Source organism: Polaribacter sp. MED152, assembly GCF_000152945.2.
Taxonomy (GTDB): domain Bacteria; phylum Bacteroidota; class Bacteroidia; order Flavobacteriales; family Flavobacteriaceae; genus Polaribacter.
Map to the genome: position 1 here is coordinate 2,694,708 of NC_020830.1, position 115,343 is coordinate 2,810,050.

Below are 115,343 nucleotides of genomic sequence, written 5' to 3' on the forward strand. Positions count from 1 at the left end.
ATAAAGGTATCAGAAAGTGGAATATCTGATCCTAGAATTATTACAGGATTAAAAGAGTATGGATTTCAAGGGTTTTTGATAGGAGAGAATTTTATGAAAACTGATAACCCAGGAGAAGCTTGCCAAGATTTTATAAATCAGATTAAATAATGGAACGAGTTTCTTTAGATCCTGTTTTACCTCATAATCCTACTATTTTTATTTTAGGTACAAAACCAGGTAATTTAGAATTAAGGAAACAAGAGTATTATGCCAATAATGGAAATTCATTTTGGAAGATTATTTACGAGCTAACAGAAGAAGTTTTTAGCAAAAATTACGCTGAGAGAATTGATTTGTTGAAACGAAATCATATTGCAGTTTGGGATATTATTGAATCTGGAGAACGTGTAAAACCAGGAGCTCAAAATGTGAAAAATGAAATTCCAAATCCTGTAAATGAAATTGTTGAAATGTATCCGTCAGTAAAACAAATAATTTTCAACGGACAAAAAGCGCATGATTTATATTTAAAACATTTTAGTAAAATTGAAGGCATTATTTACGAGGTAGTTTTATCTACAAGTCCTGCAAACACAAGGTTTTCGTTTAGAGAAAAATTAAATAATTGGAAAGAAACAATCATATGAAATTAAAAGTGTGTGGAATGAAATATGTAGAAAATATTCAGCAAGTAGCTGAATTACAACCTGATTATTTGGGTTTTATTTTCTATGAAAAATCAAAAAGAAATTTTGAAGGTATCATTCCAGACGTTTCAAATACAATTAAAAAAACAGGTGTTTTTGTTAATGAACATTTAGAAATTGTAATTTCATTAATAGAAGAATATAGGCTAGACGCCATTCAATTGCATGGAGATGAATCTGTGGCTTATGTTGCTGAATTAAAAAAGCATTTAGCAGAAAGAAGAGCCTTGTTTATTGAAGAAAATAAAACCATTAAGAAAAGAAAAAATCAACATTATATATCTAAAAATAAGATTGAAATAATAAAGGTTTTCGGAATTAAAGATTCTTTTAATTTCGAGGATTTAATACCTTATTTAGAAGTGGTAGATTATTTTTTATTTGATACAAAAGGAAAAGAAAGAGGTGGAAATGGAACCAAATTTGATTGGTCTGTCCTAAAGGATTATCCTTTTGACAAGCCCTTCTTTTTAAGTGGAGGCATAGGTTTACAAGATGTAAATGAAGTTAAAAAAATACTAGGCTCTAATTTGCCAATTTATGCTTTGGATGTAAACAGTAAATTTGAAAGTAAACCAGGAGTTAAAAAAATAGAGGAGTTAAAAAAGTTTAAAAAAGAATTATTTATAGAATCATAGTATTCTTGATTTTACACAATAATTCATAACAAAATATAGAGATATGAAATCAAAATTTCAGCCAGATAAGAATGGTTATTTTGGGCAATTTGGAGGCGCATTTATCCCTGAACTTTTACATCCGAATGTAAAAGAATTAGAAGATAATTATATTCAAATTATCGAATCTAAAGAATTTCAAGACGAATATAAATCGCTTTTAAAAGATTTTGTAGGCAGACCTACACCTCTTTATTTAGCCACAACTTTGTCAGAAAAATATGGTGCGCTTATTTATTTGAAAAGGGAAGATTTATGTCATACAGGAGCTCATAAAGTAAACAACACAGTGGGTCAAATTCTAATTGCTAAAAAATTAGGTAAAACCAAAATTATAGCAGAAACTGGTGCAGGTCAGCATGGAGTTGCAACAGCTACTGTTTGTGCATTAATGGGCTTAGATTGTACTGTTTTTATGGGAGAAAAAGATATTGTACGTCAAGCACCCAATGTTGCACGAATGAAAATGTTAGGTGCTAAAATTGTACCTGCAACTTCGGGTTCTAAAACTTTAAAGGATGCTACAAATGAAGCCATTCGTTATTGGATTCAGAATCCAGAAACATTTTATTTAATTGGTTCTGTTGTAGGGCCACATCCACATCCAGACATGGTTGCACGCTTACAAGCAATTATTTCTGAAGAGATGAAATGGCAATTAATTGAAAAAACGGGTAAAGAAAATCCAGATACTATTATAGCTTGTGTTGGTGGTGGTTCTAATGCTGCTGGTGCTTTTTATCATTATTTTGATGATGAAGATGTAGAGTTAATAGCTGTAGAAGCTGCTGGTTTGGGTGTTAATTCTGGTGAAAGTGCTGCAACTTCTCAATTAGGGGAAGTTGGTATTATACATGGTTCTAAAACTATTTTAATGCAAGATGAATATGGGCAAATTGTAGAACCTTATTCTATTTCTGCAGGATTAGATTATCCAGGTGTTGGCCCATTACACGCTTATTTATATGAAAGTGGAAGAGCCAAGTTTATGAACGCCACAGATAAAGAAGCGTTAGCTGCAGGTTACGAATTAACCAAATTAGAAGGTATTATTCCTGCTTTAGAAACAGCACATGCTTTAGCGGTTTTACCTAAAATTGATTTTAAGAAAGATCAAGTAGTGGTTATAAATTTATCAGGTAGAGGAGATAAAGACTTAGAAACATTTATCAAACATTTAGAAGATTAAACATGAACTCAATTCAAAAGATATTTCAAGAGAAAGATCAAAACTTATTATCTATATATTTTACTTGTGGTTATCCAGAATTGAACGATACAAGTAAGGTTATAAAAGCTTTAGAAAATAATAATGTAGATTTTATTGAAGTTGGTTTGCCTTACTCAGATCCTTTGGCAGATGGACCAACCATACAAGATAGCAGTCAGCAAGCATTAAAAAATGGTATTAATTTAGATGTTGTTTTTGATCAGTTGATGGAAATTAAAGTATCTAATAAAACACCATTAGTTTTAATGGGATATTTGAATCAAATGTTAAAGTATGGAGAAGATAAATTCTGCAAGAAAGTTGTAGAATGTGGTGTTGATACTTTGATAATACCAGATTTACCTATGGTGGAGTTTGAAAACCATTATCAACAATTGTTTGAGAAATATGGTTTAACAAATGTATTTTTAATTACACCTCATACTTCTGAAGAGCGTATTCAAAAAATTGATAATTATACAAATGCGTTCATTTATGTGGTTGCTTCAGCATCCATTACAGGTGCAAAAGGAGAAATATCAGATCAGCAAATTGCGTATTTCGAAAGAATTAAAGCGATGAATTTAAAGAGTAAATTAATAATTGGTTTTGGTATTTCTGATAACAAAACATTTACCACAGCATGTAATTATGCAAATGGGGCGATTATTGGTTCTGCCTTTATCAAAAGTTTAAAAACTAATGGAGTTGCTGGAATTGAGAATTTTATCTCTGGAATTAGATAATAGTTTCAAATAACAAATAAAAAAAGCGATGTTTTAAACATCGCTTTTTTTATTTTTCTAGTTATGTATTAATTGATAGTTGTAGTAACTTCAATAACACCATTGGCACCTCTTAAACCATAAATTGAAGTTTCTGGGCCTTTTAAAACTTTAACCTTTCTAATAGTTGTAGGTACAATATCTCCAAACGAATCAACGTCTACTGGTACACCATTTAAAATTAATAAAGGAGCTCTACCACCACCCCAAGAAGCTGTTCCTCTAATTCGAATTTGATTCGTTGTAGAAACATTAACTCCAGCAACTTTTCCTCTTAAATAGTCATAAATATCTCTAAACTGAATAGGATCTGCTACTTTTGTATCACGACTTCCTGAAACATAATTTTCATCATTACTGTCACTAACTATGTTAATTATCATAGAAGATTGCCCTTTATAAGCTACTTTTTTTACACCTACTAAAGGTGAAAAAGCAGTAATTTCTTTTGGAGCTTTGTCTAGTTTTACTTTAAAGTAACCTGCTTTATTGGCTACTCTTCTTTGTTTTACATTATCAATTAAAATAACTGCTCCAGGAACTGCTTGGTTATTTGCATCTTTAACTAATATTGTCAATTTAATTTTTTCTTTAGATTTTTTTTCTTGTGCTGTACTATTAGTAGCAAAAGTAAAAGCCACTAAAAGCATTAAAGTTTTTATAATTTTCATATCGTTTGAATTTTTAATAATACATCAAGAATAATGCCAATGTATTTAGCATAATTCGCAATAAAAATACTGAAAATAAACTAAATTTTCAATGTATTGTCTTTTTTTAACTACTCTGATTGATATACTTTCTCTCCATTTAAATAGGTAGCTAAAGCTTTTGTTTTAGGTAATTTCGCTTCCTCCACTGTCATAATATCTTGATTTAAAATTACAAAATCTGCAAATTTACCAATCTCAATACTACCTTTTTCATCTTCTTCAAAATTAGAATATGCAGCCCAAAGTGTCATTCCCTTTAATGTTTCTTCTCTAGAAAGTGCATTTTCCATTTGAAATCCTTTTTCAGGATAATTGTTTAAATCTTTTCGAGCTACAGCAGCATAGAAGGTATAAAAGGGATTTACCTTTTCTACAGGGAAATCTGTACCTAAGGCAACTTTTCCATAATTATCTAAAAGGTCTTTAAATGCATAGGCGCCTTTCATTCTTTCAAAACCTACTCTGTCTTCTGCCCAATACATATCTGATGTTGCATGAGTTGGCTGAACAGATGGTAGAATATTATCAAAATTCTTAAAGTCTTCTGGACTTATGATTTGAGCATGCTCAATTCTCCAACGTCTATTTTGTTTATTTTTAAGAACATTATTATAAGTTTTTACCAACCAAGTATTAGCAGAATCTCCAATAGCATGCGTATTCATTTGAAATTCAGAAGCTGCAATTTGTTTAGCCAATTCTTGATATTTTTCTGGAGAATAAATTAAAGCACCAAAATGGTTGTCTCTATCTGAGTACGATTTTCTCATTGCTGCTCCTCTAGAACCTAAAGCTCCATCACCATAAACTTTAAAAGATCTTACATTTAAATAGTCGGTTTTGTAAATTCCCTTGTCTAAATAGTAATCTATTTGTTCTTGTTTATCGCCAGAAATCATGGCGTAAATTCTCATTTTTAAACTATTGTTATTTTGTAAATCATCAATAAGTTCAATAGTATTTCTATCTAAACCAGCATCATCTACAGTTGTTAATCCGTACGAAAAACAAATGTCTTGAGCGTCTAACAAAGCCTGAACTGCTTCTTCTTTAGAAACTGTAGGTATCTTGATAAAATCCATAGCAGAGTCAATTAACACCCCAGTTATCTTACCATTTTTTTTAATGATTTCTCCACCAGTAACTTTAGTTTCATTTGTAATTTCGGTTAAGTCTAATGCAGCTTGATTTACTAAAAGTGCATGCCCATCAACTCGAGTTACTGCAACTGGTGTGTTTGGAAATAATTCATCTAATTTTTCTTTGGTAGGAAACTCTTTTATCTCCCAGTCATTTTGGTCCCATCCACGACCCGTAATATAATTGGTATTCTTTTCTTTTTGAAATTCTACTAATCTTTCAAGTACATCATCATAACTTGTTGTGCCCTCTAAATCTACTTTTTGTTGTTGTAAACCCATTCTATAAAAATGGCAATGTGCATCTATTAAACCTGGAACAATCGTTTGGTTTTTGGCATCAACAATATTATCTGATTGGTATTTTTCTTGAATATCTGAGGTAGATCCTATTGCAACAAACATTCCATCGTTAATTGCAAATGCTTCTACATTATCAAAGTTTGAATTTACAGTGTATGCATTAGCATTAATTACAATTAAATCCGCTTGTTCTTTTTGACAAGATGTGATTAAAATTAGAGATAGAAAAAGTGGGTATAATTTTTTCATTTTTAGAATTTAAGCATTTATATAAATTAAATAAGCACCATAAATCAATACAAATTGAAATGGAATTCTTACAATAGCTATTGTTTTAGAACCAATGGCAGGTCTTTTTTTGGTAACATCCCATATATGAATTGGCAAAAGAAATATTAGTAAAAATATGATACCTAATGCAGCCATTTTTTGCGTTTGTGGAACAAAGACCCCAATACCTAATACTAATTCTATTAAACCAATAACATAATTCACTAATTTTTTTGGAAAAATTTCAGGGATAAAATGTTTAAAAACATTTGGTTTTATAATGTGCATAATTCCCGCAAAAGAGAAAAATCCTCCAAATATTATTTTTAATACGATAATTAGAATATCCATAAAATTATAATTTTACAGGAGTATCTCCATAAAGATATTTATCCATTAAATATACAATGCTAGCCATAGATGCACTACCTAATTCTAACTCACGTTTGTTTACTTTATCAAAGGTATCTCTGCTTGTATGATGGTAATCGAAATAGCGCTGTGAATCTGGTCTGTAACCCACCAAAGTTACATTCTCATCTTTTAGAGGACTAATATCTGCACCAGAACCACCTTTGTCTATATCATGTAAACCATATGGAGCTAAAAGTTTTTTCCAACTTTGCAGCAGGTTGGTGTTTGCATTATTTGCATCAATAGAAAAACCTCTTGGAGTATGTCCCCCAGAATCTGATTCTAATCCACCAATATGATTTTCTTTATTTAAAGTCGCTAATTCAGCATATTTCTTTGCACCTCTAGTACCATTTTCTTCGTTCATAAAGAAAACGATTCGAAGCGTGTTTTTTGGTTTGATGTTATTTTTCTTAAATAAATAGGCTACTTCTAAAGATTGTACAACACCTGTACCATCATCATGAGCACCTTCACCTAAATCCCATGAGTCTAAGTGACCACCAACCACAAATATATTTTCTGGAGTTTCAGACCCTCTAATTTCGCCAACAACGTTAAACGAATGCGCATCTGGTAAAGTTTCGCAACTTTGTTTGAAATAGAATTTTAAATTTGGATTCGTGTCTAAGTCTTTACTTAAATTTTCTGCAGCTAAAGAGCTAATTGCAGCAGCAGGTATGTGCTGTTCAACTGGTAAATCTCCATAACTCATAGTTCCTGTATGAGGATAATCATCTATAGCATTTGTCATAGATCTTACAATTACGCCTTTAGCTCCATATTTACCACAAACTGCAGCACCTCTAACTCTTTGATCTACACAGCCACCATACGCTTTAAAGGTGTGGATTAATGTATTGTCAAAAGGTCTGTTAAAGAACACAATTTTATCTTTCATTTTATCTCCTAAAGCTTCTGCTTCTTCCAGACTTTTAACCTCTATTACTTCGGCTAATACTCCAGATTTTGGTGTAGCTACAGAAAAACCTAGTGCGCAAATAGCAACATTTTTCTGTACACCATTTGTGGTGTATGTAGCTATTTCTTTCTCACCTCTAACCCAATGAGGAACCATTACTGGTTGTAACCAAACTGAATCTAAACCAACTTCTTTCATTACTTTTTCTCCCCATTCAACAGCCATTTGTGCCTCAGCTGATCCAGATAATCTACCACCAACATTTTGGGTTAAATCTCTTAACCATTCATACGATTTACCATCTGTAAGAGCAGCATTGAATAGTGATTTGATTTGTGTAGAATCGGTTTTTTCTTCTGTAGTTAGCTGAGTGTCGTCTATAGTTTTTTCTTGTTTTTGATTACAAGAAATCATGAAAAGAATTAGGGAAAGAAAGAGTAGTGTTTTTTTCATTTTGTAGTTTTTTATTAAGTTTATAAAACTACGAAAATCATAATAGATTATGAATACAAATTAAAAGGATTTAAACCTGTTCTAATAGCTTGATAGACTCCTTATATACATATTTGTATTTCTTTTTATTACTTTCAATCATATTATCAATTTCAGAAATGATAACATCTAGCGTTTTTTTTGCATCAATACCGTTATTTTGTCTCACTAAAAAACGAGCATATTCTAACCTTTCTGGGTAATTCGAATATCTAATATTGGTTTTCTTAAATTCACTTTCCGCTTTTTCATTAAAACCACATTGTTCTAATGATATAGCATAAATGCAAATGGTGCCTTTGAAAAACTTATCTAAATCTATTTCACCTACACATTCCACTACCTTTTTATAATTCTTTAGTTCAAAATGGCATTTGGCCAATTTATTTAAGGTGTGTTTATCTTCGTAAGAAATAGATTCTAAAGCTTTTTCGTAATAAAGTATAGCCTCAGGAAAGTTTTTGTTTTCTCTGTAGGCATCTGCCAAATTAGATTTATTTTGAAAAGAATCTGCAATGTGTAGCTTTTCTTTAAGATCTTTAATCTTTTTACCAGGATTTAGAGAGTTTCTAATTTTATGGTTTGTATGCGAAATATTTTTGCTGCTCACAATTTCTAAAAAAAAGTAAACAATTGCACCAATTACGGGTACAAAAAAAACTATGAAATACCAGTAGTAATCATTTCTGCTTTTATAAATATGAAAGATACAAAACGCTTGGAAAGCGATTAATAGGTAATAAATCATAGAAGCACAAATATAATTAAAAACTAAGCTGTTACTCCATGCTTTTTAGATAAGTTGCTCTTTTTGGTTGTTAAACGCTAATTTGTTAGAAATCAAACTTATAAGTTAACCCTCCAAGAACTTGAAAACCTTGTACGTTAAAGTTGGAAAATCTCTGATAATTATTATTTAAAACGTTATTTAATTTGACAAATGCAGAGAACTTATCAGAAAAATGATAACCTCCGTTTAAATTAACATCAACAAAAGAATCAAGGGTTTGAGCTCCACTTATATTAAATGAAGAACCAGAATATAAAATATCTTTTCTTTCGCCTACAAAAAATATGTTGGTGTTGGCATACCAAGTATTTGTTTTGTATTTCGCGCTAAAGGACGCTTCTAAATTGGGTAAATTCCAAGCCTCTGTTTCTGTGGTAGATTCGTAATGGTTAAATTGGAATTGTGTTGAAAGTGAGAGTTGTTTAGAAACGTCATATTCTATTTCTGCAGCTAAAGAAATGGTTTGTACATCATCATAAACTACTGAAAAAGAATTACCATATTCATATCCTCTAAACAAAATACCATTGTTACCATTATTTGCTCCATTTGATTTTGAATAGTTTTTTACAAATAATGCTTTGTCTTCTTCATCTTTAAAAGTTGCTGATAAATTATAGCTCAAACTTTTATTTAAAATTCCGTTAAAACCTAAAAAAGCGTTGTATTTTTCATTTGTTTGGGTAATAAATTGAGTGGGACTTAAAAATGGATTTTCACTTGAAAAATCTTTGTAAGTATTGGTGTTTAAATTTCCTAGAACACCTGCATACACAGTAAGATTATCTTTTAGTATTGGTTTCTGAATTTGAATGTCAGGATAAACTAAAAAATGATTCACCTCATTTTCTGTATCAAAAGCAGTAAAGAATTTAAAACCAAGTTTTAAAGAAAAATCTCCAAATTTGGTGTTATACTCAGGATTTATTTTTGCTGTAAAAATCGAATAATCTATAGCAATGGTGCTGGTAAATTCACGTTCAAAAGAACCTCCTAAATATTCTAGACCTGTTTTTATTTGAATGTTATTGAAACTAGAATTTAGAAAATCAAGAGGTAAATCGAAATTCGTATTTAAGTTGAATTTATATTCAGCACTATTGTAGTAATCTGTAAAATACGCTAATGATAATTGACTATTGGTAATGTAAGCATCAATAAAATCAATATCACCCACCAAATTAAAATAATTGTAAGTTTGGCTTTCGTCAATATTTCCTATAGCTGTTTCAGTAAAGGTTGGTTCATCTATTCCATACCAATTATAGGTATTTCTTTCTCCTTTTAATGTGATGGTCCAATCAAAATAACGCTCTTCTTTTTTGTAAAAAATAGACGCATTTAAATTGCTGAAATCGCTATTTAATTTGGTGTTTTCAATATTATCTAATGATGCAGTGTACTTAGCAGATAGGCCAAATTCGCTTTGAAAACGCGTATAATTGTGTAGATACGTTTCAACATAAGGCGAATTAAAATTACCATAACCTAAGGCTAAAAAGTTGTTGTAAATGCGTTCTTTTACACCAACATCAATACTTTTTGCAACGCCACTTTTAGGTATAAAAGTTGAAGCAACAGGAGCTGAGTAAATGGTGTACTTCAATTTCTTCTTTTTACTTTTTGCTAATAGCTTTATAGTGGGGTTTTGCTTAATTTTATTAGCATCTGCAATTTCAGGATTGTAGGTGGTAACTACCTCAATAACTTCTGTTTTAACAGTATCTATTTTATTGTTTTTTTTAGCTGGTTTTGTGCTCTGTGCGTAAGAAAATAACGTTCCTAAAAACAACACGAAAATTGTTAAATACTTTTTCATTATTTTTTATTTTTAGGAGTTACTGAGTTATTGGTTTTAGCTTCACTTTCTTTAATCACTTTTAATTCTTGTTTTGCTTCTGTTACAATATCTTCAAACTGACCGAAATTTTTAATAATGTTTTCTAAAATAAATGTGGCTTGATAAGCGTCTTCTAAGCTGTAATAATTTTTAGCCATAATGATATAGCTTTTCACACCCCAATATTTGTAATTACTATAATCTGCAATTAAGCCTTGTACTACTTTTGTGGAATTTTCATACTCGTTTTCTTTGTTTAAAAAGTACGCTTTATAGTATAAGGTTTCTGCTTTCAATTCGCCATCTGCTGTTTTCTCTATTGTAGTAAAATACTCTTTTGCAGTATCAAAATCTTCGGTTTTAAAAGCGGTTCTAGCTATAATTACTTTTGCATCTAAAATAACTTCGTTATCTAATTTATCTCTTGATAATACTTTTTTTGCATAGTTTAAAGCAGCATCATTTTCATTTAAAGTTGAGTAGCCTTTCATTAAATTGCTCTGTGCAAACAATATATTTTCTGCACTATATGCTTCTTGTTCTAACCTTAATAAATAAGGTTCAGCTTCTTTAAAGTTATTCTCTTGCAAATAGATTTGAGATAATTTTGCTAAAGCATCTTCACTAAATTCTGTTTGACCTGCCTCTAAAACAACTTTATATTTATCTATAGATTGTTTGTAAAGAGCTTCTTTAAATAAAATATCGGCCAAATAATAATTGGCTTTTAAACTGTTTTTGCCATTAGGAAAACTTCGTAAATATTTTTTTAAACTAAGAATGCTACCATCATTTTTACCTTCAAAATATTTACGTTCTGCAATTGCGAAACTTGAATTTTCTAACTCAGAATCTGATACTTCAACAAAATTTAAAGTTTTTGTCCAAGCTACATATTCATTTAGTCTATCTTCATCTACATAAATGTTTTTTGCATTTTTTACTGCTTCTAAAGCTTCTGATGAATTAGGGTAGGTTTGTGCTACTTTTTTAAAGTTATTTAAGGCAAGTGAGTTTTTATTTTGATTGTAATACAATAACCCTTCACGAACTAAAGCAGTAGGAATAAACACGCTTTTAACGTGTTTTTCTTGCAAACGAGTATAAGCTTGATGCGCTTTTTCGAAATCTTTTAGCTTTGTGTAAGTTGCTGCAAGTTGAAATAAAGCATCATCTTTTAATGAAGAAATTTGGTAATTATTTATCACTTTTGTTAAGGCATTTACTTTAGCTTCATTTTTATTTTGAAATCCATAACTCATACCAGTTTGATACATTGCATAATCTGCATCTAAACCTGAATTATCTACAATTACTTTATAAGCTCTAATGGCTTTCTCGTAATTTCTAATGGCAAAATAGCTGTCTCCCAAACGCAAAAAACTATCGTCTTTAATATTTTGATCAATATTACCTTTACCTGAAAATTGATTGAATGTTAACGCTGCTTTTTCATAATCTTTTAATTTAAAATGGCAATATGCAATATTGTACTCTAATAAAGGAAAATCTTTATTATTAGCACTTCTTAAACTATTGTTGAGTGCAATAAATTTAGAAAGAGCTTCTTCATAATTCTCTAATCTATATAACGTTTCTGCTTCCCAATACTTGGCTTTTCTGCTAATTTCAATAGTGTTTGATGTTTTTGCTGAAGTGAAAAAAGCTAAAGCTTCAGAGATTTTTTTCTCATTAAATAATTGAATTCCTCTGTATAAAGAAACCTCTAAACTTAAATTTAAATTTTCGGTAGATTTCTTCTTTTTAAGGTATTCTAAAGCACCCTGATAATCATTTTCATGAATAAAAGAGGACACAATTAATTCGTTTATTTCTTTATAAGAAGTAGAATTAGGATATGTTTTTAAATAGTTTTGCAGCACATCAGATACATTCTCAAAAGGATTGCCTTCTTCATAACTTAACTTGGCATAATTTAACGCGGCATCCTCTTTTATACTTGAGTTGTAGCTCATTTCACTAGCAGTTTTAAAAGCATTTAGTGCCTCATTTTTCTTATCTATGTTTAAATAACATTCAGCTAAATGATAGTAGGCATTTTGTGCAACTGCATTTTCTTGATCAATAATTTTATTAAAATAACTTATGGCGTTTTCAAAATCATTTTGTTTAAAATAAGCGTAACCTAATTGATAATAATCTGTGTTATTCCATTTGCCATTTTTACCTTTATACCCTTTGAGGTATGGAATTGCTTCTTCGTATTTATTTAGATTAAAATAACTTTCACCAATAATTTTTGATATTTCAGAAGCTTCCTTTCGTTTGGCAGTTTTTAAAAGTTCTTTACCAACAGAAATGCACCTCTCAAAGCTACCTGCCTTAAAGCTAATGTCTAATAAGTAATAAGAAATTTCGGCTTTGTAAGAATCGTTGTCTGCAATTTCTTTTAAGGTAGATTCTGCTAAGCCATAATCTTCTAATTTGTAAGAAATATAACCATAATAATACCTAGAATCATTACCATATTTGGCATCATTTATTAGAGGTAAAAATTTATCTTTTGCTAAATCTAAACGTTTTGCAACTAGCAAACCATACCCCATTTTAAAGTTGATTTCTTTTTGGTTTTTTTTAGATAAACCGTCCAAATTTACTTTTTGATACCATTTTAAAGCATGAGCTGCTTTTTTATTAGCAAAGTAATAGTTACCAACATTAAAAAATGCTTTATTTTTTTTATTACTTGCAGGATAATTTTCTACAAAACTCAACACTTTTTTATCTGCATCTGTTTGGTTTAATTTAATACCACACATTGCATTGTAATAACTTGCATCAGCCATTAAAGTGCTTTTTGGTGATGCACTATTTTCTACAATTGCAAACGTTTTTTGTGCAGCTGCATACGCTTTATTGTTATAAAGCTTTAAAGCATCGTTAAAATTAGCTTCTGCATTTACATCTATAATAGACTGTTGAGAAAATACTACAGAGGTAATCGTAAAAAAGAATAGGAATAAAACCTGTTTTGCCATAAAAAGAATTTTCATACAAATGTTTTAGTTATAAATTCACTAACGAAGATTTCTACAAATTGTTGGATTATTATTGAAAAAATCACGAAAAAAAATAATTCAAAAATAAGAATAGTTGTAAAATCTTGTGCTAAAATCAATAGAAACTTATAAGTTTGTATAAACTACTATTTTATGGAAAAAACAGTTTTACATTTAGAAAATGCAGATATTTATCAGAGAGATAATCTGGTACTATCTAAAGTAAATTTAACCATTAATAAAGGTGAATTTTATTATTTAATTGGAAAAACTGGAAGTGGTAAAAGTAGTTTAATGAAAACGCTTTATGGCGATTTAAAATTACAAAGAGGTACAGGAACCATTGTAGACTTTGATTTAAAAAAGTTAAAAGAGAAAGAAATTCCGTTTTTAAGAAGAAAAATAGGAATTGTATTTCAAGATTTTAAATTGTTAAGTGATAGAACTGTTTTTGAGAATTTAGAATTTGTTTTAAAAGCTACTGGTTGGAAAAACAAAGAGGAAATGAAATCTAAAATTAACGAAGTTCTAGAAAAAGTTGGTATGCAATCTCAATACTATAAGAAAACTTTTGAACTTTCTGGAGGTGAGCAACAAAGGGTGGCAATAGCTAGAGCACTTTTAAACGACCCAGAATTAATTTTAGCAGATGAGCCAACAGGTAATTTAGACCCAAAGACCTCTTTAGAAGTTATGGATTTGTTGAATAAAATTCACGCAAGTGGTAAAACTATTTTGATGGCCACTCATGACTATCAGCTAATTGTAAAGTTTAAACACAATACTTTAAAGGTTGAGGCTGGAGAACTTTTTGAAGTTACACAGCAAACTACGGTTTCTTAATAATAGATTTTTGAGTAAAAAGAAAATTTTTGTTGCAGTTACAAACGATATTTCTACAGATTATCGAGTGCACAAAATTTGCAATTATTTAATTTCTAAAAATTATGAAGTAACTATGTATGGTAGAGTTTTACCAAATACAATAAACGTAGATCGATCTTATAAAATAGTACGCAAAAAACATTTTTTTAATCATAATTTTTTGTTTTATGCTGAATTCAATTTAAGGTTATTATTCACATTACTATTTACAAAAACCGATGTTATTCTTTCTAATGATTTAGATACATTACCAGCATGTTTTTTTGCGAGTCGATTTAAAAAAGTAGAATTGGTTTATGATAGTCATGAACTTTTTTCTGAAGGACCAGAATTGCAAGGTAGACGATTTGTTCAAAATTTTTGGAGAACCTTAGAAAATTACTTTTTACCTCGCGTTAAAAAAGCCTATACTGTTAGCCAATCTATAGTCGAGTTTTATCATTCAAAATATCAGAACAATATGGGGTTAGTTAGAAATATTCCGTTAAAAAAGGATGTTTTAGAGGTAGAAGAGGTATCATTTCCCACAGAAAATAAAACCATATTGTATCAAGGAGTTTTAAACCCTGGTAGAGGTCTAAAACCGATGATTAAAGCACTTCATCATATAGATGATTTAGATTTAATTATTATTGGTTATGGTAAAGTAGAAGAGGAGTTAAAAGAATTTGTAGTAAAGCAAAATATGCAACATAGAGTTCATTTTATGGGCAGAGTTGCTAGAGAAAAGCTATTTAATTATACTAAGAAAGCTACTTTAGGTATGGTGTTAGAAGAACCTCTAGGGTTAAGTTTTAAGTATGCCTTGCCCAATAAATTGTTCGATTATATCCATGCAGAAATTCCAATTATTGCAGGTAGACTGCCTGAAGTAGAAAGAATTGTAAATGATTTTAATGTTGGAGTGTTGGTAGATGATTATAAACCAACAACCATTGCCAAAACTATAAATGATTTATTAGCTAATGACGAGTTACTTGCTGAAATTAAAAGCAACCAGCAAAAAGCGAAAGAAATACTTTGTTGGGAAATTGAACAAAAGAAATTAGATCAATATTTTTAAAAGTAAAATTATCAAGACTAAATTATCCATAATAATTCCTGTATTTAATAATCTTTCTGGATTGCAGAAATGCTTAGAAAGTATCAAGCAGCAAACGTTTAAGAATTATGAAGTTTGGATAATTGATGGTGGCTCATCTATAGAAACTCAAAATTATTTAGGTAGTTTAGAAAAACCATTTTACTATCAATCTAGAGTTGATAAAGGTATTTATGATGCCATGAATAAAGGTATAGTTTTATCTAAAGGAGAGTATCTTTATTTTTTAGGTTCAGATGATGAATTGTTTAATGAAAATATCTTGGCTACTGTTTTTGCAGAAGAATCTAGCACAGAAAATACGCTGATTGCTGGTAAGGTTATTTATGAAGGAAATAAAAGTGCTTTTATTTACAATACAAAGAAAAAGTTGAAAGATGTATATTGGTCTAAATTTATGTGGGTCAGAAATGGATTGCATCATCAAAGTACATTTTACAAAAGAGAAATTTTTGATACCATTAAGTACGATTTAAAATATCCAGTTTTATCAGATTATTGGTTGAATTTATATCTGTTTAAAAATGATTTTTCTTGTAAAATTTTAGATTTGCCTATTGCTAAGTGTAGTTCAGATGGGGTTTCAAAATCAGGAGATTGGACTATTTATCAAGAAGAGATAAATCTAAAAATTGACTTAAGTAATAAATTTTTTAAGCCATTATTTTATATTATTGCCAAGACCAAATATCTTTTTCGCAAACAATTAAATGATTAACAGAAAAGAAATAGCAAATTTCATAGTAGAAAAATTAAAGACTGATAAAGAACAGTTGGTTTCTGCATACAATAAATCAAAAGATACAATTGGTCATTTTTTTATAGATGATTTACTTCCTGAAGAATTGGTTCAAAAAATTCATGTAAATTTTCCTGATTTAGAAGGTACCAAAAAACGAAAAAGTATTAGAGAGCATAAATATGTTGCTTATCAAATGAATAAGTATGCTCCCATTTTAGAGGAAGTTATTTATGCTTTTCAAGATCTTCGAGTGGTAAAGTTAATCTCAGAGATAACGAGTATACCCCATATTTTACCCGATGAAAAGTTGTATGCAGGTGGTTTATCATTAATGGCAAAAGGCAATTATTTAAGTCCGCATTTAGACAATTCACATGACAAAGACAGGCAACTTTGGCGTGTATTAAATTTACTTTATTATGTAACTCCCAATTGGAAGTTAGAAAATGGTGGCAATTTAGAGTTATGGCCTAAAGGTTTAAAAGATAAACCTGTTGCTATAGAAAGTAAGAGTAACAGATTGGTTATTATGGCTACCCATCAAAAATCTTGGCATTCTGTAAATAAAGTTTTGGTAGATGATGTAAGATGCTGTGTTTCTAATTATTACTTTTCTAAACAGCCATTACTCGAAGATGACGATTTTCATGTTACTACATTTAGAGGAAGACCTTCACAGAAAATGAAAGATGTAGTCTTAAAACTAGACAATAGTTTAAGAGGTTCTGTTCGTAAAATTTTTAAAAAAGGAATTAGAGAAAATCCTCATCAATATAAGAAATAGTTATAGCTCAAAAATGACTGGCTTATTCTTACGAACGTAATATTCATCAACCAAACTAGCGTTAACAAACTGAGTTTTATTAAATAACTTTTGGCCATAAGCTTCGTGTATATGTCCAAAAACATGCAATTTAGGTTTTATCTGTTTTACTCTTTCACGCAAAACTTTACAACCAACGTCTTCACCATCTTTTGTTTCGTCTAAAATTCGAAATGGTGGGCAATGTGTAATTAATACATCTGTACTTTCAGGTATTTTATCAAAACTAATTTTTCGTTGAGAAGTAGTCTTATTAAACGCCCATTGATAAAAAGCAGGTTGATCTGGACTTCCCCAAAATTGAATGCCATCTATTACAACTCCTGAATTTTCTAAATAAGTTACATTATCAGGTATTAGTTTGGCAATCTCTTCTTTTTTCCTTCTTTCAAAAAGAAAATCATGATTACCAGCTATAAATATTTTGTATTTATGAGGTAAGTTAGCAAACCAGCTTAAAAATGAGGACGTTTCAATACTATTTCCTTTATTAGTAATATCACCTGCATGAATAATAACATCGCCAATTGGCAATTCATCATCCTTAATAAACTGGTGTTTATTATGTGTGTCAGAAATTAAAACAATCTTCATAAACTTATATAAAAAAACCTCAAATAAATTAATTTAGTTGAGGTTTTAAATTGTGGAGACGCCGAGAATCGAACTCGGGTCCAAACAAGCAGCCAAAAAGCTTTCTACATATTTAGTTCTTTCTTAATTTTCGATCAAAAGCTGATTAAGAACAATCCACTTTTAACTTAGCTTTTTTAGTTTCAAAAACCTGCCAAAGCTACAAGTTTTCTATGTTTATTTTTACGATGCCCATAAATGAAACGCCATAAACCAAGGCTTTTCGTGGACATAAAGCTTGCTCACCTTGTGAGCCTAGGCTTAATCCTACTATAATTCAGATTAGGCAGCTAAAGCGTAGTTATCTTCGCCGTTTAAAAAGTTGAAATAAGTTTTACAAGAATCATTTCACTCCTTGATATGCTTACAAATTCACTGTCCTTGCTGTCAAAACCAGTCGTCCCCAAAATAATTTGGGCGTTACTTTATTTTAAAAGCATTTAAAATTAAAGTCAGGCTTTCACTACTCGTTTTTTATTCCATTACATTTTATAAAAGAACTCAAACAAATCGTTCAATCCTTAACGCAGTCTGCAAAAATACAAAAAACATTTGCATTAGGTTTACAATTTTTATCATATTGTTAAGACAGTTTTTGTCCTCAATTTTTTAAATTTGAACAAACAAAAATTATGATTAAGAAAGGAACACAAGTAAAATGGAAATGGGGAAATGGCACAGCAGAAGGCAAAGTAGAAGAAACCTATACAGAAAAAGTCACCAAAACAATTAAAGGTAACGAAGTAACTAGAGATGGTGAAGAAGGTAATAAAGCCTTATTCATTAAGCAAGAAGATGGTAGTGCAGTACTAAAATCAGAAAGTGAAGTAGAGAGGGCATAATCTCTAAAAGAAATTTTTTTAACGCTTTTTTCAGTCTATCTTTATACACTGAAAAAAGCATTTTTATTTTAAGTCATATGAAATTCGGAATTATAAAAGAACGTAAAAATCCACCAGATAAAAGAGTGGTTTTTTCACCAAGCAAACTGGCATTATTAAAACAAAAGTTTCCTAAGGCAGAAGTAGTTGTAGAAAGTTCAGACATTCGAATTTTTAATGATGAGGCTTATCAAAATAAAAATATAGAGGTCACTACAGATGTTTCTGACTGTGATGTACTTTTAGGAGTTAAAGAAGTACCAATAGACGCCTTAATACCAAACAAAAAATATTTTTTCTTTAGTCATACAATAAAAAAGCAGCCTTATAATAGAAAGTTGTTAAGGGCTATTTTAGAAAAAAATATAGAGTTGTACGACCATGAAACTATCATCAAAGAAAATGGGGCGAGACTAATTGGTTTTGGAAGGTATGCAGGAATTGTAGGCGCCTACAATGGTTTTAGAGCAATTGGCTTGACAACAGAAAAGTTTAGTTTACCAAAAGCAGAAACATTAGACAGTCAAATAGAATTAATATCAAATTTGAATAGTATCAATCTTTCTCCGATTAAAATTTTACTTACTGGTAATGGTAAAGTAGCTTATGGAGCTAAAGAAATGTTAGATGCTATGAATATAAAAGAAGTATCTGTAGACGATTATTTAAATAAGGCTTTTAATGAAGTTGTGTATTGCTTAGCAGATGTACTAGATTACAATAAGCGTAAAGATGGCAAGGTTATAGATAATTTTGACTTTTATAATCACCCAGAAAATTACGAATCAGATTTTATGCGATTTGCTGCAGTGACCGACTTTTTTATAGCAGGTCATTTTTATGGAGATGGAGCACCTTTTTTATTTACTGGAGAAGATGCTAAACAGGTTAACTTTAAAATTAAATATGTTGCAGATATCTCTTGTGATATTGATGGACCTGTAGCTTCAACCATAAAAGCATCAACCATTGCAGAACCTGTGTATGGGTATGATCCTTTAGAAGAAAAAGAAGTCGACTACAAAAACGATAATGCTATTGTGGTTATGGCTGTAGATAATTTACCTTGTGAATTGCCAAAAGATGCTAGTGAAGGATTTGGAGAAATGTTTCTCGAAAATGTAATTCCAGCTTTTTTTAATAATGATAAAGATGGTGTTTTAGCTAGAGCTAAAATGACAGCAAATGGCAAACTAACAGACAGATTTTCTTATCTACAAGATTATGTAGATGGTTTAGAGTAGCATTGTAATTCATAAATAACGATTTCATTTGTTAAATAGCAACCAACAATACCTTTTAGATTTGGCTAAAATGAAGATGCCATTTGGTAAATACAAAGGCATTTTTTTAATTGATTTGCCTGAACATTATATTGTTTGGTATAACAATAAAGGTTTTCCTAAAGGTAAGTTAGGAGATCAGCTAAAGTTAGTTTACGAGCTTAAACTAAATGGTTTAGAGAATATTATACGTAAAATTAAAAAAGACCACCATTAAATATAAATTGCATTTCAAATAAAAAATAATTTACATTTGTTATCTTATGCCATCAAATAAAAATTATAAATGGTTTTAAATTACGTTTATTTTGGTGTTTCTATTTTAGGAATATTTCTATTTTTCTTTCTGCTGAAAAAATTTTTTAAGTGGTTGCAAACCAAGCTAGATAAATTAGACAGGAATGTTTTATTTAAAAAAGCAGAAGTAGAACATTTCTTTAAATTTATTACACCTAGAAGAGAAAAACACATTCTAAAGTTTACCATAAGAGCATTAAGAATTGGTATAAGTATTGTTTTTCTAATATTTTATTTACCCTTCGTTTTTCACTTTATTCCAGAAACTCAAGAAATTGCAGATCAAATATTGGGTTATGTCATGAAGCCTGTAGATATTGTTATTGATGGCTTTTTAGACTTTATCCCAGGGTTCTTTTTTATTCTAGTTATCTTTTTTGGAACAAAATATTTATTAAAATTCTTAAAGTATGTTACTAGCGAATTGGAAAAAGAAGCGGTTCGTTTAGATGGTTTTCATGCAGATTGGGCCAAACCTACCTTTAATTTAGTTAGGGTAGTAATTATTGCTTTTTCTGTTATTATTTGTTGGCCATACATACCTGGCTCACAATCTGAAGGGTTTAAAGGGGTTTCTATTTTTTTAGGAGTATTATTTTCTTTAGGTTCTACTGCTGCTATATCTAATATAGTTGCAGGTATTGTTATTACCTATATGCGCCCTTTTAAAGTAGGAGATCGTGTAGAAATAGGGAATACTATTGGTGATGTAACAGAAAGAAGTTTACTGGTAACTCGTTTAAAAACAATCAAAAATTTAGATGTTACCATTCCAAATTCATCTATTTTGGGTAACCATATTGTAAATTTCACCAAAAATGCAGCAGAAGATGTAGGGGTTATTTTACATACTTCTGTAACAATAGGGTATGATGTTCCTAGTGGAGATGTTATTCAGGCTTTAGTAAAAGGAGCCAAAAACACAGATTTAATTCTTCAAAAGCCAGAACCTTTTGTGCTTGTAAAAAGTTTGGATGATTTTTATATCAATTATGAGATTAATTGTCATACCAAAAATCCTGAGAAAGGTGCTTTAATTTATTCGTATTTACACGAAAGTATTAAAAATGAATTACACAATGCAGGTATAGAAATCTTATCTCCACATTACAGTGCTGTTAGAGATGGTGGAGCACTAACTGTACCTCCAGAAAATATTCCTAAAGATTACCAACAACCTGGCTTTAAGATTGGAGGCTTTAAAATTGGTAGTTAATTTCTTATTGCTGTTTGCTTATTCCATAAGTTAAGTGTGCAACTCCGAGTATAAAGAGTGAGTAATACCAATAAGAAGGTATAATTAAGCAGATTACACTAAGTAACGCACAAACTCCTGAAATGATAAGAACATTTTTGTATTCTTTACGTTCAAAAACAAATATAATTACACCATAAATCAATAAAAAACATGGCACTAAATAATTATATAATTCTTGTTGGCCAACGAAAAATAGAATTACAAACAACGTGATAAGGGTTAAGCTGTATCTAATTAAAATCCTTTTCGTTATTGGATTTAAACATTGATATCCTAGCTTTTTTGCCTTTCTGTTTTCTGTAAATAATATAGAGGATGGGAAAAGTAAAAAGGCTATTATTACAATAATAATAACATAGGTTTCTGTAAGAGAAGAGTAATTGTAATTTAAGCCTTCTCCTCGAAGTTTTGCGCCATCAATAATACTTTTAATGATAAAAGCTGCAATTAAAAGATGCGAGCCTAAAAAAATACTAGTTAAACCAGTAAAAGAAAAATTAATGTGTGGGGAATCTTGATTTTTCATAATTTTATAACTTGTGCTAATATACAAAAATGAAACCAGCAGAAAGATATATTTTAGATCAACCAGAACCCTTTAAGTCTATTTTGTTGCACCTTCAAATTTTAATAGAAAGTACGTTTCCAGAGGTAGATTTGCAGTTTAAATGGAAAATTCCTTTTTATTATTTAGATAACAAGCCCTTTTGTTATTTGAATCCATCCAAGAAAAAAGGCTTTGTAGATTTTGCTTTTTGGGTTTCTGCACATCTTACAAAGTATAATGAATTTCTAATATCTGAAAATAGAAAAGTGGTTAAATCTTTAAGATACTACAACATAGAAGATATTAACGAAGAAGTTTTGTTAACCGTTTTACAAGAAGCACATCAATTAAAAGACAAAGGTTTTTATAAGAAAAATTAGCGTTGTTTAATCTTAAAATGAAGCGCATCAATTTTATTAATAAATAACACCAAATCGGTATTTTTTTTAGGGTTTGGAATTTTTACTATCGAAAATTTTCCTTCTTTAATGATAGCTGGTTTTAAAGCGCGGTTCGAACCTTTAAAAACATAAAAAATTAAAAGCGAATCTGTTAAGTTTTTAAATTTTAGTTCAATAACATCTTCACTATTTAATGAAATAATTCCTTCTGTTGGTGCGATTAATTCAGCTTCTAAACCCAGAAAATTATTGCTGTAAATTGGTTGATTGTAAAATGCTTCTTTACTCATTCTTCCAAATCGTAAAACCCAAAGTGCATCTTCTGGATAATGAGATTTTAAAATTTTATCTTTTGGAATGTCATAGAAATAATAATTAAAATCACGTACCCACTTGCCATTATATTCATAACCTGCAGCCCAAGTAGCATCTAAGATGAGCCACTTTTCATCAATTTTTACTGCATTCCAAGCATGATTTGTAGCAGCTGTAACATTACCAATTTCTGCAACAGTATTTCTAACATTACCCTTTATAACTTCAGCCTCTATATCAAGTAAGTCGCAAATTTTCTTAAAAGACTGGGCATATTCTTCACAAACACCAGTTTTGTTTTTAAAGGTTTTATCAACTAAAACGTCTACTAACAGCTGGTATTTCTGTTCCTTTTCCAACTCTGTAGCATAGCTGATTCTATAACTTCTTTTTTGAGGTTTGTAATACTCTTTTAAATTGTACCTAATATTTTTAGCCAACCAAAAAAAAGCAGCTCTTGCTTTATCTTCGTCTGTAGAAAAATCTTTCTGTATTTGAGATGCTAAATTTTCTACATTAGAATATCTAGGATAGTTTAAAACCTTAGCATCAACATCATCATAAGATTGAGCAGAAATAGTTAGCGAACTAAATACCAATAAAAATACAAGTTGTTTCATTCAAATAAATTAACAACTTAAGATATCAAATATTGTGCCTATAAATTATTTATAGTTTTTCTAATAGCCACTAAATTGGTAAGTAAATTTTCTAAATTATTTAAATGCAACATGTTTGCTCCATCAGACTTTGCATTAGAAGGGTCAAAATGAGTTTCTATAAACAAACCATCAACATTATTTACAACACCAGCTCTTGCAATCGTTTCAATCATTTCAGGTCTTCCTCCTGTAACTCCAACTGTTTGATTTGGTTGTTGTAAAGAGTGTGTTACATCTAAAACTGTAGGTGCAAATTCACGCATTTCTGGTATACCTCTAAAATCTACAATCATGTCTTGGTAACCAAACATTGTTCCTCTATCAGTAATCCAAGCTTTTTCATTACCTGCGTCTTTTACTTTTTGAACAGCGTGTTTCATAGCTGCAGGACTCATAAATTGGCCTTTCTTCAAGTTAACAACTTTACCTGTTTTGGCTGCAGCAACCACTAAATCTGTTTGACGAACCAAGAATGCAGGTATTTGTAAAACATCTACATACTCAGCAGCTTTAGCAGCATCAGAAACTTCATGAATGTCGGTTACAGTTGGTACATTAAATGTTTCTGAAACTTTGCGTAAAATTTTTAATGCTTTTTCATCTCCAATTCCAGTAAAACTATCAATTCTGCTTCTGTTTGCCTTTTTAAAACTTCCTTTAAAAACATAAGGAATTTCTAATTTGTCAGTAATTGTAATTACTTTTTCTGCAATTCTTAAAGCCATATCCTCTCCTTCAATAGCACAAGGCCCACAAAGCAAAAAGAAATTATTAGAATTTACGTGTTTTATATTTGGAATTTCAGATAAAATCATGTGTATAAATTTTACGCAAAAGTACAGAAATTATAATTTCTATTCTTGTTAATAATTGATTGGCTAATTTGTTTTGCAATTACTAATGTATAAATCTATTGAAGGTAAAAAATGGCTATATTTATCGAATAAATTATCTTTTAATTATGACAAATACAATAAAAATACTTGCAGTTGGACTCTTATTTAGTTTTACAAGTTGTAAAATAAGCCAAAAAGCGAGTGATGGCAAAGATGGTAGGGATGGAGCATCTGCAGTAAAAAGAACAGATGTGTTAAATGCAAAAACCATAGAATCATCTTTTTTTATAGATTCTACGATGGTAAAGAAACATCTGTACACCTTAGCTTCGGATGAAATGCAAGGAAGAAAATCAGGTACAGAAGGGATAGAAAAAGCTGCAAAATATATAGAAAACGAATTTAAAAGAATAGGTTTAACCACTTTTGATGGATTAGAAACTTACAGACAAACGTTTAATTTTACACCTAGAAGAAGCAAAGAAGAAATTACAAGCGCTAACATTATTGGGGTTTTAGAAGGTAAATCTAAAAAAGAAGAATATGTAATTATTTCTGCACATTATGATCATTTGGGAATGAAGAAAAATGGAGATGGTGATATTATTTACAATGGCGCAAATGATGATGCTTCTGGAGTTACAGGAGTTTTAGCTTTGGCAGAATATTTTAAAAAGATGGGTAATGAAAGAACAATTGTTTTTGCTGCTTTTACAGCAGAAGAAATGGGTTTAGTTGGTTCTACACATTTTGGTAAAGGTATAGATGCTAGTAAGTTTGTGGCAGGTATTAATTTAGAGATGATTGGTAAAACTCCAAGTTTTGGGCCAAATACTGCTTGGTTAACTGGTTTTGAAAGATCTGATTTTGGTAAAATTGTTCAGAATAATTTAGAAGGTTCAGGGTATCAATTATTTCCTGATCCGTATAAAAACTTTAATTTATTTTTTAGGTCAGACAATGCATCTTTGGCAAGGTTAGGTGTGCCTTCTCATACATTTTCTACAACTGCCATAGATGTAGATAAAGATTATCATAAAGTTTCTGATGAAGCTGAAACATTAAACATGACAGTGATTACGCAAACCATTCAGGCTGTTGCAAAAGGTACTGAAAGTATAATTAATGGTAGAGATACACCAACCAGAGTGGTTTTAGAAGAACGAAAGAAATAAGTGAATGAAGAAGTTTTTATACATTTTTATAGTCTTTTTAATTACAGCTTGTTCTGGGTCTAAGGTTATGGTTGATTATGATTCTGAACTTGATTTTGCATCATTCAAATCATTCAATTTTTATGAAGATGTAGGAGCAGGTTTAAACGAGTTAGATGTAAAAAGAGTTACGACTGTCATTCAAACAGCACTGAAAGCAAAAGGCCTAGTGTTCAATGAAAATCCAAGTATTTTAATTAATGTTGATGTTAAGACTTCTGAAACTCAAAATAACAACACAATAGGAGTAGGTATAGGTTCTGGAGGTAGAAATGGTGGATTTGGTATTTCTGGTGGAATACCAATTGGAGGTAAAAAATTAAATGAAACCTTTAAAATAGAATTTGTTAATACGAAAACCAATAATTTAATATGGGAAGGAGTTTTGAATTCAACAGTCAAAGAGAAACGAACTCCAGAAGAAAAGGAATTGCATTATGGTTCTATTATAGATGAAATACTAAAACAATATCCACCAAAATAAATTTTGGATATAAAAAAACCTCTAAATTAATTTAGAGGTTTTTTTATATGCTATGCCTTTGTTTTTAAAACTGATATCTTATACCAATAGCGACATCATTTCCAAAATCATTAAAACGATCTCCGAAACTAAATTCTGGTCTATAATCTAAAGAAAGTAAAATTGGTGTATTTGGAAAGTTGTATTCAATACCAATATCTCCTGCTGCAAAAACAAAAGTCTCAGACTCATCTGTACTTTTACTATCATAATTTGCTAAACCAGCACCCAAACCTGCATACCAATTAAAATTACCATCTAATTGCCAAACCCATTGGTAAATACCCGTGGCTTTAAATCCATCAAAATTACTGTTATCTCTAATACCCAAATCAATTTCTACTCTATTGTTATCGCCCAAAGCTCTTTGATAAGAAATTTCTCCTCCAAAACCATCATCATCCCCTAATCTAATACCCAAAGCATTTTCAGAAATAGACTGTGCATTCATTGATAAAGCTCCTAATATAAAAGCAAATCCTAAAACTAATTTTTTCATAATTTTTACTATTTATTTTAATTAATTACAGAGCAAATCTACTTGTAACTTAAGTAATAGATTAGCTCATTTAGATTATTATTAACTCATTAAAGATATTTAATTTTTTATATTTATTCTAACTCCAGAAGAATGGCTACTAAATTCTGGGGCATACATGCTTTGTATTGTAGAAATTCCGTTACTAAAATTACCAGCATTATTTACTCGAACATCATATTCAAATACATAAACTCCTTTGGGTAACCTGCTAAAGAAAAAGTTTGTTGCAGCATCTTTAGTGCTTTCATAATAGCCTAAACCATCTTGCCATTTGTATTTAGAAATTACATTAACAGGTTCTACACCAGAAGCTCTCATGTCTTTTAAATGAATAAATTCCATATTTCTATCAGAAGAAAGTTCTATTCTTACCGTTATTAAATCACCCACTTTTACTGTGGAATTATTCGTAATTTCTGTTAACTTTTTACCAAAATCTGAATTGGTTTTTAAAAACAATGTCTTAGAAAGTTTAAGAGGTGTTTCTGCACTTGTAATTTGATCTAAATCTTCAAAATATTGCCAATACAAACCTCCCCAAGCAATTCCATTTCCTTTTTTAGAAATTGTAACATTTGCCATATTTTGTTCAATTTCTTCTTTGTTCCAAGAAGTTTTAAAATAGCCTGTACCAGCTTCCACTTTTACATCTGGCATTTCTGTAGGCTGTATTTTTTGATCCCCAATAGTTACATCCACCATTTCTTTAACAGATAACCAATCTGAGCCATTTAATAACAAAGCATATACAGCTTCAGAGGTTGCTTTGGTAGTTTTCCAACTATTGGTTTGTTTATTTTTAAGCAGCCAAATTTTTAAATTATCTATGGTTGCCATATCATTTTCAATTTCAGAAAAAGCTTCAATCAATAAAGCTTGTGTTTCTATAGGCGCTTGATAATAATAGTAGCCAGCTGTATTGCTTTTCCAATACATGCCCATTTCTTCTGATGTAATTGCGTTCTCTTTTAAAGATTTAAGAATTGCATTTGCAGTTCCTTTTTTATCGTTTCGAAACAATGTTAATGCAATTTGACCTTTCGCATAAAGATTATAGTCTAACCAATATTGCTGAGCTTGATTTAAGTAATAATTAAAACTAGTTGCATTCTTTTCGGGCAAAGAGATTTCACTATAAAAACTGCGCATATACAAATATTGTATTGTAAAATAGTTTAAGTGATTTGCCTTTAAATAATTGTTGTAAGCTTCTTTACCTAACTTTTCTGTCTTCGCTTCTTCTTGAATTCTACTAGCATTTTCTACTAGCTTTTTAAATTGCTTAGCTATTTCATTATCTAAATACTGAACAGTTTTAGACATCATATTTGTAGTAGAGGTATCAAATTCAGAGACACCTAATTGTTTTAAATGACCAAAACCAGATGCAATGTATTGAGTGATAAAATTACTTTCATATCTACCTCCATTAAACCAAGGAAAACCACCTGAACTCATTTGCATATCTTTTAATTTTTCTATGCTTTTTTGTTGTTCATTTTTCATTCGGTTTAAATTGAATAAAATTGCAATTCTTTTCTTTTGTTCACTTTCTGATTGTGCACTTCTTAACCAAGGTGTTTCTTGAATTATTAACGATTTTAGTTCTTGATTTTTTTCTAAATTCGATAAAAGTGCATCCGATGTTTTCCACGCATCAAAAACTTCTTGAATTCTTGGGTTTGAATTGGCTACATAACTTGCTATTGTATTTGCATAATACCTAGAAAATGTTTGCTCAGAACATTCATAAGGATACTCCATTAAATAAGGCAAAGCTTGCAAGGCATACCAAGCAGGATTAGAAGTGATTTCTAATGTTAATTTATGGTTTTTAAGTGTTGATGAGGTGTTGTTTTTTAATTTATCTAGTGTAAACGTTTTAGTTTGATTTGTTTTTACATACATAGGTATTGTTTCTGTAACCAACATTCTATTGGTTAATACAGGCAATACATTTTGTTCACCATCAGAAAAATCTCCAGCTTTTGCAACAATTTTATATTGAACTGCAGTAATGTTTTCCGGAATTACCAATTGCCAAGAAACAAAAGTATTACCATCCTTATCTACTGTAAAGTTTTTGTTAGACGCAATATTTTGTAATTCTGAATCTATTTCTTTACCAGAAATAGCATCTGTTAAAATCAATTTGGCAAAACCACTCAATTGATTATTGGTTAAATTGGTAATTTTGGCACTTAAATGAATCGTGTCTTTTTCTCTCAAAAATCGAGGAGCATTAGGTACAACCATTAATTCTTTTTGAGTTACGGTTTGTAATGTTTTTGTTGTCGATTTTAATGATTTGCTATGAGCCAACAATTGTAATTTCCATCTTGTTAAAGCCTCTGGCATTGTAAAAGTAAAAGCAACTTTACCACTTTTATCTGTTAATAACTGTGGATAAAAGAAAGCTGTTTCTTTAAAGTTTTTACGAGCTTGTACCTGAGACAATTCCTTATCTAATTTGGCTTGCCCAGTTTTGGTTGTAATAATTACAACACCATTTGCACCCTTAGCACCATAAAGTGCAGTTGCTTCAGCGTTCTTAAGAACGTTCATGGAAATAATTTCAGCGGGTTCTAAATTAAACTCGGTTACTACTTTTCCATCAACAATGTACAAAGGGTTTTTAGTGCCACTAACAGAGGCATAACCTCTTATTCTCAATTCACTATTTGCTCCTGGTTGACCTGTATCATTTAAAACACTAACTCCTGCAACTTGGCCAACTAACGCTTTTTTCATAGTTGCATTTCTACCAACAGAACCAAGTAATCCAGTTTTTGTTGAAGTGCCATAGCCAACTACTACAACTTCGTCTAATGTATTGGCATCTTCTTCTAGGGTTAGATTAAAAGTACTACTGTCTGTTATTGTTTTTGAAACTATTTTATAACCTAGATATGCAATTTTAAGTTCTTCGCCCTTTTTTACTTTTAAGGTATAGTTACCATCAAAATCAGTTTCAGTGCCATAAGTTGTACCAACTACTCTTATAGAAACTCCAGGTAAAACTCCACTCTCATCAGAAATTGTTCCTTTTATAATAAAATCATAATCATCTCTATCTTCTATGATTTTAGCTTTTGCTTCTGCTCTTAAATTTCTTAAATATTGCTGATTCAAATAGTTGTTTTCAGAAATATTAAAACCAAACCAATTGTAATAAGTTGCACCAATCTTTGGATAGGTATAATGTTGAACAGGTAAGTTTTTTATGGAAAATCTCACATTATCAAAACTGTTAGATGAGCTTCTGCTATAGCTGTAATATTTAGATTTAGATGTTGTAGGGTTAAATTGCCAATTATGTGCTTTAAACTCATCTAAAGAAGCATCGTACATAGAGGCTAAAACTTCTGCAGCAACAGCATCATTTTTATCATTGTTTAGAGAAAAACTCCAAGTTTCTGTTTGACCTGGCTGTAATTTATCTCTAAAAATATTTGTGGTAAAACTGATGTTATTACTTTTTTCAGTAACATTAATTGATAGATTTCCGCTATCAAAATAATTAAAATTCACATAATGCCATTTTATAGCAAAACCACGATTATCGTTTTTATCAACAGGAATTTTAATAGTTTTAGTTTCATTATTTAAAGCAATTAACTGTGTGCTTATAATTTTGTGATTTTTTTCTACTTGAAGTACAACCGTTATATTTTTAGAGGCAGAGCCTACTGTAAGCAAAACATCATCACCAGTTGCATATGAAATTTTATCTGTATTTATTGTAAATAATTTCTGGTCTGCAACTTTTTTATCATTTTTAGAGAAAACTGTAACTCTTTGTTGATCTTTAACTTCTTGGCCAAATTTATCTTTACTTTCTAATACAACTACGTATTTTCCAGAGAGCCATTTACTAGTCTTTTCTAGCTGAATTTCCTTAGATTTTTCGGTGTCAAATTTAGTGGAGAATACAAGTTTACCTTTAGTCCAGTTCTTTTCATCATTCTCATTATTGGAATAAGGATCATGAGGAAATAAACTTCTAAATTCCCTTTCAGAAATTTGTTGATAATCAGGTGCAGCCCATGTTCTTGGCCTCAAAGCAGTTTTAGGTGCATTTAATTTATATATTTTAAGAGTTCCTTTAGCAGCAACAAATTCATCGTTTAGATTTTTAGTATTAATGGTAAGGCTTGCAGGGTTATTTTTATCAATTCTATTAGGTGCATTGATTTTAGCTACCAAACTATGATACCCAACTTTTACAATTTGAGTTACGCTTCTGGTCTCTCCATTTACATCTGTTACATCTGCAGTAATTTCATAACTAAAAATAGGCAAACTTTCCTTATCTGTTTTAGAATCTGGAATTGCTTTAAAGACAATGGTAAACTCACCATTTTCATTTGTAGTTGTTTCTCCATTCGTAATTTCTTGAGATTCAGAGCTTGGCTTTGGTCTGTACCAATAATACCAACTTGGGTATTGTACCATCCTTTTTACACGATAAACTACAGTTGCATCTGTAATACTAGCACCCGAAAAAGCTTTAGACAAGCCAGTAACTGAAATTGAATCATTTACTTTAAAGGTTTCTTTAACAGGGTTAAAATTTGTTTCGAACTTTGGTCTTTTGTATTCTTCTACTGCTATTTTTTTAAAGGTGGGATATTCAAAGTAAAAATCTGCATTATCATAAAATTTACTATCATACTCATAACTTTCATCTATTTCTATGCTATACTCACCAGTTAAACCATTGTCAGGTAAGGTAAATTCGCCAGCAACAGAACCATATTCATTTAATTTTACATCCAATTGTTTTATCAATTGTCCATTTACATCGTTTAAAGAAATTTCTACATATTCATTGGTTAATAGCTCAGATTTTTCACCAATCTTTTTAATTAGAATCGCTTTAAGATATACTTTTTGGCCTGGTCTATAAATGCTTCTATCTGTAAAAATAAAAGGCTTAATACGTATTTCATCGTCTTCAGAAGAATTGAATTTTCGTGATTTCTCGTAAATGGTATTCGATGCTAATAAAAGCGTATCGTTTATAGTGGTAACTTTTATGTCTACATTGCTGTAGTAGTTACGACTGTTGTAAGAGGCAAAACCTTTTCTGTCTGTTTTTAATGTTTTCATTATAGAAGCACCTCTATACCTGTATTTATTGGTTAATCTAATTTCAGCTTTTTTTATTGGTTCTCCAGAAACACGATCTACAACTTGAAAGTTATTTGTACCATTAAAAGAATTCTTTACCAAAGTTAAATTCGTAGCCTGTATGGTTGCTGTTCCATAAATGCTTTTAATGCTTGGTTTTTGTTCTTCTGATGCTATAATTAAATACATTCCGTTTTTAAATTCAGGAACAATTATTTCTGTACTATGCTGTATATAATCTTTTTCATCTCTTAAGGCTTGTTGCCAAGAAGTTACTTCATTTAATACATTAATTAATTTTAGTCTAGCTTCTAAATTATGTGTCTTGTTAAAAACTCTTAATTGATTATTATTTATTCGATACGCTTTAAAATAAAGTTTGGATATATTTTTATAGGTTACTAATAATCGTGATTTTTGATTTATAGGGATAAACTCTTCAGTAGTTATAGCAAGTGTTTTGGCTGTAATGTTCTTTTGAAGTATCTTGCATTTTTGTGCTCCTAGACTTTCTGGAAACTTTTTAAGAACTTCATTACAAATGGCTAAAGCTTCTTTCTTATTGGCTTGATTATTTAAAATTTCTGCCATTTTAAAAGCATACAATCCAGATGATGGTGTGTTTTTTAATGTTTGCTTAGCTATTTTTAAAGTTTGATATAAGTGCTTTTCTTTATCATTAAAAGTAGCATTAGCATTTACAAATTCTAGCCTTTTAATATCAATAAAAGCTAAGGCATCATAATTTTCTGCTGTTGCATGAAAATCAATAATTTTTTGATAAATTTTCAATGCATTTAATTGTAAAGAAAGTGAGTCTTTGGCATTGATATTTAGCTTCTTATATTTGGTATAATCAGCAATGTATTTGGCGTCATCAATTACAAATTGATAACTTGGTTTTGTAATTGCACTTTCATTGGTTTTGTAAAAGTTTAAAGCATTGTTTGCTAAAAAATCAAATAGGGTAGGAGTATATGTTCTAGCCTCTTTATCTAACAATAAAATATCTTGAAATAAGGTAATATCAATACCATGTAAAATTTCACTTTCTAGTAATGACTTGTTAAAATAAGCATGAACTTCTTTAAATAAGGTATTTAAATCCCAAGTTCTAAAATCGTTGCTATTAACTTTACTATTTGTTTCTGTTCTATTGTAAAATTTAAATCTATTCTGATTAAAATATTGCCAGTACAAGTTGGCTAGCACATTTTGTAAAATATTTTTTGTAGGATAATTGGATGCTTTAATTTCCAGTTTTAACTGGTTAATAACCTTTAATTGAGCATCTTCTTCTAAAATTAAAGCAAACTTGCTTTTATAGAATAAAGACTTAATAATTTGTGGAGATTCTTGTTCACTTTTAGCTTTTGCATAAATGCTATCTACTACTTTTAAGGCAGATTTTGGTAAGCCGTCAATCTCAAAAACTTCTACTTTTTTCCATTGATTTTTATAGTTGTTTTGAGCGTTGGTTGCTGCACAAATTAAAATTATTAGTACAATACTTATTCTTTTTATCATCGTTAATCAATTTAATTTTTAATGATATGTATATCAGGCATTAAATAACTACAAGTTTTTTTATTAAGATTTATTACAACATAAATCTAATATTTAAAGTCAGTTTCGTTCTAAAGGTAATTAATATTGCAGAAAGCTTTTGTATTTTTACTCTTTATAATTTTTGATATGAACATACATTTTATTGCTATTGGAGGTAGTGCAATGCACAACCTAGCCATTGCTTTACACCAAAAAGGATACCAAGTTTCAGGAAGTGATGATACAATTCATGATCCTTCTAAATCTAGATTAGAAAAATATGGATTATTACCTCAAGAATTTGGCTGGTTTCCTGAGAAAATTAGTCAAGATTTAGATGTGATTATTTTAGGAATGCATGCTAAAATTGATAACCCAGAATTGGTAAAAGCACAAGAAATGGGTTTAAAAATATATTCATATCCTGAGTTTTTATACGAGCAATCTAAAGATAAAACTAGGGTTGTAATTGGTGGTTCTCATGGTAAAACTACCATAACTTCAATGATTTTACATGTTTTAAATTATCATGATAGAGAAGTAGATTACATGGTTGGTGCGCAACTAGATGGTTTTGAAACTATGGTGCATTTAACAGAAGAGAATGATTTTATTGTTTTGGAGGGCGATGAATATTTGAGTTCACCTATAGATATGCGCCCTAAATTCCATTTGTACAAACCAAACATTGCCTTGTTAAGTGGTATTGCTTGGGATCATATAAATGTTTTTCCAACCTTTGAAAACTATAAAGAGCAGTTCAAAATTTTTACAGACTCTATGATTAATGGGGGAAGTATGGTATACAATTCTGAGGATGAAAATGTAGCTGAAATTGTAGAATCATCAGAAAATCATATCAAAAAATATCCTTACGAAACGCCTAGTCATTTTATTGATAATGGCATTACCTATTTAGAAACAGAAGAAGGTGATTTACCATTAGAAATTTTCGGAAAACACAATCTGCAAAATTTAGCAGGGGCAAAATGGATTTGTCAACATATGGGTATTGATGAAGACGATTTCTATGAGGCAATTGCAAGTTTTAGTGGCGCTAGTAAACGTTTAGAAAAAATTGCAGAGAATTCAGAAACAGTACTATTTAAGGATTTTGCACACAGCCCAAGTAAAGTAGCTGCCACCACAAAAGCCGTTAAAGAACAATACAAGGAGAGAACGCTTATTGCTTGTTTAGAACTGCATACCTACTCTAGTTTAAATGCAGAATTTCTATCTGAATATAAAGGTGCATTAGATGCAGCAGACAAAGCTGTGGTATTTTATTCACCACATGCAGTTGAGATTAAGCAATTAGAAGAGGTGTCTAAAGAGCAAATAGCAAACGCATTTCAAAGAGATGACCTAGTAATTTATACCAACCCAAAAGAATTTAAAGACTTTTTATTTTCTGAGAATTTAGAAAAATCAGCTGTAGTTTTAATGAGTTCTGGTAATTATGGAGGCTTAGATTTTGAAGAGGTAAAGCAATTGGTTTAGTTTTTTTTGAAACCAAGTTGAACTAATTTTTCTTGTTGCCAATTTTTATCAGTAACTCTTTTAGAGAGCCATTTTCTGTACTCTTTATCAAAGACTGATTTGTAAAGGATGTTAGCACGCGACTTTATAAATAATTTTCGTTCTGCAGCTTTAAAGTTTTTAGCTCTTAAAGAACTGTTATTCAATTGCGCTTCAAAAATTGACAAATACTCTTCTATTTCTAAAGTTGATTTGTATGCCAGACACTCAGGTTTATTCAAAGTGCTATAGCAACTTGCAAGAAAGCAATTTAAAGGGTTTTTTAAGGTTTTAAAATGATCAAAAGCAGATAATGCCTTGGTTTTTTGTGATAATAAAAAAACATCATAAGCATTTCTTAATGCTAAGTCTTTATAATAAAAACCAGCATCGTTAATCTGTTTGGCAATTATAGATAGTGCAAGTTGATTATTATAGCTCATCACTTGAAATCCATTTATTTCTTGGACATCTTTTGCGATAAGCTCATAATTAAATTCATCTGCATATTTTTCAATTAATAATTCCTTATGAATTTCTACAGCAGCAATTGCTCCTTCTTTCTGTAATCTAGGATGATGTTTGAATTGAGGGAAATGATATTCAGTTTGATGAACCTTTGTATATCCATTTGCCTCTAAAATTGAGATAACTTTAGGATAATCTTCTTTTGAAAAAATAAAATCGATATCACCCACCATTCGTTCTGCAATATCTTCATACAATCCTTCTAATAAATTACCTGTACCTTTAAGAAAAACAGGTTGTATTTGGTTTGCTATCAATAGGTTATTTAGCTCTCTAGCTTGGTCTATAATTCCCTGATTTCTTTCTCTATTTAAGTTTGTAATATGTTGCATGTAGGCAACTAAATCTTCAGGTAAATAGGCTAAAAAATTTGCTTTTTTAAGATTACAAAATAATGCAGGAAACACATAATGAGCGGTACTAAGTTTTACAATATCATCCCAATTTACGGCATTGGTTTTTAACTGATTTTCTATTCTTTTCTTATTTTTGGATATCGTGTTTATGGTTAAACATTCAGCAATAAAAAAAAGTGTTTTTCTATAATTCATTCTCAAAAAGTTGTTTTACAGCTTTAATCATCTCATCATTGTTTGAGTAGGTTAACTGATAGCAGTTTAATCCTTCAAACCAATTCAAGAACTTTTCAGCATTCTCTTTTTTGGGAGATAACCAAGAATCTGGTACTAATTGTTGAAATGCATCCAGTTTAGAAATTTTATCGAATTCTAACTCACTCGATTTTTCATATTTAATAAAGACTAAATCATTGCAAGGCAGATGACTTTTGTAATTGTTATTATTAGGTTTTAAATAGCGTACAATTTTATGCAGACGTTCATACTCATATTCCTTTGCATCAGCCAATTCAGCATAAAAGGGTAGCAAGGTATTTAGACTATTTTTTTTGATAGAAATGGCTGCAGGAAAACTAAACACTTGCAACTCATTTGCAGCTACAGGTACAAAATCATCAGCCAAACAGGTAAAGCCATTTGCTTGAAGTAAGGCTAAAGAAGTACTTTTTCCATTACCAGAATCACCTAAAAATAATATAGATTTTTCTCCATTACCAATGGCAGATGCATGGAAAACTCCTAACCATTCTTCCTCTTCTTTCTGATGAATTTTTTGAATCAGCTCCATAGAAAATTTTCCTTGAAAAAAATGAATTTCTTTACTTCCCCAAGCACCAATAAATTCGTTGTCTAGATATAGAAAAATATAGTTGGTGTCTATAAAAATTTCATAGAAGTAGTTTACTTTTTTAGTTTCTGCTATTTCTAAATGTGCAAATTTTGGATGAATGTAAGACAACTCCAAATCATTTAAATAAGCCACATGAATTATAATATCATTTATTTGGTAATATTTAATGTACTTATATTTCTTAGGTTTTTTAATATCTCTATAATCGTTAATTAATTCAGGGCTTAGTTTCGTTAACGATTTGTTTATTTGATTCTCCAAATCAATAATAAAATCGATACTTTTTTCTAATGGGACACTCAATTTTTTAGCAACAGCTTCTGCAATCACCTTAATCGGAATTCCTTTATGAATTCGTTTTAAAATGTCTGCGGTTGTATTTTCAAAAATGACATACTCATTGCTGTTTTTAAACCAAGTAATGGTTTTGTTTTCAATAACTTTATAAAGTAATTCGTTTTTTTTCATTGTTCTAAATGTAGAAAATAATATTGAGTATAACTAAAAAACGCCTCAATGATTGAGGCGTTTTGGGATGTATTTTAAAGTAAAGTTAAAAACCAAATCCTGGAGCTTCAGGGCTTTGAGCTTGAGCTTTTTTAGGGTTTAATATCATATAAGTACCTAACGCAGTTAATGCTGCATATTTACCATAGTTACCTATTTTTTTTATCGCTTCTTTACGAGTGATATCTTTTTGTTTGTTGTTTTTGTTTTCCATCTTCTTTATCTTTTTAAACTCGTATTATTCTAAAGTGATTTTTTTATTCAATTTTCCTGATTCAGTTTCTAACTGAACAATATAAATTCCGCTAGCTAAATTTGGTAGAACAATTTTATTATTTCCACTGCTCGCAAATGAATTATTCAATACTTCTTTACCTAATAGATTAAATAATTTAAAGGTTGATTTACCTTGTGGTAAACCTGCTATCATTAAGTTAGAATTTGTAGTTTGGTAAATACGAATTGAATTCAGATCTACTTCTTTTAAATTAAGTGCACTAGATTTAGTGTGGAGGTAAAAACGACCTATTCCATCTAATTTTTCGGTTAGCGTTATTTTGTATTCAGAGTTTTCTTCATCTAATTGGGTAAATGTATTTGCAGTTCTATCTTCTAAGTACACATTTAGGCCTTCAGGTAAATTCGTAACTTCAGTAGAAAAAGCAATTTCTTTGTTTGCATCTGCTATTACTCCAATTGGTATTACCATATTTTCGTAATTTGAGTTTGGTAGTGATTGTATCCCTAATTCCTGTTCATTAACATTACTATTAGTCACATGTTTCGTATAAACTTGAAAATCATTTGTAATACCTCCAAAAATTGAACTATCGTAACCATTATCAAAATTGGTTGTAGTACCATTTAAATAATAAATTTCCGATTTTCTTATTTTTGACTCATCTGAAAGAAATAATTTAATTTCTGTTCTACTGTTTTTTTGAAATGATTCTCCTGAGCCATGTGATTGCATAGCCTCTGTAATATTAAAAGTTGTACTAGCACCATCTGCATTAACAAAGAAACCTTGTCCAGGTGCTATAAATGCATTCGCACCTATAGTTGCCGAATTTCTCTGATCGTAAGTGCTCGTTTCTTCATTCCAAATCCAAATTGTAGATTCTGTTAATAAATCATTTCCACCAGAATCGTTAGCACTTAATAAGGAAGAAATAGAAATAAATGAAGGGTAAGGATTACCCATTAAGTTAAAAGCGTTTCCACTACCACCACTATTATCTGATAGGTTTATTGATGTGAAATCACTAACATTCATTGATCCAGAAAAAGTAATATTACCAGCTGATGCTAATTTTGTAGAGTAACCTTTTCCGTCAACTAAAGCAGTTGTTGCTGTATTAGCAAAGTAATCCCATCTATCATTGCTACTAGCTTGAGAATTATCATAAGGAGCAAAACCAATGTTAGGCGCTGTTCCGCTTGCAAAGTCATTGTTCGCTCTCATATCCGTCATAATTTCCCCTCCAACAGGACTTGAAACTAAGTACCAATTTGTAGTTCCTAAATTTCTTTGGTAATAAATTGTACCTGAATAAGTACTTTGAGCTATTAAAGAAGCTCCTGATCCAATAAAAGTAGCGTTAACAGTAACTGTAGAACTAGCTGTTGGATAATTTGTTAAGCCACTTGGGATGTATATATTATCTGATGCAGCTGACGGATTATCACTATCAAGCCAGTTAGTAGCTGTACTCCAAACATTATTGGTTGTTCCAGACCATGTATTATAAAAACCAGTATTATCTGTATTGTCTCTTCCTGGAGAAAATAAAACCCCTCCATTTCCAGTTACATTATCATGTGTAACAAAACCACCAGTTAAATCTGGATTTCTTGCTAATGAAATATTATTACCTCCTTCACTGCCATAGGTATAAGAAGTTACAATTGTTCCACCAGCATCTTTTATAATTATTGTGTCTCCTCCATTATTTAGACTTACAGAACCCTCAGATGATACCTGTGTTAATGAAGGTATATTTGTTGGTGTACCACCACCAAACACAACAATAGTTCCAGCTGTAGGCAATATAGTTCCTTTTGGGAATGTATGTGTTAATACACTACTGTCTTCAATGGTATATCCACCTATATTCAGCTCACCTCCTGAAGCATTGTAGATTTCAATAAACTCATCATCAAATGAATCCACAGAGCCATCTCCATTTGCATCTCCATTTGTAGAATCTGGGTCTGCCATAAATTCATTAATAACCAAATTTGGTAATTCATTATCGGTAATTGTAACAGTATGTGTACTTATTCCTAAATCTGCTGTACCAGAAGTCACAGTAAAATTTATTACTATTGTCTCATCGTCAGAATCAGTATCATCTTTTATCGTTAATGGAAGTACTAAAGTTTCATTGGCATCAAATGTTAGTGGTGTAACATCCAAAGTGTAATCTCCAGCTTCTGCTGTACTACTCCCATTTATAGTTGCAGTAATTGTAACATCAGTATTATAATTTGAAAGTGTAATTGGAACTCCAGAAGTTACAACATCACTATCAGTTTCATTTTCAGCACTTGTAGCTGTATCAAACGTAACACTTGGATCAGAGCTGGGAGCAGCACCTTGTACAGTAATATCATCCATTCTTAGTAATCCAGCTCTAGAACTTGTGAATTCAAAAAACAAACCAAAACTACCATCATGTGTATAGTCTGAATTTACTGCAGAACCAGAAGAGACAAGTGAGTCAAAACCACCATCCGAATCTATAGATAATTCCCAGGTACCAGTTGAACTCCTTGTTACTTTTATGCCTACTGTATCACCTGAGCCCCAATCTAAACTAGATGTAACAATAGCACCATCTGCAGCACCATTTGTTACTTTCCACAAAGTTAAAATATCAGATGTACCTGTTAGATTAACACCTACTGCGTAACCATCTACAGTTGAAGAACTTAAATCTGTTTCATTTGCAGTTAAATAAACCCAAAACTTATTGCTACCTGATGGGTCCCAAGCACCATTTGCTAGATTAAATTGCCAACTAGTATCTTCGTTTGTTAAGTCTAATGCGGATATATCGTGATAAATATAACTTTCACCAGATACGCTTGATAAATTATGTTTTAGTGACCTTGTTCCAGTAATTGGTGATGAAGTTGAATTTGTCCAATCGCCTGAAGTACCTTCAGTCCAACCCGTTAAATTTCCATCTTCAAAATCATCACTAATTGTTTGTGAATATGAAAAAAAAGAAGAAAATAATGTTATAGCTAAAATTTTTAAAAAGTTTTTGTGTTTCATAGTTATAATTTTTAGGCTTTGAAACTACAACAAATACTAAGTAATTGATAATCCATTTTGGGCAGATTTAAAGAATTAATCATTTCTTAAAATCTGAAATAAAACGTAAAGTTTTGTTAATGATAAGTTTAAGTTGAGGTGTTTTACTTTATGCCAAATAATGTTTTTAAAACTGCATGACGCTTTAAAAATTTGTATAATAACAAACAAACAAGAATAGTGGTGATTAAAATGATAAGAAATTCAATGAGACTTCCTAAATTTAATTGAACTATGTAATAACCGACTGCTACTATAATGCTTTGGTGTAGCACATATATGGGTAAGATGCTGTTATTGGCTTCAGGTAAAATGAAGCTTTTAAAATTCATTTTTTCTGAAAATAAGGCCACAAAATACATGATCCAAGAAAACGCAATTAAAGCACTTAAAGTAGAAATTAACACATGATACCAGTCAAATTTAGGATTCAAATATGCACTTACCAAGTTTTCATTGCTTGAACCTATTATTAATGACAAAGAGCACAGAACACCTACTATTAAAAGTTTATTTTTATTTCTTTTAATAATAACCATCCAATAATCAATATCATTTATTAAAACAAATCCATATAAAAATGACCATAAATAGGTGAAGAAATCAGCCCAATCTGTGTAAGCTGGAAAAATGGGTTTTAATATGAGTCTACATGTAAAAATGGGTAAGGCCAATACAAAAATACCATAGGGTTTATTCATGACATTTTTTATCCAATCAAATTTAATTTCCTTGTTTTTGATTTTTGTAAAAATAGGATACAACACAAAAGTCATTACTAGTAAATATGGCAAATACCAAAGATGAATACCAATTTCTTTGAACCATAGCAAAAAGCTAAATGAAAAATCATGGTCTAAAATTCGTGAAGGATAGCCTTCTAAAAAATAAAAATAATTCTGAAATGCTTCTTTATCTTGAAGTGCCTGAAAAAATCGTTGAGAAGGTGTAATGAATAATGAAGCAAAAGTAAACGGAATGATTAATCTTTTAAATCGGTTTTTAAAAAACTGTTTTTTGGTTGTTTTCATAGCAAACCAAGTGCCTAATCCAGAAACCAAAAAAATAAGATGTAGCCTCCATCCATGCGTAAAAACGGTTAATATATCAGCAATAATGGAGGTATTGTTACTTTTTATAAGCCAATGGAAGTTATTAAAAGGTTGCCAAGAATGGAAAAAAATAAGTAACCAAAAAGCAAGTACTCTCAACCAATCAAAATAATATAGTCTTTCGTTTTTACGCATTTAAACCCTTTCGTTTTTTTATTTGAATTTATCTGTTAAGGTAAGAGAAGAGTAATTGTTTACTATAGGCTATAAAATTTACGATGAGTAATATACTTAATTTTACTTTGTAATTATTTTTATTTATTCAGGCTGTTTAACATTTTTTTTGCTCGGTTTGAAACCGATTTTCTTTCATCGTTTGTAAGTTGTTCTAAATGAGGTTTTAACCAGTTTTTTAAATTGGTATCGTGTTTAGACCATTTTGTAAGGGTATCCATAGTTTGATTCAGTACAATCCAATCTTGGTGAGTTGCAAGATTATTTTTCATAATCTCCTTTGCTTTGTCGATTTGAATAGCACTCATATCCTTTTCTAACATTCCAAAAAGTTGTGATAATGTCCATTGGATAGAGGCTTGATTGATGTTTTTAATTTTCGTTAAAAAATCATCTATATAAGGAATTAAAAGGCTTTTGTTTGCTTTGCATAAGCGTTTCATTGCGTTTGAAGTTCGCAGTCTTACTACTTCATCATCACTAAAATAACAATTAAATAATTCATGAAAATAATGAGTATTAACTAAGACTTCATTCACTATTTCAATAGTATTTCCTAAAGAATTTGGATGGCCACCTTTCAGTCTTTCTTCAAAATTATTCACTTTTAGATGTATTGATTGATTATTTTACTCTGAGAACTAAAGTAAAAAATACAAACTGTATTATCAAACAAATGAATTACGTCTGTTTTAATTACTTTAGAAAAGTAGTTTTTCTTGAATTACATGATTTTAGTTGCCAAGTACTTTTGTACTTCATAAACGTCTATGCTCTTATTGAACTTTTTACTTATTGAGGGCATGTCTTCACTTGAAATCCAAATTTTTAGTTCAGCATCCAAATCAAATGTGCCAGAAGTTTCTAAAGAAAACCTTGAAATACTTTTATAAGGCAACGTTTTATATTCTATTTTACTTCCTGTAATTCCTTGAATTTCAATTAGAATTAGACGTTTATCTGTAAACATAAAAGTATCTCTTAAGAGTTTGAATCCTAACTCAATACTTTCATTTTGAACTAGTAATCTACCGTATTTTTCAGTTAGTTTCTCAGAAGATACTTCACTTGCGTTCCCTAAAATTTTATTGAATAATCCCATAGTATTTTAAATTTTTATTTGCAATTTACTCCTTTTTAATCGCTTTGTATTTCGCTAATTTGCAATACTACACTTCTTTATTGTATTAAGGCATTATAAATGAAACTGCAGCAGCTGAATTTAAATTTAAATTCGGAAAAATCTGTCTTCCTAAGTCAGGATCATCATATTGATTTCCCCAAAATGATTCTCCATAACTTTTCACATAAACCATAGTTCCACTGGCAAAACCTAAAGCATCTAATGAGGCCTGACTTAAATTTAGATTGTGAGGAGTATTGTTTATAGGGTAAGTTTCAAGTACAGAATCGTAATTTGTACTACTAACGTTTGCGTCTGTAGAAAAGAAAAATCGAATATATCTTGTATCTGCTTGATTTGCAACAGGGTTTGTAGTTGTAGTAATGATTACAGGAAAACTACTGCTTGAATTAATACTTAAGTTTGTTACTGAGGTTGTTGATTTCTGGCCTAATGATGGTGCATCTGGTATAAAAGTATTTCCATTATTATGATCAACATCAAACCTTTTAAATGTACCATAACCCGATTTTTCATAAGTCAAAGTATATGTGCCAAAAGGTACGTCTGTCAATGTGAATTTTCCATCTGTATCAGTAGTCGTTGAAATAGAGGTTCCTTCTACTTTAATAGTCATCCCATTATTATCAATTTGTGTTACTGACTCATCATACAAATTTACTGAACCACTAATGTTTGCAGAGGTAATAGGATTTGTCATTGAATCATCACTTCCACCACACGAAGTAAAACCAATTAGAATTGCTAAGGTGAGAACCAAATTATTTACTTTCATAATTTCCAAATTTTAAAATGATTGGTTTGTTATTCTCTAGCTAATTTAGTGAATAGAGTTTACCCTTAAAAATTTACTAGCATATGTTATAACTTCCATGTATTAAAAAAGGCTTATGTTTAATTTAATCTTTAGGATTCTTACCTGTTTTTTATCAATTTCTAAGGTGTAAGTTTATCACTGCTGCTATACTTTTTTATCATAACACTCCTGTTTTCTGAAAAATATACTAGTATAAATTAGAAAAAATACTAGTATATTTTTAAAAATATTGTACAATAAATTTGTAAAACTTTATGAGCTTTTAATAAAAAGTTAGTGAGCTAATGATCACTTTAAGGTGAACAATTACTAAAAACTAACGCACTATATTTTTAAACTAGGAAACTTTTAAAGGAATGGTTATTTAGATTAGTTTTTTCTCCAAAAGAAAGGTGTAAATAATATTAATACCGTAAACAATTCTAATCTACCAATTAACATTAAGAAAGAACAAAACCATTTTGCAGGCGCAGTTAAATGGGCAAAGTTATCTACTGGGCTTACAGAGCCAATTGCAGGACCAATATTACCTAAAGAAGAGGCTGCAGCACCCAAAGCAGACAAAAAGTCTAAACCTAAAAGCGTTAAGGTTACAGAGGCCATAATAAATATAAGCATGTAAATTATAAAGAAAGAAATGATATTAAATACAATGGTTTGATTCACAGATTTACCATCATATCTTACAGGTATAATTGCATTAGGATGTAGCGCTTTTTTAAATTCTAAAAAGCTATTCTTTAACATTACAATGTGCCTAACAACTTTTACACCACCACTCGTAGAACCAGCAGAACCACCAGTAAAGAATAATGCGAAGAAAATTCCGGTTGCAAAGAAATTCCACATAGTAAAATCAGCAGAAACAAAACCTGTGGTTGTAACTACAGAGGTTACCATAAATAAAGAATGTCTTATGGCACTTTCGGTTTTACCTAATACCTCAGGATGTGCAAGTGTAGTAACCATTGTTTCATCTTTAAAAAAGATGATGATTACAGAAATTATCATAGAAATACCTAAAATTCCGAAGAAATAGTATCTAAATTCTTCACTTTCATATACTTTTTTAACCTTACCTTTTAATGCAAAATAGGTCAGTACAAAGTTAGTACCAGCAATGAACATAAAGAATATAATAATATATTGTATAATAGGTGATCCATTATAAAAGGCAATACTATCGGTTTTTGTTGAGAAACCTCCTGTACTTACTGTGGCCATTGCATGATTAATAGCATCAAACCATGTCATACCTGCCGCTTTTAATAAAAAGAATTCAGCAAAGGTTAATACCACATAAATAAGGTACAAACGTTTTGCAGTATCTGTAATTCTAGGATGCAGTTTGTCTGCAGATGGCCCAGGAGCTTCTGCCATAAACAATTGCATACCTCCAATTCCTAAGAGTGGTAAAATGGCAATGGTTAATACAATAATACCCATACCTCCAATCCAATGTGTGGCACTTCTCCAAAAGAGAATACCTTTAGGCATAGCTTCTATATTTGTTAAAATGGAAGAGCCTGTTGTAGAATAACCAGATATTGTTTCGAAAAATGCATCTGAAACAGTAGGTATTGCACCAGATAATAAATAGGGTAGCATTCCTGTAATAGAAAGTATCAACCAACCAAACGTTACAATTAAGTATCCTTCTTTTTTCTGAATATTTTTATGTGTGGGTTTATTGAAAAAGAAAAGTAATAAGCCAATAAAAACAGTTATAATACCAGCATTTAAAATTCCCCAAGCTTCTTTTTCTTCAGAAAAGAAACTAAAAGGAAATGCGATAAACATAAAGCAACCATTAAGAATAGCAGTGATTCCTAAAAAACGATATATAATCTTAAGGTTCAAGTTGTTCATTTTAATTAAAAAAACGCTCTACTGTACCAATAGCTTCTGGTAAACAAAATACAATTACTTTATCTCCACTCTGAATTTGCATATCTCCAAAAGACATTAAAGCATTACCATCTCTTATAACACCTCCAAAAACGGCTTCTCTAGGAAAGCGTAAATCTCTAATTGGGTGTTTGGTTACTTTTGCATTTGGTCTTACTTCAAATTCAAATACTTCTGCATCTATATTGTGCAAATTGGCCAACTCTAAAATTTCACCTTTTCTAATATGCTTAAAAATATTACTTGCAGCAATTAGCTTTTTATTAATTAAGGATTGTATACCAATAGTTTGTGAAATATCAATATAATCCATATTTTCAACTAAGGCTATGGTTTTCTTAACCCCTTTAGATTTTGCTACCAAGCAAGACATGATGTTAGTTTCAGAATTACCTGTAACCGCAATAAAAGCATCAGTTTCTCTAATATTTTCTTCTTCTAATAATTCTAAATCACGTCCATCACCATTAATCACTAAAGTATCACATAAGGTTTCTGCAAGCATTTCTGCTTTCTCCCTGTTTTTCTCAATCAACTTTACTTTAAAATTATCTTCGCAAAGGCTTCTGGCAGTTTTTTCTCCAATACTACTTCCACCTAAAATAAGTACATTTTTAATATCAAATTGCTTCTTACCAATAATAGGGTAAAGGTCTTCCATACTGTAATTTGGTACAGAAAAATACACTTGATCATCTATTCTATACGTGGTATCCCCTCTAGGAATAATGGTTTGAGCAACGTTTTCACGTTTAATAGCAATTGTAATAAAATCTACATTCGAAAACTTCTGTTTGGCCTCTTTTACGGTTAAATCTACCAAAGGCGATTTGTAAGAAAGCTCAGTACCCATAACATTAAACAATCCACTTTCAAAAGCAACAGTATCGTTAAATGAAGATTGATTTAACAATAATTTTATTTCATTCGCTGCCAATTCTTGAGGCGATATCATAAAATCTAAACCAAACTTAGAAAAGTCAACCTCACAATCATTTAAAAATTCAGGATTGTCAATTCTTGCGATGGTTTTTTTAGCGCCTAAAGATTTACCAATTACCGAAATTGTAAAATTTGTGTTTTGGCTATCTGTTACAGCAATAAGAAGGTCTGCAGAATCGATACCAATTTCCTTTAATAATTTTATAGAAGTGGCATCACCTTTTTGTGTTATTACATCTAAATGATTATTAATATAGTTTAATTTTTCACCATCAAAGTCGATGATGTAAGTATCTTGAGATTCGTAAGAAAGTAATTTTGCTAAATGAAAACCTACATCTCCAGCACCTGCTATTATAATCTTCATATAAAAAAAATAGAAATCTGGCACAAAGATACAAAAGTCTATAAAGACTTCTTTTAAAAAGAATTTTCTTTTTTAAACCGCAATTTTGGTATTTTTAGAAAAAATTGATTGATGGAAAAGTTAACCATAAAAACCTGGGCTATTGATGATAGACCTCGAGAAAAGTTACTGGCTAAAGGAAAAAGTGCATTGTCTGATGCAGAATTAATCGCCATTTTAATTGGTTCTGGAAATAGGCAAGAAAGTGCAGTAGCATTATCTCAACGAATTTTAAAATCGGTAGAAGGTAATATAAATCAGCTAGCAAAGCTTACTGTAGAAAAGCTTTCTACCTTTAAAGGTATAGGAGAAGCAAAAGCAATTGCAATAATTACTGCTTTAGAATTAGGCAAAAGAAGGCAATTAGAAACAGCTTTAGAAAAACCAAAAATTACAAGTAGTAAAGCTGTGTTTAATTTGATGCAACCTATAATTGGAGATTTAGAGCACGAAGAGTTTTGGGTGCTTTTTCTAAATAATTCAAACAAAGTATTGGCCAAAACCCAAATTAGTAAAGGTGGCCTAACTGCAACTGTTGTAGATATAAGGCTACTTTTTAAACGAGCTATAGAGTTGGCTTCAGTAGGCATGATTGTGTGTCATAATCATCCTTCAGGAAAATTAGAACCTAGCCAAGCAGATAAACAGCTCACAGAAAAAATTAAAAGAGCAGGAACAACTTTAGATATAAAACTGTTAGATCATCTAATAATTACTGAAAAATGGTATTTTAGCTTTGCAGATGAAGGCATCTTATAAAATGTTTTTGCTAAATTTTAACCATTTACATGATATTAATTTACTCACACAAAGTTACACCAAGAGTTCGCTATATTTTTAAGCATATAGTTACAAGAACCCTTTTGATACCTGTGAGTTTTACTAGTAAGGTAGAAGAGTTTGTAGCACACAATGGACCTAAAATTAGCTATACAAAAACACCTTTAGGTAATGAGTTTTTTATAAAAAGTAATGATTTGCTTTTTGAGCAAGGCGTAAATGATTTAGAAATTATAATTAATAAATGGGATTCAGTTCCTTGCTTTTTTGCCACCAATGTAAAGTCATCTATTCCCTTTGATATTTTTGCAGCTAGTTTTTACCTAATTACACGTTATGAAGAATATTTGCCACATGTAAAAGATATTCATGGTAGATTTACTGCAGAGCAGAGTTTGGCTTTTAAAAAAGGATTTTTAGAAAAACCAGTTGTTGATATTTGGGCTTTTAAATTTTTGAAAGTCTTAAAAGAAAAGTTTCCAGATTACGAGTACCCTAAAAGAAAGTTCAATTTTATTTCTACTGTAGATATAGACAATGCGTTTGCTTATAAAAACAAAAGTTTTGTTAGAAGTGTAGGAGGATTTTTAAATGATATTTTTACGTTTAGAATTTTAAATGTTATTAACAGACTTGCTGTTAATTTGAACTTAAAAGCAGATCCTTACAACACCTTTGATACTATTTTAGCACTAAAGAAAAAGTACAGTGTAAACACCATTTTCTTTTTTCTAGTAGGCGATTATACCACTTTTGATACCAATGTTTCTGTTTCTAAAAGCAAATACAGACTGCTTATTAAAGAAATGGTAGATTATGCAAGAGTTGGTTTGCACCCTTCTTATTTTTCAATGCAAAATTCGGCTTTAATCAAAAAAGAAAAAGAACGTTTAGAAAATATTACGAACACTCCTTTAAAAAGTTCTAGACAGCATTATTTACGATTTAGTTTGCCAGAAACTTATCAACTTTTAATAGATTTAGAAATAGAAGAAGATTATTCTATGGGCTATGCTAGCAATGTTGGTTTTAGGGCTGGTACTTGTACACCTTTCTATTTCTACGATTTAGATTTTGAAATTCAAACGCCTTTAAAAGTGTTTCCTTTTGCATTGATGGATACTACTTTGAACGATTATATGAAACTAACTCCAAAACAATCTTTAGGGAAAATTAGAGATTTAAAGAATGAGGTGAAAGCCGTAAATGGAACATTTATTACGTTATTTCATAATGAAACTTTAAGCGATTATTTACGTTGGAAAGGTTGGAAGCGTTTGTATGAATCTATGTTAAAAATTGCTACTTCTTAAATGATTACCTACATAGAAAGAGCTGCATTACATGAAGAAAAATACAACAATTGTATTACCAATTCACTACAAAGTAAAGTTTATGCTTATTCTTGGTATTTAGATATTGTTGCAGACAATTGGTCTGTTTTGGTTTTGGATGATTATGCAGCTGTAATGCCTATTTGTTGGCGAAAGAAGAACTTTATAAAGTATGTGTACCCACCTTTTTGGTTGTTAGAATTAGGTGTTTTTTCTATAGATAATACTGTTAATGTTGAACAGTTTTACAAACTATTATTTACAAAGTTTAGGTTTGTAGAGAGTAAATTAAATACAGCAAATCCGATAAAAATAGAGGCTTCGTATCTTGTGGAAAAGCAAGTTCAGGTGTTGCCCTTAAACTCAAATTACGATACTATTTTTAGTGGTTTTAGAAAAGATCGTAAAAAGGATTTAAAGAAAGCTACAAAGGTAGGTTTGAGTGCTAAATGGAATGATGATCCAAAAAAAATAATCCAGCTATTTCGAGATAATGTAGGTAAAAGAACACCTTTTATTACAGATAGAGATTATGATAATCTATCGAAATTAATTACCATTTGCATAGAAAAAGAAGTAGGAGAGGTGTTATCTATTTATAATGAACAGCATCAATTAGTAGCTTCTGGTTTTTTCTTAAAACATAAAAATACCATTACTATATTGGTGTCTTCTACAGATTTTAATTTTAGAAAAAATGGCGAAAATACCTTTCTTATAAATACTGCCATTCAAAAATACCATAATGATTTTGAGCTGTTTAATTTTGGAGGCTCATCCATGAAAAGTATTGCTGAGTATTTTTTAAGTTTTGGTGCTAAGACATTAAATTATCAAGAAATTAAATACAACCAATTGCCTGCTTTTGTAAAATTATTTAAGCGCTAATTGTTCAGTTTATTTTCGCATAAATAGATGTACCATTGAGAAATGATCTCATTATAGTCTTTGTAAATTCTTTTTACAGGAAGTCTGTTTTTTTTCATCTGTAAAAGCATTTGTTTTGTAATTGGCTCATAATTGTTCCAATCGTGCTTTTTTAAAATACTTTCTTTTAACGTATCAGATAATCTTGGTTTGATTTTATCTTTGATTTTTTGTTTGATTAAATCAGATTTTTTGGGTTGAATTTCATTCTTGAAATTCACATTATAATCCTTAAAATAGGCTGTAGTTAAAACATCATCATATAAAATTTTCATTTGTTTATAGGTCATGGGTACTTTTTTAAAAAATGCTAATAACTCCATATCCCAATAAGGAAATCTAAATTCAAAATTAAAAAACAAATAATAACTGGCTGAATTGAAGATGTATTTAGCAAGTCTTTCTCTAAAATTATAATCTTCAAAAACTGTACTTGCAATTTTTGATTGATAATCTTGGTCTACCTTATTTAAACTAGAATTGATTTCGTGTTTTAATTCAATTTTTTCTTGTTCTGAAAGATGCGTATTATTCAGTTTAAGATTTAGTATAGCATCTGCAATAGTATGACTCTTTATTTTCTTTGGAATTTTATTGTACTCACTTCCTCCTAAAAAATCACCAGCAAATCCAGGTATAAAAACTGAGTTTTTAGGTATTTTAAGTTCTTCTTTTAAATATTTTATGGCAAAATATTCTTGCAAATAGGGCATAGAAGAGTGTTTGCCTGCAAAATGCGCATAACTTAAGAACTCTTCAGTTTCAAGATAATTTGAAATTAATGCTGGAGTATACTCTATAAAATACCAAGGATAGTCCAAGGATTCAGCAGTTTTCTTAGAATTTTCAATTTCAAAATTTTCTTTTCTACCATAAGTAAAACAGATTACATTTTTGTAATTGTGTTTTTTTAGTAGTACAGCAATCAATCTAGAGTCATAACCACCACTTAAAGGAAGCAATACTGTTTTGTTTTGCAAAGAATTTATCAATCTTACAAAAGCTTCTTCAAAAATAACAATTGCTTCATCTTTTAAGTCTGTATAAGATGCTTTGCTTTCAGTTTTAATAGCGTAAGAAAATAAAACAACTTTTTCTACTAACCTTTGATTTTTGAAACGCAGATAAGTGCTTGGTTCTAATTGAAAAACGGAATCTAAAAGAGTTTTGTTTGAGTGCGTATGATTAGAGGCCTTAAACTCTAATTTAGCTATTTCATCAAACGTATTGATTTTGAATTTGTTTTTTAGTATTAAAACATCATCACTAATACATACACTATCATTTTGAATGGTATAAAATAAAGGGAAAGCTCTAGTATTATCACAAACAATTTCTACACTATTTTCACTTGAAATAATAATAGTAAAAACCCCATTTAAGGTTTTTAAAAACGATTTACTATTTTCATTAGGTAGTAGGTTGGTTAAAAATGCAAGCGCATTTTCTTTTTCATAAAAAACATCATCACTATAAAAATATCCTTTTAAGGCAATAGTAGTATTGCAATACCATTGAAAACCATGGTTGAATTTTAAACTGATATTTTTATTGGTAAGCACTATTTTTTTCTTTTGATTTTTGAAGCAGATATATAAATATAAGGATATTAAAAATCATACCTACCATAGAAAATAAAGCGAGCGCTATTATAATGTCATTGTAAAAATAGTAGCCACAAAATAGGGCTAGGAATCTAAATATAAGCAAGGCTATATCTAATACTAGCATAGTTTTTTGCTTATTCAAAATGAGTATTAACGAATTTAAAGGATTGCTTAAAAAGGCAAAAAATAACCAAGGAATTAGAATTCGAGCATATAACCCAACATCTGTCCAACCTTCACCAAACAAAAAATCTAAGTAATAAGATAAGATGAATAAAGGCGTAAAAATAAGTAAACTAATGATTAATAAGTGCTTTGCTGTTTTTAGAACTAAGGCATACAGGTTACCTTGATCATTATACAATTTAGTGGCTTTATTAAAAAATACTTGATTCACAGATTGTTGCACAACACCTATTGGTGCCCTCATAAATTTTACAGCCAAGCCATAAATACCAGAACTTGCCAAGCCAAAATACTTTGTTATTAATAATACTGGCAACTCATTAGAAAGATTGTTGGTTAGATTAATAATAGAGTTGAAAATAGGAATATCTTTATATTTCTTAGCTAGAAATAGCATTCTATTTAAACTGACTTCTTTACACAAAGGTTGTAATTTGTTGTAAGTTAATTGAAGTAGATAAAAAATTTGCAATACATGGCCTATTAGCATCCCAGGAATTAAGCCTAATGAGTTATAAGAAGAAAATCCTGTTGCAATTTGAGTAGCACTCATGCTCGAAGACTTTAAAAACATGCCTTTAGAAATGGCTTTAAAATTATCCTTTCTGTTATTCCAATAATCAAAATTAGCAATTAAGCCAAATAAGAAAACATTTAAAGGCAGTAGATAAATAAAATTAGAAAGTACAGTAATATTGAAAAAATCTAATATTTCTGTTTTAAAAAGGCTTACAATAAGCAGTAGTAAAAGGCAATAGAGTATTAAAATCAAAGTTGAAAAGGCAAATAGGTTTATAGCATCTTTATCTTTTTTAGGTAATACTATAGCAAACTCAAATTGTAAGGTGGCTAAAGGTTTTAAAATTATTGTGGCAGATGAAAAAAGTATATAAATACCAAAAAGTTCTGCAGAGAATAATCTTGTAAGTAATAAAATAGATGCATAAACTACTACTTGACTTAAAGCAGAACCTGTAATTAATGTCAAAACATTTTTTACAAACTCTTTTTTTAAAAAAGAAAATAGTTGCATATTACTTACCTAAATAGTGTATTCAAATATAAAGGAAAATGGCAAAGATAGAGCACGTATTTTTTGATTTAGATCACACACTTTGGGATTTTGAGAAAAATTCTGATTTGGCTTTTCAAAAAGTATTTGAAAAACAAAAAATAGAAATTGATTTACATAAGTTTTTAGAAGTTTATAAACCTTTAAATTTAGAATTTTGGAGGCTTTATAGAGAAGAAAAAATTACAAAGAGCGAACTTAGATATAGCCGATTAAAAAATACTTTTGACGCCATTAATTTCGAAATTTCTGATGATTTAATAGATACAATTGCTATTGAGTACATTGATTTTCTTCCACATTTTAATCACTTATTTCAAGGTACTTTTGAAATTTTAGATTATTTAAAAGATAAATACAACCTGCACATCATAACAAATGGGTTTGAAGAAATTCAGGCTAAAAAGATGCAATCTTCTAAAATCTTAGATTATTTTGATGTTATTGTAACCTCAGAATCTGTTGGAGTTAAGAAACCAAATCCGAGGGTTTTTGAATTTGCTCTAGATAAAGCAAAAGCAAATGCCAACAATTCAATTATGATTGGTGATAGTATTGAAGCCGATATTTATGGAGCTATAAACTCAGGTATTAAAGCCATTCATTGTAATTTTGAAAATGATGTAATAGACAACACAGATTTTGAAAGCATTACAGCACTTCACGAATTAAAGCAATATCTGTAATCAGAATTACGTTAAAAACTAAACTCATTTTATGAAAGGTGTACTTCAATTAAGTGTCATTTGCTGTTTATTATTATTTAATTCCTGCTATGAAGAGTTGGATTTTGATCAAATTAATGATTATGTCTACAAACCAATAGTTACTTCTTCTCTAACTTTTTTCTCTGTTGTACCAGGACAATTTTTTAATGATTTGGGTGTTCAAGAAACAAGTGTAACATCAGTTTCTGACTTTAGAGTATTTGAAGATTCTTTTGTTAATGAAGATATTGTAAGAATCGATTTTAGCACGTTAATTAAAAATGAATTTGATAGAGAGGTAACTATTGATGTATCCTTTTTAGATGATAACAATACAGTACTATATCAATTTGCTTCCATAGTAATTCCTGCTGGAGATTTAGAAAACAATTATACAGAAGAGGTTTTTGTTAGCGCAAATCCTGCTATTGTAAATACTACTAAGGTAAGAATTAGAGCAGAGCTAGAAGATACAGGTACAAGTATGAACCCAAATGATACTAGTGAGTTTGAATTAAAATCATCAGTAACGCTTTATATAGAATCAGAAATTTAAGATGAGAAAAATTTTTAGCCTGATACTGTGTTTAGTGCTTTTTCAAATTTCGGCACAGAACAAACAAATTCTGTATAATTTTGCTGAATTGCCACAAACCTTATTGTTAAATCCTGCCTCAGAAGTAAATTATAAATTTCATGTGGGTTTACCTTTATTGTCTGGATTTTCCTCAGATTTTGGATCAAAAGGAGTTGTACTTTCGGATATTTTTGCCAATGATAATCGCTCTATAAATGATAAGATTGCAGAGGCTATTCAAAATTTATCGTATCGAGATTTTACAAAGATAAATACCCAGATAGAAATTCTAAGTGGAGGTTTTCGTTTTAAAGACGATTATTATATCAGTTTTGGATTTTATCAAGAGTTAGATGCTATCGGGTATTATCCTAAAGATGCATTAGACTTTATAAGTGAAGGAAATGCACCTCATATTAATAGAGCATTTAGTGCTGCAGGTATTAGATACAAAGCAGATTTTTTAGGCGTTTTACATGCAGGTATTTCTAAAAAAGTAAATGAGAATTTAACCATAGGAGGTAGGTTTAAAATTTATTCATCTGCATTAAATGTAGAGTCAAATAACAATACTGGCTTATTTACAACTACTGGTGGTACTAATAATATTTATACACACTATCTAACAGATGTAAATTTAAAATTTAGAACTTCTGGCTTAATTGAAAACAACGAATACATTACAGATGCCAGTACATATTTAAAAAATACTTTTTTTGGTAGTAATATGGGTATTGGTATCGATGTTGGTTTAACATACAGAATAACTCCTCAACTAGAGTTTTCAGGTAGTATTTTAGATCTGGGTTTTATAAATCATAAAACGAATACTAAGAATACGAGTGTAACAGGTAATTTTGTTTTTGAAGGTGTTGCACTAGAGTTTAATAATGATGATAATTTTGAAAATTGGAATGAAATAGATCAACGTTTTCAAGATGAAATTCCGGTTACAGATGATTTTGAATCTTATATTTCATGGAGGCCAACAAAATTAAATTTGGCCTTAAAATATAGTTTTGGAGAGTACAGAAGTAAAGTATGTTATGATAATACCTATAAAAACTTTTATACAGATGCAATAGGCGTTCAATTGTATAATGTATTTAGGCCCTTAAGTTCGCAATTGGCCTTAACTGGCTTTTACGAAAAAGCCATTACGAACAAAATTCATACTAAAGTAACTTATACTATAGATGATTTTTCATATTCAAATATTGGTGCAGGTTTATCTTTACAATTGGGTAGTTTTAATATTTATGGTTTAGCAGACAATTTATTAGAATATGGCGATTTATCGTCTACAAATAGTGCCTCTTTTCAATTAGGTTTCAATTTTTTATTTAATTAATATGTTTAGAAAAATACTTTTAATACTTGCATTATGTTTTGCAGGTTTATCCTATAGTCAATCTGTAAGTTTAGAGAAGTACCAATACATTATTGTACCCAATCAATTTGATTTTGTAAATTCAGTAGATGCTTATCAAACTAGTTCATTAACTAAGTTCTTATTGCAAAAGAAAGGCTTTCCTGTTTTCTTGAGCAATGAAAACATTCCTGATGCTTTGTCAAAAAATAAATGTGCAGCTTTAATTGTTTCTGTAAAAGACGATTCTTCAATGCTCCAAACTAAAAATTATTTAGAAGCAAAAGATTGTTTTGGTAAAGTAATTTATACTTCTAAAATTGGTAAAAGTAAATTTAAAGATTACAAGAAAGCATATCATGCAAGCATAAGAGAAGCAGTAAAAAGTATGACAAACTTTAGGTATAGTTATGTAGATGTAAATAGCATCAAAGCAAAAGATAAAGAAGTTGTGGCTGCAGTAATATCTGATGATGTTTATGAGAAAGTTTTAAAAGAAGTAAAACAAAATAAGCAACTTAAAGAAGGTAAAATAGAAGAGAACACTATAAAAATGAACAATAATACTCTTTTATATGCGCAGGAAATTCCCGAAGGATTTCAACTGGTAAATGAAACGCCTAAAATTGTGTATACTTTATTAAAAACGAACAATGACTCAATATTTATTCTAAAAAATTTAAAAGGAATTGTTTACAAGAAAGGGGATAAGTGGCAGCTAGAGTATTACATATACAATAGATTAATTCAAGAAGAATTACGCATTAAATTTTAGTAATTGTATTTCTTTTTCCATCGCTTTTTAAGAATTTCATTGAACTGATTTTCTCTTGCGTTATTTCCTGGTTCATATAATTTAGTACCAGCTATTTCTTCTGGTAAAAATTCTTGTTCTGCAAAATTATTAGGAAAATCATGAGCATATTTATAAGTTTTTCCATAATCTAAATCTCTCATTAATTTTGTTGGAGCGTTTCTTAGATGCAGAGGAACAGATAAATCACCAGTTTGTTTTACCAAACTCTGGGCTTTATTAATAGCTAAGTATGAAGCATTGCTTTTGGCAGAATTAGCTAAATAAACCACACATTGGCTCAGTATTATTCTACTTTCTGGATTACCAATTACAGCCACTGCTTGAAAAGTATTGTTCGCCAAAATTAATGCGGTTGGATTTGCATTACCAATGTCTTCAGAAGCAAGAATCAATAATCTTCTTGCAATAAATTTTACATCCTCACCACCCTCAATCATTCTAGCTAAATAATAAACTGCAGCATTTGGATCACTACCTCTTATAGATTTTATAAAAGCTGAAATAATGTCATAATGTTGTTCTCCAGTTTTATCATATCTGGTAGTATTCTGCTGAATTTTATCTAAAACATAATCATTAGTGATTTCTACATGATCTTCTGTTGAGACTAAAAGTTCAAAAATGTTTAATAATTTTCGAGCATCTCCTCCAGAAACACGCAATAAGGCATCAGTTTCCGTGAGTTTTATAGTTTTACCAGCAAGAATATCATCTTTTTGAATTGCGCGTTCTAAAAGTGCTATTAAATCGTTTTTATCAAATGAATTTAAAATGTAAACCTGACATCTAGATAAAAGTGCAGGTATCACTTCAAAGCTTGGGTTTTCTGTGGTTGCACCTATAAGCGTTACCCAACCTTTTTCTACAGCACCAAGTAAAGAGTCTTGCTGCGATTTGCTAAACCTATGAATTTCATCGATAAATAATATTGGGTTTTTGGCCGTAAATAAACCACCGCTTTTTTTGGCTTTTTCAATAACCTCTCTAACATCTTTTACTCCAGAACTTATTGCACTTAGCGTGTAAAATGGTCTGTTAGATTCTGTAGCAATAATGTTCGCTAAGGTAGTTTTTCCAATTCCTGGTGGTCCCCAAAGAATTAAAGAAGGTATAATTCCCTGCTTAATCAAATTTGTCAAAACTCCTTTTGGGCCAACTAAATGCTGCTGACTTATGTAGTCTTCTAAAGTTTTGGGTCTAATTCTTTCTGCCAAAGGTTCATTCATAGCACAAAAATACAAAGATTTCTGACAGAATTTGTCAAATTAGGCTTTGGTTAGGTTTTTGTATATTTTGGCATATGCAAGATGAGGAATTACGAAATAAAACTTCACCATTTTTAGTACCATCTTTGTTTATCCTAATAATTTGGGGTATTTATATTGTGGAAATAAAGTATGGTTTTAATCTAAATAAATACGGTGTTTTTCCAAGAACACTTAAAGGATTAAGAGGTATACTATTTACCCATTTTTTACATAGCAATACAAGTCATTTATTTAATAATTCAATTCCTTTATTTGTATTATTGAGCAGTCTGTTTTATTTCTACAGAAATATTGCTTTCAAAATTTTACTTATTGGAGGATTGTTAACAGGATTTACAACTTGGGCTATAGCAAGAGATTCTTACCATATTGGAGCTAGTGGTATTGTATACTTGGTTTTTAGTTTTGTGTTTTTTAGTGGAATAATCAGAAAGCACTATAGATTAGTGGCGCTATCTTTTATAGTGATTTTCCTTTATGGTAGTATGATTTGGTATGTGTTTCCCATTAAAGACGGTATGTCTTGGGAAGGTCATTTATCAGGATTTGTTGTGGGATTAATCCTAGCTTTTATATATCGTAAAAACGGATTGGTTAAAAAAGAATACGAATTCAGTAAAACAGATTTTGATCTTCTTTTTGATGATCAAGGAAATTTGATTCAACCAGATTACCCAGAAGAAAGTGACACAACTATGAAAGAATAGATCTTTGTCTAACAGTTTCATAAAGAAAAACACCACAAGCTACAGAAACATTTAATGATTCAATGTTTCCTGATAAAGGTAACTTTGCTTTATAATCAACCATTTTTAGAACAGAGGGATTTACTCCCCTATGTTCAGAGCCCATAATAATAGCTATAGGTTGATTAAAATTGACATCGTAAATTGAGCTATCTGTCTTTTCAGTAGCAGCCACGGTTTTTATATTTGAAGCTTGAAGTATAAAAAGAGCGTCTTTAATATGGTCCACTTTGCAAATTGGCATTTTGAATGCTGCTCCAGCTGATGTTTTTATAGTTTCTGCATTAACAGGTGCACTTCCATTTTTTTGAATGATAATACCATTTACTCCTGTACATTCTGCAGTTCTAATAATAGCTCCAAAATTTCTTACATCAGATAATTGATCCAGAATTAAAAAGAAAGGTACTTTTTCTGCTTCTAAGGTATCATCCAATAGGGTTTCTAAATCATAAAAATCGATTGGTGAAATTTGTGCAACTGCACCTTGATGATTACTGTTTTTAGATAGTCTATTTAATTTTTCTACAGGTACAGTGCTTGTAGCAATTTTAGAATCTTTAATTAACTTGTCTAGTTCATAATACAAACTACCTCTCAAGCCTTTTTGTAGGTATATTTTGTTGATAGTAGATCCGCTTTCTATTGCCTCAATGATTGCTCTTAATCCGAAAATGTTTGTAGTTTCTGTCAATGTATTTTATTTAAATAAAAAAATCGTAATCAGATTGATTACGATTTTTAAAATATTGTAATGTTTTATTTAGTTTACAACAAATGTACTAGATGTACCACCACCATAAGCACCGTTAGTAGCAAATACTTGCACTCCGTTTACAGTGATTTCAAATGCACCAGCTCCATCTCCATATTGATCGAAGATATCAACTCTATAGTTACCATTTGCTAAACAAGCAGCATCTCTTTGAGTACCACTTAGGCCAGCATATCCTCCATAAGCAGGACTAGATGCGTTAGCCATAACTGTTGCTCCAGTATCAGTATTAACAATTCTCCAGTAAACTTCTTCTGGATATGCATCTAAAGTTACAGCAACTTTAGCTTTACCTTGTCCTGAAGGACAACCTTTAGCTACGTTTAAAGTAATTCCATCACCAACGATAATATCTCCGCCAGCAACCATATCTATGCTTAATGTTTTATCAACAATAATGTCTAGATCATTTTCATTAAAAGTAATGTCTAATACTGCCTCATTTGAGTTTGCAGGAATAGTAATTGAAGTAGGCATTGAATAAGATGCAGCTGAAATAGTTCCAGAAGTAGTTAAATCGATAGTTCTGTCTTCTCCAGTAATGTTTGCAGAAAATACGCTAATTGATTTTGTTAAACTCTCTCCAGGAGTTACAGTTACATCGCTTGAGAAGTAAGTTTCGAAAGAAGCATATGGAGTTCCAGGTGCTTCAACGTCTTCTTCACAACCTGTGAATAATGCAATGCTTAAAAATAGTAATGTGTAAAGTTTTATTTGTTTCATTTTTTTGGCGTTTAAAATGAGAATAGGAGACTTTTACATCTCCTATTCAATTAAATAATTAAATATTAGTTGTTCTGAGTAGAGATAAAAGGATTAAATTGAATCTCTCCTTCAGGAATTTCGAAAGTCATTCTCTCGTCATTGTAAGGAATTGAAGCACCTACAAAAGATAAGTGATTAGAACCTCTAGTAACAGTTGCTTTATTACGCTTCATAGCTAAGTAACTTTTACCTTCTCCCCATAGTTCTATTCTAGTTTGTAAGTAAATTTCATTCTTTAAACTTTGACCTGATAAACCATCTATGTAAGATGCATCTGGAACTCTTTGGCTAACTAAAGCTTTTAATTCAGTTCTAGCTTGAGCATCGTTTCCAGAGAAAGCAGCATATTCTGCAGCTAATAAGTGCATTTCAGCAACTCTCATGTAAACATAATCATCTTGTACAATTCTAGTTACACCATAACGTGTTCTAGCTGCATTGTAAAATTTGTTTAATGGCATTAAGTGAGTATAAGCTCCTGGGTTATCTACATACTGATCTTTTCTGAAGTCATTTGCTGGAATTGCATCAAATAAATCTTGATCCATTGATTTAGCATCTCCAAATGCAGGGTAACTGTATGCGAAGTAATCCATTTGACCCCACCAAGAAACTAATCCAAGACCAATTTCATCGTTTAAGTCAACACCCCACATCCATCCTGGAGTATTTACATTGTTAAAACCACCTGTAATTTCAGAAGAACTCATTAAAGAATATCCGCTGATAGCAGCTTTAGCCATGTTATATGCTTTTGCATAGTCTGTTCCTCTAGCACCTAATACATAAGCATAAATACCTTGAGCAACTGATTTGTTGATCTCAGTTTTGTTAGATCTTGTAAAACCGTCTAATAAAGAGATAGCTTCAGTTAAATCTTGCTCCATTAAGTCATAGATTTCAGAAGCAGCTACTTTAGGACCATTTAAGTCTGTAGCACTTCTGTAGATAGGTAGAATTTCTTCTGCACCATCATACTCTTTTTGATAGAACTGTGTTAAATAAAAGTAAGAATGAGCACGTAAAGCTTTTGCTTGACCCATAATTGCTTTATTTGCAGCACTTTCTGGAGTAATATCTGTACCTCCTAAACCATCAATTACTTCGTTACAACCTCTTACAATTCTGTAGTAGTATCTCCAAACTTGTCTGTTGTCTCCAAATGTAAAATCTTGTGGTGCTTGGTACTCAGTAATAGATGCTCTATACCATCCATAAGTACTTGTACTTAAAGCCATGTCACTTGATAACATATCACTAAAGATATCATAAGACTTGTGACCAAAATCATCATGCCCTGATGTACCTCCTGAACCGAAGGTAAATGTTAATGAATATACACCACCCATTAATGCCCCTGTAACCTCAGGGTCAATCGTAGATGCCTGCTCTAACTGAGCAGAGGTTAAAGAAGCTGACCCTTCAAGGGCTGGCTTCTCTAGAAAATCGTCTCCACAACTAACTGTTGATATCGCTAATGCAGAGAGTAATCCGAATTTAATTAATTTATTCATGTTTTTTTAAATTTAAATTTTATTATTAAAATTTCACTCTAACACCTAATGTCATTGTACTCATTGGTGCATATAATCTTCGTCCTGAATTTCCTGACTCACTTGTGTTTGGTAAGAAACCTTGACGTGCAGTAGCATTAAATAAGTTATCTGCTGAGAACCAAATGTTCACTGTTTGTACAGATATTTTATCTAAATATTGTTTTGGTATGTTATATCCGATATTAACGTTGTTTAATGCAATGAAATCTGTTGATGTAATAAATCTAGTTGAAGTAGAAGTACCATTTACAATCGCGTTATCTGTTAAAGCAGGTACATCAGTGATGTCTCCTGGATTTTGCCATCTGTTAGCGATGTCTTTGTGGTAGTTGTTACCCACTGCTCCAAAACGATCAGACATTAATTCTGCGTATTGAGCATCGTAAGCGTAACCTCCTAAACTATATGTAAACTGAGTACCAAAGTTGAAGTTACCAACTTTACCAGATAAACGGAAAGCACCTCTTACATCAGCAATTGCTGATTTATCTGCGTATACATCAGATGCATCAGAATAAGTTTTAGTTACAGTTTTCTGGATATTAGCACCAGGAACTTTAATTTGGTATTCTACAATAGAACCAGTATTGTTAACTACTGCAGGATCTGCAGGAACCCAAGAACCACTAGAGTATGAAGATGGTTCACCAGCATCTAAAACACCATTGTTATTCACATCATCATAATACTGGTACCACATTGGAGCACCATCAGCAGGATCTACACCAGCCCATTCTCTCATATAGAAGTCAAAAATAGATCTTCCTTCTGATCTTGCATAAAATCCACTTGGAGTCAATAATTGAGGCTCACCTGTTGCAGGATCTAATGGCATAGTAAGTATTTCATTAGTTACAATTTCACCATTTACAGATAAATCTAATGTAAAGTCTTTACTATCTACTAAGTGTCCAGTAACATCAAATTCAAAACCTTTGTTCACTAATTCACCATCATTTACAGTAATTGAAGAGATACCTTGAGATGGCCCTACAAAACGGTTAAAGATTAAGTTATCAGTTAATTTGTTATAGTAATCTAAGTTTACATCTAAATACTTTCCAAAACTCATTTCAGCACCAACTTGGAATTGATTAGTAGTTTCCCAAGTTAAATCTGGGTTACCATTTGCTCCAGGAGCTAATGAAATACTACCACCTAAGTTACCACCGTTAAACGTGTTATATCCTGAGAAGAATCCAACACCAGCTTGATCTCCAGTAATACCGTAAGAAGCTTTTAATTTTAAGTAGCTAATAAAGCTGTCTTGTAAGAAATCTTCATTACTAGCAATCCAAGACGCACCAACAGAACCAAATGTTCCCCATTTGTCATTTACGAATCTTGAAGAACCATCTGCTCTTACAGAAGCAGAGAAGTAATATTTCTGATCGAAGTTATAGTTAAACTGACTAAAGTAAGATTCAATTGTAAATCCACTTGTAGAACCAGAAGGTAAACCTAAACTTGATTGAAAGTTATCTAAATCGAATAAGAATGGACTAATTTGTAATCCTTTAGAAGCTGAAGCGAAATTTTGCTCAAAGTCATTACTTTCATGTGCTACTAAAGCATCGAAAGAATGATTACCCCAAGTATTGTTATACTTAACGATCTGTAAAATGTTTTGTGTTAAACTAGAGAAGTCATTAATTGTAATGTCTCCACTTGTTGCTTGACCACCACCATAAAATTTGTTCGTGTAGTCTCTGTTCTTTTGTGTTGCATACTGCACACCATATCTTATCTCTGCAGATAAGTTTTCTGTGAATTTGAATGTAGCTGAGAAGTTACCATTCATTTCATGACGATCAGTTCCGTTAAAGTCATACTTAGCAGAACCAATTGGGTTTAATCCATTTGCATTTGGCCTATCTCTTAATCCTGACAAAGAACCATAGTCATATTGGAAACCTCCATAAAATAAATCTGGTACTAACTGTGCATTATCGTCTCTTAAGAAAACTGGGAAGATAGGTGCCATTTTATCAGCAAATTCGAATACGTTCTCAGAACCAGCAATTTGACCGTTAGCAATATTCTCTGAATATGCATAACCAATGTTGCTGTTTAATTTTAACCAAGGCTTAACATCACTAGTTAAGTTTAAACGAGTTGTGTATCTTTTATAACCTGTGTTAATAGAATAACCATTATCATCTAAGTAACCGAAAGAAGCAAAATATCTAGTATCTTGATTACCACCACCCATTCTTAAGTTAGTTTCAGTTCTAATCGCTGAATCAAATGCAACATCTGCATATCTTAATGGAGTATATTTTCTAGTAACTCCTGGACGAACTGTACCAGTTGTTGGGTCGATTAAATCTGCTCCACTAGTTACATTCCACATGTTGTATCCTGGTGCAACATAGTTGTTTGTAAATAAGTTTGCGTTAGCGAATGCTACTGGATCTGGGTTACCAGTTACAACACCTCTGTTTTTAATACCTTCCCAAACGTAACCAATGTACTCTTCTGGGTCAGTTACTACGTCATATCTTGGAATTAACTGGTCGTTAACACCTGTTTTTACATCAATTTCGATGTAAGAGTTAGAAGCACTACCACCTTTAGTTGTAATTAATACAACACCGTTTGCACCTCTAGAACCATAAATTGCAGTTGCAGTTGCATCCTTTAAGATAGTTGTACTAGCAATATCACTTGGGTTAATAGAGTTGATACTACCAGAAAAAGGTACACCATCTACTACATATAATGGAGCTCTGTTACCATTTACAGATCCATAACCTCTAATTCTAATTGCACCAACAGTACCTGGCTGACCAGAACTATTAATTACAGTAACCCCTGCAACCTCACCAGTTAAAGCTTGAGAAACGTTAGAGAAGTTTTTCACCTCTAATTGTTCTTGCTTTACTACAGCCGCTGTTCCAACGAATGCCTGTTTTGTTGAAGTACCATAACCTACAACAACAATCTCATCTAAAACATTTGCATCTTCTGCTAACTTTACGTTAATAACGTTAGAAGATCCAACTGTTCTTTCACTTGCTTTGTACCCTAAGTATCTAAATACTAAAACATCTCCAGTTTTAGCTTGAATAGAATACTTACCGTCAAAATCAGTTTCTGTACCTTTAGTACTTCCTTTAATTATAACACTAACTCCTGGTAGACTTCCTGATTCATCAGAAACCGTACCTGAAATAGTCTTTTCTTGTGCAAAGGATATTTGCACGACAAACGCTAGTAATAGCGTTAAAATTCCATTAAACTTTGTCTTCATTGTATAATTATTTGAATTAATTAATGCCAAAAGTCTTAAATAAAACTTAAAAAAACAATTTTTTAACAATAATTTCTTTAAAATAATTTCATTATCTCATTAATAGACGAAAAGTATTCAATATCCTTTCAGACAAAGTATGGATTAATATTTTAACAGTCTTTTTTTAAGGTGAATTACAGTATGTAAGCCTTTGAAAAACAGAGTTTAAGATGTTGTATTTGTTGGGTTAGTTGGAAAGGTTTTTTTATAGGTTATTGTTGGTAAGTGTGTTTGTTAAGTTAATTTTGTAGGTGCTTATTGGAGGGAATTTTTGTTTGGAACAGAAAATTTAACACATTGTTAAAAATAATTTATCCAACTTATCAAAAATTTTGTGTTTTCAACGTCGAATTTCTCTGAATTGAATTTTCCTGCAGCCAGTGCTAAATTAATGGTGTATTTATCGTTCCCAAATAAGTATCCAAGACCTAAGCTCAATAAGGAGTTGTTTTTGTTGTCTTGAACATAGCCTCCTAGATCTGTGATACTATAAAGATAAGACTGTGTACTTGTTTTTAAACGATATTCTACATTAAAATAGGTGTATTGTTCTGCAAATATACTTTGCTCGTTGAAACCTCTTATGGAATTTGCTCCTCCTATTCTATATAATTCGTTAATTAAATAGTTTTTAGATTCTAAGATTCCAATTTCATTTCTTAGATAAATGTTATTCCTACTATTTAGTTCTAATAAATAAGAACTTATACTTTTTATTTGATATTGCTGTTTGGTTTCCGAATTGCTTTTTCGCTGTCCAACTCCGAATGAAAGATTGAGGTTGAACTTGTTTGACTTAATATATTCATTTTGGTCATTTTTATATTCATAGCTTAAACCAATAAAATAGTTGCGAAAATCTAAAATGTCATTACTTTCTGTTTCTAGGTTTTCAGAATTTTCGAAACTGAAGAAAGTAGATATCTTGTTTTTGTAATTGATGTTGTAAAATAAATTTGTTTTAAATGCTACGTTTGTAAATGAGCTATCCTGTCTATAAAGTGAAAAATTGAGTTCAGATGTAATTTTACTTTTAAAAATGTAAGGTATTTTGGTTGAAAGTTCAAACTCTTGTCTTTCTTCTCCAATTCTGTTCCAAAATAATTTGAATTGCTCTCCAGAATTGAGAATATTATTTAGTTCTAAGTTTATATTCCCATTGAGCAGAAAATCTCCATTTTCTTTTGTAGCAAAATTTACAAGCGCATCTAAACTGTTGTTTTGTTTCTTCTTTATATATAAATAAAGTTTTGTTGAGTCTTCTGTGAATAAAACTTCAGGTTCCTTTATTTCTTGAATAAAGTTTAGTTTGTTGAGTAAGTTTGATGATTTTTCTACAACATCTTCATTGAAAATAATCCCTTTTTTAATCTTAAGGTACTTGCTAAGGTAGTTTTTAGAGAAATTGTCATAACCTTTAATTTCAATAGCATCAATTGTTCTTTTCTTAGATTCATTAATTATAAGTGATGCTTGGATGTTTTGATTTATAATTGTTATGTTTTGTAATTGAATCGTTGAGAAAGATTTACCTTCCTGATCTAGTTTTTTAGAAATTGTTGCCAAGAGATCTTGAAGTTTGTCAACTGCTATTACTAGTTCATTATTGTTAAGGCTCTTTTTTTCGAAAAGGTGCGAGTACTTTGAATCTATTTTTAATGTAATAGCTGTTATTTTCTTTTTTAAGGAGAAATATACAGTTGCTTTATGTTCTTTATAATTTATACTATCTATAATATTTAAAAAGTAGCCTTTGTTTTTTAAATATGCAGAAACCTTTAAAGCTTCCTTTTTTACAGAAGTTGAATCTTGGTGCTTGGCTTGATAGTTTAGTTTAGAAAGTATTTCATTTTCTAACTTGTTTGCAGAACGCATTGTAAGTTCAAGCTTTTGACCATAAATACCATTTTGGTTTAATAGATTGATTAAGAATAGAAATAGAATAAAACTTTTTTTTTGCTTCATTATTAAAAGGATACTTTTCAAAAGTAATTGTTTTGATGAAAAACAGGTCGAAAAAATCATTTTTAAAAAATAACTTGCTGATATTTGAATAATTAGAAATTAATCGTACATTTGCGGACTCTTAAAAAAGAGCAGAGTTTAATTATAAACGAAAAACAGTAATAATTTAGTATGCCAACTATTCAACAATTAGTTCGTAAAGGAAGAACCAAAATAACTAAGAAGAGTAAATCGGCTGCTTTGCAGGGAAGTCCTCAAAGACGTGGAGTTTGTACACGTGTTTACACTACAACACCAAAGAAACCTAATTCAGCAATGCGTAAAGTTGCCAGAGTTAGATTAACAAATGGTAATGAGATAAACGCATACATTCCAGGTGAGGGTCATAACTTACAAGAGCACTCGATAGTATTAGTTAGAGGTGGAAGGGTAAAAGATTTACCAGGTGTTAAATATCACGTGGTACGTGGAGCATTAGATACAGCAGGTGTTGAGGGTAGAACCCAACGTAGATCTAAGTATGGTGCAAAACGCCCAAAAAAGTAAAATTAGTAACTTTTTTAATGTAAAACATGAGAAAAAGAGCAGCAAAAAAAAGAGTCTTATTACCAGATCCAAAATTTAATGATCAGTTAGTAACACGTTTTGTGAATAACTTAATGTGGAGTGGTAAGAAGTCAGTAGCATTCAAAGTATTTTATGATGCGTTAGATATTGTAGAAGAAAGAAAAGGAGAAGGTGAAGAAAAATCAGCTTTAGAGATTTGGAAAGATGGTTTATCTAATGTAATGCCTCACGTAGAAGTTCGTTCAAGACGAGTTGGTGGTGCAACATTTCAAATACCAATGCAAATTAGACCGGACAGAAAAGTGTCTATGGCAATTAAATGGATGATTTTATATACTCGTAAGAGAAATGAAAAAACCATGGCACAGCGTTTAGCAGCTGAAATTTTAGCTGCGGCTAAAGAAGAAGGTGCTGCTGTTAAGAAAAGAGTAGATACTCATAAAATGGCAGAAGCAAACAAAGCATTCTCACACTTTAGATTTTAATAGAAATGGCTAGAAATTTAAAATATACAAGAAATATTGGTATTGCAGCACATATTGATGCTGGTAAGACAACAACTACAGAGCGTGTATTGTATTATACAGGAGTTTCTCATAAAATTGGAGAAGTTCATGATGGTGCAGCTACAATGGACTGGATGGAGCAAGAGCAAGAAAGAGGTATTACAATTACTTCTGCTGCAACTACTTGTACTTGGCAGTTTCCATTAGAGAACGCGCAACCAACACCAGAAACTAAAGGATATCACTTTAATATTATTGATACTCCTGGTCACGTAGATTTTACTGTTGAAGTAAATAGATCTTTACGTGTATTAGATGGTTTGGTTTTCTTGTTTTCTGCTGTTGATGGTGTAGAGCCTCAATCAGAAACAAACTGGAGATTGGCTGATAACTATAAAGTACCAAGAATTGGATTCGTTAACAAAATGGATCGTCAAGGTTCTGACTTTTTAGGAGTTTGTCAGCAAGTAAAAGATATGTTAAAATCTAATGCTGTACCAATCGTTTTAAATATTGGTGAAGAGGATGGTTTTAAAGGAATTATCGATTTAGTGAAGAATCGTGCTATTGTATGGCATGATCAAACACAAGGGGCAACTTTTGATGTAATTGAAATTCCAGATGATTTAAAAGAAGAAGCAAGAAAATATAGAGCTTTATTAATAGAAGAAGTAGCAAGTTACGATGAGAACTTACTAGAAAAATTCATGGAAGATGAAGATTCTATTACTGAAGAAGAGGTACATGCTGCTTTAAGAGCTGCTGTTATGGATATGGCTATCATACCTATGATTTGTGGTTCTGCATTTAAAAATAAAGGTGTTCAGTTCTTATTAGATGCTGTATGTCGTTATTTACCTTCTCCTATTGATAAGGAAGGTATTGTAGGTGTTAATCCAGATACAGACGAAGAAGAATTACGTAAGCCAGATGTTAAGGAGCCATTCGCTGCTTTAGCATTTAAAATTGCAACAGATCCTTTCGTAGGTCGTTTAGCATTTTTTAGAGCTTATTCAGGTCGTTTAGATGCTGGTTCTTATGTTTTAAATAACAGATCAAATAAAAAAGAGCGTATATCACGTATCTATCAAATGCATGCGAACAAGCAAAATGCAATTGATTTTATTGAGGCTGGAGATATTGGTGCTGCTGTAGGTTTTAAGTCAATTAAAACTGGTGATACTTTATCTGATGAAAAACATCCAATTGTTTTAGAATCTATGGATTTTCCAGATCCAGTAATTGGTATCGCTGTTGAGCCAAAAACAAAAGCTGACGTTGATAAGTTAGGTATTGGTTTAGGTAAATTAGCAGAAGAAGATCCTACATTCACAGTTAGAACAGATGAAGCTTCAGGTCAGACTATTATTTCTGGTATGGGTGAATTACACTTAGATGTAATTGTAGATCGTTTAAAGCGTGAATTTAAAGTAGAAGTTAACCAAGGGCAACCTCAGGTTGAGTATAAAGAAGCTATTACTGCATCTGCAGATCATAGAGAAGTTTATAAGAAACAGTCTGGTGGTCGTGGTAAATTTGCAGACATCGTGTTTACTATGGAGCCTGCAGATGAAGGTGTTCAAGGTTTACAGTTTGAATCTATAATTAAGGGTGGTAACGTTCCTAAAGAATTTGTACCTTCTGTAGAGAAAGGATTCAAAGAAGCAATGAGAAACGGACCTTTAGCTGGTTATGAGATGGATTCTATGAAAGTTACTTTAAAGGATGGATCTTTCCACGCAGTGGATTCTGATCAATTATCTTTTGAGTTGGCTGCAAAATTAGGTTTTAAAGCTGCTGCTAAAGCTGCTAAAGCTAAAATCATGGAGCCTTTAATGAAGTTAGAAGTTTTAACTCCAGAAGAAAATATGGGGGATATCGTTGGTGACTTGAACAGAAGAAGAGGTCAAGTAAACGATATGTCAGACAGAGCTGGTGCTAAAGTTGTAAAAGCTATAGTTCCATTATCAGAAATGTTTGGTTATGTTACTGCCTTAAGAACAATGTCTTCTGGTAGAGCAACATCAACAATGGAATTTTCTCACTATGCAGAAACTCCTTCTAATATTTCAGAAGAAGTAATTGCTGCTGCTAAAGGTTAATCTACTAAAACAAATAAGATGAGTCAAAAAATTAGAATAAAATTAAAGTCTTACGATTATAATTTAGTAGATAAATCTGCTGAAAAGATTGTAAAGACAGTTAAAAGTACTGGAGCTATTGTTAATGGTCCAATACCTTTACCAACACATAAAAAGATTTTTACTGTTTTACGTTCTCCACACGTAAATAAAAAATCTAGAGAGCAATTTCAATTAGCTGCTTACAAAAGATTATTAGACATTTATAGTTCTTCTTCGAAAACTATTGATGCTTTAATGAAGCTTGAGTTACCAAGTGGTGTGGAAGTAGAAATTAAGGTATAAGTATTACTAAAAAAACTTTTGATTTAATGATTTTGTTAAATCAAAAGTTTTTTATACTTTTGCAACCCGAAATAGAGTAGGGTAAAGTTTTGTATTTGTGATAAATAAATCAAAACTACATGTCCAGAGCGTTTCGCGAAGGAAAAACGGAAAAACAAAATCAGCGTTGAATTTGTTTTGACGCTTTTTTTTTACAGAAATGTAAAAGGGCTAGATTAGAAACATTTGTTTCAAACAATTAATAGAAATAGACGCGCTGGAAAATAATCTATCGTCTTAAAATTTAAAATTAATGTCTGGGTTAATAGGTAGAAAAATTGGAATGACCAGCTTATTTGATGAAAATGGGAAGAATATTCCTTGTACAGTAATCGAAGCAGGTCCTTGCGTTGTTACCCAAGTCAGAACCGAAGAGGTTGACGGCTACAATGCGTTGCAACTTGGTTTCGATGACAAAAAAGCAAAGAGTTCTAACAAAGCGTTAGATGGTCACTTTAAAAAAGCTGGCACAACTGCTAAGAAAAAAGTTGTTGAATTTCAAGGGTTTGAAGAAGAGTATAAATTAGGAGATGCTATTACTGTAGAGCATTTTACTGAGGGAGAATTTGTTGATGTTTCAGGTACTTCTAAAGGTAAAGGTTTTCAGGGTGTTGTTAAGCGTCATGGTTTTGGTGGTGTAGGTCAAGCTACTCACGGTCAACATAACCGTTTAAGAGCTCCTGGTTCTATTGGCGCTGCATCTTATCCTGCAAGAGTATTCAAAGGAATGCGTATGGCAGGAAGAATGGGAGGAGAGAAAGTGAAAGTACAAAACTTAAGAGTGTTAAAAGTAGTTGCTGAAAAGAACTTACTTGTTGTTAAAGGAGCTGTTCCTGGACATAAAAACGCTTTTGTAACTATTCAGAAATAATGAAAGTAGCAGTTTTAGATATTACAGGTAAAGATACAGGTAGAAAGGTTGAGCTTTCTAAAGATGTATTTGGTATAGAGCCTAACGATCATGCAATTTATTTAGATGTAAAACAGTATTTGGCAAATCAACGTCAAGGTACTCATAAGTCTAAAGAAAGGGCAGAAATAGTTGGTTCAACAAGAAAGATTAAAAAACAAAAAGGAACTGGTACTGCAAGAGCAGGATCTATCAAGTCTGGTGTTTTTAGAGGTGGTGGACGTATGTTCGGACCAAGACCTAGAAATTATTCTTTCAAGTTAAATAAAAATTTAAAGCGTTTGGCTAGAAAGTCTGCTTTAAGTATTCAAGCAAATGATAAGAATTTAGTAGTTGTTGAAGATTTTAACTTTGACACTCCAAAGACAAAAAACTTCGTAGATGTTTTAAAATCTTTAGAGTTAGATGCTAAAAAATCATTATTTGTTTTAGATGGTGAAAATGCAAATGTTTATTTGTCTTCACGTAATTTAAAAAATTCTAAAGTTATTAAAGCTTCAGAAATTAATACTTATGGTGTTTTAAATGCTAATAAGATAGTAATAACAGAAGGTTCTTTAGAAGGAATTAATTCAAATTTAAGCAAATAGGGAAATGAGTATTTTAATTAAACCTATTATCACGGAAAAAGCAACAAACGATAGTGAATTATTTAATCGTTATGCATTTGTTGTAGATAAAAACGCTAACAAATTAGAAATTAAAAGTGCAGTTGAATCTGCATATGGAGTTTCTATTTCAAGTGTAAAAACTTTAAATTATCCAATTCAGAGAAATACTAAGTATACTAAGAAAGGTTTAGTAACTGGAATTAAAAGTGGGTATAAGAAAGCTATTGTACAGTTAGCAGAAGGAGAAAGTATTGATTTTTATAACAATCTTTAAGAAAAGACACAATGTCAGTTAGAAAATTAAAACCAATAACACCAGGTCAGCGTTTTAGAGTTGTAAATGGGTTCGACGCCATAACAACTGATAAGCCGGAAAAGTCATTATTGGCACCGAAAAAAAGATCTGGAGGTCGAAACAGTCAAGGTAGAATGACTACACGTAACATAGGTGGAGGTCATAAGCAGAAATATCGTATTATCGATTTTAAAAGAGATAAGAAAGATGTTCCTGCAACAGTTAAAACTATAGAGTACGATCCAAATCGTACTGCATTTATTGCTTTACTTAGTTATGCTGATGGTGAAAAGAGATATGTAATTGCTCAAAACGGTTTAACTGTAGGTCAGACTGTAGTTTCAGGAAGTGGTATTACTCCAGAAATTGGTAATGCAATGCCTTTAAGTGAAATTCCATTAGGAACAACTATTTCATGTATTGAGTTACGTCCTGGTCAGGGTGCTGTTATGGCAAGATCTGCTGGATCTTTTGCTCAGTTAATGGCAAGAGATGGTAAGTATGCTACTGTTAAATTACCTTCAGGTGAAACTAGATTAATTCTACTTACTTGTATGGCTACAATTGGAGTTGTATCTAATTCAGATCATCAATTATTAGTTTCTGGTAAAGCTGGTAGAAGAAGATGGTTAGGTAGAAGACCAAGAGTTAATGCTGTTAGAATGAACCCTGTAGATCACCCAATGGGAGGTGGTGAAGGACGTTCTTCTGGAGGTCATCCAAGATCAAGAAATGGTATACCTGCTAAAGGTTACAAAACTAGATCTAAGACTAAGGCTAGTAATAAGTATATCATAGAACGTAGAAAGAAATAATTAAGTTATGGCAAGATCATTAAAAAAAGGACCTTACGTTCACTATAAGTTAGAGAAAAAAGTGTTAGCTAATGTAGAAGCTGGAAATAAAACAGTTATTAAGACTTGGTCTAGAGCAAGTATGATAACTCCAGATTTCGTTGGTCAAACTATTGCAGTTCACAATGGACGTCAGTTTGTACCAGTTTACGTTACTGAAAACATGGTAGGGCATAAATTAGGCGAATTTTCACCAACACGTTCTTTTAGAGGACATGCAGGTGCAAAAAATAAAGGTAAAAAATAGTAGGAAATGGGAGTTCGTAAAAAAAATATGGCAGATCAGTTAAAAGCAGATAGAAAGCAACGTGCTTTCGCTAAGCTTACTAACTGTCCTACATCACCAAGAAAAATGCGTTTAGTTGCTGATCAAGTAAGAGGTGTTGAAGTTGAAAAAGCTTTACAAATCTTAAAATTCAGTCCTAAAGAGGCATCTATTAATTTAGAAAAATTATTGTTATCTGCAATTGCAAATTGGCAAGCTAAGAATGAAGATTCATCTATAGAAGATGCTGGTTTATTCGTAAAGTCTATTTGTGTAGATAGCGCAGGTATGTTAAAAAGATTAAGACCTGCTCCACAAGGTCGTGCTCATAGAATTCGTAAGCGTTCTAATCACGTTACTTTAGAGTTAGGTAGTAAAAATTTAAGTAATTAATCAAAGTAGAAATGGGACAAAAAACAAATCCAATTGGGAATCGTTTAGGAATCATCAGAGGTTGGGAGTCTAACTGGTATGGTGGAAATGACTACGGAGATAAAATTGCTGAAGATGATAAGATAAGAAAGTATATTCATGCTAGATTATCTAAAGCAAGTGTTTCTAGAGTAATTATAGAGCGTACTTTAAAACTTGTAACCGTTACTATTACTACTGCCCGTCCAGGTATCATTATTGGTAAAGGAGGTCAGGAAGTAGACAAGTTAAAAGAGGAGCTTAAGAAAATTACTGGTAAAGAAGTTCAAATTAATATTTTTGAAATTAAGCGTCCAGAATTAGATGCAAGATTAGTTGCAACTAGTGTTGCACGTCAAATTGAAAATAGAATTTCTTACAAGAGAGCTATAAAAATGGCAATTGCTGCTACAATGCGTATGAATGCTGAAGGTATCAAAATTCAGATTTCAGGACGTTTAAATGGAGCAGAAATGGCTAGATCAGAACATTTTAAAGAAGGTAGAATTCCTCTTTCTACTTTTAGAGCTGACATTGATTATGCTTTAGTTGAAGCGCATACAACCTATGGTAGATTAGGTGTAAAAGTATGGATAATGAAAGGTGAGGTTTATGGTAAAAGAGAGTTATCTCCTTTAGTTGGTTTGTCTAAAAAGCAAGGTGGTAAAGGTGGTGATAGATCTAAACGTCAACCACGTAGAAGAAAATAATTTTTAAACTAGAAATTAAAAATGTTACAGCCAAAAAGAGTAAAATATCGTAAGGTACAGAAAGGCAAAGGAAATATGTCTGGAAACTCTCAAAGAGGTAATCAACTTTCTAACGGAATGTTTGGTATTAAATCTTTGGACCAGAATTTATTAACTTCACGTCAGATTGAAGCAGCTCGTATTGCAGCTACTCGTCATATGAAAAGAGAAGGTCAGTTATGGATTAAAATCTTTCCAGATAAACCTATTACAAAGAAACCTTTAGAGGTACGTATGGGTAAAGGTAAAGGTGCTCCAGATCATTTCGTAGCAGTAATCAAACCAGGTAGAATTTTGTTTGAAGTTGGTGGTGTACCAATGAACGTAGCAAAAGAAGCTCTTCGTTTAGCTGCTCAAAAACTTCCAGTAAGAACGAAGTTTGTAATCGCAAGAGATTTTGATATTAACGCATAATTCTAAAGAAAATGAAACAGTCAGAAATTAAAGAATTATCTACAGCTGATCTTAATGAAAAGTTGGTAGCGTTGCAAAAAAATTATACCGATCTTAAAATGGCTCACGCAATTACTCCTATGGAGAATCCTTTGCAGTTGAGAAGTTTAAGAAGAACTGTAGCAAGAATTGCAACAGAATTAACAAAAAGAGAATTACAATAATTCTATAGTCAGTTTTAAAGATGGAAAAAAGAAATCTTAGAAAAGAGAGAATTGGTGTTGTTTCTAGTAGCAAAATGGAGAAATCTATTGTTGTTTCTGAAACGAAAAGAGTAAAACACCCAATGTACGGTAAATTCGTTTTAAAGACGAAAAAGTACGTTGCACACGACGAACAGAATGATTGCAACGAAGGAGATACTGTTAGGATCATGGAAACTAGACCTATGAGTAAATCTAAACGTTGGAGATTAGTAGAAATCCTAGAAAGAGCTAAATAATATGTTACAGACAGAATCAAGATTAAAAGTAGCAGACAATACTGGAGCAAAAGAAGTTTTAGTAATTAGAGTTTTAGGAGGAACAAAAAAACGTTACGCAAGTATTGGAGACAAGATTGTTGTATCAGTTAAATCTGCAACTCCTAACGGAACTGTAAAAAAAGGTCAAGTATCTAGAGCAGTTGTTGTAAGAACTAAAAAAGAAGTTAGACGTAAAGACGGGTCTTATATTAGATTTGACGATAACGCTTGTGTACTATTAAATCCTACTGAGGAGATGAGAGGAACACGTGTTTTTGGACCAGTTGCTCGTGAGCTTCGTGAGAAACAATTTATGAAAATTGTATCATTAGCACCTGAAGTGCTTTAAACTATTACACAAATGAAGAAGTTCAAATTAAAATCAGGAGATACTGTAAAAGTTATTGCAGGTGATCATAAAGGATCTGAAGGTAAAGTTTTACAAATTATCAAAGACAAGGATAGAGTATTGGTAGAAGGTGTGAATTTAGTTTCTAAACACACTAAACCAAGTGCACAAAGTCCTCAAGGTGGTATTGTAAAAAAAGAAGCATCATTACATATATCTAACGTTATGTTGATAGAAGATGGTGTAGCTGTAAGAGTTGGTTATAATGTTGATGGAGGTACTAAAACTAGAATCTCTAAAAAAACGAATAAATAGAATTAATCATGAGTTACGTACCAAGATTAAAAGCAGAATACAAAGAAAGAGTTATAAAAAGTCTTACTGAAGAATTCAGCTATAAGAATGTTATGCAAGTACCGAAATTAGAAAAAATTGTTGTTTCTAAAGGTGTTGGTGCTGCTATTGCAGATAAGAAATTAATAGATTATGCTGTAGAAGAGTTGACAAAAATTACTGGTCAAAAAGCAATTTCTACGATGTCTAAGAAAGATGTTGCATCTTTTAAATTACGTAAAGGAATGCCAATTGGTGTAAAAGTTACGTTAAGAGGAGATAAAATGTATGAGTTTTTAGACAGATTAGTTACTGCTTCTTTACCACGTGTAAGAGACTTTAACGGTATTAAAGCTAATGGATTTGATGGGAGAGGTAATTATAACTTAGGTATTACTGAGCAAATTATTTACCCAGAAATTAATATAGACCAAGTTAAGAAAATCAATGGAATGGATATTACATTTGTAACATCTGCTGAAACTGATAAAGAAGCGAAGTCATTATTAGGAGAATTAGGTTTACCATTCAAAAAAAATTAAGAAATGGCTAAAGAATCAATGAAAGCGCGTGAGCGCAAAAGAGAACGTACAGTTGCAAAGTATGCTGAGAAAAGAAAAGCTTTAAAAGAGGCTGGAGATTACGAAGCATTGCAAAAGTTACCAAAAAATGCATCACCAGTAAGATTACATAATAGATGTAAATTAACTGGACGTCCAAAAGGATATATGAGACAGTTTGGTATTTCTCGTGTAACTTTTCGTGAAATGGCTAATCAGGGATTGATACCAGGAGTTAAAAAAGCTAGTTGGTAGAAATTTCATTATAAGTCTATAAATAAAAATAGAAGGTGTATCTTTGCACGCTCTATTTTTTTTGAGTATTAGAATTTTAACTGATTAAAGGTTCAATTTTCACAGAGAAATCTGTAGCATAAATAGAGGAAATTGAAAACCATAGTCGCAATTTAAGTAAATATGTATACAGATCCAATTGCGGATTTTCTTACAAGAGTAAGAAATGCTATTGCAGCAGGACACAGAGTAGTGGAAATTCCAGCTTCAAATTTGAAGAAGGAAATGACTAAGATTTTGTTTGATCAAGGTTATATTTTGAGCTATCAGTTCAATGACGATAAGGTTCAAGGGACTATTAAGATCGCTTTAAAGTATGACAAGGAAACAAAAGAGTCAGTAATTAGAAAAATTCAACGTATCAGTACACCTGGTTTACGTAAATACGTGGGGTCTTCAGAGATGCCTAGAGTATTAAACGGTCTTGGTATTGCTATTGTTTCAACATCAAAAGGTGTTATGACAAACAAAAAAGCAAAACAAGAGAATGTTGGAGGAGAAGTTTTATGTTACGTTTATTAAACCTGAGAGATGAGTAGAATTGGAAAAAACCCAGTTAGCATCGCACAAGGTGTAGATGTAAGCATTAAAGACAACGTTATTACTGTAAAAGGAAAGTTAGGTGAATTATCACAAACTATTTCTGAAGGAATTACGGTAAGTATTGAAGATAACACTATCACTTTAGATAGAGCTTCAGAAAGTAAAGACCATAAAGCACAACATGGTTTAATGAGAGCATTGATCAATAATATGATCGAAGGTGTTTCTAAAGGATGGACTAAAGATTTAGAATTGGTAGGTGTTGGTTATAGAGCATCGAATCAAGGACAAAAGTTAGATTTAGCTTTAGGTTTCTCACATAATATTGTTTTAAACTTGGCTCCAGAAGTTAAAGTTGAAACTATTTCAGAGAAAGGGAAAAACCCAATCATTAAATTAACTTCGTTTGATAAACAATTAGTTGGTCAAGTAGCTGCAAAGATTCGTTCTTTCAGAACTCCAGAACCTTATAAAGGTAAAGGTGTTAAGTTTGTTGGTGAAGTATTAAGAAGAAAAGCAGGTAAGTCTGCATAATATATAGCATTATGGCATTATCAAAGCTACAAAGAAGAGCTAGAATTAAGCGTAGAATTAGAAAGATCGTTTCTGGTACTGCTACTAAACCAAGATTATCGGTTTATAGGAGTAACAAAGAGATTTATGCGCAACTAGTAGACGATGTAAACGGAGTTACTTTAGCTTCTGTTTCATCTAGAGATAAAGAAATAAAAGCAAGTTCTAAAGCTGAGGCAGCTACTGCAGTAGGAAAATCAATTGCAGAAAAAGCTACCAAATCAGGTATTGAAACAGTTGCTTTCGATAGAAATGGTTATTTATACCATGGTAGAGTTAAAGTATTAGCAGAAGCTGCAAGAGAAGCTGGTTTAAAATTTTAAGAAATTATGCAAGGTTATAAAAACGTAGAAAGAGTTAAACCAAGCGGATTAGAGCTTGTAGATAGATTAGTTGGTGTACAACGTGTAACTAAAGTAACAAAAGGGGGTAGAGCATTTGGTTTCTCTGCAATCGTTGTTGTTGGTGATGGTAATGGTGTTGTAGGTCATGGTTTAGGAAAATCTAAGGATGTTTCTTCTGCTATTGCAAAAGCAGTAGAAGATGCAAAGAAAAATTTAGTAAGAATACCTATTTTAGAAGGTACTTTACCTCATGAGCAAAAAGGTAAGTTTGGTGGTGCAAAAGTATTCATCAAGCCTGCTTCTCCTGGTACAGGGGTTATTGCTGGTGGTGCAGTTCGTGCAGTATTAGAATCTGTTGGTGTACATGATGTATTATCAAAATCTCAAGGTTCTTCAAATCCTCACAATGCAGTAAAGGCAACTTTTGATGCTTTACTTCAATTAAGAAGTGCAGCAGCAATTGCTAAGCAAAGAGGTATATCTTTAGAAAAAGTATTTAACGGATAAATCTAGAAGAGATGGCAAAAATTAAGGTTACACAAGTAAAAAGTCAAATCGGGCGTTTAAAGAATCAGAAAAGAACTTTAGAGGCTTTAGGTTTACGTAGATTAAACCAAACTGTTGAGCATGAGGCAACTCCATCAATCGTTGGTATGGTAAATAAAGTTTCACATTTGGTTTCTGTAGAGGAGTCAAAATAAGATATTTAAAATGAGTAGTTTACACAACTTAACACCAGCAGAAGGATCTGTTAAAAAAGGGAAAAGAATCGCACGTGGTGAAGGTTCTGGTCATGGAGGAACTTCTACAAGAGGTCACAAAGGGGCTAAATCTCGTTCAGGTTATTCTAGAAAAATAGGTTTTGAGGGTGGTCAAATGCCACTTCAAAGACGTGTGCCAAAATTTGGTTTCACGAACATAAACCGTAAAGAATATCAAGGTATCAATTTAGATAAATTACAATCTTTAGTTGATGCAGGGAAAATAAAAGATACAGTAGATTTAGATACTTTAGTAGCTAATAGATTGGCAGGTAAGAATGACTTGGTTAAGATATTAGGTAATGGAGAATTAAAAGCTAAATTAAATATAACTGTACATAAATTTACAGCATCAGCAAAAGCGGCAATTGAAGCTGCTGGAGGAGAAGCTGTTACTTTATAAGATCTCGTAAATGATGAATTTTATTAATAGATTAAAAGACATTTTCAGTATTGAAGAATTAAAAAACAAAATTCTTCTAACAATTGGTTTAATTGCTGTGTATCGTTTTATGGCTGCTGTTCCTTTACCAGGCGTAGATCCATTACAACTTGCAGCTTTAAAAGAAAGTACAGATGGTGGTCTTTTAGGTTTATTGAATGCATTTACAGGAGGGGCATTTGCTAGAGCGTCAGTAATGGCACTTGGTATTATGCCATATATTTCTGCATCTATTGTAGTTCAGTTAATGGGAATAGCTGTTCCTTATTTACAGAAGTTACAGAAAGATGGAGAAAGTGGACGTAAAAAAATTACACAAATAACTAGATGGTTAACAATAGCTATTACTTTAGTGCAAGCACCAACGTATATTACAGCTATTAAAACTCAATTTGGTCTTGGTCCTGAAGCCTTTTTGGTAAGTGGAGCAACATTTTGGGTTTCATCAATAATCATTTTAACTGCAGGTACTATTTTTGCAATGTGGTTAGGAGAGCGTATTACAGATAAAGGTGTTGGTAATGGTATATCATTATTAATTACTGTTGGTATTATTGCTAACTTTCCTGCTGCATTTTTACAAGAGTTTGTTGCTAAAACAACAAATGCTGGTGCAGGTGGAGTAATGATGATCTTAATTGAAATCATTGTTTGGTTCGTAGTAATTTTACTTACTGTTTTATTAGTTACTGCTGTAAGAAAAATTGCAGTTCAATATGCTAGAAGAACAGTTGCAGGAAACGTACAAAATGTTGCAGGGAGTAGAGATTATATTCCTTTAAAATTAAATGCAGCTGGTGTAATGCCTATTATTTTTGCACAAGCAATAATGTTTATTCCTATGGCTTTAGCTCAGAGGTTTCCATTTATGGCAAGTTTGCAAGATATTAATGGCTTAGGTTACAATGTGATTTTTGCATTGTTAATTATCATTTTTAGTTTTTTCTATACAGCGATTACTATTCCTACGAATAAAATGGCTGAAGATTTAAAAAGAAGTGGTGGTTTTATACCAGGAATAAGACCAGGTAAAGATACTGCAGAACGTTTAGATTCTGTTTTATCTAGAATTACATTTCCAGGTTCTTTATTTTTAGCGGCTTTATCAATTTTGCCAGCAATTGTAGTTCAGTTTGGAGTACAACAGAGTTGGGCAATGTTTTACGGAGGTACATCACTAATCATTATGGTTGGTGTTGCTATAGATACATTACAACAAATTAATTCCTATTTATTAAATCGTCATTATGATGGTTTAATGAAAACAGGAAACAGCAATAGAAAATCGAATAAATAGTATGGCTAAACAATCAGCAATTCAACAAGATGGGACTATTACAGAAGCATTATCAAATGCAATGTTTCGTGTAGAATTAGAAAACGGTCATATTGTTACGGCTCATATATCAGGTAAAATGCGAATGCATTATATTAAACTTTTACCAGGTGATAAGGTAAAGTTAGAAATGAGTCCATACGATTTAACGAAAGCAAGAATTACTTACAGATACTAAAAACAAAACAGATGAAAGTTAGAGCATCAGTTAAAAAGAGAAGTGCCGACTGCAAAATAGTGCGCAGAAAAGGTAGATTATACGTGATTAATAAACAAAATCCTAGATTTAAACAAAGACAAGGGTAATGGCAAGAATAGCAGGTATTGATATTCCAAAGAATAAAAGAGGAGTTATTGCTTTAACTTACATCTTTGGTATAGGAAACAGCAGAGCTAAAAAAGTTTTAGCAGAAGCTAAGGTTGATGAAAGCATTAAAGTTCAAGATTGGACTGATGAGCAAATCGCAGCAATTAGAGAGCAAGTAGGATCTTTCACAATTGAAGGTGAATTACGTTCTGAGGTACAAATAAACATCAAACGTTTGATGGATATTGGTTGTCAAAGAGGTATTCGTCATAGATTAGGTCTTCCTCTAAGAGGTCAAAGAACCAAAAACAATTCTCGTACAAGAAAAGGTAAGAGAAAAACAGTAGCTAACAAGAAGAAATAAGTTAGAGATTAAACTAGTTGTTAACTGGTAGTGTGCCGTATTTAGATACAATTTACTATTAAGTGATGACTGAACAACAAATATTATGGCAAAAGCAAGTTCAAAAAAACGTAAGGTTATAATTGATGCGATTGGAGAAGCTCACGTAAGTGCAACTTTTAACAACATCATTATTTCTTTAACAAATAAAAAAGGTGATGTTATATCTTGGTCATCTGCAGGTAAAATGGGTTTTAGAGGTTCTAAAAAGAATACTCCATATGCAGCTCAATTAGCAGCAGAAGATTGTGCAAATGTAGCAAAAGAAGCAGGTTTACGTAAAGTAAAAGTTTATGTAAAAGGGCCAGGTAATGGTAGAGAATCTGCAATTAGATCTATCCACAATGCAGGTATTGAAGTAACAGAAATTATTGATGTTACACCAATTCCACATAATGGATGTCGTCCACCAAAAAGAAGAAGAGTATAATTATATTTTAATCGATTAGGAAAAAGATTTTCGAAGGATAAGCCTTAATTCATAATCCCTAATCATAACAAAAAAGAAATGGCAAGATATACAGGACCAAAAACTAAAATTGCTCGTAAATTTGGCGAGGCAATTTTCGGAGAAGATAAGAACTTCGAAAAAAGAAATTTTCCTCCAGGACAACATGGAAATGCGAGAAGAAGAGGAAAGAAATCTGAATATGCAACTCAGTTAATGGAGAAGCAAAAAGCGAAATATACTTATGGTATTTTAGAGCGTCAATTCAGTAACTTGTTTAAAAAAGCATCTGCATCTCAAGGAATTACAGGTGAAATCTTATTACAATTATGTGAATCTCGTTTAGATAACGTTGTTTACAGAATGGGGGTTTCAAATTCTAGAAGTGGAGCTCGTCAATTAGTATCTCACAGACATATTACTGTAAATGGTGAAATCGTTAACATTCCATCATACAGTTTAAAAGAAGGAGATGTTGTTGCAGTTAGAGAAAAATCTAAATCTTTAGTGGCTATCGAGGATGCATTAGCATCTAACAATAATGTATTCGAATGGTTAACTTGGAATAATGATACTAAATCAGGAACTTTTGTTAAGGTACCAGAAAGATTACAAATTCCAGAAAACATTAAAGAGCAATTAATCGTAGAATTATATTCTAAGTAATAAATTAATCATATTGGTATTTGGCCAAAGGGTTTTTAGTATTTCTTCACACTCAAAAACCGCGCAACTAAATAACAATTAAAAAGAAGAACAAATGGCAATTTTAAATTTTCAGAAACCTGATAAAGTAATAATGATTGAATCTACAGATTTTTCTGGAAGATTTGAGTTTAGACCTTTAGAGCCAGGTTTTGGATTAACAGTAGGTAATGCTTTAAGAAGAGTATTATTATCTTCATTAGAAGGATTTGCAATTACGTCATTAAGAATTGATGGTGTAGAGCACGAATTCTCAACGGTTTCAGGAATCGTAGAAGATGTTACTGAAATTATATTAAACTTAAAACAAGTTCGTTTTAAGAAGCAGATTGATGAAACAGATAGAGAAACTGTATCAGTTTCAATATCTGGTCAAGAGCAATTTACAGCAGGAGATTTACAGAAGTTTATTTCTGGTTTTCAAGTATTGAACCCAGATTTAGTAATCTGTAATATGGATAAATCTGTAAAATTGAATGCAGAAATCACAATTGAAAAAGGTAGAGGATTTGTACCTGCAGAAGAAAACAAAAAAGCTTCTGCACCTATTGGAACAATCTTTACAGATTCTATTTACACTCCAATAAAGAATGTAAAATATGCAATTGAGAACTTTCGTGTAGAGCAAAAGACAGATTATGAAAAATTAGTTTTCGATATCGATACTGATGGATCAATCAATCCTAAAGATGCTTTAACAGAAGCTGCTAAAATTTTAATTCACCATTTTATGTTATTCTCTGATGAGCGTATCACTTTAGAGGCTGATGAAATTGCACAGACTGAAACATATGATGAGGAATCATTACATATGCGTCAGTTATTGAAAACTAGATTAATCGATATGGATTTATCTGTAAGAGCTTTAAATTGTTTAAAAGCTGCAGAAGTAGATACATTAGGAGATTTAGTTTCATTTAACAAGAGTGATTTAATGAAGTTTAGAAACTTTGGAAAAAAATCATTAACAGAACTAGAAGAATTAGTTATTGTTAAAGGTTTAAGTTTTGGAATGGATTTAACAAAATATAAATTAGATAGAGATTAACCTTTCATAGTTTGCTCCTCAAAATGGGTAGATGCAAGATGAAAGAATAAACAAAGGTCATGAGACACGGAAAAAAACACAATCATTTAGGTAGAAAGACAGCGCATAGAAAAGCGATGTTAGCAAATATGGCTTGTTCATTAATTGAGCACAAACGTATTAATACCACAGTTGCAAAAGCAAAAGCATTAAGAGTTTTTGTAGAGCCATTAATTACTAAATCTAAATCAGATACAACTCACAACAGACGTATAGTATTTTCATACTTACGTGACAAGTATGCAGTAACTGAGCTTTTTAGAGAAGTATCTGTAAAGGTAGCTGATAGACCAGGTGGTTATATTCGTATCATTAAATTAGGAAATCGTCAAGGAGATAATGCTCCTATGGCTATGGTTGAGTTAGTTGATTACAACGAACTTTATAATCCTAAAGGTGCAAAAGCTAAAAAATCTACACGTAGAAGTAGAAGAGGAGGTTCTAAGAAAACTGAAACTGCTCAAGTAGAAAATACTTCAACTGAAGAGAAATCAGAGGAATAAAAAATGAAGATTTTTTTAAAATATATAGAGGGATAAGCGTTTACGTTTATCCCTTTTTTTGTAAATAAAAAGTAATAACTCTTTTAGCTAAAAATAAGCTTATATCTTATTTTTGTAAAACTTTTTCTGTATGGCAGAAAATAAACAGAATAAAAAATGAAATATCAACAAAGAAAAAAAGCGTTAGTATTATTAGCAGATGGTACTATTTTTTATGGTAAGTCTGTAGGAATAGAAGGTTCAGCAACTGGTGAAATTTGTTTTAATACTGGAATGACGGGTTATCAAGAAATCTTTACAGATCCTTCTTACTTTGGTCAGTTAATGGTAACTACCAATGCTCATATAGGTAATTACGGAGTGAATGATAATGAAGTAGAATCAGATTCAATTAAAATATCAGGTTTAATTTGTAGAAACTTTAGTTTTACACATTCTAGAGTAGATTCTAATGGCAATTTATTAGACTGGTTTAAAAAACATAATCTTGTTGCGATTTCAGATGTTGATACTAGAGCGCTTGTTTCTTATATTAGAGACAATGGAGCAATGAATGCCATAATTTCTACAGATGTAGATAATATTGAAAGCCTTAAAAAGCAATTAGCAGCTGTACCAAGTATGGAAGGATTAGAATTGGCCTCTAAAGTATCTACTAAAGAACCTTATTTTATTGGTGAAGAAGATGCACCTATAAAAATATCGGCACTAGATATTGGTATCAAAAAAAATATATTAAGAAACTTAGCAAAAAGAGGAGCATATATAAAAGTGTTTCCATATAATTCTAGATTTGAAGATTTAGAAAGTTTTAATCCTGATGGTTATTTTATTTCTAACGGTCCTGGAGATCCAGAGCCTTTAACAGAAGCAATTGAAGTAGCTAAAGAGATTATTAAAAGAGATTTACCGCTTTTTGGAATTTGTTTAGGGCATCAAGTTATAGCATTGGCAAACGGAATTTCTACTTACAAAATGCATAATGGTCATAGAGGAATTAATCATCCTATAAAAAACCTTTTAACGGGTAAAGGAGAAATTACTTCTCAAAACCATGGTTTTGCCATTAATAGAGAAGAAACAGAAGCTAATCCTGTTGTAGAAATTACACACATTCATTTAAATGATAATACTGTTGCTGGTATTAGTATGAAAGACAAAAAAGTGTTTTCTGTGCAGTACCATCCAGAAGCTAGTCCAGGACCAAACGATTCTGTGTATTTATTCGATCAATTTATAGATAGTTTGGGCAAGAATAAAGAAGTTTCGTCTACACTTTAAGGTTATTAATCGAAATTTACCTGTTTTTCAAGTGGTATTAATTCCTGATTTATAATATAATAGTATATTTGAAGTGTGATGTAAAAATCACATTTCTTTTTCATAGCAATTTTCCCACTCAATTTTATTGAGTGGGTTTTTTGATTTTAGGATACTCAGCAAACGTTTTCGTAATTATTCAAAACCAAATTATTAAATCTATACAACATTTTGTAATTTAGCAATGACTAATCAAAGCTCTGTATAATTGAGCTTTAAATCTATAAAAATGAGTATAATTATAAGTGTACATGCACGTCAAATATTTGATTCAAGAGGTAACCCAACTGTAGAAGTAGATGTTACTACAGAAAACGGAATTGTAGGTAGAGCTGCTGTTCCTTCAGGTGCTTCTACAGGAGAACATGAAGCTGTAGAACTTAGAGATGGTGGTAAAGATTACATGGGTAAAGGAGTTTTAAAAGCTGTAGAAAATGTAAACAATACTATTGCAGAAGAACTTTTAGGTGTTTCTGTTTTTGAGCAAAACGCAATAGATCAATTAATGATTGATTTAGATGGTACTAGCAATAAATCAAAATTAGGTGCAAATGCAATTTTAGGTGTATCATTAGCAGCAGCTAAAGCAGCAGCAAATGAATTAGGAATGCCTTTATATAGATATGTTGGTGGTGTTTCTGCAAACACCTTACCATTACCAATGATGAATATCATTAATGGTGGTTCGCATTCAGATGCTCCAATTGCATTTCAAGAATTTATGGTTATGCCTGTAAAAGCAAATAATTTTTCTGAAGCAATGAAAATGGGTTCTGAAATTTTTCATAACCTAAAGAAGGTTTTACACGATAGAAATTTATCAACAGCAGTAGGTGATGAAGGTGGTTTTGCGCCAACTTTAGAAGGTACAGAAGATGCTTTAGATACTATTGCTTTGGCCGTTGAAAATGCGGGTTATTCTTTTGGTGATGAAATTATGATTGCCTTAGACTGTGCAGCAGCAGAGTTTTATGTTGATGGTGCATACGATTACACTAAGTTTGAGGGTAGTAAAGGTAAAGTAAGAACTAGCCAAGAGCAAGCAGATTATTTAGCTGAGTTAGCAGCCAATTATCCTATTATATCTATTGAAGATGGTATGGATGAAAATGATTGGGATGGTTGGAAATACCTTACAGAAAAAATTGGCGATAAAGTTCAATTAGTAGGTGATGATTTATTTGTTACTAATGTAGAGAGATTATCAAAAGGTATTGACAATGGTATCGCAAATTCAATATTAATTAAAGTAAATCAAATTGGTACTTTAACAGAAACCATAGCTGCAGTAAATATGGCTAAAAATGCTGGATATACTTCTGTAATGTCTCACAGATCTGGAGAAACTGAAGACAATACCATTGCAGATTTAGCAGTAGCTTTAAACTGTGGTCAAATTAAAACTGGTTCTGCTTCACGTTCAGACAGAATGGCTAAGTACAATCAATTATTAAGAATTGAAGAAGCTTTAGGAGCAACTGCTTACTTTCCAAAAGAGAAAGCTTTTAAGATATAATACAATTATCATATTTTATATAAAAACCTTGCAATATTCTTGCAAGGTTTTCTTGTTTATTAAGGTATTGTTAAATAAATCAATTTTATGTTTTAATACTAAAAATCTATATCTGTATCCTTTTAAAATATTTTAAAATATGGTATCTTCGTGCAAGGAAAAATTTTATTAAAAAATACATAAATGCCAGATATAGCTAAATTACATATTGGAGATAATTCTTACGAATTTCCTCTAGTAAAAGGAACAGAAGATGAAGTTGCAATTGATATAAAATCATTAAGAGGTGCAACAAATGGAGTGATTACAATCGATCCTGGTTTTAAAAATACAGGTTCTTGTGAAAGTGCCATTACATTTTTAGATGGTGAAAAAGGTATTTTAAGATATAGAGGTTATCCAATAGAGCAATTGGCAGAGAAAGCAGACTTTTTGGAAGTTGCTTATGCTTTAATTTTTGGTGATTTACCAACTACTGAGCAATTAGAGAAATTTCATTCAGATATTAAATCTAAATCTGTTGTTGATGATGATGTTAAAAAGATTTTAGATGCTTTTCCAAAAACGGCTCACCCAATGGGTATTTTGTCTTCATTAACAAGTGCGCTTACTGCTTTTAATCCTTCTTCTGTAAATGTAGATTCAGAGGAAGATATGTATAGAGCAATTGTTAAAATATTAGGGAAGTTCCCTGTTTTAGTAGCATGGACAATGCGTAAAAAACAAGGATTGCCTTTAAACTACGGTTCTAAGTCTTTAGGGTATGTAGAAAATATTATGCAAATGATGTTTGAGCAGCCAAATGAAACTTATGAAATGAATACCATTGTAAAAGATGCTTTAGATAAATTATTAATTTTACATGCAGATCATGAGCAAAACTGTTCTACATCTACAGTAAGAATAGTTGGATCTTCTCATGCTGGTTTATTTGCTTCTTTATCTGCAGGTATTTCTGCACTTTGGGGGCCATTACATGGTGGTGCTAACCAAGCAGTATTAGAAATGCTAGAAGCTATTAAAGAAGATGGTGGAGATACTAAAAAGTACATGGCTAAAGCAAAAGATAAGAACGATCCATTTAGATTAATGGGCTTTGGTCATAGAGTTTATAAAAACTTCGATCCAAGAGCAAAAATCATTAAGAAGGCTGCAGATGAAGTATTAAATAGTTTAGGTGTTAATGATCCTATTTTAGAAATAGCAAAAGGATTAGAAGAAGAAGCTTTAAACGATCCTTACTTCGTAGACCGTAAACTATATCCAAATGTAGATTTCTATTCAGGTATTATTTACAGAGCAATGGGTATTCCTGTAGAAATGTTTACAGTAATGTTTGCTTTAGGGCGTTTACCAGGTTGGATTGCACAATGGAAAGAAATGAGATTAAATAAAGAGCCAATAGGTAGACCACGTCAAATCTATACTGGTGAAACAGAAAGATCTTTTACATCTATTGAAAACAGATAATAAACTATTATTTATACTATAAAATTAAAAGCTTCATAAATTATGAAGCTTTTTTTATAATCAATAAAATGATAAAACTAAATATTACTAACGAAACTTCTAAGTTAAAGGCTGTAGTTTTAGGAACAGCAAAAAGTGTTGGGCCAATACCTAAACCAGAAGATTGTTATGATCCAAAAAGTTTAGAGCATGTTTTAGCTGGCACTTATCCTAAAGAACAAGATATGGTTCAAGAAATGGAGGAGGTAGCTGCTGTATTAAAGAAATACAATGTAGATGTTTACAGGCCAGAAATCATAGAAGACTATAATCAAATATTCTCTAGAGATATTGCTTTTGTAATTGATGATAAATTGGTAAAAGCAAATATACTTCCAGATAGGGAAAAAGAATATTTGGCTATTCAGCATGTTTTAGATTTAATTGGTTCTGAAAATATAATTCAACTTCCTGAAGAATGCCATGTTGAAGGTGGTGATGTTATGCCTTGGAATGACTATTTATTTGTAGGTACGTATTCAGGAGAAGATTACCCAGATTTTATAACGGCAAGAACAAATTCAGCAGCAGTAAATGAGTTGCAAAAACAGTTTCCAGATAAAATTGTAAAACCTTTTGAATTAAGAAAGTCAAATACCAATGCTAAAGAAAATGCATTGCATTTAGATTGCTGTTTTCAACCAATTGGTAAAAACAAGGCAATTTTACATAAAAACGGATTCTTAATAGAGGATGAATATAATTGGTTAAAAAATTACTTTGGTGAAGAAAATATCTTTGAAATAACCAAAGAAGAAATGTACAATATGAATAGTAATGTATTTTCTATTTCTGAAGATGTAGTAATATCTGAAGTCAACTTTAAAAGATTAAATACTTGGTTAAGAGAAAATGGTTTTACGGTTGAAGAAGTGCATTATTCAGAGATTGCCAAGCAAGAAGGTTTGTTAAGGTGTTCTACAATGCCTTTAATTAGAGAATAAAAAAAACGCTGCATAAAGCAGCGTTTTTGTTTTGTAAAATCGAAATAATATTAAGGTAATAATACTGTGTCTATAGCATGTACAACACCATTTGTAGCTTGTACATCGTTGGTAGCAGGACTTACAATTATATTTACAGTTTGATTGCTTGAAGTTTTTATTTGTGCTCCAGAAGTTAAATCAATTGTAATACTTCCTCCTATAACTGGCACATCTCCATTAGATAATTGCTTGGCCTGAACATTTAAACCATTCACAACATGGTACTTTAAAACAGCATCTAACGTTGCAATTGGTACATCTGTCAAGCTATTCCAATTTTGATTTGAATCTAATAAATCTTGAAAAGCATCATTGGTAGGTGCAAAAACTGTAAAAGGTCCATCACCATTTAAGATAGATACAAAATCTGTAGTATGTCTAGAGTCCGTTAAAGCAGCCACTAAGCTTGTAAAACCGCTGTTATTAAGTGCAATAGTAACCACATTTGGAGGTAACATCACTTTATCAATAACATGTACAATTCCATTAGATGCATTTACATCTGTTGTTAATGGTGTTGCAGTACCATTAAATGAAACACCTCCAGTTACTTCTACTTGCAAAGAAATTGCTTCGTTATTTGGCCCAGTTGACAATGTGTTTACATAAGTGTCAGATAATTCACTAGACATAACTTCGCTATCTAAAACATGAAACAATAAGACCGCTCTTAAAGTTTCTACAGGAATATCATTTATTGTATTCCAATCAGCATTTGAATCTAATAATTCTTGAAAAGCATCATTTGTAGGTGCAAATACTGTAAAATTACCATCACTAGATAAAGTGCCAGCAAGATCTGCTCTTGTTACTGCTGCTGCTAATTCTGTTAAATTATTATTTAAAGCAACATCGACAATTGTGTTTGTTTGAGGAGTAACATTATTATCATCATCATCATTACAAGATGAGAATAAAATTAGCACTACTAAAACCGATAAAAATTTTGAAATTGTTTTCATTTGAATTGGGGTATTAATTATTGTTTAAATATTTTTTGATAAAATTAAACAGAATTAACATTTGAAACTGTTAAACAAATGATAAAATTTGGTGCAGAATATTGAACATTCTTATTCTTACTGTAAAATAAAAAGCATAATTTTACACTTTAATTAGAAATTAATGCAACAAACTACGAATTCAATATTGATGATTCGTCCTGTAAACTTTAGGATGAATGAGCAAACAGCGGTTAATAATTACTATCAAGAAGATTTAAGTATTAAGAATGTAGAGATTAATAAAAAGGCGCAATTAGAATTTGATGATTATGTTAACAAGCTAAAATCTTTTGGAATTAATGTAATTGTAATTTCAGATAATTTAGAAAATGATACTCCAGATTCTATCTTTCCAAATAACTGGATTTCTTTTCATGCAAATGGTACAGTTGCAATTTATCCGATGTTTGCAGAGAATAGAAGGTTAGAACGAAGAGAAGATGTTTTAGAAAAGCTTGAAGAAAATGGTTTTGTAATTGAGAGTGTTGTTGATTATACGTCTGCAGAAGAACAAAACATTTTTTTAGAGGGTACAGGAAGCATGATTTTAGATAGAAAAAATCAAAAGGCATATTGTGCATTATCTCCAAGAGCAGACGAAGAACTGTTTATTGAGTTTTGTGAAGATTTTGAGTATACTCCCGTTATTTTTACTGCAAATCAAACTGTAAATGGAGCTAGAGAAGCCATTTATCATACTAATGTTATGATGTGTGTTGCAGAAACTTTTGCTGTAATCTGCTTGTCTTGCATAGATGATAAAAAAGAGCGTAAGCACGTTTTAAAATCTTTAAAAGAAGATAAAAAAGAGGTGATAGATATTTCTGAAGAGCAAGTAACTAATTTTGCAGGGAATATGTTGCAAGTGCAAGGTGCCAATAATGAACGTTTCTTAATCATGAGTCAATCTGCTTATGATTGTTTAACCAAAGACCAAATAAATAGAATTCAAAAGCATTGTAAGATAATTTCTAGTTCTTTATCTACAATTGAAACTTGTGGAGGAGGAAGTGCAAGATGTATGATGGCCGAAGTTTTTTTACCAAAACAATAAAAAATGGGGTTACTTTTATTAGCATTAGCTCCTGTAGTAGTTATCTTGATTTATATTTATGTAAAAGATAAATATGAGAAAGAACCCATAGGCCTTCTAGTTAAAAACTTTTTATTAGGTGCTATAGTAAGTATAATAATAACTGTTGTGTTAGGCTTTGCAGCAAACATTATTTTTCCTGTAACAGATGAAAAAGATATTTTTCAACAATTTGTAAAAGCGTTCTTTGTGGTAGCGTTAGTAGAAGAATTTTCAAAATATATTATTGTAAAATACTACTCACAGAAAAAAACTGATTTTAATGAGCCTTTTGATGGTATAGTGTATGCAGTAGTTGTTTCTATGGGTTTTGCAGCCTTAGAAAATGTTCTTTACGTTTATCAATATGGAGTAGCAACAGGTTTAACCAGAGCTTTTACTGCAGTGCCTGCACATGCAACTTTCGGAATTTTAATGGGTTACTTTATGGGCAAGGCTAAGTTTTCTGAAAATCGTGTTAAATACAATTTATTAGGATTGCTAATTGCCACACTTTTTCATGGAGCCTATGACTTTTTTCTATTTATAAACTTTATTCCAGGTATTGCTATTGGTGCGTTTGTTTCTTTAATAATCGGAATTGTATTGTCTAGAAAAGCAATAAAAAAACACCAATCAATTTCTCATTTTAAAGCTTAATCAGCTTTTTGGTTATTGCTGACTCATTCTCAAAATTTACTTTTACCAAATACATTCCTTTAGGTAAATTACTAATATTTACTTGAGAACTCATATTAGTCAATTTAAAAACTTCCTTACCTAAAGTACTGTAAATAGAAAGACTTTTAACGTGGGCATAATTAGAAAAATTAATAAAGTCAGAGGCAGGATTAGGAGTAATTGTAAAATTTTTTAATTCTTGGTTTTTAGTGCTTAAGGTTTTTAATCGATCGTCTTTAAACTCATATAATTTTTGAGTCAAACTTATTCCATTGCTATCTACTTTTTCTCTAGAAATATAGAATTTTCCGTTATCAAAAGAGGTAATTGCTTCTACCTGGCTAAATTGTTCTAATTGAGAAGAGGATAAGGTAGTTTTATCAAAACCAGCAAAAAAGATGTCCTCACTAAATATTGGGCTTCTCCTTATATATATTATAAACGGATTTGCTGCAGAATCAGAACCACAAATCAAGTATGCTTCACTATTAACTGTTGCTCCAGTTATTAAGCCTTCTACATCACCAGTACTAATTTTTTCAGCAGTATAATTCCCTATAGCTTTTGGTATTTTATATAAGTTACTTTTTAAATCGGCCCAGTTTTTAGAAAAAATGTATAATGAATTGTCAATAACCACAAATGCTTCTGCATCAAAATTATGCATGTTAGTTCTTACAGTAAAATCAGTTTGATCTTCGTAGGCAAAACTTATTGTTTCTGCAGTTACAGTATCGCTTGCTAGGTAATCAGATTTTGCAATTCTGTATATTTTTAAATCGGTTCTATCTCCATTATTATTTCCAAAATCACCAATATAAATGTAAGTTTCATCTTCTGTAATATCTTCCCAATCTACATTTGTGGCATTTGAAATTGTTACAGTTCTTAATAAATTACCAGTTAAACTATCTAATTCGTACAAATTGGCAGCATCACCACTATCATTATGTGTAATTATTTTTCCATCAAGAAATAGCAGTCCAGAAGTTTCTGAAATTTCACTAGGCAAGTCAAATTTATCTTTAAAGTTTTCAATTTGAGAAAATCCTAAATTGACAGAAAGAATAAACAGCAGAAAAAGAACAATTTTTTTAATCATAAGTTAGTTTTTTAATGCTTCAACTACAATTTTTCCTGTTGAAGAATTTGGAGCTTCTATGCCTAGCAAGTTAGCCATTGTTGGTGCAATGTCAGTAATTTCATAACGTTTTTTAGAAACACCCCTTTTAATTCCTTTTCCATAAAAGATTATAGGAATGTGTGTGTCATAAGAATAACCAGAACCGTGTGAAGTTCCTGTTTTTGATCTTGATAATGTTGCAGGATAAGGAATTAGCATTACATCTCCAGACAATTTTTGATTATATCCATTCTGTAATGAATTCATAATACCCTCTGTAAAATGGGTGGTTTGTAGAGTTTTGGCAGTAACTGCTTTGTAAATGCCTTCTAAATTTTCCAATTCACTTACAATTTTATCTGCTACTTCGTTCTTTGTAAAACCTAAAGCCTCAATCTTATTTTTATTTAAGAAAATTTGATAGTTAGAAATATTGTTTACAAATTCATTAGAGTTAAAATACTTTTTAGTAATTGACGAAATAGAATCTCTAAGCTGATTAATCTTTAAATAGTGAGCAGGTATTTTTAGCGATTGCAAATAAGAAGGTACATGAACAGCAGCATGATCTGCAGTTAAGAAAAGCGTATAATTATCTTTACCAACCTTGTTGTCTAAAAATTTAAAAAAATCTGATAAATCTCTATCTAGCTTTAAATAAGTGTCCTCTATTTCAACAGAGGCTGGCCCATATTGATGACCAATATAATCTGTAGATGAAAAACTGATGGCTAAAAAATCGGTATGCTTGCTTTTACCAAGTTTTTCACCCAGAATTGCAGCTTTTGCAAAATCTACAGTTAATGTATTACCTTCAGGTATCGCCTTGAGTATATTGTAATTGCCATTCTGATTTCTAAGTTGAGGGATTTTATGAGGAAAAGTAGGTGTGGTTTCACCTCTGAATAAACCTTCAAAATTATTGTTATCAGCAATACTTTTAGTGTATGTATCTATATCAAAAAGGGTAGTCCAAGGTTCTATTAAATATTTATTTGCTTTTCCAGATAAATTAAAATCTGTAACCCATTTTGGTAATGCATTCATGTAAAATGAACTTGAAATAAATTTACCCTCATTACCACCATCAAACCAATAAGCACCATTGGCAGTGTGGCCTGCAGGCAAAATTGCAGATCTGTCTTTTATAGCTATACCTATTGATTTTCCTTGTGAAACTTGATGTAATTTTAGTTGATCAGCTAAAGTCGAAGTAAATAATCTGTGAGGCGATTTTTTACCAGCTTTCCCACTGTTACCAACAGTTTCATAATTAGCATCATCTACGCAATAAATAGTCTTATTCAAAAATTTATCATACCAATTATTAGAAATAATTCCATGATTATTAGGTGTTGTTCCACTATAAATTGTTGCATGACCAACTGCAGTATAAGTTGGAATTAAATTGTAATGTGCGTTTTCTAGTGAAAATCCATCATTTAATAATCGCTTAAATCCATCATCTGTAAAACGATCTGAGAAACGTGTTAAGTAATCATATCGCATTTGATCAATCACGATTCCAATTACTAATTTAGGATTGTTTTTTATAGTTTCATTTGCTGTAAAACTTAAAAAAAATAAAGAGGTGAAAATATATACTATGTATTTCTTCATGAGTTGTTAAATCTAATTCATAACAAAAGTAAATATTTTTTATTTTGAATACGCGAATTAGATATTGTCTAAATGTTATTTCTTAATTTAGCGTAAAAATAAATCTGTGAATTACATAGAACACATTGGTAAATATTATTTAATGCTAAAGCAGGTTTTTAAAAGACCCCAAAAAGCTAGGGTGTTTTATGATGCTTTACTAAAAGAAATTGAAGAATTAGGTCTAAAATCTTTGGGCATTATTCTATTCATTTCTTTCTTTATAGGTGGTGTAATTGCATTACAAACTGCCTTAAATTTAGATAGTGCTTTTATACCCAGATCTTTAATTGGTTTTGCAGCCAAAAGATCAATAATTTTAGAATTTGCACCTACTTTCTGCTCTATAATTTTAGCAGGTAAAGTTGGGTCTTATATAACCTCTAGTATTGGTACTATGAGGGTTACAGAACAAATTGATGCTTTAGAAGTAATGGGTATCAATTCATTGAATCACTTAGTTTTACCAAAGGTAATTGCTACAGTTTTCTTTTATCCTTTTTTAATTACTTTAGGAATGGTTTTAGGGATGTTTGGGGGTTGGTTAGCAGGTGTGCTTTCGGGTCTTTTTAGTGGTGTAAATTATATAGAAGGTTTACAAACAGACTTTCAACCGTTTTTAATAGTTTATGCGCTTATCAAAACCTTAGTATTTGCTTTTCTGATAGCTACAGTGCCTTCATATCATGGTTATTATGTAAAAGGAGGCTCAATAGCAGTAGGTAAGGCAAGTACACAATCTGTAGTTTGGACAACCATTTTAATAGTGATAGCAAATTACTTTTTAACACAAATGCTACTTACATAAATGATAGAAGTTAAAGATTTAAGAAAAGGCTTTGGAGATGTAGAGGTATTAAAAGGTATTTCTACCACATTTCATCCAGGAAAAACAAGTTTGATTATTGGTCAAAGTGGTGCAGGTAAAACTGTTTTCCTAAAATCATTAATTGGGTTGCACACACCAGAAGGAGGTACCATTTCTTTTGATGGTAGAATAAATACAAATTTTAGTATCGAAGAGAAAAGACAATGGAGACAAGAAATTGGTATGGTTTTTCAAGGAAGTGCCCTTTTCGATTCACAAACAGTTGAAGAAAATGTAATGTTTCCATTAAAAATGTTTACAAAACAATCTCAGGCTGAAATGTTAGAGCGAGTTAATTTTGTACTAGATAGAGTTAATCTTAAAGATTCTAATGATAGATTTCCTGCTGAACTTTCTGGTGGAATGCAAAAGAGAGTTGCCATTGCAAGAGCTATTGTAATGAAACCTAAATATTTATTTTGTGATGAACCTAATTCAGGTTTAGACCCACAAACAGCAACAGTAATTGATAATTTAATTCAAGAAATTACAGAAGAATATCAAATAACAACGGTTATAAATACTCATGATATGAATTCTGTAATGGAAATTGGAGAAAAAATTATTTTTTTAAAGGATGGTAAAAAAGAGTGGGAAGGAAGTAGTGAAGAGATGTTTAAAACTGATAATGAAGCAGTTGTAGGTTTCGTGTATTCTTCTAATTTATTTAAAAAAGTAAGAGAGGCATATTTAAACGAAACAAATTAATGAAAACGTTTGTTTTTTATAAAATAACTTATATATTTGCACCCGCTTAAACGAAAGGAATGACCTGGTAGCTCAGTTGGTAGAGCATCTCCCTTTTAAGGAGAGGGTCCTGGGTTCGAGCCCCAGCCCGGTCACTAAAAACTCTGCAAGAAATTGCAGAGTTTTTTTTATTGCTAGCGAATTATGCATTTAAAGTGATATTTTTAGTACATGATAAAATCACTTTTAATATATTTTACTTTTTTCTTTATGGTTAATTCTACTCACTTGCTATTTGATTTTTCAAAGGAATCTAAGTTGTCTTCTTGGAGAATTGTAGATGATGTGGTTATGGGAGGCAGGTCTAATGGTTCTTTTAAAATAAATGAAGCTGGGAATGGACTTTTTTATGGAGATATATCATTAAAAAACAACGGTGGTTTTTCTTCATTGAGGTACTCTTTTGATAAACTATCAATTTCTAATTATACTAAAATTGTATTGAGAATAAAAGGTGATGGTAAGCAGTATCAATTTAGAATTAAAGACGATAATGATAACTTCTATTCTTATATAAAACAATTTAAAACTAGTGGGAATTGGGAAACCATTGAAATCCCATTAAGTGAAATGTATCCAGCATTTAGAGGAAGAAAATTAGACATCCAAAATTTTAATTCAAATACCTTAGCCCAAATTGCTTTTTTAATAGGTAATAAAAAAGAAGAGTCTTTTAAGCTTGAAATTGACAAAATCTATCTTAAATAACAATCTACATTTCAGATACTTTTTTTCGTATCTTTCCAAAGCTATTTTAACGATTTCATGGAAGAAGACATTCAAAAAAATATAAAACCACATCCTCCAACAGAAGAGAATACCTCTCAAAATATAAAGGATGATGCCAAAGGCTTATTTGTAAATATTAAACAGTTTCTAATAGAGCTCTTTGATTTTAGAGATGATACAGATCATGAGGCAACTTTAGAGGCAATTAAAGCCGATATTCCGTTTAAAGGTGCAACTGCATGGATTTTAATTTTTGCAGTATTTGTAGCTTCTATTGGCTTAAATGCAGATTCAACAGCTGTTGTTATTGGAGCTATGCTTATATCACCTTTAATGGGGCCAATTTTAGGTATTGGGATGTCTTTTGCATTAAATGATATAGAAACCTTTAAAAAGTCTTTAATCAATCTTGGTATTATGATTGGTTTGAGCTTGTTTGCTTCGTTTTTATTTTTCTATTTTTTTCCACTTAGTGAAGATAATTCTGAATTGTTAGGTAGGGTTAGTCCAGATATTAGAGATGTTTTAATTGCCTTTTTTGGTGGTTTGGCATTAATGGTTGCTAGAACAAAAAGAGGTACAATTGCTTCAGTAATTTTCGGTGTTGCCATTGCAACTGCTTTAATGCCACCTTTATGTACTGCAGGTTATGGTTTGGCAAAAGCTAATTTTTCTTACTTCTTTGGTGCTATGTATTTATTTACTATAAATACTATTTTTATTGCTTTAGCAACATTTTTAGTGATGAAATTGTTGCGTTTTCCTATGCATAAATATGCAAACGCTGCTAAAAGAAAACGTTACTCGACTATTGCTACAGTAGTTGGAGTAGCTGTAATGATACCTGCTATTTTCACTTTTTTAAGAGTTTTTGAAGACAGTCAAATTACCAATCAATTTGATAATTTCGTTAAGAATGAAATAAAAGAAATTGACGGTTTTCAACTTATTGGAGATCCAGAACTAAGTATAAAAGATAAAGAAATCAAGATGAGCTTCTTTAATGAAGTGAGTGATGGCGAAAGAAATTTGATAAAAAATCAATTAAATAATAAAGAATATATTAAGATTAAAGATTTTGATATTAAAATAAAAGGTAGTGATACTAAGAGTTTTGAACTCATTACAACTGCATACAAAGAGAAAAGAGAAGAGTTGCAAGAAAGCGAAAATATTATTGATGGATTGCACAAACAAATCACTGAGCTGAAACAAACTATTTCTTCTTTAAATACAAGAATTGAACAAGATGCTTTAAATAAAAATCAACAGGCTATTGCTTTTAGTTCAGTTATAAAAGAAGCAAAAATTAGATATAATAATATTGAGTCTATAGCCTTTTCTAGAGAGTTATATTCCAAAGATTTTATCAAAATTGATACAATTCCTGTAGCAACAATTAATTGGAATGATAAATTAAAAGATTCCGTTTTAATTAATAAGGAGTTAGAACTGAGGGCTTGGTTGCAAAAAGAAATGAAATTAGATACCCTGTTTATTAAGCGAGAATAAAGCGTTTAATTATCAATAATTTCTACCTCAACATTTTGATTGAACAAATATACTTTTCCGTTTATTGTGTTTAGGCATTCAAAACGAGTTCTTCTTTTATTGCCTTTTTTATACGTGGTGTTTTTAAATAAAAATGCTTGTCCAAAGGGTAGCTCAAAAACAAATGTTTTTCCAGAACTAGGCTTAAACTCTCTTAAGGCTAAGGATAATTTTGCGTCAGAATCTGTGCTGGCTTTAGGATTCTTTAAATAATTGGCTAAATGAGGTAACATTTCATATTTAAAAATATCTGGCTTTAAGAAAGGTAACATTAAATGTTGAAAAACCTTTTTCCACTCTTTTCCATGAGGTTGAACTCTACCAAATTTCTGATGCGTTATATGGTGTGCAATTTCGTGAACAAGCGTTAATAAAAATTGATATTGATTTAAGTTGTTGTTAACCGTGATTTGAAAACTGCCATCTGGCATTTTTCTGAAATCTCCATGTTTAGTTTCTCTTTGGTTTACAATTTTTAGGCTAAAGTTATTTTGTTCAATTAAATATTGAACCATTAACACTGCTTTGTCTGGTATGTACTTAGAAAGGATGGAGTTCAATTTTTAAAAATTATGGAGTAGAGCTAGAAACTTCTAATATTTTTCCATTGTAAAATTTATTTCCAGTCAATGAGAAATTGTAGATATAATCTGCCATTTCTTTTGCAGATAGAGGAGCCTTGTAATCAGGAAAAGCTTCTTCCAGCATTTCTGTCTGTACTGCTCCAAGAGCTAAAACATTAAAAGCAATTCCTACTTCTTTATATTCTTCTGCTAATAATTCAGATAGCGTAATCACAGCGCCTTTTGCAGAACTATATGCAGCTAAGCCAGGAAATTTCATGCTTCCTTGTACACCACCCATTGAACTGATAGTGACCACATGGCTGTTGTTTTGTAAAAACGGAATTAATGTTTTTGTTAATTCAGCAACACCAAAAACATTTACTTTGTAAACATCTATAAAATCATTAGAGGTAAGCTCTGTAAATGGTTTGTTGATTAGTTTACCAGCATTGTTTATTAAAATATCAACTGTTTTCCAATTATCTTCTATGAATGATTTTACTTTATGAATGTCAGAATCAACAGCTAAATCAACAGAAAGTGTATGTATATTTTTATGATTTACGGCTTTTAATGGCTTATCATTTCTAGATAAAGCAAGTACATTATGGCCATTATTCGCAAATTGTTGGGCTAATTCAAAACCAATTCCTCTACTTGTACCTGTTATAACAACATTTTTCATTAACATTCAAAATTTATAATTAATAGCAAATTACTTATTTTTTCATACATTTAAGAATTAAATCAAGATAAATGAAGAAATTATTTTTAGTTCTTTTTGCAATACTAATTGCCCAAAATATTTCAGCACAAACTAGCTACATTTTATGTGGAAAATTGGTAGATACCAAATCAGGTAAAATCTATAAAGAAAAAACTATTGTTGTTAAAGGCAATAAAATTGCTGAGGTTAAAGACGGCTACATTATGCCTAAAAGCGCAAACTTAATAGATTTGCGAGATAATGTTGTGATGCCAGGTTTAATAGATATGCATGTGCATTTAGAAATGGAGTATGATGATAAAACAAGAATTAATAAATACATTTTAGATGAGGCAGATGTTGCGTATAATTCTGTAAAATTTGCAGAAACTACCTTAAAAAATGGATTTACAACAGTTAGAGATTTAGGGGGTACAGGTGTAAATATTTCGCTTAGAAATGCCATCAACGCAGGTAAAATTCCTGGTCCTAGAGTTTTTACAGCAGGTAAATCTTTAGCTACAACTGGTGGCCATGCAGATCCTACAAATGGAAGTAGCAGAAAATTAATTGGTAATCCAGGGCCAAAAGAAGGTGTTGTAAACTCGGTTGAAGATGGTAGAAAGGCGGTTAGACAACGCTACAAAAATGGGGCTGATTGTATTAAAATTACTGCAACTGGAGGTGTTTTAAGTGTTGCTAAATCTGGAGATAATCCTCAATTTACTATAGAAGAAATTAAGGCAATTTGTGAAATGGCTAAAGATTATGGTATGCATGTGGCTGCGCATGCTCATGGAGATGAAGGTATGCAAAGAGCAATAATTGGAGGTGTAAAAACCATTGAACATGGTACTTATATGAGTGATGAAACTATGGATTTAATGAAAAAATACGATGCTTATTTAGTACCTACAATTACTGCTGGAAAAGAAGTTGCAGAAAAAGCAAAAATAGCTGGATTTTATCCAGATATAGTAGTGCCAAAAGCATTAGCAGTTGGTCCACAAATTCAAGGTACATTTGGTAGAGCATATAAAAAAGGAGTAGGTATTGCATTTGGTACAGATGCAGGTGTTTTTAAACATGGAGTTAATGGTAAAGAATTTGGCTTTATGGTAGAGGCTGGTATGCCTGTTATGGAAACCCTTCAAGCAGCAACTATAACGAATGCAATGATTTTAAAAATGTCTGATGAAATTGGGCAGATTGATAAAGGCTTTTTTGCAGACATTATAGCAGTAAATGACGATCCAACAGAGAACATTGCAACTATGGAAAATGTAGTGTTTGTTATGAAAAACGGTATTGTATACAAACAATAAGGTATTATTAGATAAATAATTAAATTTTTAATAATAAATATTTATCTTTGAGGTAATTAGCTGAGTCCCCCAAGAAGTATTTATTTTAATAAAATGAATAGAAAATATTTAAACATTTTCTGGGCTTTACTAGGGATTATAATCATATTAAACGAATTCGTGATTGGTAAAATCGAATTCGTGGCTTTGAGTAAGATAAATTTTGGGACTTGGATATTTATACTTCTGTGGTTTACTATAGCCATTAAAAATTTATACTCATACTTTTCTAGTAAAACTTCTATTACTACAAAGAAGTAAATTTTCTTCCTTTAAAATAAAACATATTTAATTTAAAAGATAATGTGCTGATAAGCACCTATTGCTGGGTTAGCGGTTCTATCTACACCTAATAAGTCTGATGTAAAAGGTGTGCTAATTGCATTATTAATGGCACTTGAATTCTCTCCAATGATAAAATCTTCATTTTGAGTATTTCTAAAGTTAGAGGTATCATTTAAGATGATATTCTCATAATTTGCGTTGGTAAAATCCATTTCTTGATTACCATCAAAAGCATTGTTAGAATCATTAAATGAGATTAAACAGTTCTTAACGCTATAATTAAAAGTACTACCATCTACTTTATCTAAAAGAAATTCAATGTTGTTATTACCATCAAAAATACAATTGGTAAAATTGGCTGCATTTAAATCTCTGGTTGCTGTAACTTCATTTCCATTTGCATCAATAAAAACAAAAAAGTTGTTGACTAGCACAGCAGGTAATTGTCTAATTCCGTTATTCCAAAAATTTGCAAAAGTAGAATGTGTAAAATTGTAAGTACCACCAACAGTAGCTGCTAATGAAGCTTGTCCTGCAGAACCAACAACAACATTGTAGGCTTCAATATTTGTTTCCCTTGCTAAAATACCAAAGTTTGAGTTATTGTATATTTCAGAGTTTTCTAATTTAAGAGTAGGTGTAGTGTTAGATCCAATACTGTCTATTAAAATGCCTATGACTCCATTTCTAATTTGTGCATGTTTAATTTCATTGTTTTTACTTCCTGCACGCATCCAAATAGTTCCCCATTGACCAGGAATTTTGCTAAAACTATTTTCTAATCGATCTCCTTGAAACGTTACTTTTTCATCTAGGGTTCCATTTACTCGCAAACTAGCTTCTTTATCTATAATTAAGCCAGAATTTGCATGGAAATATATTTGTGAACCTGCGTTTATGGTAAGTGTTTTGTTAGCAGCAACAGCAGCATAACCGTAAATAACTGTAGGTTTTGTATTGTTAATTGTAAGCTCTGAATCTTCTAAAAATCTGCCTTTTATTGTAGTTGGTTGTCCATCAAGAGTTAAACTATCAATTTTCATGGTAATAGGATCTTTACCAGGAAAAATAAAGTTGGCATCTTGCACTAAGGTTACCAAATCTACATCTTGCTGATTGGCTCCTGTATCAAACAAAATACGATCTGTATATAAAGGATTTGTTATTGAGTTTGCATCAATAGTAGTTTCTACAAAAACAAAAATACTGTCTTCAGCAAGAATATCTATATTGTTAAATTCTTTACCAGGAATGCCATCTACATTTAATCTATAATTAGATGATGTACCATTTTCTAAAGCAATTCTAGGAATTGTAATTGCATTACCACCTCTATTGTAAACCTTTAAATTATAAGTTGCAGAACCAATATTTGTAAATACAGTATCTAAAAATACAGTGTCTTTAGAAAACTCTAAACTTCCAAAGTTGGGTATTGTAGAAAAATCTTTTCTACAAGAGCTCATTGTAATTAAACCAACACAAATTAGTAAGGCAACTAAATAACGCATAAATCAGTTTTGTATAAAAATAGAACTTTTAAATGATTGATTTATTATTTTTTAATCAATTTGATTTCAAATAAGTTGCCCCAGTTTTTTCCGGTTACAAATAATCTATCATTTTTGGCATCATAAGCAATACCATTTAATACTTCATCATCTTCCACAAGCTTTTGCGATTTTTTCATTTCAGCTTCTAAACCCTTAAGATTAATAAGTCCTTCTACTACACCATTTGCAGGATTGATGATAGCTATAATAGGTTTTTGATAATAATTGGCATATATTTTACCATTAATTAACTCTAACTCATTTAGTTGGCTTAGAGCTCTATCATGGGTATAGGTTTGTAAAGCTCTCTTTTCTGCTTGGGTACTCTTATCTAAAAACCAAATTTTATTTGTACCATCAGATTTTATTAGTTCAGTTTCGTTTTGAGTAAGACCCCAACCTTCTTTACTTTGGTTGTATTTAAACTCACCTATTTGATCAAAACTATTTAAATCATACACAAAGCCTTTGTCATTTTGCCAAGTTAACCAGATGATTTTATCACCTACAATTGTCATGCCTTCACCAAAGTATTTTTTATCTAAGTCTATTTTTTGTAAAACCTTACCAGATTTAATTTCTACTTTTCTTAAAGATGATTGTCCTCTTCTTCCAGTAGTTTCATAAAGAAAACCATTATAATATTCTAATCCTTGAGTGTAGGCTTTTTTGTCATGAGGATAGGTGTTGATTATTTCATACCCATAGATCGTTGGTTCAATATTGGCATATACTTCAAACGAGTTATTTACCTTCTTAGTTTTACCTGGTATAAAAACTAAAGCAGAAACTTGATGTTTTCCTAAACCAAAATCAGCAGTATTTATTTCTAAACTATTTCCATTTGCTGCAACTTCTTTACCATCTATAAAAAACTGAACCTTGTCTAAAGGTTTGTTATTTTCTTCTTCTAGATTAATAGTAATGTTTTTATCTAAAGTTGTTTTATTTTCTACCCTTAATTTTAATTTATAAGTATCATCACAACTTGTGAATAATAAGATAATTAAAGAGGTAATAATGCTTAACTTTTTCATTTTTTATAAATTGTAATTCTTGCTTTAATCGTTTTTATGCACTTAATTTGCAAAGGTTTAATGGTAAATTGATAGGTCTCATAAATAAAAGTAATTTATTTATTTGTATATTAAAAAATATCATTAAATTTGCATCCTCAAAATAGCAAAATCTGTTTTGATATTTAGAATAAAACTTTACCAACTTTATTCTGCAAACATAACATTTAAGAATTAAAATATTATAAAATGAAAAAAGGAATTCATCCAGAAAATTATAGAATGGTAGCTTTTAAAGACATGTCTAATGAAGATGTTTTTTTAACACGTTCTACTGTAGACACTAAAGAAACTTTAGAAGTTGATGGTGTTGAGTATCCTTTAGTAAAATTAGAGATCTCTAGAACATCTCACCCATTTTACACTGGTAAATCTAAACTTATTGATGCTGCAGGACGTATTGATAAATTTAAAAACAAATACAAGAAATTCAAGAAGTAAGCTTTTTAGGATTTTTAAAAATATAGGAACTCCAACATTTAATTGTTGGAGTTTTTTTTGTGCTCTAAAACATAAATTATTAATCCACATCAGATTCGGGTTTCCTTTTAAGTTTGTAAAGTCTTATTTTTACTAATCTAAATTTTAGCCATGAAAAAAACTATACTTACCACATTTGCATTACTTACAATTTCTACTGGAATTCTATTGTATTATGTTAGAGAAGCAGGTAGTGTAATATTATTTTCTATTTGCTTGTTGTTATTCATTATGGCAATCTATGACTCTTTGCAGCGCAAACATTCGTTATTGAGGTCTTTTCCATTGGTAGCCAGATTACGTTGGGTTTTTGAGGAAGAAAGAGAAAAAATTAGACAATATTTTATTGAGAATGACTTAAATGGCACACCCTTAAGCAGAGAGCAAAGGAGTTTGGTATACCAAAGATCAAAAAAGCAAACAGAAACCATACCTTTTGGTACACAACATAATTTGTATAATGATGGTTACGAATTTGTAAAACATTCTTTATTTCCTAAAGATCATCATGATGTAACAGGAGATAGAATAGTTTATGGCTCAGATAAATGTTCGCAAAAATTAGAAACTTCAATTTTGGGAATATCAGCCATGTCTTTTGGCTCATTAAGCAAAAATGCAATTTTAGCTTTAAACCAAGGAGCAAAAATGGGCAATTTTACACACAATACAGGAGAAGGTGGTGTATCTCCTTATCATTTACAAGGTGGTGATTTGGTGTTTCAAGTAGGTACAGGTTATTTTGGAGCAGGTAAAACCAATGATGAAGGAAAAAGAGTTTTTGATGCAGGCATCTTTAAAGAAAATGCATTAAAACCTGAGGTAAAAATGATAGAAATTAAATTATCTCAAGGAGCAAAACCTGGTCATGGAGGAATTTTACCAGCCAAGAAAAATACAAAAGAAATTGCAGAAATTCGTGTAGTAGAAGAGGGGACAGATGTTTTATCTCCTCCTTCGCATTCAGCTTATTCAAATTTTGAAGAAATGGTTGCTTTTATTCAAGAGGTTAGAGATTTGTCTGGAGGTAAACCTGTAGGTATCAAATTGTGTGTAGGTAATAATGAAGAAATTGAAGAAATGATTAAAACGTTTTCTACACTTAATAATTACCCAGATTATATTGCTGTTGATGGTGGTGAAGGTGGTACAGGTGCAGCTCCTTTAGAATTTACAAATTATATGGGAACTCCGTTAATTGAAGGGTTGTTGTTTATTCATAAAGTACTTGAAAATAACAACTTAAGAAAACAAATTAAAATTATTGCAAGTGGTAAGGCAATGAATGCTTTTGATGTTGTTCGTTTGTTAGCACTTGGAGCAGATGCAGTTGGTATGGCTCGTAGTTTTATGCTTAGTTTAGGCTGCATCCAAGCAAGGGAATGTAATATGGATACGTGTCCTGTTGGAGTTGCCACCCAAGATGAAGATTTGAATGAGGCCTTGGTAGTTGCTAAGAAAAATATAAGAGTAAAAAATTATCATAATGAAACTATAAAAGCCATAAAAGAAGTTGCAGGAGCAATGGGTATAGATAATTTAGGTAATCTAAATCCAACTCATATTTTTAGGAGAATGGAAGATGATAGTATTGTGAATTTAGAAAAAGTATATGAAAGACAATTGGTTTGATGTATTAATTATTGGAGGAGGACCAATAGGAATTGCTTGTGGTTTAGAGGCTAAGAAAAAAGGTTTGTCATATGTAATTATTGAGAAAGGCCCAATTGTAAATTCACTCTACAATTATCCTGTAAACATGCAGTTTTTTTCATCATCAGAAAAGTTAGAAATTGATGATATTCCATTTATTAGTAAAGCAGCAAAACCAGATAGAGCAGAAGCTTTAGAGTATTATAGAAGGATAACTACATCTAATAATATAAATATTAATTTATTTGAAAAGGTAAATGCAGTAACTAAGAATTATTCTGATTTTACGGTTATTACAACTAAAAATAAATACCAAGCCAAGCATATAATTGTAGCAACAGGTTTTTATGATTTACCCAAAAAACTTAAAATTGAGGGAGAAGATTTAAACAAAGTTTCTCATTATTACAAAGAGCCGCATTTTTATGCTGGTCAAAAGTTAGCAATTATTGGTGCAAGTAATTCAGCAATCGATGCAGCTTTAGAATGTTATAGAAAAGGAGCTGAGGTTTCTTTAATAATTAGAGGATCTGAGGTTGGACAACGTGTAAAATATTGGGTTCGACCAGATATTATGAATCGAATAAATGAAGGAAGTATTAAAGCTTATTTTAATGCTGAGGTTACAGAAATTCAAGAGCATTCAATAAAGGTAAACACTCCAGATGGTAATATTAAATTAGAAAATGATTTTGTGTTAGCGCTTACAGGTTATCAGCCTAATTTTAAATTCTTAGTAAATATGGGAATCAAGCTTTCTGATGATGAGAAAAAAATCCCTGAGTATGATAAAGAAACCATGCAAACCAATGTAAAAGGAATTTATTTAGCTGGAGTAATTTGTGGAGGAATGGAAACCCATAAATGGTTTATAGAAAACTCGAGAGTACATGCTAAAATGATAATTAAAAGTATTTTAAGTAAGGCTACTCTAGTTTAGATGCAAGATTCTAAAAACAACCAAAAGAAAATACCTTGGCCAACCAAAAAGGCTATGGAGCAAATTTATGAGCAAAATCTTTGGGGAGGCAATTCCGAAACATACTATTCTGGTTCAGGTTCTCACGATTTGAAGATTGTAGTTCCTTATATTAACTGTGTTTTAGGTTTTTTAAAATCGCTACCAGAATCTGTATCAATTCTAGATTTAGGCTGTGGTGATTTTAACATAGGTCAACAAATTCTACCATATGCAAAAAAATACATGGCAGTAGATATTGCCGAAAATGTAATCAATTATAACAAGTCAAAATTTATACAGGAAAATTTAGAGTTTTTATGTCTCGATATTGCTAAGGATGCTTTGCCTAAAGCAGATGTTGTCATCATAAGGCAAGTTTTACAACATCTCTCAAATAAAGAAGTTAAAATGATTTTAAGTAAGTTGAATGCTTATAAATACATAGTACTAACAGAACACTTGCCATTAAACAATTTTGAGCCAAATAAAGATATCATCTCTGGTCAAGGAATCAGATTGAAAAAACAAAGTGGATTATGCATAACAGAAGAACCTTTTAATTTTAAATGTGAAAAAGAATCAAAATTGCTGTCTATTGAATTAGGTGATAAAAAAGGCGTTATAAAAACTTGGTTATATCAGCAATTCTAAACAAACATCGCACTTTTCAATCATAAAAAAAACCACCTTTAAAAGGTGGTTTTTTTAATCTATGTTATTTATTGTTTACATATAATCCTCAATAGGGTTACAAGAACAAATTAAATTTCGATCACCATAAGCGTCATCAACTCTTCTCACAGTTGGCCAAAATTTATTATCAGCAATATATTCTAAAGGAAAAGCTGCTTGTTTTCTAGAATATGGGAAATCCCATTCATCACTAGTTAACATTTCTTGAGTGTGAGGAGCATTCTTTAACGTATTATTTGCATCTTCTTTTGTTACATTTTTAATCTCTTCACGAATGGCAATCATTGCATCACAAAAACGATCTAATTCAGCTAAACTTTCAGATTCTGTAGGCTCAATCATCATAGTTCCATTTACAGGAAAAGAAACTGTAGGTGCATGGAATCCATAATCCATTAAACGTTTAGCAATATCAACTACTTCAATTCCATTTTGTTTAAAATCTCTACAATCAATAATCATTTCGTGTGCAGCTCTACCTTTTTCTCCAGTATATAAAGTATCATAATGCCCATCTAAACGTTCTTTGATATAGTTTGCATTTAAAATTGCATTTTTTGTAGAGTTTGTTAATCCTCTAAAACCTAGCATAGTTATATAGCCATAAGAGATTAAACAAGCAAGTGCAGAACCCCAAGGAGCAGCAGAAATTGCTGTGATTGATTTTTCTCCTCCAGTTTCAATGATTGGATTGGTTGGTAAAAATGGTACTAATTGTGGAGCAACACAAATTGGGCCAACTCCAGGACCACCTCCACCATGTGGAATTGCAAATGTTTTATGTAAGTTTAAATGACAAACATCAGCACCAATTGTAGCCGGATTTGTTAAACCTACTTGAGCATTCATATTGGCACCATCCATATAAACCTGACCTCCATGATCGTGAATAATTTTAGTGATTTCTTGAATCTCACTTTCAAAAACTCCATGAGTAGATGGGTAGGTTACCATCAATGCAGCTAGATTATCTGAGTGCTTTTCTGCCTTTTCTCTTAAATCATCCACATCAATGTTTCCATTTTCTGCAGTTTTGGTAACAATCACTTTCATTCCTGCCATTACAGCAGAAGCAGGGTTTGTACCATGAGCAGAGGCAGGAATAATACAAATATTTCTATGAGAATCTCCTCTAGATTGATGATAAGCTCTAATTGTCATTAAGCCAGCAAATTCACCTTGAGCACCAGAATTAGGTTGTAAAGATGTACCTGCAAAACCTGTAATAATATTTAATTGATGCTCTAATTTCTTTAAAACCTCTTGATACCCTCTAGCTTGGTATAAAGGCACAAATGGATGGATATTACCCCATTGAGGATTGCTTAAAGGCAACATTTCAGAAGCAGCATTTAATTTCATTGTACAAGAGCCTAAAGAAATCATAGAATGATTTAAAGCCAAATCTTTACGTTCTAATTTTTTAATATAACGCATCATATCTGTTTCTGATTGATACGTATTAAAAATCTCATTATCTAAAAATGACGTTTTTCTAGCTACATTATCTGCAATTACATCAAAATCTGAATGAAAAGGTTCTTGTGTTAAAATTCTAGAAAAGCTATCGTAATTTTCTTCTTTTACAGGATTTGGACGTTTTTTTAACTGGCCAAATAAAGTAAATAAGTTCATTAAATCTTTTTCTGTAGTTGCTTCATTCAGTGAAAGTGAAACTAAATTATCAGAAACATAATTAAAATTCACTTTAAACGATTCTGCTACAGGTTTTAATCTTGCTTCTTCTATTTCTATTAAAAGAGTATCGAAGTAAGACGTGTTTAGTTGCTTAAAGCCAGCTTTTTCTAAATAATCTGCAACTAATTTAGTTTTGTTATGTACAGTATCTGCAATGTATTGTATACCATCTTTTCCATGATAAACAGCGTACATTCCTGCCATAACTGCTAACAATACTTGAGCAGTACAAATGTTAGATGTTGCTCTTTCACGTTTTATGTGTTGTTCTCTAGTTTGCAGTGCCATTCTTAAAGCACGCTTACCATTCATGTCTTTAGTAACGCCAATAATTCTTCCAGGAATACTTCTTTTGTAAGCTTCTTTTGTAGCAAAAAATGCAGCATGAGGTCCTCCATAACCTAAAGGTATTCCAAAACGTTGTGTTGTACCAACTACCACAGATGCACCAAATTCACCTGGTGCTTTTAATTTTACTAATGATAAAATATCTGCAGCAACTGCAACTTTAATATCATTATCGTTTGCTTTTGCAACAAACTCTTCATAATCAAAAATCTGACCTAATTTACCTGGATATTGTAAAATGGCACCAAAGAAATCATCATCAAACGTAAAATCTTCATGATTACCAACAACCAATTCAATACCAATAGGAGTAGATCTTGTTTGTAAAAGAGATAATGTTTGAGGTAAAATTTCTTCAGAAACAAAGAATTTATTTGCACCCGCTTTTTTCTTTGCACGTTCTCTCACATCAAAAAGTAAAGCCATAGCTTCTGCAGCTGCTGTACTTTCATCTAATAAGGATGCATTTGCTAACTCCATTCCTGTTAAATCACAAACCATAGTTTGGTAATTTAATAGGGCTTCTAAACGACCTTGAGCAATTTCTGCTTGGTAAGGTGTGTAAGCTGTATACCAACCTGGATTTTCTAAAATGTTACGTTGAATAACACTTGGCACAATTGCTTCATGATAACCTAAACCTATGTAGCTTTTAAAAACTTTATTTTTTTCAGAAAGTTCTTTAATATGAGCCAAATACTCATATTCACTCATGGCTGGTGCTAAATCTAAATCGTCTTTTAAACGAATATTATCTGGCACAGTTTCATTAATTAACTGTTCTAAACTATCTGCTTTAATAGCTTGTAACATTTTTTCTTGCTCCTTTTGGTTCGGACCAATGTGTCTTAATTGAAACGAATTAGTATTCATTAAATAAAGTTTTATTTAGATAATTTTCAATCAAATTTATTGTCAATTAAATCATGAAAATTATATCGATTTTTAATGTTACAAAAATAAGGATTCTAGAGGGTTTAAATTTGATAATTTAACAACAAATATTGTTAATTATTAACTAAATCTTAATGTTATTAACAGATACATTATTTTTGTAAAATGAAGGGTCTTAAAATTATTTTAGAGTTTTACTTGAATGCTAGTATTCATGTGGCTTTAGCTGTATTTGCTTTTTTAAGAATAACCGAAATTTATTTTGAGTTACCTTTTAATCAAAGTCTAGATAATTTTATTTTTTTTGGTACTATTACAGGTTATAACTTTGTAAAATATGCAGGAGTTGCAAAACTGCACCATAGAAGTTTAACGAGTAGTTTAAAAGTGATACAAGTTTTCTCTTTAGGTTGCTTTTTAATCATGTGTTATTATGCAACCCAAATTAAGTTAAGCACGCTAATTGTTTCTATACCATTTAATATTCTTACAGTTTTGTATGCAGTACCATTTTTAAGCGGATTTGCAAAAAATTTAAGACAAATTAGTTACTTGAAAATTATAATAGTTGCTTTTGTTTGGGCGGGTTTTACAGTGCTTTTGCCATTAGTTGATGCTGGTTTATCATTAAATGTAAGTGCAGTAATTCTATTTATTCAAAGATTTTTATTAGTGGTCGTTTTAATTTTACCTTTTGATATTAGAGATGTAAAATACGATGCTATTTCACTACAAACCATACCCAAAAAAATAGGGCTAGTACAAACAAAAAGGCTTGGGTTGTTACTATTAATTTTAGCTCTAATTTTAGAGTATTTAATTGAGACATCTGCAACTTTAAATGCGCCATTTATGTTGTTCTTTTTTATGGTTATTTTATTTCTAATGAGATCTAAAATAGAACAAAGTAAATACTACAGTTCATTCTATGTAGAAGCATTACCAATAATTTGGTGGCTATTTATTTTAGGATTTCTCAATTTTTAATTCGTTAAATGTATATTTTTCATTTTTTGATTAAAATACACTTCATTTAAAATTGATATCATAAAACTATAAAATCGCCAAATAATTGTTGGTTTAATTTGTAGATTTACCATTTAAATTTCAATCAAGAATTAACCATAATGAGCACTACAAAAAGAAACTATATTTTCGATTTTGATAGCACTTTAACCAGAGTAGAAGCTTTAGATGTTTTAGCAGAAATTACCTTAGAAAATAATCCTAAAAAAGATGAGATTATTCATGAAATCATAGATATTACAAATCTTGGTATTGATGGTGAAATTTCCTTCACAGAATCTTTAGAAAGAAGAATTAAGTTGTTGGAAGCGAATGAAGCTGATTTGTCTCAATTAATTGCAGATTTAAAGAAGCAAGTATCTACTTCAATTGAAAGAAATAAAGAGTTTTTTGAGTTGTATTCAGATGATATTTATGTAATTTCTTGTGGTTTTAAAGAATTTATAGATCCTATTGTAAAAGAATACAACATACCATCAGAAAGAGTTTACGCTAATACTTTTAAATTTGCGGATGATGGTAAAATAATTGGCTTTGATGCTAATAACCCATTATCACAACATAATGGAAAAATTCAATGTTTAAAAGACATGAATTTAGATGGAGAAATACAGGTTATTGGTGATGGTTACAGTGATTATGTGACGCGTGAAGCAGGAGTTGCAGATAAGTTTTTTGCCTATACTGAAAACGTATCTAGAGATAAAACAACCGAAAATGCCGATTATATTGCACCTAATTTAGATGAATTTTTATACGTAAACGATTTGACACGAAACATATCTTACCCAAAAAATAGAATTAAAATATTACTACTAGAAAACGTACATGCAGATGCTTTTAAGAAATTATCTACAGATGGTTTTTCTGTAGAAACCATCTCTAAAAGTTTGTCTGAAGACGAATTGATTGAAAAAATTAAAGATGTTCATGTTTTAGGTATAAGATCTAAGACCAATGTTACTCAGAAAGTAGTAGATGCTGCAGAAAAGTTAATGGTAGTAAGTGCATTTTGTATTGGTACCAAACAGATTAATTTAGAAGCGTGTAAAGAAAAAGGTGTTGTGGTTTTCAATGCACCTTACAGCAATACTCGATCTGTGGTAGAATTGGCAATTGGTGAAATTATAATGTTAATGCGTTCTGTTTTTCAAAGAAGTACAGAAATTCATAATGGTCAATGGAGAAAAACAGCAGAAGGTTCTAGAGAGGTTCGTGGTAAGAAACTAGGTATTGTTGGGTATGGAAATATTGGTTCTCAACTTTCAATCTTGGCAGAAGCTTTGGGTATGGATGTCTATTATTATGATGTTGAAGACAAACTAGCCTTAGGTAATGCAACTAAATTAGATACCTTAGAAGAGTTGTTATCAATTTCTGATGCAGTTAGTTTACATGTAGACGATAATGCTGCAAACAAGAATTTCTTCGGAGAAAAAGAAATCTCTTTAATGAAAGATGGTGCACATTTAGTAAATTTATCTAGAGGATTTGTTGTAGATATTCCAGCTTTAGTTGCTGCTTTAAAAAGCGGAAAACTAGCAGGTGCTGCAGTTGATGTATATCCTGAAGAGCCAAGAAAAAATGGTGACTTTTATACTGAATTAAAAGGTTTAGATAATGTAATTTTAACACCACATGTTGGTGGTAGTACAGAAGAAGCACAGAGAGATATTGCAGATTTTGTACCTAATAAAATTATGGCTTATATCAATTCTGGTAATACAGTAGATGCTGTGAACTTTCCAAATATTAGATTGCCAAGACAAACAGATGCCCATAGATTTTTACACATCCATAAAAATAAATCTGGAGTTATGGCTAAGATAAATGAAATTTTGGCGCAATACGATTTAAACATTACTGGTCAGTACTTATCTACAGATCCAAAAGTTGGTTATGTAATTACAGATTTAGATAAAGAATACAATAAAGAGGTGATTGATAAATTACGAAATGTAGATGGTACCATTAAGTTTAGAGTACTTTATTAGATATATAAAAAAAAAGCCTCTCAATTTTGAGAGGCTTTTTTTTAATTCAATTCATCTTTTAAATCGATGATGTTTTTATCTTTTTCACCCAAATAACGTCTGCTTCCTAAATATCTATTTTTATTAAACTCATCATATAATGGATTTTTTTCATCCATAGAGCTTATATGTACATTTCCAGAAGAGTGAATAAACTCCATATTATCATTACCTAACCAAATACCAACATGTACAACTCTTTGTTTTTTATCTTCAGTAGCTTTGGTTCCAAAAAACAACAAATCTCCTTTTTGTAAATCAGAGAAATTCAAATCGTTATCTACTATTTTACCAGCATTAATTTGTTGCGAAGCGTCTCTAGGAATTACAAATCCGTTTAATAAGTAAGTCATTTTTGTAAACCCACTGCAATCCATTCCTTTACTAGAAGTCCCTCCCCATAAATAAGGAAAACCTAACATTGATTTTGCAGTTTTTTCTATACTTTCTTGTGTGGCAACTAAATTTTTTAGCCACTCATTTAAAATTTGAGCTTCCTCTTTTTTAATGAATCCTTTTCGTTTATCAGGATATTCTACTTCATAGGTGTTTTTATCTTCAGAAATATACTTTAAAACTCCACCAAGTGTAATGTCTGAAACAATACTTTTGTTTAGGTCTATATTATCATAAACAAAACCAGCTGTATTTGTATAAATGATTTTTTTAGCATTTGACCAATAGTCAAATTCGCCTTTGTTCATTCTGTAAATTCCACCTTTATCAACCCAAGAAATATAACCATCTGGAGTTTGTATTCTAAAAAAATCACCTTCTTTATCTAATACTTTTAAAGACATCCCTAAAAGTCCTTGTGTGCCTAATTCAGCAGAATGCTTGGGTGCCGATCTTATATTTAGTACAGAGTTATTGCCAATAGCATACATTTCATTACCAACTACAGAATCTGGCAAAACCCTAATTTTATTTAAAAAATCAATATCTAAACTTTTTAAACTATCCAGCAATTTTTGATATCCTATTTTAGAATCAGTTTCTCCACTAACAATAATTTTATCATTGTCATAATCTACTTGAATATCATAAATTGCTACTCTTTTATCTGGTGCATATTGTTCTTTAATACTTTCATTTACCCCTTGTAAACCAGTAACTAATAAAGAATTGTTATTGCAAGAAACAAATAAGATTGCTAAGAAATAAAAGATTTTTTTACCAAAATTCATAAGCGTTTTTTTACTTTTTGATAGTATAAAGATAGTAATTTATACCATCAAAAATAACTTTATAAAGTAGATTGTTTATCTTTGAGAATAATCATTTTACAATTAAATGGAATATAAAAATACACTAGAATTCGCTAGAAAATTAGATAGTGAAGATCAATTGGCTACTTATAGAAACCAATTTCATATACCTCAAGATAAAGTTGGAAATGACTGGTTATATTTTACAGGGAACTCGTTAGGCTTACAACCTAAAAAAGCAAAAGAATACATTAATATAGAATTACAAGATTGGGC

The 115,343-nt window shown here is 30.9% G+C and carries 115 protein-coding genes, 1 tRNA gene and 1 other RNA gene (2 of these 117 cut by a window edge); 76 read left to right on the forward strand and 41 right to left on the reverse strand.

Features of this window, described 5'->3' with window-relative positions; translation table 11 throughout:
• The 5 genes in view from trpC to trpA are tightly spaced (at most 43 nt apart) and all read left to right on the forward strand, a layout consistent with a single transcriptional unit that may run on beyond the window.
• A protein-coding gene (gene trpC, locus MED152_RS12005; RefSeq protein WP_015482160.1) for an indole-3-glycerol phosphate synthase TrpC crosses the window boundary here: on the forward strand, positions 1-150 show its 3' portion. 639 nt of this gene lie to the left of the window's left edge; only the last 150 of its 789 coding nucleotides appear in the window; its start codon lies off the left edge, out of view; it ends in the stop codon at positions 148-150.
• The gene (locus MED152_RS12010) at positions 150-629 is read left to right on the forward strand and encodes a DNA-deoxyinosine glycosylase (RefSeq protein ID WP_015482161.1); all 480 of its coding nucleotides are present in this window, start codon (positions 150-152) and stop codon (positions 627-629) included. The genes trpC and MED152_RS12010 overlap by 1 nt, the downstream gene beginning before the upstream one ends.
• On the forward strand, positions 626-1,327 hold the full coding sequence (locus MED152_RS12015; protein ID WP_015482162.1) for a phosphoribosylanthranilate isomerase: 702 nt from the start codon (positions 626-628) through the stop codon (positions 1,325-1,327). Before MED152_RS12010 ends, MED152_RS12015 begins: the two co-directional genes overlap by 4 nt.
• Positions 1,328-1,370: 43 nt before the next feature.
• Positions 1,371-2,555 carry a tryptophan synthase subunit beta gene (trpB, locus tag MED152_RS12020; RefSeq protein ID WP_015482163.1) on the forward strand — a complete coding sequence of 395 codons (1,185 nt, stop codon included), beginning with the start codon at positions 1,371-1,373 and terminating at the stop codon, positions 2,553-2,555.
• Positions 2,556-2,557: 2 nt separating this feature from the next.
• Positions 2,558-3,322: a tryptophan synthase subunit alpha gene (gene trpA, locus MED152_RS12025; RefSeq protein ID WP_015482164.1), complete on the forward strand. Its 765-nt coding sequence runs from the start codon at positions 2,558-2,560 to the stop codon at positions 3,320-3,322.
• Between the two features lie 68 nt (positions 3,323-3,390).
• On the opposite strand, the gene MED152_RS12030 is transcribed toward trpA, so the two are convergent.
• From MED152_RS12030 to MED152_RS12060, 7 genes are all read right to left on the reverse strand, one after another.
• Entirely contained in the window at positions 3,391-4,032 is a 642-nt protein-coding gene (locus tag MED152_RS12030; RefSeq protein ID WP_015482165.1) for a TonB-dependent receptor plug domain-containing protein, read from the reverse strand.
• 110 nt (positions 4,033-4,142) lie between these two features.
• Complete coding sequence (locus tag MED152_RS12035) at positions 4,143-5,765, reverse strand: amidohydrolase (RefSeq protein ID WP_015482166.1); 1,623 nt, start codon at positions 5,763-5,765, stop codon at positions 4,143-4,145.
• Between the two features lie 9 nt (positions 5,766-5,774).
• A complete protein-coding gene (locus tag MED152_RS12040) occupies positions 5,775-6,137 on the reverse strand; it encodes a MauE/DoxX family redox-associated membrane protein (protein ID WP_015482167.1) in 363 nt (120 codons plus the stop codon).
• A gap of 4 nt (positions 6,138-6,141) precedes the next feature.
• Positions 6,142-7,575 carry a M20/M25/M40 family metallo-hydrolase gene (locus MED152_RS12045; RefSeq protein WP_015482168.1) on the reverse strand — a complete coding sequence of 478 codons (1,434 nt, stop codon included), beginning with the start codon at positions 7,573-7,575 and terminating at the stop codon, positions 6,142-6,144.
• Positions 7,576-7,645: 70 nt separating this feature from the next.
• The gene (locus MED152_RS12050) at positions 7,646-8,224 is read right to left on the reverse strand and encodes a tetratricopeptide repeat protein (RefSeq protein WP_187288760.1); all 579 of its coding nucleotides are present in this window, start codon (positions 8,222-8,224) and stop codon (positions 7,646-7,648) included.
• A 223-nt stretch (positions 8,225-8,447) separates the two neighbouring features.
• A complete protein-coding gene (locus MED152_RS12055; RefSeq protein WP_015482170.1) occupies positions 8,448-10,223 on the reverse strand; it encodes a hypothetical protein in 1,776 nt (591 codons plus the stop codon).
• Complete coding sequence (locus tag MED152_RS12060; protein ID WP_148284816.1) at positions 10,223-13,258, reverse strand: tetratricopeptide repeat protein; 3,036 nt, start codon at positions 13,256-13,258, stop codon at positions 10,223-10,225. Before MED152_RS12060 ends, MED152_RS12055 begins: the two co-directional genes overlap by 1 nt.
• Before the next feature lie 159 nt (positions 13,259-13,417).
• On the opposite strand from MED152_RS12060, the gene MED152_RS12065 reads away from it, so the two are divergent.
• From MED152_RS12065 to MED152_RS12080, 4 genes are all read left to right on the forward strand, one after another.
• Complete coding sequence (locus tag MED152_RS12065; RefSeq protein WP_015482172.1) at positions 13,418-14,107, forward strand: cell division ATP-binding protein FtsE; 690 nt, start codon at positions 13,418-13,420, stop codon at positions 14,105-14,107.
• A 10-nt stretch (positions 14,108-14,117) separates the two neighbouring features.
• Complete coding sequence (locus MED152_RS12070; RefSeq protein ID WP_015482173.1) at positions 14,118-15,212, forward strand: glycosyltransferase; 1,095 nt, start codon at positions 14,118-14,120, stop codon at positions 15,210-15,212.
• A gap of 61 nt (positions 15,213-15,273) precedes the next feature.
• On the forward strand, positions 15,274-15,969 hold the full coding sequence (locus MED152_RS12075) for a glycosyltransferase (RefSeq protein WP_015482174.1): 696 nt from the start codon (positions 15,274-15,276) through the stop codon (positions 15,967-15,969).
• Positions 15,962-16,777: a 2OG-Fe(II) oxygenase gene (locus MED152_RS12080; protein WP_015482175.1), complete on the forward strand. Its 816-nt coding sequence runs from the start codon at positions 15,962-15,964 to the stop codon at positions 16,775-16,777. The genes MED152_RS12075 and MED152_RS12080 overlap by 8 nt, the downstream gene beginning before the upstream one ends.
• Here the strand turns inward: MED152_RS12080 and MED152_RS12085 are convergent, their stop codons facing one another.
• A complete protein-coding gene (locus tag MED152_RS12085) occupies positions 16,778-17,410 on the reverse strand; it encodes a metallophosphatase domain-containing protein (RefSeq protein WP_015482176.1) in 633 nt (210 codons plus the stop codon).
• A 50-nt stretch (positions 17,411-17,460) separates the two neighbouring features.
• Positions 17,461-17,854: a transfer-messenger RNA gene (ssrA, locus tag MED152_RS13655) on the reverse strand.
• A 227-nt stretch (positions 17,855-18,081) separates the two neighbouring features.
• Between ssrA and MED152_RS12090 the strand changes: the two genes are divergently transcribed.
• The 4 genes from MED152_RS12090 to MED152_RS12105 all read left to right on the forward strand — a co-directional run bounded on the left by MED152_RS12090 (position 18,082) and on the right by MED152_RS12105 (position 21,126).
• On the forward strand, positions 18,082-18,291 hold the full coding sequence (locus MED152_RS12090) for a DUF2945 domain-containing protein (protein ID WP_015482177.1): 210 nt from the start codon (positions 18,082-18,084) through the stop codon (positions 18,289-18,291).
• A gap of 77 nt (positions 18,292-18,368) precedes the next feature.
• The gene (locus MED152_RS12095) at positions 18,369-19,574 is read left to right on the forward strand and encodes an NAD(P)-dependent oxidoreductase (RefSeq protein ID WP_015482178.1); all 1,206 of its coding nucleotides are present in this window, start codon (positions 18,369-18,371) and stop codon (positions 19,572-19,574) included.
• Positions 19,575-19,644: 70 nt separating this feature from the next.
• Positions 19,645-19,830 carry a DUF3820 family protein gene (locus MED152_RS12100; RefSeq protein WP_051058605.1) on the forward strand — a complete coding sequence of 62 codons (186 nt, stop codon included), beginning with the start codon at positions 19,645-19,647 and terminating at the stop codon, positions 19,828-19,830.
• Between the two features lie 69 nt (positions 19,831-19,899).
• Positions 19,900-21,126, forward strand: coding sequence for a mechanosensitive ion channel family protein (locus MED152_RS12105; protein WP_015482180.1), 1,227 nt, complete (start codon positions 19,900-19,902; stop codon positions 21,124-21,126).
• A 4-nt stretch (positions 21,127-21,130) separates the two neighbouring features.
• Here MED152_RS12105 and MED152_RS12110 read toward each other — a convergent pair whose 3' ends face one another.
• A complete protein-coding gene (locus tag MED152_RS12110; protein ID WP_015482181.1) occupies positions 21,131-21,694 on the reverse strand; it encodes a hypothetical protein in 564 nt (187 codons plus the stop codon).
• Between the two features lie 29 nt (positions 21,695-21,723).
• Here MED152_RS12110 and MED152_RS12115 point away from each other — a divergent pair, with 29 nt between their 5' ends.
• Entirely contained in the window at positions 21,724-22,095 is a 372-nt protein-coding gene (locus MED152_RS12115; RefSeq protein ID WP_015482182.1) for a DUF1801 domain-containing protein, read from the forward strand.
• Here MED152_RS12115 and MED152_RS12120 read toward each other — a convergent pair.
• Both MED152_RS12120 and kdsA read right to left on the reverse strand, forming a co-directional pair.
• Positions 22,092-23,051 carry a transglutaminase domain-containing protein gene (locus MED152_RS12120; RefSeq protein ID WP_015482183.1) on the reverse strand — a complete coding sequence of 320 codons (960 nt, stop codon included), beginning with the start codon at positions 23,049-23,051 and terminating at the stop codon, positions 22,092-22,094. The genes MED152_RS12115 and MED152_RS12120 overlap by 4 nt on opposite strands.
• Positions 23,052-23,089: 38 nt before the next feature.
• On the reverse strand, positions 23,090-23,908 hold the full coding sequence (gene kdsA, locus MED152_RS12125) for a 3-deoxy-8-phosphooctulonate synthase (RefSeq protein WP_015482184.1): 819 nt from the start codon (positions 23,906-23,908) through the stop codon (positions 23,090-23,092).
• A 146-nt stretch (positions 23,909-24,054) separates the two neighbouring features.
• Here kdsA and MED152_RS12130 point away from each other — a divergent pair, with 146 nt between their 5' ends.
• Together MED152_RS12130 and MED152_RS12135 are read left to right on the forward strand one after the other, a co-directional pair.
• Positions 24,055-25,104, forward strand: a complete 1,050-nt coding sequence (locus MED152_RS12130; RefSeq protein WP_015482185.1) for a M28 family peptidase — start codon at positions 24,055-24,057, stop codon at positions 25,102-25,104.
• Positions 25,105-25,108: 4 nt separating this feature from the next.
• A complete protein-coding gene (locus MED152_RS12135) occupies positions 25,109-25,627 on the forward strand; it encodes a DUF4136 domain-containing protein (protein WP_015482186.1) in 519 nt (172 codons plus the stop codon).
• Positions 25,628-25,691: 64 nt separating this feature from the next.
• Here MED152_RS12135 and MED152_RS12140 read toward each other — a convergent pair whose 3' ends face one another.
• Positions 25,692-26,165, reverse strand: coding sequence for a hypothetical protein (locus tag MED152_RS12140; RefSeq protein WP_015482187.1), 474 nt, complete (start codon positions 26,163-26,165; stop codon positions 25,692-25,694).
• A 99-nt stretch (positions 26,166-26,264) separates the two neighbouring features.
• Complete coding sequence (locus MED152_RS12145) at positions 26,265-32,867, reverse strand: alpha-2-macroglobulin (protein WP_015482188.1); 6,603 nt, start codon at positions 32,865-32,867, stop codon at positions 26,265-26,267.
• A 168-nt stretch (positions 32,868-33,035) separates the two neighbouring features.
• On the opposite strand from MED152_RS12145, the gene MED152_RS12150 reads away from it, so the two are divergent.
• Positions 33,036-34,388 (forward strand): UDP-N-acetylmuramate--L-alanine ligase, encoded by a 1,353-nt coding sequence (locus MED152_RS12150; RefSeq protein ID WP_041383672.1) that lies wholly within the window; start codon positions 33,036-33,038, stop codon positions 34,386-34,388.
• Here the strand turns inward: MED152_RS12150 and MED152_RS12155 are convergent.
• From MED152_RS12155 to trkA, 10 genes are all read right to left on the reverse strand, one after another.
• The gene (locus tag MED152_RS12155; protein ID WP_015482190.1) at positions 34,385-35,485 is read right to left on the reverse strand and encodes a nucleotidyltransferase family protein; all 1,101 of its coding nucleotides are present in this window, start codon (positions 35,483-35,485) and stop codon (positions 34,385-34,387) included. The two genes, MED152_RS12150 and MED152_RS12155, sit on opposite strands and share 4 nt — an antisense overlap.
• Entirely contained in the window at positions 35,475-36,611 is a 1,137-nt protein-coding gene (locus MED152_RS12160; RefSeq protein ID WP_015482191.1) for a hypothetical protein, read from the reverse strand. Before MED152_RS12160 ends, MED152_RS12155 begins: the two co-directional genes overlap by 11 nt.
• An 85-nt stretch (positions 36,612-36,696) precedes the next feature.
• Entirely contained in the window at positions 36,697-36,864 is a 168-nt protein-coding gene (locus tag MED152_RS13775; RefSeq protein WP_015482192.1) for a hypothetical protein, read from the reverse strand.
• A gap of 24 nt (positions 36,865-36,888) precedes the next feature.
• Positions 36,889-39,933 (reverse strand): lamin tail domain-containing protein, encoded by a 3,045-nt coding sequence (locus MED152_RS13440; protein ID WP_015482193.1) that lies wholly within the window; start codon positions 39,931-39,933, stop codon positions 36,889-36,891.
• A 143-nt stretch (positions 39,934-40,076) separates the two neighbouring features.
• Positions 40,077-41,219, reverse strand: coding sequence for an acyltransferase family protein (locus MED152_RS12170; protein WP_015482194.1), 1,143 nt, complete (start codon positions 41,217-41,219; stop codon positions 40,077-40,079).
• Positions 41,220-41,338: 119 nt separating this feature from the next.
• Positions 41,339-41,863: a hypothetical protein gene (locus tag MED152_RS12175; protein ID WP_015482195.1), complete on the reverse strand. Its 525-nt coding sequence runs from the start codon at positions 41,861-41,863 to the stop codon at positions 41,339-41,341.
• A gap of 119 nt (positions 41,864-41,982) precedes the next feature.
• Positions 41,983-42,360 (reverse strand): PH domain-containing protein, encoded by a 378-nt coding sequence (locus MED152_RS12180; RefSeq protein ID WP_015482196.1) that lies wholly within the window; start codon positions 42,358-42,360, stop codon positions 41,983-41,985.
• A gap of 85 nt (positions 42,361-42,445) precedes the next feature.
• Positions 42,446-43,177 (reverse strand): carboxypeptidase regulatory-like domain-containing protein, encoded by a 732-nt coding sequence (locus tag MED152_RS12185; protein WP_015482197.1) that lies wholly within the window; start codon positions 43,175-43,177, stop codon positions 42,446-42,448.
• 411 nt (positions 43,178-43,588) lie between these two features.
• Positions 43,589-45,088: a TrkH family potassium uptake protein gene (locus tag MED152_RS12190; RefSeq protein ID WP_015482198.1), complete on the reverse strand. Its 1,500-nt coding sequence runs from the start codon at positions 45,086-45,088 to the stop codon at positions 43,589-43,591.
• Between the two features lies 1 nt (position 45,089).
• A complete protein-coding gene (gene trkA, locus MED152_RS12195; RefSeq protein ID WP_015482199.1) occupies positions 45,090-46,436 on the reverse strand; it encodes a Trk system potassium transporter TrkA in 1,347 nt (448 codons plus the stop codon).
• 111 nt (positions 46,437-46,547) lie between these two features.
• On the opposite strand from trkA, the gene radC reads away from it, so the two are divergent.
• The 3 genes from radC to MED152_RS12210 are packed head-to-tail and all read left to right on the forward strand — an operon-like array spanning position 46,548 to position 49,477.
• Positions 46,548-47,234, forward strand: coding sequence for a DNA repair protein RadC (radC, locus tag MED152_RS12200; RefSeq protein WP_015482200.1), 687 nt, complete (start codon positions 46,548-46,550; stop codon positions 47,232-47,234).
• Positions 47,235-47,263: 29 nt separating this feature from the next.
• Positions 47,264-48,568, forward strand: a complete 1,305-nt coding sequence (locus tag MED152_RS12205) for a polysaccharide deacetylase family protein (RefSeq protein WP_015482201.1) — start codon at positions 47,264-47,266, stop codon at positions 48,566-48,568.
• Positions 48,569-49,477: a hypothetical protein gene (locus MED152_RS12210; RefSeq protein WP_015482202.1), complete on the forward strand. Its 909-nt coding sequence runs from the start codon at positions 48,569-48,571 to the stop codon at positions 49,475-49,477.
• On the opposite strand, the gene MED152_RS12215 is transcribed toward MED152_RS12210, so the two are convergent.
• Positions 49,474-51,078, reverse strand: coding sequence for an asparagine synthetase B family protein (locus MED152_RS12215; RefSeq protein ID WP_015482203.1), 1,605 nt, complete (start codon positions 51,076-51,078; stop codon positions 49,474-49,476). The genes MED152_RS12210 and MED152_RS12215 overlap by 4 nt on opposite strands.
• A complete protein-coding gene (locus MED152_RS12220) occupies positions 51,065-52,297 on the reverse strand; it encodes a lipopolysaccharide biosynthesis protein (RefSeq protein ID WP_238559140.1) in 1,233 nt (410 codons plus the stop codon). Before MED152_RS12220 ends, MED152_RS12215 begins: the two co-directional genes overlap by 14 nt.
• Positions 52,298-52,380: 83 nt before the next feature.
• Between MED152_RS12220 and MED152_RS12225 the strand changes: the two genes are divergently transcribed.
• The 4 genes from MED152_RS12225 to MED152_RS12240 are packed head-to-tail and all read left to right on the forward strand — an operon-like array spanning position 52,381 to position 55,809.
• The gene (locus MED152_RS12225; protein WP_015482205.1) at positions 52,381-53,067 is read left to right on the forward strand and encodes a YjjG family noncanonical pyrimidine nucleotidase; all 687 of its coding nucleotides are present in this window, start codon (positions 52,381-52,383) and stop codon (positions 53,065-53,067) included.
• Between the two features lie 31 nt (positions 53,068-53,098).
• Positions 53,099-53,644: a hypothetical protein gene (locus MED152_RS12230; RefSeq protein WP_015482206.1), complete on the forward strand. Its 546-nt coding sequence runs from the start codon at positions 53,099-53,101 to the stop codon at positions 53,642-53,644.
• A gap of 1 nt (position 53,645) precedes the next feature.
• Positions 53,646-55,016 (forward strand): DUF5723 family protein, encoded by a 1,371-nt coding sequence (locus tag MED152_RS12235; RefSeq protein WP_015482207.1) that lies wholly within the window; start codon positions 53,646-53,648, stop codon positions 55,014-55,016.
• A gap of 1 nt (position 55,017) precedes the next feature.
• The gene (locus MED152_RS12240; protein WP_015482208.1) at positions 55,018-55,809 is read left to right on the forward strand and encodes a hypothetical protein; all 792 of its coding nucleotides are present in this window, start codon (positions 55,018-55,020) and stop codon (positions 55,807-55,809) included.
• On the opposite strand, the gene MED152_RS12245 is transcribed toward MED152_RS12240, so the two are convergent.
• A complete protein-coding gene (locus MED152_RS12245; protein ID WP_015482209.1) occupies positions 55,806-57,077 on the reverse strand; it encodes a replication-associated recombination protein A in 1,272 nt (423 codons plus the stop codon). The two genes, MED152_RS12240 and MED152_RS12245, sit on opposite strands and share 4 nt — an antisense overlap.
• Before the next feature lie 74 nt (positions 57,078-57,151).
• Between MED152_RS12245 and MED152_RS12250 the strand changes: the two genes are divergently transcribed.
• Positions 57,152-57,826, forward strand: coding sequence for a rhomboid family intramembrane serine protease (locus tag MED152_RS12250; protein WP_015482210.1), 675 nt, complete (start codon positions 57,152-57,154; stop codon positions 57,824-57,826).
• Here MED152_RS12250 and rlmB read toward each other — a convergent pair.
• From rlmB to MED152_RS12275, 5 genes are all read right to left on the reverse strand, one after another.
• On the reverse strand, positions 57,813-58,559 hold the full coding sequence (gene rlmB / locus MED152_RS12255) for a 23S rRNA (guanosine(2251)-2'-O)-methyltransferase RlmB (RefSeq protein WP_015482211.1): 747 nt from the start codon (positions 58,557-58,559) through the stop codon (positions 57,813-57,815). The genes MED152_RS12250 and rlmB overlap by 14 nt on opposite strands.
• A gap of 69 nt (positions 58,560-58,628) precedes the next feature.
• Positions 58,629-59,363 carry a hypothetical protein gene (locus MED152_RS12260; RefSeq protein WP_015482212.1) on the reverse strand — a complete coding sequence of 245 codons (735 nt, stop codon included), beginning with the start codon at positions 59,361-59,363 and terminating at the stop codon, positions 58,629-58,631.
• Positions 59,364-59,428: 65 nt separating this feature from the next.
• Complete coding sequence (locus MED152_RS12265; protein ID WP_015482213.1) at positions 59,429-60,919, reverse strand: RagB/SusD family nutrient uptake outer membrane protein; 1,491 nt, start codon at positions 60,917-60,919, stop codon at positions 59,429-59,431.
• Between the two features lie 25 nt (positions 60,920-60,944).
• Complete coding sequence (locus MED152_RS12270; RefSeq protein WP_015482214.1) at positions 60,945-64,214, reverse strand: SusC/RagA family TonB-linked outer membrane protein; 3,270 nt, start codon at positions 64,212-64,214, stop codon at positions 60,945-60,947.
• A 342-nt stretch (positions 64,215-64,556) separates the two neighbouring features.
• Positions 64,557-66,221, reverse strand: a complete 1,665-nt coding sequence (locus tag MED152_RS12275; protein ID WP_015482215.1) for a POTRA domain-containing protein — start codon at positions 66,219-66,221, stop codon at positions 64,557-64,559.
• A gap of 171 nt (positions 66,222-66,392) precedes the next feature.
• Here MED152_RS12275 and rpsL point away from each other — a divergent pair, with 171 nt between their 5' ends.
• From rpsL to MED152_RS12450, 36 genes are all read left to right on the forward strand, one after another.
• Entirely contained in the window at positions 66,393-66,767 is a 375-nt protein-coding gene (gene rpsL / locus MED152_RS12280) for a 30S ribosomal protein S12 (protein ID WP_015482216.1), read from the forward strand.
• A gap of 26 nt (positions 66,768-66,793) precedes the next feature.
• The gene (gene rpsG / locus MED152_RS12285) at positions 66,794-67,273 is read left to right on the forward strand and encodes a 30S ribosomal protein S7 (RefSeq protein ID WP_015482217.1); all 480 of its coding nucleotides are present in this window, start codon (positions 66,794-66,796) and stop codon (positions 67,271-67,273) included.
• A gap of 5 nt (positions 67,274-67,278) precedes the next feature.
• On the forward strand, positions 67,279-69,396 hold the full coding sequence (fusA, locus tag MED152_RS12290; protein ID WP_015482218.1) for an elongation factor G: 2,118 nt from the start codon (positions 67,279-67,281) through the stop codon (positions 69,394-69,396).
• A gap of 18 nt (positions 69,397-69,414) precedes the next feature.
• Positions 69,415-69,720, forward strand: a complete 306-nt coding sequence (rpsJ, locus tag MED152_RS12295; protein ID WP_015482219.1) for a 30S ribosomal protein S10 — start codon at positions 69,415-69,417, stop codon at positions 69,718-69,720.
• 292 nt (positions 69,721-70,012) lie between these two features.
• A complete protein-coding gene (rplC, locus tag MED152_RS12300; protein ID WP_015482220.1) occupies positions 70,013-70,630 on the forward strand; it encodes a 50S ribosomal protein L3 in 618 nt (205 codons plus the stop codon).
• Complete coding sequence (gene rplD, locus MED152_RS12305; RefSeq protein WP_015482221.1) at positions 70,630-71,259, forward strand: 50S ribosomal protein L4; 630 nt, start codon at positions 70,630-70,632, stop codon at positions 71,257-71,259. The genes rplC and rplD overlap by 1 nt, the downstream gene beginning before the upstream one ends.
• A 4-nt stretch (positions 71,260-71,263) precedes the next feature.
• Positions 71,264-71,554 carry a 50S ribosomal protein L23 gene (gene rplW / locus MED152_RS12310; protein WP_015482222.1) on the forward strand — a complete coding sequence of 97 codons (291 nt, stop codon included), beginning with the start codon at positions 71,264-71,266 and terminating at the stop codon, positions 71,552-71,554.
• Between the two features lie 11 nt (positions 71,555-71,565).
• Positions 71,566-72,390: a 50S ribosomal protein L2 gene (gene rplB, locus MED152_RS12315; RefSeq protein ID WP_015482223.1), complete on the forward strand. Its 825-nt coding sequence runs from the start codon at positions 71,566-71,568 to the stop codon at positions 72,388-72,390.
• Positions 72,391-72,397: 7 nt separating this feature from the next.
• Positions 72,398-72,676 (forward strand): 30S ribosomal protein S19, encoded by a 279-nt coding sequence (rpsS, locus tag MED152_RS12320; RefSeq protein ID WP_015482224.1) that lies wholly within the window; start codon positions 72,398-72,400, stop codon positions 72,674-72,676.
• Between the two features lie 6 nt (positions 72,677-72,682).
• On the forward strand, positions 72,683-73,087 hold the full coding sequence (gene rplV, locus MED152_RS12325) for a 50S ribosomal protein L22 (protein WP_015482225.1): 405 nt from the start codon (positions 72,683-72,685) through the stop codon (positions 73,085-73,087).
• A gap of 11 nt (positions 73,088-73,098) precedes the next feature.
• Positions 73,099-73,815 carry a 30S ribosomal protein S3 gene (gene rpsC / locus MED152_RS12330; RefSeq protein ID WP_015482226.1) on the forward strand — a complete coding sequence of 239 codons (717 nt, stop codon included), beginning with the start codon at positions 73,099-73,101 and terminating at the stop codon, positions 73,813-73,815.
• Between the two features lie 21 nt (positions 73,816-73,836).
• Complete coding sequence (gene rplP / locus MED152_RS12335) at positions 73,837-74,268, forward strand: 50S ribosomal protein L16 (protein WP_015482227.1); 432 nt, start codon at positions 73,837-73,839, stop codon at positions 74,266-74,268.
• Between the two features lie 11 nt (positions 74,269-74,279).
• A complete protein-coding gene (gene rpmC / locus MED152_RS12340; protein ID WP_015482228.1) occupies positions 74,280-74,471 on the forward strand; it encodes a 50S ribosomal protein L29 in 192 nt (63 codons plus the stop codon).
• Positions 74,472-74,491: 20 nt separating this feature from the next.
• Entirely contained in the window at positions 74,492-74,749 is a 258-nt protein-coding gene (rpsQ, locus tag MED152_RS12345; protein ID WP_015482229.1) for a 30S ribosomal protein S17, read from the forward strand.
• Between the two features lies 1 nt (position 74,750).
• Positions 74,751-75,119 (forward strand): 50S ribosomal protein L14, encoded by a 369-nt coding sequence (gene rplN / locus MED152_RS12350; protein ID WP_015482230.1) that lies wholly within the window; start codon positions 74,751-74,753, stop codon positions 75,117-75,119.
• A gap of 12 nt (positions 75,120-75,131) precedes the next feature.
• Complete coding sequence (gene rplX, locus MED152_RS12355) at positions 75,132-75,434, forward strand: 50S ribosomal protein L24 (RefSeq protein WP_015482231.1); 303 nt, start codon at positions 75,132-75,134, stop codon at positions 75,432-75,434.
• 8 nt (positions 75,435-75,442) lie between these two features.
• Complete coding sequence (rplE, locus tag MED152_RS12360) at positions 75,443-75,994, forward strand: 50S ribosomal protein L5 (protein ID WP_015482232.1); 552 nt, start codon at positions 75,443-75,445, stop codon at positions 75,992-75,994.
• A 3-nt stretch (positions 75,995-75,997) separates the two neighbouring features.
• Positions 75,998-76,267 carry a 30S ribosomal protein S14 gene (rpsN, locus tag MED152_RS12365; protein WP_015482233.1) on the forward strand — a complete coding sequence of 90 codons (270 nt, stop codon included), beginning with the start codon at positions 75,998-76,000 and terminating at the stop codon, positions 76,265-76,267.
• 162 nt (positions 76,268-76,429) lie between these two features.
• On the forward strand, positions 76,430-76,828 hold the full coding sequence (gene rpsH / locus MED152_RS12370) for a 30S ribosomal protein S8 (protein WP_015482234.1): 399 nt from the start codon (positions 76,430-76,432) through the stop codon (positions 76,826-76,828).
• A 9-nt stretch (positions 76,829-76,837) separates the two neighbouring features.
• Complete coding sequence (gene rplF / locus MED152_RS12375; RefSeq protein WP_015482235.1) at positions 76,838-77,383, forward strand: 50S ribosomal protein L6; 546 nt, start codon at positions 76,838-76,840, stop codon at positions 77,381-77,383.
• 11 nt (positions 77,384-77,394) lie between these two features.
• Entirely contained in the window at positions 77,395-77,745 is a 351-nt protein-coding gene (rplR, locus tag MED152_RS12380; protein ID WP_015482236.1) for a 50S ribosomal protein L18, read from the forward strand.
• A 3-nt stretch (positions 77,746-77,748) separates the two neighbouring features.
• Complete coding sequence (gene rpsE, locus MED152_RS12385) at positions 77,749-78,273, forward strand: 30S ribosomal protein S5 (RefSeq protein WP_041383683.1); 525 nt, start codon at positions 77,749-77,751, stop codon at positions 78,271-78,273.
• A gap of 11 nt (positions 78,274-78,284) precedes the next feature.
• Positions 78,285-78,467, forward strand: coding sequence for a 50S ribosomal protein L30 (rpmD, locus tag MED152_RS12390; protein WP_015482238.1), 183 nt, complete (start codon positions 78,285-78,287; stop codon positions 78,465-78,467).
• A gap of 10 nt (positions 78,468-78,477) precedes the next feature.
• Positions 78,478-78,930 carry a 50S ribosomal protein L15 gene (gene rplO / locus MED152_RS12395; RefSeq protein WP_015482239.1) on the forward strand — a complete coding sequence of 151 codons (453 nt, stop codon included), beginning with the start codon at positions 78,478-78,480 and terminating at the stop codon, positions 78,928-78,930.
• Between the two features lie 13 nt (positions 78,931-78,943).
• Positions 78,944-80,266 (forward strand): preprotein translocase subunit SecY, encoded by a 1,323-nt coding sequence (gene secY / locus MED152_RS12400; protein ID WP_041383685.1) that lies wholly within the window; start codon positions 78,944-78,946, stop codon positions 80,264-80,266.
• Position 80,267: 1 nt separating this feature from the next.
• The gene (infA, locus tag MED152_RS12405) at positions 80,268-80,483 is read left to right on the forward strand and encodes a translation initiation factor IF-1 (protein WP_015482241.1); all 216 of its coding nucleotides are present in this window, start codon (positions 80,268-80,270) and stop codon (positions 80,481-80,483) included.
• Positions 80,484-80,494: 11 nt separating this feature from the next.
• Positions 80,495-80,611, forward strand: coding sequence for a type B 50S ribosomal protein L36 (ykgO, locus tag MED152_RS13660; RefSeq protein ID WP_004568720.1), 117 nt, complete (start codon positions 80,495-80,497; stop codon positions 80,609-80,611).
• A complete protein-coding gene (gene rpsM, locus MED152_RS12410) occupies positions 80,611-80,976 on the forward strand; it encodes a 30S ribosomal protein S13 (RefSeq protein WP_015482242.1) in 366 nt (121 codons plus the stop codon). The genes ykgO and rpsM overlap by 1 nt, the downstream gene beginning before the upstream one ends.
• A gap of 85 nt (positions 80,977-81,061) precedes the next feature.
• Positions 81,062-81,445, forward strand: a complete 384-nt coding sequence (gene rpsK / locus MED152_RS12415; protein WP_015482243.1) for a 30S ribosomal protein S11 — start codon at positions 81,062-81,064, stop codon at positions 81,443-81,445.
• Between the two features lie 78 nt (positions 81,446-81,523).
• Positions 81,524-82,129, forward strand: coding sequence for a 30S ribosomal protein S4 (gene rpsD, locus MED152_RS12420; protein ID WP_015482244.1), 606 nt, complete (start codon positions 81,524-81,526; stop codon positions 82,127-82,129).
• 94 nt (positions 82,130-82,223) lie between these two features.
• Positions 82,224-83,216 (forward strand): DNA-directed RNA polymerase subunit alpha, encoded by a 993-nt coding sequence (locus MED152_RS12425; RefSeq protein ID WP_015482245.1) that lies wholly within the window; start codon positions 82,224-82,226, stop codon positions 83,214-83,216.
• 59 nt (positions 83,217-83,275) lie between these two features.
• Entirely contained in the window at positions 83,276-83,758 is a 483-nt protein-coding gene (rplQ, locus tag MED152_RS12430) for a 50S ribosomal protein L17 (RefSeq protein ID WP_015482246.1), read from the forward strand.
• 156 nt (positions 83,759-83,914) lie between these two features.
• On the forward strand, positions 83,915-85,039 hold the full coding sequence (gene carA, locus MED152_RS12435) for a glutamine-hydrolyzing carbamoyl-phosphate synthase small subunit (RefSeq protein WP_015482247.1): 1,125 nt from the start codon (positions 83,915-83,917) through the stop codon (positions 85,037-85,039).
• A 268-nt stretch (positions 85,040-85,307) separates the two neighbouring features.
• Positions 85,308-86,594 (forward strand): phosphopyruvate hydratase, encoded by a 1,287-nt coding sequence (gene eno / locus MED152_RS12440; protein WP_015482248.1) that lies wholly within the window; start codon positions 85,308-85,310, stop codon positions 86,592-86,594.
• 183 nt (positions 86,595-86,777) lie between these two features.
• A complete protein-coding gene (locus MED152_RS12445) occupies positions 86,778-88,064 on the forward strand; it encodes a citrate synthase (RefSeq protein WP_015482249.1) in 1,287 nt (428 codons plus the stop codon).
• Between the two features lie 68 nt (positions 88,065-88,132).
• Positions 88,133-89,047, forward strand: a complete 915-nt coding sequence (locus MED152_RS12450) for a dimethylarginine dimethylaminohydrolase family protein (protein WP_015482250.1) — start codon at positions 88,133-88,135, stop codon at positions 89,045-89,047.
• Between the two features lie 50 nt (positions 89,048-89,097).
• Here MED152_RS12450 and MED152_RS12455 read toward each other — a convergent pair whose 3' ends face one another.
• The gene (locus MED152_RS12455; protein ID WP_015482251.1) at positions 89,098-90,051 is read right to left on the reverse strand and encodes a fasciclin domain-containing protein; all 954 of its coding nucleotides are present in this window, start codon (positions 90,049-90,051) and stop codon (positions 89,098-89,100) included.
• A 163-nt stretch (positions 90,052-90,214) separates the two neighbouring features.
• On the opposite strand from MED152_RS12455, the gene ctlX reads away from it, so the two are divergent.
• Together ctlX and MED152_RS12465 are read left to right on the forward strand one after the other, a co-directional pair.
• Positions 90,215-91,147, forward strand: coding sequence for a citrulline utilization hydrolase CtlX (gene ctlX, locus MED152_RS12460; protein WP_015482252.1), 933 nt, complete (start codon positions 90,215-90,217; stop codon positions 91,145-91,147).
• Between the two features lie 3 nt (positions 91,148-91,150).
• Positions 91,151-91,825, forward strand: coding sequence for a PrsW family intramembrane metalloprotease (locus MED152_RS12465; RefSeq protein ID WP_015482253.1), 675 nt, complete (start codon positions 91,151-91,153; stop codon positions 91,823-91,825).
• Here the strand turns inward: MED152_RS12465 and MED152_RS12470 are convergent.
• Positions 91,815-92,948: a T9SS type A sorting domain-containing protein gene (locus tag MED152_RS12470; RefSeq protein WP_015482254.1), complete on the reverse strand. Its 1,134-nt coding sequence runs from the start codon at positions 92,946-92,948 to the stop codon at positions 91,815-91,817. The genes MED152_RS12465 and MED152_RS12470 overlap by 11 nt on opposite strands.
• A 3-nt stretch (positions 92,949-92,951) precedes the next feature.
• On the reverse strand, positions 92,952-94,589 hold the full coding sequence (pafA, locus tag MED152_RS12475; protein WP_015482255.1) for an alkaline phosphatase PafA: 1,638 nt from the start codon (positions 94,587-94,589) through the stop codon (positions 92,952-92,954).
• A 106-nt stretch (positions 94,590-94,695) separates the two neighbouring features.
• Here pafA and MED152_RS12480 point away from each other — a divergent pair, with 106 nt between their 5' ends.
• From MED152_RS12480 to MED152_RS12500, 5 genes are all read left to right on the forward strand, one after another.
• A complete protein-coding gene (locus MED152_RS12480) occupies positions 94,696-95,436 on the forward strand; it encodes an ABC transporter permease (protein WP_015482256.1) in 741 nt (246 codons plus the stop codon).
• Positions 95,437-96,204: an ABC transporter ATP-binding protein gene (locus tag MED152_RS12485; protein ID WP_015482257.1), complete on the forward strand. Its 768-nt coding sequence runs from the start codon at positions 95,437-95,439 to the stop codon at positions 96,202-96,204.
• A gap of 61 nt (positions 96,205-96,265) precedes the next feature.
• Positions 96,266-96,338 (forward strand) — tRNA-Lys (locus MED152_RS12490).
• A gap of 115 nt (positions 96,339-96,453) precedes the next feature.
• On the forward strand, positions 96,454-96,951 hold the full coding sequence (locus MED152_RS12495) for a CIA30 family protein (protein WP_015482258.1): 498 nt from the start codon (positions 96,454-96,456) through the stop codon (positions 96,949-96,951).
• Positions 96,952-97,008: 57 nt separating this feature from the next.
• The gene (locus MED152_RS12500) at positions 97,009-98,484 is read left to right on the forward strand and encodes a DUF389 domain-containing protein (protein WP_015482259.1); all 1,476 of its coding nucleotides are present in this window, start codon (positions 97,009-97,011) and stop codon (positions 98,482-98,484) included.
• 5 nt (positions 98,485-98,489) lie between these two features.
• Here the strand turns inward: MED152_RS12500 and MED152_RS12505 are convergent, their stop codons facing one another.
• Positions 98,490-99,083, reverse strand: a complete 594-nt coding sequence (locus MED152_RS12505) for a SprT-like domain-containing protein (protein WP_041383688.1) — start codon at positions 99,081-99,083, stop codon at positions 98,490-98,492.
• Between the two features lie 10 nt (positions 99,084-99,093).
• A complete protein-coding gene (locus MED152_RS12510; protein ID WP_041384038.1) occupies positions 99,094-99,774 on the reverse strand; it encodes an SDR family oxidoreductase in 681 nt (226 codons plus the stop codon).
• 71 nt (positions 99,775-99,845) lie between these two features.
• Between MED152_RS12510 and MED152_RS12515 the strand changes: the two genes are divergently transcribed.
• Positions 99,846-101,120 carry an amidohydrolase family protein gene (locus MED152_RS12515; protein ID WP_015482262.1) on the forward strand — a complete coding sequence of 425 codons (1,275 nt, stop codon included), beginning with the start codon at positions 99,846-99,848 and terminating at the stop codon, positions 101,118-101,120.
• Between the two features lie 332 nt (positions 101,121-101,452).
• Here the strand turns inward: MED152_RS12515 and MED152_RS12520 are convergent, their stop codons facing one another.
• Together MED152_RS12520 and MED152_RS12525 are read right to left on the reverse strand one after the other, a co-directional pair.
• Positions 101,453-102,955, reverse strand: a complete 1,503-nt coding sequence (locus tag MED152_RS12520) for a hypothetical protein (protein ID WP_015482263.1) — start codon at positions 102,953-102,955, stop codon at positions 101,453-101,455.
• Between the two features lie 44 nt (positions 102,956-102,999).
• Positions 103,000-104,034 carry a glutaminyl-peptide cyclotransferase gene (locus MED152_RS12525; protein WP_015482264.1) on the reverse strand — a complete coding sequence of 345 codons (1,035 nt, stop codon included), beginning with the start codon at positions 104,032-104,034 and terminating at the stop codon, positions 103,000-103,002.
• Positions 104,035-104,262: 228 nt separating this feature from the next.
• Between MED152_RS12525 and MED152_RS12530 the strand changes: the two genes are divergently transcribed.
• The 4 genes from MED152_RS12530 (at position 104,263) to MED152_RS12545 (ending at position 107,818) form a co-directional block, all read left to right on the forward strand.
• On the forward strand, positions 104,263-104,514 hold the full coding sequence (locus MED152_RS12530; protein WP_015482265.1) for a type B 50S ribosomal protein L31: 252 nt from the start codon (positions 104,263-104,265) through the stop codon (positions 104,512-104,514).
• A 150-nt stretch (positions 104,515-104,664) separates the two neighbouring features.
• Entirely contained in the window at positions 104,665-106,185 is a 1,521-nt protein-coding gene (locus tag MED152_RS12535) for an FMN-binding glutamate synthase family protein (protein WP_015482266.1), read from the forward strand.
• Positions 106,166-107,146 carry a YpdA family putative bacillithiol disulfide reductase gene (locus MED152_RS12540; RefSeq protein ID WP_015482267.1) on the forward strand — a complete coding sequence of 327 codons (981 nt, stop codon included), beginning with the start codon at positions 106,166-106,168 and terminating at the stop codon, positions 107,144-107,146. Before MED152_RS12535 ends, MED152_RS12540 begins: the two co-directional genes overlap by 20 nt.
• On the forward strand, positions 107,147-107,818 hold the full coding sequence (locus tag MED152_RS12545) for a class I SAM-dependent methyltransferase (RefSeq protein WP_015482268.1): 672 nt from the start codon (positions 107,147-107,149) through the stop codon (positions 107,816-107,818).
• Between the two features lie 75 nt (positions 107,819-107,893).
• On the opposite strand, the gene gcvP is transcribed toward MED152_RS12545, so the two are convergent.
• Positions 107,894-110,779, reverse strand: coding sequence for an aminomethyl-transferring glycine dehydrogenase (gene gcvP, locus MED152_RS12550; RefSeq protein WP_015482269.1), 2,886 nt, complete (start codon positions 110,777-110,779; stop codon positions 107,894-107,896).
• 186 nt (positions 110,780-110,965) lie between these two features.
• Here gcvP and MED152_RS12555 point away from each other — a divergent pair, with 186 nt between their 5' ends.
• Positions 110,966-111,787, forward strand: a complete 822-nt coding sequence (locus MED152_RS12555; protein WP_015482270.1) for a hypothetical protein — start codon at positions 110,966-110,968, stop codon at positions 111,785-111,787.
• A gap of 140 nt (positions 111,788-111,927) precedes the next feature.
• A complete protein-coding gene (serA, locus tag MED152_RS12560; protein WP_015482271.1) occupies positions 111,928-113,820 on the forward strand; it encodes a phosphoglycerate dehydrogenase in 1,893 nt (630 codons plus the stop codon).
• Between the two features lie 41 nt (positions 113,821-113,861).
• Here serA and MED152_RS12565 read toward each other — a convergent pair whose 3' ends face one another.
• The gene (locus MED152_RS12565) at positions 113,862-115,046 is read right to left on the reverse strand and encodes a C40 family peptidase (RefSeq protein WP_015482272.1); all 1,185 of its coding nucleotides are present in this window, start codon (positions 115,044-115,046) and stop codon (positions 113,862-113,864) included.
• A gap of 106 nt (positions 115,047-115,152) precedes the next feature.
• Here MED152_RS12565 and kynU point away from each other — a divergent pair, with 106 nt between their 5' ends.
• Positions 115,153-115,343: the 5' end (the start) of a kynureninase gene (gene kynU / locus MED152_RS12570; protein ID WP_015482273.1), read on the forward strand. The gene runs 1,078 nt beyond the window's last position; 191 of the gene's 1,269 nt are visible here — the first part of the coding sequence; the start codon lies at positions 115,153-115,155; its stop codon lies beyond the right edge, outside the window.

Excerpts from the sequence above, each read along its gene's own strand:
- rplV (WP_015482225.1), top strand. The coding sequence starts at position 72,683 with ATGGGAGTTCGTAAAAAAAATATGGCAGATCAGTTAAAAGCAGATAGA.
- MED152_RS12500 (WP_015482259.1), top strand. The coding sequence starts at position 97,009 with ATGGAAGAAGACATTCAAAAAAATATAAAACCACATCCTCCAACAGAA.
- MED152_RS12425 (WP_015482245.1), top strand. The coding sequence starts at position 82,224 with ATGGCAATTTTAAATTTTCAGAAACCTGATAAAGTAATAATGATTGAA.
- rplP (WP_015482227.1), top strand. The coding sequence starts at position 73,837 with ATGTTACAGCCAAAAAGAGTAAAATATCGTAAGGTACAGAAAGGCAAA.
- carA (WP_015482247.1), top strand. The coding sequence starts at position 83,915 with ATGAAATATCAACAAAGAAAAAAAGCGTTAGTATTATTAGCAGATGGT.
- rpsH (WP_015482234.1), top strand. The coding sequence starts at position 76,430 with ATGTATACAGATCCAATTGCGGATTTTCTTACAAGAGTAAGAAATGCT.
- rplQ (WP_015482246.1), top strand. The coding sequence starts at position 83,276 with ATGAGACACGGAAAAAAACACAATCATTTAGGTAGAAAGACAGCGCAT.
- rplC (WP_015482220.1), top strand. The coding sequence starts at position 70,013 with ATGTCTGGGTTAATAGGTAGAAAAATTGGAATGACCAGCTTATTTGAT.
- MED152_RS12145 (WP_015482188.1), bottom strand. The coding sequence starts at position 32,867 with ATGATAAAAAGAATAAGTATTGTACTAATAATTTTAATTTGTGCAGCA.
- rplE (WP_015482232.1), top strand. The coding sequence starts at position 75,443 with ATGAGTTACGTACCAAGATTAAAAGCAGAATACAAAGAAAGAGTTATA.
- MED152_RS12205 (WP_015482201.1), top strand. The coding sequence starts at position 47,264 with ATGATATTAATTTACTCACACAAAGTTACACCAAGAGTTCGCTATATT.
- MED152_RS12100 (WP_051058605.1), top strand. The coding sequence starts at position 19,645 with ATGAAGATGCCATTTGGTAAATACAAAGGCATTTTTTTAATTGATTTG.
- rplR (WP_015482236.1), top strand. The coding sequence starts at position 77,395 with ATGGCATTATCAAAGCTACAAAGAAGAGCTAGAATTAAGCGTAGAATT.
- infA (WP_015482241.1), top strand. The coding sequence starts at position 80,268 with ATGGCTAAACAATCAGCAATTCAACAAGATGGGACTATTACAGAAGCA.
- trkA (WP_015482199.1), bottom strand. The coding sequence starts at position 46,436 with ATGAAGATTATAATAGCAGGTGCTGGAGATGTAGGTTTTCATTTAGCA.
- MED152_RS12250 (WP_015482210.1), top strand. The coding sequence starts at position 57,152 with ATGCAAGATGAGGAATTACGAAATAAAACTTCACCATTTTTAGTACCA.
- serA (WP_015482271.1), top strand. The coding sequence starts at position 111,928 with ATGAGCACTACAAAAAGAAACTATATTTTCGATTTTGATAGCACTTTA.
- MED152_RS12240 (WP_015482208.1), top strand. The coding sequence starts at position 55,018 with ATGTTTAGAAAAATACTTTTAATACTTGCATTATGTTTTGCAGGTTTA.
- MED152_RS12530 (WP_015482265.1), top strand. The coding sequence starts at position 104,263 with ATGAAAAAAGGAATTCATCCAGAAAATTATAGAATGGTAGCTTTTAAA.
- rplN (WP_015482230.1), top strand. The coding sequence starts at position 74,751 with ATGTTACAGACAGAATCAAGATTAAAAGTAGCAGACAATACTGGAGCA.
- radC (WP_015482200.1), top strand. The coding sequence starts at position 46,548 with ATGGAAAAGTTAACCATAAAAACCTGGGCTATTGATGATAGACCTCGA.
- ykgO (WP_004568720.1), top strand. The coding sequence starts at position 80,495 with ATGAAAGTTAGAGCATCAGTTAAAAAGAGAAGTGCCGACTGCAAAATA.
- MED152_RS12090 (WP_015482177.1), top strand. The coding sequence starts at position 18,082 with ATGATTAAGAAAGGAACACAAGTAAAATGGAAATGGGGAAATGGCACA.
- MED152_RS13775 (WP_015482192.1), bottom strand. The coding sequence starts at position 36,864 with ATGGAAAACAAAAACAACAAACAAAAAGATATCACTCGTAAAGAAGCG.
- trpB (WP_015482163.1), top strand. The coding sequence starts at position 1,371 with ATGAAATCAAAATTTCAGCCAGATAAGAATGGTTATTTTGGGCAATTT.
- MED152_RS12270 (WP_015482214.1), bottom strand. The coding sequence starts at position 64,214 with ATGAAGACAAAGTTTAATGGAATTTTAACGCTATTACTAGCGTTTGTC.
- MED152_RS12115 (WP_015482182.1), top strand. The coding sequence starts at position 21,724 with ATGAAACCAGCAGAAAGATATATTTTAGATCAACCAGAACCCTTTAAG.
- rplW (WP_015482222.1), top strand. The coding sequence starts at position 71,264 with ATGAGTATTTTAATTAAACCTATTATCACGGAAAAAGCAACAAACGAT.
- MED152_RS12010 (WP_015482161.1), top strand. The coding sequence starts at position 150 with ATGGAACGAGTTTCTTTAGATCCTGTTTTACCTCATAATCCTACTATT.
- rplX (WP_015482231.1), top strand. The coding sequence starts at position 75,132 with ATGAAGAAGTTCAAATTAAAATCAGGAGATACTGTAAAAGTTATTGCA.
- MED152_RS12015 (WP_015482162.1), top strand. The coding sequence starts at position 626 with ATGAAATTAAAAGTGTGTGGAATGAAATATGTAGAAAATATTCAGCAA.
- MED152_RS12470 (WP_015482254.1), bottom strand. The coding sequence starts at position 92,948 with ATGATTAAAAAAATTGTTCTTTTTCTGCTGTTTATTCTTTCTGTCAAT.
- rpsM (WP_015482242.1), top strand. The coding sequence starts at position 80,611 with ATGGCAAGAATAGCAGGTATTGATATTCCAAAGAATAAAAGAGGAGTT.
- MED152_RS12155 (WP_015482190.1), bottom strand. The coding sequence starts at position 35,485 with ATGAATTATAGAAAAACACTTTTTTTTATTGCTGAATGTTTAACCATA.
- rpsQ (WP_015482229.1), top strand. The coding sequence starts at position 74,492 with ATGGAAAAAAGAAATCTTAGAAAAGAGAGAATTGGTGTTGTTTCTAGT.
- MED152_RS12150 (WP_041383672.1), top strand. The coding sequence starts at position 33,036 with ATGAACATACATTTTATTGCTATTGGAGGTAGTGCAATGCACAACCTA.
- rpsL (WP_015482216.1), top strand. The coding sequence starts at position 66,393 with ATGCCAACTATTCAACAATTAGTTCGTAAAGGAAGAACCAAAATAACT.
- MED152_RS12515 (WP_015482262.1), top strand. The coding sequence starts at position 99,846 with ATGAAGAAATTATTTTTAGTTCTTTTTGCAATACTAATTGCCCAAAAT.
- rpsC (WP_015482226.1), top strand. The coding sequence starts at position 73,099 with ATGGGACAAAAAACAAATCCAATTGGGAATCGTTTAGGAATCATCAGA.
- trpA (WP_015482164.1), top strand. The coding sequence starts at position 2,558 with ATGAACTCAATTCAAAAGATATTTCAAGAGAAAGATCAAAACTTATTA.
- MED152_RS12445 (WP_015482249.1), top strand. The coding sequence starts at position 86,778 with ATGCCAGATATAGCTAAATTACATATTGGAGATAATTCTTACGAATTT.
- MED152_RS12055 (WP_015482170.1), bottom strand. The coding sequence starts at position 10,223 with ATGAAAAAGTATTTAACAATTTTCGTGTTGTTTTTAGGAACGTTATTT.
- MED152_RS12265 (WP_015482213.1), bottom strand. The coding sequence starts at position 60,919 with ATGAATAAATTAATTAAATTCGGATTACTCTCTGCATTAGCGATATCA.
- fusA (WP_015482218.1), top strand. The coding sequence starts at position 67,279 with ATGGCTAGAAATTTAAAATATACAAGAAATATTGGTATTGCAGCACAT.
- MED152_RS12510 (WP_041384038.1), bottom strand. The coding sequence starts at position 99,774 with ATGAAAAATGTTGTTATAACAGGTACAAGTAGAGGAATTGGTTTTGAA.
- MED152_RS12110 (WP_015482181.1), bottom strand. The coding sequence starts at position 21,694 with ATGAAAAATCAAGATTCCCCACACATTAATTTTTCTTTTACTGGTTTA.
- MED152_RS12485 (WP_015482257.1), top strand. The coding sequence starts at position 95,437 with ATGATAGAAGTTAAAGATTTAAGAAAAGGCTTTGGAGATGTAGAGGTA.
- MED152_RS12245 (WP_015482209.1), bottom strand. The coding sequence starts at position 57,077 with ATGAATGAACCTTTGGCAGAAAGAATTAGACCCAAAACTTTAGAAGAC.
- MED152_RS12085 (WP_015482176.1), bottom strand. The coding sequence starts at position 17,410 with ATGAAGATTGTTTTAATTTCTGACACACATAATAAACACCAGTTTATT.
- MED152_RS12520 (WP_015482263.1), bottom strand. The coding sequence starts at position 102,955 with ATGCGTTATTTAGTTGCCTTACTAATTTGTGTTGGTTTAATTACAATG.
- MED152_RS12045 (WP_015482168.1), bottom strand. The coding sequence starts at position 7,575 with ATGAAAAAAACACTACTCTTTCTTTCCCTAATTCTTTTCATGATTTCT.
- MED152_RS12140 (WP_015482187.1), bottom strand. The coding sequence starts at position 26,165 with ATGAAAAAATTAGTTTTAGGATTTGCTTTTATATTAGGAGCTTTATCA.
- eno (WP_015482248.1), top strand. The coding sequence starts at position 85,308 with ATGAGTATAATTATAAGTGTACATGCACGTCAAATATTTGATTCAAGA.
- MED152_RS12135 (WP_015482186.1), top strand. The coding sequence starts at position 25,109 with ATGAAGAAGTTTTTATACATTTTTATAGTCTTTTTAATTACAGCTTGT.
- MED152_RS12450 (WP_015482250.1), top strand. The coding sequence starts at position 88,133 with ATGATAAAACTAAATATTACTAACGAAACTTCTAAGTTAAAGGCTGTA.
- MED152_RS12525 (WP_015482264.1), bottom strand. The coding sequence starts at position 104,034 with ATGAAAAAGTTAAGCATTATTACCTCTTTAATTATCTTATTATTCACA.
- MED152_RS12540 (WP_015482267.1), top strand. The coding sequence starts at position 106,166 with ATGAAAGACAATTGGTTTGATGTATTAATTATTGGAGGAGGACCAATA.
- rpmC (WP_015482228.1), top strand. The coding sequence starts at position 74,280 with ATGAAACAGTCAGAAATTAAAGAATTATCTACAGCTGATCTTAATGAA.
- rpsJ (WP_015482219.1), top strand. The coding sequence starts at position 69,415 with ATGAGTCAAAAAATTAGAATAAAATTAAAGTCTTACGATTATAATTTA.
- rplF (WP_015482235.1), top strand. The coding sequence starts at position 76,838 with ATGAGTAGAATTGGAAAAAACCCAGTTAGCATCGCACAAGGTGTAGAT.
- MED152_RS12545 (WP_015482268.1), top strand. The coding sequence starts at position 107,147 with ATGCAAGATTCTAAAAACAACCAAAAGAAAATACCTTGGCCAACCAAA.
- rplD (WP_015482221.1), top strand. The coding sequence starts at position 70,630 with ATGAAAGTAGCAGTTTTAGATATTACAGGTAAAGATACAGGTAGAAAG.
- gcvP (WP_015482269.1), bottom strand. The coding sequence starts at position 110,779 with ATGAATACTAATTCGTTTCAATTAAGACACATTGGTCCGAACCAAAAG.
- MED152_RS12120 (WP_015482183.1), bottom strand. The coding sequence starts at position 23,051 with ATGAAACAACTTGTATTTTTATTGGTATTTAGTTCGCTAACTATTTCT.
- MED152_RS12185 (WP_015482197.1), bottom strand. The coding sequence starts at position 43,177 with ATGAAAGTAAATAATTTGGTTCTCACCTTAGCAATTCTAATTGGTTTT.
- MED152_RS12555 (WP_015482270.1), top strand. The coding sequence starts at position 110,966 with ATGAAGGGTCTTAAAATTATTTTAGAGTTTTACTTGAATGCTAGTATT.
- MED152_RS12260 (WP_015482212.1), bottom strand. The coding sequence starts at position 59,363 with ATGAAACAAATAAAACTTTACACATTACTATTTTTAAGCATTGCATTA.
- MED152_RS12060 (WP_148284816.1), bottom strand. The coding sequence starts at position 13,258 with ATGAAAATTCTTTTTATGGCAAAACAGGTTTTATTCCTATTCTTTTTT.
- MED152_RS12235 (WP_015482207.1), top strand. The coding sequence starts at position 53,646 with ATGAGAAAAATTTTTAGCCTGATACTGTGTTTAGTGCTTTTTCAAATT.
- rplO (WP_015482239.1), top strand. The coding sequence starts at position 78,478 with ATGAGTAGTTTACACAACTTAACACCAGCAGAAGGATCTGTTAAAAAA.
- MED152_RS12105 (WP_015482180.1), top strand. The coding sequence starts at position 19,900 with ATGGTTTTAAATTACGTTTATTTTGGTGTTTCTATTTTAGGAATATTT.
- MED152_RS12190 (WP_015482198.1), bottom strand. The coding sequence starts at position 45,088 with ATGAACAACTTGAACCTTAAGATTATATATCGTTTTTTAGGAATCACT.
- kdsA (WP_015482184.1), bottom strand. The coding sequence starts at position 23,908 with ATGATTTTATCTGAAATTCCAAATATAAAACACGTAAATTCTAATAAT.
- ctlX (WP_015482252.1), top strand. The coding sequence starts at position 90,215 with ATGCAACAAACTACGAATTCAATATTGATGATTCGTCCTGTAAACTTT.
- MED152_RS12275 (WP_015482215.1), bottom strand. The coding sequence starts at position 66,221 with ATGAAGCAAAAAAAAAGTTTTATTCTATTTCTATTCTTAATCAATCTA.
- MED152_RS12030 (WP_015482165.1), bottom strand. The coding sequence starts at position 4,032 with ATGAAAATTATAAAAACTTTAATGCTTTTAGTGGCTTTTACTTTTGCT.
- rpsD (WP_015482244.1), top strand. The coding sequence starts at position 81,524 with ATGGCAAGATATACAGGACCAAAAACTAAAATTGCTCGTAAATTTGGC.
- MED152_RS12035 (WP_015482166.1), bottom strand. The coding sequence starts at position 5,765 with ATGAAAAAATTATACCCACTTTTTCTATCTCTAATTTTAATCACATCT.
- secY (WP_041383685.1), top strand. The coding sequence starts at position 78,944 with ATGAATTTTATTAATAGATTAAAAGACATTTTCAGTATTGAAGAATTA.
- rpmD (WP_015482238.1), top strand. The coding sequence starts at position 78,285 with ATGGCAAAAATTAAGGTTACACAAGTAAAAAGTCAAATCGGGCGTTTA.
- MED152_RS12160 (WP_015482191.1), bottom strand. The coding sequence starts at position 36,611 with ATGAAAAAAAACGAATTACTTTATAAAGTTATTGAAAACAAAACCATT.
- pafA (WP_015482255.1), bottom strand. The coding sequence starts at position 94,589 with ATGAAGAAATACATAGTATATATTTTCACCTCTTTATTTTTTTTAAGT.
- rplB (WP_015482223.1), top strand. The coding sequence starts at position 71,566 with ATGTCAGTTAGAAAATTAAAACCAATAACACCAGGTCAGCGTTTTAGA.
- rpsK (WP_015482243.1), top strand. The coding sequence starts at position 81,062 with ATGGCAAAAGCAAGTTCAAAAAAACGTAAGGTTATAATTGATGCGATT.
- MED152_RS12535 (WP_015482266.1), top strand. The coding sequence starts at position 104,665 with ATGAAAAAAACTATACTTACCACATTTGCATTACTTACAATTTCTACT.
- MED152_RS12230 (WP_015482206.1), top strand. The coding sequence starts at position 53,099 with ATGAAAGGTGTACTTCAATTAAGTGTCATTTGCTGTTTATTATTATTT.
- rpsG (WP_015482217.1), top strand. The coding sequence starts at position 66,794 with ATGAGAAAAAGAGCAGCAAAAAAAAGAGTCTTATTACCAGATCCAAAA.
- MED152_RS12495 (WP_015482258.1), top strand. The coding sequence starts at position 96,454 with ATGGTTAATTCTACTCACTTGCTATTTGATTTTTCAAAGGAATCTAAG.
- MED152_RS12130 (WP_015482185.1), top strand. The coding sequence starts at position 24,055 with ATGACAAATACAATAAAAATACTTGCAGTTGGACTCTTATTTAGTTTT.
- MED152_RS12465 (WP_015482253.1), top strand. The coding sequence starts at position 91,151 with ATGGGGTTACTTTTATTAGCATTAGCTCCTGTAGTAGTTATCTTGATT.
- rpsN (WP_015482233.1), top strand. The coding sequence starts at position 75,998 with ATGGCTAAAGAATCAATGAAAGCGCGTGAGCGCAAAAGAGAACGTACA.
- MED152_RS12210 (WP_015482202.1), top strand. The coding sequence starts at position 48,569 with ATGATTACCTACATAGAAAGAGCTGCATTACATGAAGAAAAATACAAC.
- MED152_RS13440 (WP_015482193.1), bottom strand. The coding sequence starts at position 39,933 with ATGAAACACAAAAACTTTTTAAAAATTTTAGCTATAACATTATTTTCT.
- MED152_RS12065 (WP_015482172.1), top strand. The coding sequence starts at position 13,418 with ATGGAAAAAACAGTTTTACATTTAGAAAATGCAGATATTTATCAGAGA.
- MED152_RS12225 (WP_015482205.1), top strand. The coding sequence starts at position 52,381 with ATGGCAAAGATAGAGCACGTATTTTTTGATTTAGATCACACACTTTGG.
- MED152_RS12455 (WP_015482251.1), bottom strand. The coding sequence starts at position 90,051 with ATGAAAACAATTTCAAAATTTTTATCGGTTTTAGTAGTGCTAATTTTA.
- MED152_RS12180 (WP_015482196.1), bottom strand. The coding sequence starts at position 42,360 with ATGGGATTATTCAATAAAATTTTAGGGAACGCAAGTGAAGTATCTTCT.
- MED152_RS12095 (WP_015482178.1), top strand. The coding sequence starts at position 18,369 with ATGAAATTCGGAATTATAAAAGAACGTAAAAATCCACCAGATAAAAGA.
- MED152_RS12565 (WP_015482272.1), bottom strand. The coding sequence starts at position 115,046 with ATGAATTTTGGTAAAAAAATCTTTTATTTCTTAGCAATCTTATTTGTT.
- MED152_RS12170 (WP_015482194.1), bottom strand. The coding sequence starts at position 41,219 with ATGCGTAAAAACGAAAGACTATATTATTTTGATTGGTTGAGAGTACTT.
- MED152_RS12080 (WP_015482175.1), top strand. The coding sequence starts at position 15,962 with ATGATTAACAGAAAAGAAATAGCAAATTTCATAGTAGAAAAATTAAAG.
- rpsS (WP_015482224.1), top strand. The coding sequence starts at position 72,398 with ATGGCAAGATCATTAAAAAAAGGACCTTACGTTCACTATAAGTTAGAG.
- MED152_RS12040 (WP_015482167.1), bottom strand. The coding sequence starts at position 6,137 with ATGGATATTCTAATTATCGTATTAAAAATAATATTTGGAGGATTTTTC.